The 112,018-nt window shown below is 70.6% G+C and carries 108 protein-coding genes and 1 pseudogene (2 of these 109 running past the window's edge); 64 read left to right on the plus strand and 45 right to left on the minus strand.

Annotated features, from left to right (window positions below; genetic code table 11):
- Both BLV39_RS24865 and BLV39_RS24870 read left to right on the plus strand, forming a co-directional pair.
- Positions 1-606, plus strand: partial view of a Dyp-type peroxidase gene (locus BLV39_RS24865; RefSeq protein WP_090798142.1) — the 3' portion only. The gene continues 324 nt to the left of window position 1, outside the view; only the last 606 of its 930 coding nucleotides appear in the window; its start codon lies beyond the left edge, outside the window; its stop codon occupies positions 604-606.
- 79 nt (positions 607-685) lie between these two features.
- Entirely contained in the window at positions 686-1,516 is an 831-nt protein-coding gene (locus BLV39_RS24870; RefSeq protein ID WP_090800542.1) for an alpha/beta fold hydrolase, read from the plus strand.
- A 264-nt stretch (positions 1,517-1,780) separates the two neighbouring features.
- On the opposite strand, the gene BLV39_RS24875 is transcribed toward BLV39_RS24870, so the two are convergent.
- Positions 1,781-2,998, minus strand: coding sequence for a hypothetical protein (locus BLV39_RS24875; protein ID WP_239083488.1), 1,218 nt, complete (start codon positions 2,996-2,998; stop codon positions 1,781-1,783).
- Between the two features lie 9 nt (positions 2,999-3,007).
- Positions 3,008-4,531, minus strand: coding sequence for an alkaline phosphatase D family protein (locus BLV39_RS24880; protein ID WP_090800546.1), 1,524 nt, complete (start codon positions 4,529-4,531; stop codon positions 3,008-3,010).
- A 121-nt stretch (positions 4,532-4,652) separates the two neighbouring features.
- On the opposite strand from BLV39_RS24880, the gene BLV39_RS24885 reads away from it, so the two are divergent.
- From BLV39_RS24885 to BLV39_RS24900, 4 genes are read left to right on the plus strand one after another with little or no spacing between them, the layout of a single operon-like run.
- Positions 4,653-5,420 (plus strand): MEDS domain-containing protein, encoded by a 768-nt coding sequence (locus BLV39_RS24885; protein WP_090798145.1) that lies wholly within the window; start codon positions 4,653-4,655, stop codon positions 5,418-5,420.
- Positions 5,417-6,376 carry a sensor histidine kinase gene (locus BLV39_RS24890; protein ID WP_090798148.1) on the plus strand — a complete coding sequence of 320 codons (960 nt, stop codon included), beginning with the start codon at positions 5,417-5,419 and terminating at the stop codon, positions 6,374-6,376. The genes BLV39_RS24885 and BLV39_RS24890 overlap by 4 nt, the downstream gene beginning before the upstream one ends.
- A gap of 51 nt (positions 6,377-6,427) precedes the next feature.
- Entirely contained in the window at positions 6,428-7,555 is a 1,128-nt protein-coding gene (locus BLV39_RS24895; RefSeq protein ID WP_090798151.1) for an FAD-dependent monooxygenase, read from the plus strand.
- Between the two features lie 56 nt (positions 7,556-7,611).
- Entirely contained in the window at positions 7,612-8,325 is a 714-nt protein-coding gene (locus BLV39_RS24900) for a VOC family protein (protein ID WP_090798154.1), read from the plus strand.
- A gap of 72 nt (positions 8,326-8,397) precedes the next feature.
- On the opposite strand, the gene BLV39_RS24905 is transcribed toward BLV39_RS24900, so the two are convergent.
- Positions 8,398-8,985, minus strand: a complete 588-nt coding sequence (locus tag BLV39_RS24905; RefSeq protein ID WP_176985068.1) for a hypothetical protein — start codon at positions 8,983-8,985, stop codon at positions 8,398-8,400.
- Between the two features lie 74 nt (positions 8,986-9,059).
- Entirely contained in the window at positions 9,060-9,773 is a 714-nt protein-coding gene (locus BLV39_RS24910) for a TetR/AcrR family transcriptional regulator (RefSeq protein WP_090798157.1), read from the minus strand.
- Positions 9,774-9,798: 25 nt separating this feature from the next.
- Between BLV39_RS24910 and BLV39_RS24915 the strand changes: the two genes are divergently transcribed.
- Positions 9,799-10,653: an alpha/beta fold hydrolase gene (locus tag BLV39_RS24915; RefSeq protein WP_090798160.1), complete on the plus strand. Its 855-nt coding sequence runs from the start codon at positions 9,799-9,801 to the stop codon at positions 10,651-10,653.
- Positions 10,654-11,016: 363 nt separating this feature from the next.
- Here BLV39_RS24915 and BLV39_RS24920 read toward each other — a convergent pair whose 3' ends face one another.
- Positions 11,017-11,436 carry a MerR family transcriptional regulator gene (locus BLV39_RS24920; protein WP_204082646.1) on the minus strand — a complete coding sequence of 140 codons (420 nt, stop codon included), beginning with the start codon at positions 11,434-11,436 and terminating at the stop codon, positions 11,017-11,019.
- A gap of 10 nt (positions 11,437-11,446) precedes the next feature.
- Between BLV39_RS24920 and BLV39_RS24925 the strand changes: the two genes are divergently transcribed.
- On the plus strand, positions 11,447-12,160 hold the full coding sequence (locus tag BLV39_RS24925; RefSeq protein WP_176985069.1) for a methyltransferase domain-containing protein: 714 nt from the start codon (positions 11,447-11,449) through the stop codon (positions 12,158-12,160).
- Here the strand turns inward: BLV39_RS24925 and BLV39_RS24930 are convergent.
- Together BLV39_RS24930 and BLV39_RS24935 are read right to left on the minus strand one after the other, a co-directional pair.
- Positions 12,157-14,076, minus strand: a complete 1,920-nt coding sequence (locus BLV39_RS24930) for an acyltransferase family protein (protein WP_090798168.1) — start codon at positions 14,074-14,076, stop codon at positions 12,157-12,159. The two genes, BLV39_RS24925 and BLV39_RS24930, sit on opposite strands and share 4 nt — an antisense overlap.
- Before the next feature lie 35 nt (positions 14,077-14,111).
- Positions 14,112-15,170, minus strand: a complete 1,059-nt coding sequence (locus BLV39_RS24935; RefSeq protein WP_090798170.1) for a 3-deoxy-7-phosphoheptulonate synthase — start codon at positions 15,168-15,170, stop codon at positions 14,112-14,114.
- A gap of 305 nt (positions 15,171-15,475) precedes the next feature.
- On the opposite strand from BLV39_RS24935, the gene BLV39_RS24940 reads away from it, so the two are divergent.
- The 7 genes from BLV39_RS24940 to BLV39_RS24970 all read left to right on the plus strand — a co-directional run bounded on the left by BLV39_RS24940 (position 15,476) and on the right by BLV39_RS24970 (position 28,625).
- Complete coding sequence (locus tag BLV39_RS24940) at positions 15,476-16,795, plus strand: beta-ketoacyl synthase N-terminal-like domain-containing protein (RefSeq protein ID WP_204082645.1); 1,320 nt, start codon at positions 15,476-15,478, stop codon at positions 16,793-16,795.
- A 27-nt stretch (positions 16,796-16,822) separates the two neighbouring features.
- The gene (locus BLV39_RS24945; RefSeq protein WP_204082644.1) at positions 16,823-22,993 is read left to right on the plus strand and encodes a type I polyketide synthase; all 6,171 of its coding nucleotides are present in this window, start codon (positions 16,823-16,825) and stop codon (positions 22,991-22,993) included.
- A 437-nt stretch (positions 22,994-23,430) separates the two neighbouring features.
- On the plus strand, positions 23,431-24,630 hold the full coding sequence (locus tag BLV39_RS24950) for an RtcB family protein (protein WP_090798174.1): 1,200 nt from the start codon (positions 23,431-23,433) through the stop codon (positions 24,628-24,630).
- 65 nt (positions 24,631-24,695) lie between these two features.
- Entirely contained in the window at positions 24,696-25,526 is an 831-nt protein-coding gene (locus tag BLV39_RS24955; protein WP_239083487.1) for a helix-turn-helix domain-containing protein, read from the plus strand.
- Positions 25,527-25,592: 66 nt separating this feature from the next.
- Positions 25,593-26,174 (plus strand): dihydrofolate reductase family protein, encoded by a 582-nt coding sequence (locus BLV39_RS24960; protein WP_090798178.1) that lies wholly within the window; start codon positions 25,593-25,595, stop codon positions 26,172-26,174.
- A gap of 48 nt (positions 26,175-26,222) precedes the next feature.
- Entirely contained in the window at positions 26,223-27,815 is a 1,593-nt protein-coding gene (locus BLV39_RS24965) for an esterase/lipase family protein (RefSeq protein WP_143049874.1), read from the plus strand.
- A 21-nt stretch (positions 27,816-27,836) separates the two neighbouring features.
- Complete coding sequence (locus tag BLV39_RS24970; RefSeq protein WP_090798182.1) at positions 27,837-28,625, plus strand: nucleotidyltransferase domain-containing protein; 789 nt, start codon at positions 27,837-27,839, stop codon at positions 28,623-28,625.
- A 6-nt stretch (positions 28,626-28,631) separates the two neighbouring features.
- Here the strand turns inward: BLV39_RS24970 and BLV39_RS24975 are convergent, their stop codons facing one another.
- Both BLV39_RS24975 and BLV39_RS24980 read right to left on the minus strand, forming a co-directional pair.
- Positions 28,632-29,789 (minus strand): S8 family serine peptidase, encoded by a 1,158-nt coding sequence (locus BLV39_RS24975; RefSeq protein WP_090798186.1) that lies wholly within the window; start codon positions 29,787-29,789, stop codon positions 28,632-28,634.
- Positions 29,790-29,906: 117 nt separating this feature from the next.
- Positions 29,907-31,004, minus strand: coding sequence for an RICIN domain-containing protein (locus BLV39_RS24980; protein ID WP_090798187.1), 1,098 nt, complete (start codon positions 31,002-31,004; stop codon positions 29,907-29,909).
- Between the two features lie 187 nt (positions 31,005-31,191).
- Here BLV39_RS24980 and BLV39_RS24985 point away from each other — a divergent pair, with 187 nt between their 5' ends.
- Entirely contained in the window at positions 31,192-31,470 is a 279-nt protein-coding gene (locus tag BLV39_RS24985; protein WP_090798188.1) for a DUF2277 domain-containing protein, read from the plus strand.
- Here BLV39_RS24985 and BLV39_RS24990 read toward each other — a convergent pair.
- Both BLV39_RS24990 and BLV39_RS24995 read right to left on the minus strand, forming a co-directional pair.
- Positions 31,467-32,072, minus strand: a complete 606-nt coding sequence (locus tag BLV39_RS24990) for an HIT family protein (RefSeq protein ID WP_090798190.1) — start codon at positions 32,070-32,072, stop codon at positions 31,467-31,469. The two genes, BLV39_RS24985 and BLV39_RS24990, sit on opposite strands and share 4 nt — an antisense overlap.
- A gap of 18 nt (positions 32,073-32,090) precedes the next feature.
- Entirely contained in the window at positions 32,091-32,705 is a 615-nt protein-coding gene (locus BLV39_RS24995) for a CPBP family glutamic-type intramembrane protease (protein ID WP_090798192.1), read from the minus strand.
- A 53-nt stretch (positions 32,706-32,758) separates the two neighbouring features.
- Here BLV39_RS24995 and BLV39_RS25000 point away from each other — a divergent pair, with 53 nt between their 5' ends.
- Positions 32,759-33,151 carry an SRPBCC family protein gene (locus BLV39_RS25000; RefSeq protein ID WP_090798195.1) on the plus strand — a complete coding sequence of 131 codons (393 nt, stop codon included), beginning with the start codon at positions 32,759-32,761 and terminating at the stop codon, positions 33,149-33,151.
- Here the strand turns inward: BLV39_RS25000 and BLV39_RS25005 are convergent.
- Complete coding sequence (locus BLV39_RS25005) at positions 33,132-34,103, minus strand: alpha/beta hydrolase (protein ID WP_090798197.1); 972 nt, start codon at positions 34,101-34,103, stop codon at positions 33,132-33,134. The two genes, BLV39_RS25000 and BLV39_RS25005, sit on opposite strands and share 20 nt — an antisense overlap.
- Positions 34,104-34,176: 73 nt before the next feature.
- Here BLV39_RS25005 and BLV39_RS25010 point away from each other — a divergent pair, with 73 nt between their 5' ends.
- Positions 34,177-34,725 (plus strand): TetR/AcrR family transcriptional regulator, encoded by a 549-nt coding sequence (locus BLV39_RS25010; RefSeq protein WP_090798199.1) that lies wholly within the window; start codon positions 34,177-34,179, stop codon positions 34,723-34,725.
- A 63-nt stretch (positions 34,726-34,788) separates the two neighbouring features.
- Complete coding sequence (locus BLV39_RS25015) at positions 34,789-35,775, plus strand: diacylglycerol/lipid kinase family protein (protein ID WP_090798201.1); 987 nt, start codon at positions 34,789-34,791, stop codon at positions 35,773-35,775.
- Between the two features lies 1 nt (position 35,776).
- Here the strand turns inward: BLV39_RS25015 and BLV39_RS25020 are convergent, their stop codons facing one another.
- Positions 35,777-36,133 (minus strand): HPF/RaiA family ribosome-associated protein, encoded by a 357-nt coding sequence (locus tag BLV39_RS25020; protein ID WP_143049875.1) that lies wholly within the window; start codon positions 36,131-36,133, stop codon positions 35,777-35,779.
- Positions 36,134-36,431: 298 nt separating this feature from the next.
- On the opposite strand from BLV39_RS25020, the gene BLV39_RS25025 reads away from it, so the two are divergent.
- The 4 genes from BLV39_RS25025 to BLV39_RS25040 all read left to right on the plus strand — a co-directional run bounded on the left by BLV39_RS25025 (position 36,432) and on the right by BLV39_RS25040 (position 40,531).
- The gene (locus BLV39_RS25025; RefSeq protein ID WP_239083486.1) at positions 36,432-37,286 is read left to right on the plus strand and encodes an alpha/beta hydrolase; all 855 of its coding nucleotides are present in this window, start codon (positions 36,432-36,434) and stop codon (positions 37,284-37,286) included.
- Between the two features lie 11 nt (positions 37,287-37,297).
- Positions 37,298-38,179 carry an SDR family oxidoreductase gene (locus BLV39_RS25030; protein WP_204082643.1) on the plus strand — a complete coding sequence of 294 codons (882 nt, stop codon included), beginning with the start codon at positions 37,298-37,300 and terminating at the stop codon, positions 38,177-38,179.
- 30 nt (positions 38,180-38,209) lie between these two features.
- Positions 38,210-39,205 (plus strand): NAD(P)-dependent alcohol dehydrogenase, encoded by a 996-nt coding sequence (locus tag BLV39_RS25035; protein WP_090798208.1) that lies wholly within the window; start codon positions 38,210-38,212, stop codon positions 39,203-39,205.
- Positions 39,206-39,292: 87 nt separating this feature from the next.
- A complete protein-coding gene (locus BLV39_RS25040) occupies positions 39,293-40,531 on the plus strand; it encodes a sensor domain-containing phosphodiesterase (RefSeq protein WP_090798211.1) in 1,239 nt (412 codons plus the stop codon).
- A 3-nt stretch (positions 40,532-40,534) separates the two neighbouring features.
- On the opposite strand, the gene BLV39_RS44320 is transcribed toward BLV39_RS25040, so the two are convergent.
- From BLV39_RS44320 to BLV39_RS25055, 3 genes and pseudogenes are all read right to left on the minus strand, one after another.
- Positions 40,535-40,942, minus strand: coding sequence for a hypothetical protein (locus tag BLV39_RS44320; RefSeq protein ID WP_090798213.1), 408 nt, complete (start codon positions 40,940-40,942; stop codon positions 40,535-40,537).
- Between the two features lie 121 nt (positions 40,943-41,063).
- A pseudogene (locus tag BLV39_RS45125) lies at positions 41,064-41,324 on the minus strand (Hsp70 family protein); the annotation flags it as partial.
- A gap of 55 nt (positions 41,325-41,379) precedes the next feature.
- Positions 41,380-41,646 carry a lipopolysaccharide assembly protein LapA domain-containing protein gene (locus tag BLV39_RS25055; protein WP_090800553.1) on the minus strand — a complete coding sequence of 89 codons (267 nt, stop codon included), beginning with the start codon at positions 41,644-41,646 and terminating at the stop codon, positions 41,380-41,382.
- Positions 41,647-41,896: 250 nt separating this feature from the next.
- On the opposite strand from BLV39_RS25055, the gene BLV39_RS25060 reads away from it, so the two are divergent.
- Complete coding sequence (locus BLV39_RS25060; protein ID WP_143049876.1) at positions 41,897-42,352, plus strand: hypothetical protein; 456 nt, start codon at positions 41,897-41,899, stop codon at positions 42,350-42,352.
- A 6-nt stretch (positions 42,353-42,358) separates the two neighbouring features.
- Here the strand turns inward: BLV39_RS25060 and BLV39_RS25065 are convergent, their stop codons facing one another.
- On the minus strand, positions 42,359-42,805 hold the full coding sequence (locus BLV39_RS25065) for a hypothetical protein (protein ID WP_143049877.1): 447 nt from the start codon (positions 42,803-42,805) through the stop codon (positions 42,359-42,361).
- Positions 42,806-43,109: 304 nt separating this feature from the next.
- Here BLV39_RS25065 and BLV39_RS25070 point away from each other — a divergent pair, with 304 nt between their 5' ends.
- Entirely contained in the window at positions 43,110-43,595 is a 486-nt protein-coding gene (locus BLV39_RS25070) for a DUF5994 family protein (protein ID WP_090798221.1), read from the plus strand.
- On the opposite strand, the gene BLV39_RS25075 is transcribed toward BLV39_RS25070, so the two are convergent.
- Both BLV39_RS25075 and BLV39_RS25080 read right to left on the minus strand, forming a co-directional pair.
- Complete coding sequence (locus tag BLV39_RS25075) at positions 43,565-44,614, minus strand: fatty acid desaturase family protein (RefSeq protein WP_090798224.1); 1,050 nt, start codon at positions 44,612-44,614, stop codon at positions 43,565-43,567. The two genes, BLV39_RS25070 and BLV39_RS25075, sit on opposite strands and share 31 nt — an antisense overlap.
- Positions 44,615-44,645: 31 nt before the next feature.
- Positions 44,646-45,035 (minus strand): STAS domain-containing protein, encoded by a 390-nt coding sequence (locus BLV39_RS25080; RefSeq protein WP_090798226.1) that lies wholly within the window; start codon positions 45,033-45,035, stop codon positions 44,646-44,648.
- Between the two features lie 255 nt (positions 45,036-45,290).
- Here BLV39_RS25080 and BLV39_RS25085 point away from each other — a divergent pair, with 255 nt between their 5' ends.
- Entirely contained in the window at positions 45,291-46,025 is a 735-nt protein-coding gene (locus tag BLV39_RS25085; protein ID WP_090798231.1) for a GAF and ANTAR domain-containing protein, read from the plus strand.
- A gap of 19 nt (positions 46,026-46,044) precedes the next feature.
- On the plus strand, positions 46,045-46,773 hold the full coding sequence (locus tag BLV39_RS25090) for a GAF and ANTAR domain-containing protein (protein ID WP_204082642.1): 729 nt from the start codon (positions 46,045-46,047) through the stop codon (positions 46,771-46,773).
- Positions 46,774-46,782: 9 nt separating this feature from the next.
- On the opposite strand, the gene BLV39_RS25095 is transcribed toward BLV39_RS25090, so the two are convergent.
- Both BLV39_RS25095 and BLV39_RS25100 read right to left on the minus strand, forming a co-directional pair.
- Complete coding sequence (locus BLV39_RS25095) at positions 46,783-47,283, minus strand: hypothetical protein (protein ID WP_090798236.1); 501 nt, start codon at positions 47,281-47,283, stop codon at positions 46,783-46,785.
- 193 nt (positions 47,284-47,476) lie between these two features.
- Positions 47,477-47,650 carry a CsbD family protein gene (locus BLV39_RS25100; RefSeq protein ID WP_090798239.1) on the minus strand — a complete coding sequence of 58 codons (174 nt, stop codon included), beginning with the start codon at positions 47,648-47,650 and terminating at the stop codon, positions 47,477-47,479.
- Positions 47,651-47,894: 244 nt separating this feature from the next.
- Here BLV39_RS25100 and BLV39_RS25105 point away from each other — a divergent pair, with 244 nt between their 5' ends.
- Entirely contained in the window at positions 47,895-48,704 is an 810-nt protein-coding gene (locus BLV39_RS25105; protein ID WP_090798241.1) for an RNA polymerase sigma factor SigF, read from the plus strand.
- Between the two features lie 13 nt (positions 48,705-48,717).
- Here the strand turns inward: BLV39_RS25105 and BLV39_RS25110 are convergent, their stop codons facing one another.
- A complete protein-coding gene (locus BLV39_RS25110) occupies positions 48,718-49,353 on the minus strand; it encodes a LuxR C-terminal-related transcriptional regulator (protein ID WP_090798243.1) in 636 nt (211 codons plus the stop codon).
- Complete coding sequence (locus BLV39_RS25115) at positions 49,317-50,477, minus strand: sensor histidine kinase (RefSeq protein WP_308442652.1); 1,161 nt, start codon at positions 50,475-50,477, stop codon at positions 49,317-49,319. The genes BLV39_RS25110 and BLV39_RS25115 overlap by 37 nt, the downstream gene beginning before the upstream one ends.
- Positions 50,478-50,586: 109 nt before the next feature.
- Here BLV39_RS25115 and BLV39_RS25120 point away from each other — a divergent pair, with 109 nt between their 5' ends.
- The 4 genes from BLV39_RS25120 to BLV39_RS25135 are packed head-to-tail and all read left to right on the plus strand — an operon-like array spanning position 50,587 to position 52,971.
- Positions 50,587-51,645 carry a fatty acid desaturase family protein gene (locus BLV39_RS25120; RefSeq protein ID WP_090798247.1) on the plus strand — a complete coding sequence of 353 codons (1,059 nt, stop codon included), beginning with the start codon at positions 50,587-50,589 and terminating at the stop codon, positions 51,643-51,645.
- A gap of 23 nt (positions 51,646-51,668) precedes the next feature.
- A complete protein-coding gene (locus BLV39_RS25125; RefSeq protein ID WP_090798249.1) occupies positions 51,669-52,064 on the plus strand; it encodes an HIT family protein in 396 nt (131 codons plus the stop codon).
- Complete coding sequence (locus BLV39_RS25130; RefSeq protein ID WP_090798251.1) at positions 52,061-52,456, plus strand: YkvA family protein; 396 nt, start codon at positions 52,061-52,063, stop codon at positions 52,454-52,456. The genes BLV39_RS25125 and BLV39_RS25130 overlap by 4 nt, the downstream gene beginning before the upstream one ends.
- 8 nt (positions 52,457-52,464) lie before the next feature.
- Positions 52,465-52,971 (plus strand): hypothetical protein, encoded by a 507-nt coding sequence (locus tag BLV39_RS25135; protein WP_090798253.1) that lies wholly within the window; start codon positions 52,465-52,467, stop codon positions 52,969-52,971.
- Positions 52,972-52,999: 28 nt separating this feature from the next.
- Here the strand turns inward: BLV39_RS25135 and BLV39_RS25140 are convergent, their stop codons facing one another.
- Entirely contained in the window at positions 53,000-53,539 is a 540-nt protein-coding gene (locus BLV39_RS25140) for a hypothetical protein (protein ID WP_090798255.1), read from the minus strand.
- Positions 53,540-53,776: 237 nt separating this feature from the next.
- On the opposite strand from BLV39_RS25140, the gene BLV39_RS25145 reads away from it, so the two are divergent.
- From BLV39_RS25145 to BLV39_RS25165, 5 genes are all read left to right on the plus strand, one after another.
- Positions 53,777-54,109 (plus strand): hypothetical protein, encoded by a 333-nt coding sequence (locus BLV39_RS25145; RefSeq protein WP_090798257.1) that lies wholly within the window; start codon positions 53,777-53,779, stop codon positions 54,107-54,109.
- An 89-nt stretch (positions 54,110-54,198) separates the two neighbouring features.
- Positions 54,199-55,077: an 8-oxoguanine DNA glycosylase OGG fold protein gene (locus BLV39_RS25150; RefSeq protein ID WP_090798259.1), complete on the plus strand. Its 879-nt coding sequence runs from the start codon at positions 54,199-54,201 to the stop codon at positions 55,075-55,077.
- A gap of 65 nt (positions 55,078-55,142) precedes the next feature.
- Positions 55,143-55,889 carry an MBL fold metallo-hydrolase gene (locus BLV39_RS25155; RefSeq protein ID WP_090798261.1) on the plus strand — a complete coding sequence of 249 codons (747 nt, stop codon included), beginning with the start codon at positions 55,143-55,145 and terminating at the stop codon, positions 55,887-55,889.
- A 67-nt stretch (positions 55,890-55,956) separates the two neighbouring features.
- Positions 55,957-57,750 (plus strand): hypothetical protein, encoded by a 1,794-nt coding sequence (locus tag BLV39_RS25160; protein ID WP_090798263.1) that lies wholly within the window; start codon positions 55,957-55,959, stop codon positions 57,748-57,750.
- A 47-nt stretch (positions 57,751-57,797) separates the two neighbouring features.
- Positions 57,798-58,577 carry a PPOX class F420-dependent oxidoreductase gene (locus tag BLV39_RS25165; RefSeq protein ID WP_090798265.1) on the plus strand — a complete coding sequence of 260 codons (780 nt, stop codon included), beginning with the start codon at positions 57,798-57,800 and terminating at the stop codon, positions 58,575-58,577.
- Here BLV39_RS25165 and BLV39_RS25170 read toward each other — a convergent pair.
- The gene (locus tag BLV39_RS25170) at positions 58,563-59,138 is read right to left on the minus strand and encodes a dihydrofolate reductase family protein (RefSeq protein WP_090798266.1); all 576 of its coding nucleotides are present in this window, start codon (positions 59,136-59,138) and stop codon (positions 58,563-58,565) included. The genes BLV39_RS25165 and BLV39_RS25170 overlap by 15 nt on opposite strands.
- 78 nt (positions 59,139-59,216) lie before the next feature.
- On the opposite strand from BLV39_RS25170, the gene BLV39_RS25175 reads away from it, so the two are divergent.
- Complete coding sequence (locus BLV39_RS25175) at positions 59,217-59,558, plus strand: hypothetical protein (RefSeq protein ID WP_143049878.1); 342 nt, start codon at positions 59,217-59,219, stop codon at positions 59,556-59,558.
- Here the strand turns inward: BLV39_RS25175 and BLV39_RS25180 are convergent.
- From BLV39_RS25180 to BLV39_RS25190, 3 genes are all read right to left on the minus strand, one after another.
- Positions 59,551-60,153, minus strand: a complete 603-nt coding sequence (locus BLV39_RS25180) for a dihydrofolate reductase family protein (RefSeq protein ID WP_090798271.1) — start codon at positions 60,151-60,153, stop codon at positions 59,551-59,553. The genes BLV39_RS25175 and BLV39_RS25180 overlap by 8 nt on opposite strands.
- A gap of 6 nt (positions 60,154-60,159) precedes the next feature.
- Positions 60,160-61,317, minus strand: a complete 1,158-nt coding sequence (locus tag BLV39_RS25185) for an acyltransferase family protein (RefSeq protein ID WP_090798273.1) — start codon at positions 61,315-61,317, stop codon at positions 60,160-60,162.
- 67 nt (positions 61,318-61,384) lie between these two features.
- Positions 61,385-61,957, minus strand: coding sequence for a copper resistance CopC family protein (locus BLV39_RS25190; RefSeq protein WP_090798275.1), 573 nt, complete (start codon positions 61,955-61,957; stop codon positions 61,385-61,387).
- Positions 61,958-62,043: 86 nt separating this feature from the next.
- Here BLV39_RS25190 and BLV39_RS25195 point away from each other — a divergent pair, with 86 nt between their 5' ends.
- Together BLV39_RS25195 and BLV39_RS25200 are read left to right on the plus strand one after the other, a co-directional pair.
- Entirely contained in the window at positions 62,044-62,592 is a 549-nt protein-coding gene (locus BLV39_RS25195; RefSeq protein WP_090798277.1) for an SMI1/KNR4 family protein, read from the plus strand.
- Between the two features lie 4 nt (positions 62,593-62,596).
- The gene (locus tag BLV39_RS25200) at positions 62,597-62,986 is read left to right on the plus strand and encodes an Imm1 family immunity protein (protein WP_176985071.1); all 390 of its coding nucleotides are present in this window, start codon (positions 62,597-62,599) and stop codon (positions 62,984-62,986) included.
- On the opposite strand, the gene BLV39_RS25205 is transcribed toward BLV39_RS25200, so the two are convergent.
- The gene (locus BLV39_RS25205; RefSeq protein ID WP_090798281.1) at positions 62,978-63,913 is read right to left on the minus strand and encodes an EamA family transporter; all 936 of its coding nucleotides are present in this window, start codon (positions 63,911-63,913) and stop codon (positions 62,978-62,980) included. The two genes, BLV39_RS25200 and BLV39_RS25205, sit on opposite strands and share 9 nt — an antisense overlap.
- A gap of 70 nt (positions 63,914-63,983) precedes the next feature.
- Between BLV39_RS25205 and BLV39_RS25210 the strand changes: the two genes are divergently transcribed.
- The 7 genes from BLV39_RS25210 (at position 63,984) to BLV39_RS25240 (ending at position 70,319) form a co-directional block, all read left to right on the plus strand.
- Positions 63,984-64,514 (plus strand): CGNR zinc finger domain-containing protein, encoded by a 531-nt coding sequence (locus BLV39_RS25210; RefSeq protein ID WP_090798283.1) that lies wholly within the window; start codon positions 63,984-63,986, stop codon positions 64,512-64,514.
- Between the two features lie 88 nt (positions 64,515-64,602).
- Positions 64,603-65,277, plus strand: coding sequence for a hypothetical protein (locus tag BLV39_RS25215; RefSeq protein ID WP_090798285.1), 675 nt, complete (start codon positions 64,603-64,605; stop codon positions 65,275-65,277).
- 126 nt (positions 65,278-65,403) lie between these two features.
- Positions 65,404-66,885: a sugar ABC transporter ATP-binding protein gene (locus BLV39_RS25220; protein WP_090798287.1), complete on the plus strand. Its 1,482-nt coding sequence runs from the start codon at positions 65,404-65,406 to the stop codon at positions 66,883-66,885.
- Positions 66,882-67,883: an ABC transporter permease gene (locus tag BLV39_RS25225; protein WP_090798290.1), complete on the plus strand. Its 1,002-nt coding sequence runs from the start codon at positions 66,882-66,884 to the stop codon at positions 67,881-67,883. Before BLV39_RS25220 ends, BLV39_RS25225 begins: the two co-directional genes overlap by 4 nt.
- Positions 67,873-68,913, plus strand: a complete 1,041-nt coding sequence (locus BLV39_RS25230; RefSeq protein ID WP_090798292.1) for an ABC transporter permease — start codon at positions 67,873-67,875, stop codon at positions 68,911-68,913. The genes BLV39_RS25225 and BLV39_RS25230 overlap by 11 nt, the downstream gene beginning before the upstream one ends.
- On the plus strand, positions 68,910-69,977 hold the full coding sequence (gene rhaS, locus BLV39_RS25235; protein ID WP_090798294.1) for a rhamnose ABC transporter substrate-binding protein: 1,068 nt from the start codon (positions 68,910-68,912) through the stop codon (positions 69,975-69,977). The genes BLV39_RS25230 and rhaS overlap by 4 nt, the downstream gene beginning before the upstream one ends.
- A 24-nt stretch (positions 69,978-70,001) precedes the next feature.
- A complete protein-coding gene (locus BLV39_RS25240; RefSeq protein WP_090800555.1) occupies positions 70,002-70,319 on the plus strand; it encodes an L-rhamnose mutarotase in 318 nt (105 codons plus the stop codon).
- Between the two features lie 5 nt (positions 70,320-70,324).
- On the opposite strand, the gene BLV39_RS25245 is transcribed toward BLV39_RS25240, so the two are convergent.
- Positions 70,325-70,801, minus strand: coding sequence for a macro domain-containing protein (locus tag BLV39_RS25245; protein WP_090798296.1), 477 nt, complete (start codon positions 70,799-70,801; stop codon positions 70,325-70,327).
- A gap of 108 nt (positions 70,802-70,909) precedes the next feature.
- Between BLV39_RS25245 and BLV39_RS25250 the strand changes: the two genes are divergently transcribed.
- From BLV39_RS25250 to BLV39_RS25260, 3 genes are all read left to right on the plus strand, one after another.
- Positions 70,910-71,431: a SigE family RNA polymerase sigma factor gene (locus BLV39_RS25250; protein ID WP_308442651.1), complete on the plus strand. Its 522-nt coding sequence runs from the start codon at positions 70,910-70,912 to the stop codon at positions 71,429-71,431.
- Positions 71,428-72,240, plus strand: coding sequence for a hypothetical protein (locus BLV39_RS25255; RefSeq protein WP_090798300.1), 813 nt, complete (start codon positions 71,428-71,430; stop codon positions 72,238-72,240). The genes BLV39_RS25250 and BLV39_RS25255 overlap by 4 nt, the downstream gene beginning before the upstream one ends.
- A 152-nt stretch (positions 72,241-72,392) precedes the next feature.
- A complete protein-coding gene (locus tag BLV39_RS25260; protein WP_143049879.1) occupies positions 72,393-72,851 on the plus strand; it encodes a hypothetical protein in 459 nt (152 codons plus the stop codon).
- On the opposite strand, the gene BLV39_RS25265 is transcribed toward BLV39_RS25260, so the two are convergent.
- Positions 72,821-73,726, minus strand: coding sequence for a bile acid:sodium symporter family protein (locus BLV39_RS25265; protein ID WP_090798304.1), 906 nt, complete (start codon positions 73,724-73,726; stop codon positions 72,821-72,823). The genes BLV39_RS25260 and BLV39_RS25265 overlap by 31 nt on opposite strands.
- A gap of 53 nt (positions 73,727-73,779) precedes the next feature.
- Positions 73,780-74,289: a LytR C-terminal domain-containing protein gene (locus BLV39_RS25270; RefSeq protein WP_176985072.1), complete on the minus strand. Its 510-nt coding sequence runs from the start codon at positions 74,287-74,289 to the stop codon at positions 73,780-73,782.
- Positions 74,290-74,549: 260 nt separating this feature from the next.
- On the opposite strand from BLV39_RS25270, the gene BLV39_RS25275 reads away from it, so the two are divergent.
- Positions 74,550-76,931: a family 20 glycosylhydrolase gene (locus BLV39_RS25275; RefSeq protein WP_176985073.1), complete on the plus strand. Its 2,382-nt coding sequence runs from the start codon at positions 74,550-74,552 to the stop codon at positions 76,929-76,931.
- A gap of 306 nt (positions 76,932-77,237) precedes the next feature.
- Positions 77,238-78,062 carry an alpha/beta fold hydrolase gene (locus BLV39_RS25280; protein ID WP_239083484.1) on the plus strand — a complete coding sequence of 275 codons (825 nt, stop codon included), beginning with the start codon at positions 77,238-77,240 and terminating at the stop codon, positions 78,060-78,062.
- A gap of 139 nt (positions 78,063-78,201) precedes the next feature.
- Here the strand turns inward: BLV39_RS25280 and BLV39_RS25285 are convergent, their stop codons facing one another.
- Positions 78,202-79,116, minus strand: coding sequence for an alpha/beta fold hydrolase (locus tag BLV39_RS25285; protein ID WP_090798312.1), 915 nt, complete (start codon positions 79,114-79,116; stop codon positions 78,202-78,204).
- 183 nt (positions 79,117-79,299) lie between these two features.
- A complete protein-coding gene (locus tag BLV39_RS25290) occupies positions 79,300-79,950 on the minus strand; it encodes a DUF4352 domain-containing protein (protein WP_090798314.1) in 651 nt (216 codons plus the stop codon).
- Between the two features lie 272 nt (positions 79,951-80,222).
- Here BLV39_RS25290 and BLV39_RS25295 point away from each other — a divergent pair, with 272 nt between their 5' ends.
- Together BLV39_RS25295 and BLV39_RS25300 are read left to right on the plus strand one after the other, a co-directional pair.
- On the plus strand, positions 80,223-81,182 hold the full coding sequence (locus BLV39_RS25295; protein WP_090798316.1) for an ATP-binding cassette domain-containing protein: 960 nt from the start codon (positions 80,223-80,225) through the stop codon (positions 81,180-81,182).
- Positions 81,179-81,946, plus strand: a complete 768-nt coding sequence (locus tag BLV39_RS25300) for an ABC transporter permease (protein ID WP_090798318.1) — start codon at positions 81,179-81,181, stop codon at positions 81,944-81,946. The genes BLV39_RS25295 and BLV39_RS25300 overlap by 4 nt, the downstream gene beginning before the upstream one ends.
- On the opposite strand, the gene BLV39_RS25305 is transcribed toward BLV39_RS25300, so the two are convergent.
- The 3 genes from BLV39_RS25305 to BLV39_RS25315 are packed head-to-tail and all read right to left on the minus strand — an operon-like array spanning position 81,901 to position 86,806.
- Positions 81,901-84,939, minus strand: a complete 3,039-nt coding sequence (locus tag BLV39_RS25305; protein ID WP_090798320.1) for an AfsR/SARP family transcriptional regulator — start codon at positions 84,937-84,939, stop codon at positions 81,901-81,903. The genes BLV39_RS25300 and BLV39_RS25305 overlap by 46 nt on opposite strands.
- Before the next feature lie 33 nt (positions 84,940-84,972).
- Positions 84,973-85,926: a serine hydrolase domain-containing protein gene (locus BLV39_RS25310; RefSeq protein WP_090798322.1), complete on the minus strand. Its 954-nt coding sequence runs from the start codon at positions 85,924-85,926 to the stop codon at positions 84,973-84,975.
- Entirely contained in the window at positions 85,892-86,806 is a 915-nt protein-coding gene (locus BLV39_RS25315; protein ID WP_090798324.1) for an EamA family transporter, read from the minus strand. Before BLV39_RS25315 ends, BLV39_RS25310 begins: the two co-directional genes overlap by 35 nt.
- 72 nt (positions 86,807-86,878) lie before the next feature.
- On the opposite strand from BLV39_RS25315, the gene BLV39_RS25320 reads away from it, so the two are divergent.
- The 8 genes from BLV39_RS25320 to BLV39_RS25360 all read left to right on the plus strand — a co-directional run bounded on the left by BLV39_RS25320 (position 86,879) and on the right by BLV39_RS25360 (position 97,451).
- Positions 86,879-87,775: a LysR family transcriptional regulator gene (locus tag BLV39_RS25320; RefSeq protein ID WP_090798326.1), complete on the plus strand. Its 897-nt coding sequence runs from the start codon at positions 86,879-86,881 to the stop codon at positions 87,773-87,775.
- 9 nt (positions 87,776-87,784) lie between these two features.
- Positions 87,785-88,108, plus strand: a complete 324-nt coding sequence (locus tag BLV39_RS25325) for an ArsR/SmtB family transcription factor (protein WP_176985074.1) — start codon at positions 87,785-87,787, stop codon at positions 88,106-88,108.
- A 32-nt stretch (positions 88,109-88,140) separates the two neighbouring features.
- Positions 88,141-89,598 (plus strand): MFS transporter, encoded by a 1,458-nt coding sequence (locus tag BLV39_RS25330; protein WP_090798328.1) that lies wholly within the window; start codon positions 88,141-88,143, stop codon positions 89,596-89,598.
- A 24-nt stretch (positions 89,599-89,622) separates the two neighbouring features.
- On the plus strand, positions 89,623-90,159 hold the full coding sequence (locus BLV39_RS25335) for a hypothetical protein (RefSeq protein WP_090798330.1): 537 nt from the start codon (positions 89,623-89,625) through the stop codon (positions 90,157-90,159).
- A gap of 676 nt (positions 90,160-90,835) precedes the next feature.
- The gene (locus BLV39_RS25345; RefSeq protein WP_090798335.1) at positions 90,836-91,918 is read left to right on the plus strand and encodes an endonuclease domain-containing protein; all 1,083 of its coding nucleotides are present in this window, start codon (positions 90,836-90,838) and stop codon (positions 91,916-91,918) included.
- Between the two features lie 6 nt (positions 91,919-91,924).
- Positions 91,925-92,875: a MarR family transcriptional regulator gene (locus BLV39_RS25350; RefSeq protein ID WP_090798337.1), complete on the plus strand. Its 951-nt coding sequence runs from the start codon at positions 91,925-91,927 to the stop codon at positions 92,873-92,875.
- A complete protein-coding gene (locus tag BLV39_RS25355) occupies positions 92,872-96,057 on the plus strand; it encodes an ATP-binding protein (RefSeq protein ID WP_239083483.1) in 3,186 nt (1,061 codons plus the stop codon). The genes BLV39_RS25350 and BLV39_RS25355 overlap by 4 nt, the downstream gene beginning before the upstream one ends.
- Positions 95,976-97,451 (plus strand): restriction system modified-DNA reader domain-containing protein, encoded by a 1,476-nt coding sequence (locus BLV39_RS25360; protein ID WP_143049880.1) that lies wholly within the window; start codon positions 95,976-95,978, stop codon positions 97,449-97,451. Before BLV39_RS25355 ends, BLV39_RS25360 begins: the two co-directional genes overlap by 82 nt.
- 141 nt (positions 97,452-97,592) lie before the next feature.
- On the opposite strand, the gene BLV39_RS25365 is transcribed toward BLV39_RS25360, so the two are convergent.
- From BLV39_RS25365 to BLV39_RS25375, 3 genes are all read right to left on the minus strand, one after another.
- Positions 97,593-98,126, minus strand: a complete 534-nt coding sequence (locus BLV39_RS25365) for a hypothetical protein (RefSeq protein ID WP_090798341.1) — start codon at positions 98,124-98,126, stop codon at positions 97,593-97,595.
- A gap of 56 nt (positions 98,127-98,182) precedes the next feature.
- The gene (locus BLV39_RS25370) at positions 98,183-101,800 is read right to left on the minus strand and encodes a reprolysin-like metallopeptidase (RefSeq protein ID WP_239083482.1); all 3,618 of its coding nucleotides are present in this window, start codon (positions 101,798-101,800) and stop codon (positions 98,183-98,185) included.
- 104 nt (positions 101,801-101,904) lie between these two features.
- Positions 101,905-102,552, minus strand: coding sequence for a TetR/AcrR family transcriptional regulator (locus BLV39_RS25375; protein ID WP_090798343.1), 648 nt, complete (start codon positions 102,550-102,552; stop codon positions 101,905-101,907).
- A 104-nt stretch (positions 102,553-102,656) separates the two neighbouring features.
- On the opposite strand from BLV39_RS25375, the gene BLV39_RS25380 reads away from it, so the two are divergent.
- Entirely contained in the window at positions 102,657-103,538 is an 882-nt protein-coding gene (locus BLV39_RS25380; RefSeq protein ID WP_090798345.1) for a shikimate dehydrogenase, read from the plus strand.
- The gene (locus BLV39_RS25385) at positions 103,525-106,227 is read left to right on the plus strand and encodes a TIM barrel protein (RefSeq protein WP_176985075.1); all 2,703 of its coding nucleotides are present in this window, start codon (positions 103,525-103,527) and stop codon (positions 106,225-106,227) included. Before BLV39_RS25380 ends, BLV39_RS25385 begins: the two co-directional genes overlap by 14 nt.
- Here the strand turns inward: BLV39_RS25385 and BLV39_RS25390 are convergent.
- The 5 genes in view from BLV39_RS25390 to BLV39_RS25410 are tightly spaced (at most 59 nt apart) and all read right to left on the minus strand, a layout consistent with a single transcriptional unit that may run on beyond the window.
- Positions 106,224-106,613, minus strand: a complete 390-nt coding sequence (locus tag BLV39_RS25390; RefSeq protein WP_090798347.1) for a type II 3-dehydroquinate dehydratase — start codon at positions 106,611-106,613, stop codon at positions 106,224-106,226. The genes BLV39_RS25385 and BLV39_RS25390 overlap by 4 nt on opposite strands.
- 8 nt (positions 106,614-106,621) lie before the next feature.
- Positions 106,622-108,742 (minus strand): outer membrane protein assembly factor BamB family protein, encoded by a 2,121-nt coding sequence (locus BLV39_RS25395; RefSeq protein WP_204082641.1) that lies wholly within the window; start codon positions 108,740-108,742, stop codon positions 106,622-106,624.
- 59 nt (positions 108,743-108,801) lie between these two features.
- Positions 108,802-109,515, minus strand: coding sequence for an ABC transporter ATP-binding protein (locus BLV39_RS25400; protein ID WP_090798351.1), 714 nt, complete (start codon positions 109,513-109,515; stop codon positions 108,802-108,804).
- On the minus strand, positions 109,512-111,314 hold the full coding sequence (locus BLV39_RS25405) for a branched-chain amino acid ABC transporter ATP-binding protein/permease (protein WP_090798353.1): 1,803 nt from the start codon (positions 111,312-111,314) through the stop codon (positions 109,512-109,514). Before BLV39_RS25405 ends, BLV39_RS25400 begins: the two co-directional genes overlap by 4 nt.
- Positions 111,311-112,018: the 3' portion of a branched-chain amino acid ABC transporter permease gene (locus BLV39_RS25410; RefSeq protein ID WP_090798355.1), read on the minus strand. It continues 162 nt past the right edge of the window; 708 of the gene's 870 nt are visible here — the last part of the coding sequence; its start codon lies beyond the right edge, outside the window — the gene reads right to left on this strand; it ends in the stop codon at positions 111,311-111,313. The genes BLV39_RS25405 and BLV39_RS25410 overlap by 4 nt, the downstream gene beginning before the upstream one ends.

Consider the following 112,018-nt stretch of genomic DNA (forward strand, 5'->3'; position numbering starts at 1 on the left):
CTCTGCTTCGAGCTGGCCACCCAGATCCTGAGCCGCCTCGACGGCGCCGCCATGGCGGTCGACGAGACGCAGGGCTTCCGCTTCTTCGACTTCCGCGACCTGCTCGGCTACGTCGACGGCACGGAGAACCCGACCGGCCCGGCCTCGGTGCAGGCGGCCCTGATCGGCAGCGAGGACCCCGACTTCGAGGGTGGCAGCTACCTGGTGGTGCAGAAGTACCTCCACGACCTGGCGGCCTGGAACACACTGTCGGTCGAGCAGCAGAACAACATCATCGGGCGCGACAAGCTGTCCAACGTCGAGCTCGACGACGACGCCATCCCGTCGTCGGCGCACCGGCTGCTCACCACGATCAAGGACGCGGACGGCACCGAGCACAAGATCATGCGGGACAACATGCCGTTCGGAAGCCCGGCCAAGGGCGAGTTCGGCACCTACTTCATCGGGTACGCGGCCCGCCCCTCGGTGATCGAGCAGATGCTGCGCAACATGTTCATCGGTGACCCCGCCGGCAACTACGACCGCATCCTCGACTTCTCCCGCGCCGTCACCGGCAACCTCTTCTTCGTACCGTCGAAGACGTTCCTCGACGCCCTCGGGGACTGACGTATTTAGGTGATGCGCGGAGTGCCCCGTCGTCGGCAGCGTGGACTGGTCCGGTTCAGCCGAGGACGGGGGTCCGCAGATGCCGTACGTGACCGTGGGTCAGGAGAACACCGAGCCGGTCAAGATCTACTACGAGGACCACGGCTCGGGTCCGCCGGTCGTGCTCATCCACGGCTACCCACTCAGCGGGCAGTCCTGGGAGAAGATCGTCAGCCCGTTGCGGGGCAAGCACCGGATCATCACGTACGACCGGCGCGGCTTCGGCAAGTCCTCACAACCGGGCGGCGGGTACGACTACGACACGTTCACCGCGGACTTCAACATCCTGATGGAGACGCTGGACCTGAGTGACGCGGTGCTGATCGGGCACTCGATGGGCACCGGCGAGATCACCCGCTACCTCGGCCAGTACGGCTCGGCCCGGGTGGCCAAGGGTGTGCTGCTCAGCCCGCTGGCGCCGTTCCTGCTCAAGACCGGCGACAACCCCGAGGGCGTCGACGGTTCGGTCTTCGAAGGCATCAAGCAACTCGCCGCGAAGGACCGGCCACTGTGGATCAAGCAGTTCTTCGACCTGTTCTTCAACGTCAAGGACACCATGGGCAACCGGCTCAGCCAGGAGGCCTGGAACGCGCACTGGAACGTCGGGATCACCGCGTCGCCGATCGGCACCTACGAGTGCGTCGACTCGTGGCTCACGGACTTCCGCCAGGACGTCGTCGGCATCGACGTGCCGATGTTGGTGGTGCAGGGCACGGCCGACCAGGTGCTGCCGTTCGCGTCGACCGGCAAGCGGCTCCCGCCGCTGGTCAAGAACCTGAAGCTGGTCGCGCTGGAGAACGCGCCGCACAGTATCCCGTGGACCCACGCCGACGAGTGCAATGCCGCGATCAAGGACTTCATGGCGGGGTAAGTCTGGCCGAACGGGAAAACTATCGGGCCGAAAGTGAAGATTGGGACACCGTCCGTCGCTCACTGTTACCGTAACGTTGCAGTCAGTTACGACTGCGGCGCGCGTCGTATCCGGTTTCCGAACGAACGGGGTCTCCAAATGCTTACTGCTCTGCTTGGTAGCGTCGTCACCTTCCTCGGCGGTGTCCTTGGCAACCTCGGCGGCATCCTGAGCTGACGCGGCAAAGGGGTGCCCGGACCGCACGGGTCCGGGCACCCCTTCGTGTCACCACTGCGAGTTGGAACCGCCCAGCGCCAGCAGCACCTGGTCGTAGAGGTTGCCGTCGTTGTCGTCCGTGTAGGACACGACGATCTCGCCCCACGGCGACACGGCCAGGCTGAGCTGGTCCTGCCGTCCGGTGGTGACATTGCTGTAGGTCTGCGCGGGCAGCCGACCGTCCGTGGTGCCGTTCGGGTTGAACCCGCGGGCCCAGACGTCCTGGCCCTGCACGGTCCAGCCGACCACGGTGTTCGCCTGGTCGTCGATGCCGACCGCGGGTGTGGCCGCGCCGGCCGTCCTGGTCACCTCCACGTCGCCGTGCTTCGGGTCGCCGTTCGCGGCGAACGAACGGGACCAGATGCCGGGCGTGCCCGTGTGGTCGGACTCCCAGGCCACGGTGAAGTCGCCGGTGAAGTTCGCCGCGATCGCCGGATGCCGTTGCTGGCCACCGCCGTTGCTGTTGGCCGCCCGCCGGGTCAGGGTGACGGCGCCGTTGCCCCGAGCCAGGCGGACCAGGCCGATCTGGAAGAAGCCGTTGCCGTCGCTGTCCTCGTCCCACACGATCAGCGCGTCACCGGACGCCGACACCGCGATGTCGGGGAGGTGGTGCGCGCCGGTCGACTGGCTGGCCAGCACCTCGTACAACTTGGTCGCGACGTTGCTGTAGCCGGCCGCCTTGACGCGGGTGACCGTGCCCTGCACGTCCTCCCACACCACGGAGAACGCGACCGACGACGGGTTGCTGGCCGTGCCGTCCGGGTCCACGGCCACCTTCGGGCTCAGTTGCTGACCGGCCGAGTCGGCGTTGACCTGTCCCTGGCCGAGCACCGTGCCCGCCGGCGAGATGACCCGATAGACCACGTTGTACGTGCCGTTGCCGTCCGGGTCGTCGTTCCACACCACGACGGTGTTTCCCTTGTCGTCGAGGCCGACGTCGGGGCTGACGTGCTTCCATTTCACGCCCGCGGTGCCGCCGGCGGAGAGCTTCTTCTCGTACGCGCTGGTGCCGTTGCGGAACAACCGCACGTAGATCTCGGAGTTGGTGTTGTCGCCGGGGTTCGACTCGGCCCGGTCGTCCTCCCAGACCACGGCGACGTCGCCGTTGCGGTTGGTGGCGACGGCGCCGCCGTCCTGGTCACCCGTGGCGACGCTGTTGGCAGTGCTTACCGTGACCCCTGCCGGAAGGGCGAGCAGGGCCGCGATGAGCACGGTGGGCAGTGGCACTTTTGTCTCCTAGAGGGCCTGGAGGCCGGGGCGGCCGTCGAGGATGGCGAACGACTTTGCCGTGCTGACCGCGGCACCGTGCTCGGTGACACTGGCGACGGCGCGGAAGTCGGCCCGGATCTGGGCGCGGGTGATGGTGGTCCGGGTGTAGCCCCGACGGTCGAGATAGAAGCGCAGGTGCGGGTTGGTCGCCACGTTCGGGATCGCGGTGGCGCCACTGCCGTCGCCGGTCGAGGAGATGGACGTGCAGACGAGCTCCGTGCCGATCGTCGCCGAGTTCGGGTTGGCGTAGTCGGCCTTGAGGTCGTTGGCCCAGGCTCGGTGCACGTCGCCGGTGAGCACCACCGGGTTGCGCACGCCGCGCTGCTGCCACCCGGACTGGATCCGCGACCTCGAGGCGCGGTAGCCGTCCCAGGCGTCCATGCTGGCCGCGCCCGTCGAGGTGAACTGGCGGGCGAAGAACACCTGCTGGCCGATGATGTCCCAGGTGCCGAGCTGTTGTCCCAGCCCGTCGAGCAGCCAGGCCTCCTGTGCCGCGCCGGTGATGCTGCGGCTGGCCAGGTCGGCGTCCGCGCACACCTTGCTGCCGTCGCCGCAGGCCTGGTCGTCGCGGAACTGCCGGGTGTCGAGCATGTGGAAGGTGGCCAGCGCGCCCCAGCGGACCCGGCGGTACAGCGGGATGCTGTTGCCGCTCGGCGCGGACGCCGGCCGCAGCGGCATGTTCTCGTAGTACGCCTTGTAGGCGGCGGTGCGCCGGGCCGTCCACTGCGCCGCGGTCAGCACCGGGGTGTTGTTCTCCCGCACAGTGCCGGCGTAGTTGTTCTCCACCTCGTGGTCGTCGGGCACCGTCAGCCACGGCGCCGCGTGGTGCGCGGCCTGCAGGTCGGGGTCGGACTTGTAGAGCGCGTACCGGCGCCGGTAGTCGGCCAGGCTGACGATCTCGGCGCCGACGTGCTGGCGGACGCCGCTGCCCACGCCGCCCTCGTAGATGTAGTCGCCCAGGTGCAGCACGAGGTCGGGCCGGTCCTCGGCCATCCGCCGGTATGCGGTGTAGTAGCCGCTCTCGTAGTGCGCGCAGGACGCGAACGCCATCGTGAAGTCGCGGCCGAAGGTGCCCGTGGCCGGCGTGGTGCGGGTGCGCGCGACCGGCGAGATGTGGCCCTGGGCGCGGAACCGGTAGTAGTAGTCGGCGTCCGGCGCCAGGTTGTTGGCGACCACGTGCACCGAGTGTGCGTCGGCGTAACGGGCGGTGACTGTTCCTTGGCTTTGGATGGTCGCGAACGTGTCGCTTGTGGACACCTGCCACTCCACCGTCACGTCGGCGTTGGGCATGCCGCCCTGGCCGTCGGCGTTGAGCGGGGTGGGTGCCAGACGCGTCCAGAGGACCACGCTGTCCGCCGCGGGTTCACCGCTGGCGACACCGAGCTTGAAGGGGTACGGGGGCGCCGCCTGGGCGCGGGACAGGGGGGCGATCGTCGCGCCTACAGTGGCCAGTCCACCGAGGACGAAGATGCGCCGGCTGAGCCGTGTCATGCGCAGCACATTGACGGTGTTTGATTAATAGAAGATGATCTCCAGGGGTCCTGCCGGCTGACCATGAGATGGCCGCGGGCTGTGCAATCGGTGCCGATGGCCTTGGCGGTAGGCTGTCGGGATGCGCGCGGCTGGCCTCCCGGTCGCCCGGCCTGCCAGTGCCGGGCGCCATCTGTGCTGGGCATACGCCGACCGCGCCGACTTCCTGGCGACGGCCCGGCGGTTCTTCACCGAGGGCCGCGCCGCGGGTGCCGCGCTCCGGCTCGTCGGCGACGACCTGCCCGACATCGACGGGGTCCGGCCGGAGCCGCTGGGCTCGTCCTTCCCGCCGGGCGCCGACCCGGCCGCACAGGTCGAGATCTGGGCGTCGGCGACCGTGGCCGCTCTCGCCGACGGCTACACCGGGCTGTGGGTGGTCGGTGACGCGACCCCGCTGGTCTCGCCGGCGTTCGTCGCCTACGAGCACCTGATCGACCGGTTCACGGCGCAACATCCGCTGTCCGGGCTGTGCGCCTATGACCGGCGTGTGGTTGATCCGGCCCTGTTGGCCGACCTGGCCTGCGTGCACGCCGGCCACAACGTGCCCGGTGTGCCGTTCCGGCTGCACGCCGCGGCCGGCACCGGTCACCTGGCGCTCTCCGGAGAGCTCGACGCCACCGGCGCGGCGACCCTGGTCCGGGCGCTCGAGTGGGCCGCGCCCGCGGTGGTCGACGGCGAGCTCGTGGTCGAGGCCGGCAGCCTCGACTTCGTCGACCACCGGTCGCTGCTCCAGCTCGCCTCCTATGCCCGCGGGCGCGGCGCCACCGCGGTGCTGCGCACACCGCTGCCGGCCGCCGCCCGCCTGGTCGAGCTGCTGCGAGTCCCCGGCATCCGGGTCGAGGCGCGATGACCCGCAGCGGCGCGCCCGGCGACCACGTCGGCTACTTCCACGAGGCGGTCTGTTACGACACCGACGACGAGCTGCTCGCCGTCCTGCTGCCGTTCCTGACCGGCGGAGTCGACGAGAAGGAACCCACGGTGGTCTCCCTCGGCCCGGAGAAGGCCGACCTGGTGCGCCGGGCGCTGCCCGCCGGTGTGCTGCCCGGGGTGACGTTCATGACCGGCGGCAGCGTCTACGCGCGGCCGGCCGCCGCGATCCGGGCCTACCGTGAGCTGATGGCCGGCTACGTCGCCGAGGGTGCCGCGCAGATCCGGATCGTGGGGGAGATCCCGCGACCGTCGTTCGGCGCGACGTGGCACTGGTGGGCGCGCTACGAGTCGGCGATCAACCACGCGTACGACGAGTTCCCGTTGTGGAGCCTGTGCGCCTACGACTCGCGGATCACCCCGTCCGCGGTGCTGGCCGACGTCGCCCGCACCCACCCGCGTTCGCTGCACGCCGACGGCTCGCATCGTCCGAGTGACACGTACGCCTCGCCGGAGTCGTTCCTGGCTGCCTGGCCCCCGGTCGCGCCGGACGTGCTGCAGTCCGGTCCGCCGCTGATCACCCTGGTCGACCCAACCGCGTCCCGCGCCCGCGGCGCGGTGTCGCTGGTCGACCCCGGCCTGCCGACCGACGAGGTCGACGAGTTGGTGATCGCCGTCAGCGAGGTAGTGACCAACGCGCTGCGGCACGGCCTTCCGCCGGTGCGGGTCTGCTACTGGTCCGGCCCTGACCGGATCGTGGTGTCGGTGACCGACGGCGGCACGGGGCCGACCGACCCCTTCGCGGGGCTGTTCCCGTCCCGCGACAGTGTGACCGGCGGGCTCGGCCTGTGGATCACCCACCAGTCGTGCAACTACGTCGCGTTCTCGCGTGACGACTCGGGCTTCACGCTGCGGCTGACGGCGGGCAACCCGCTGTAGGTTGTCAACCGTCGTTGACGGTTCTGGTGTCTGTCAACTACGGTTGACGACATGGTGGTCGTTGTCGTGGGTGCCGGGCCGGTCGGGTTGATGCTGGCGTCGGAGCTTTCCCGGTCGGGCGTACGCCCTCTGGTGCTGGAGGCGTTGCCGTCACCGAGCCTTTCGCTGAAGGCCAACGGGGTGGTCGGGCGTTCAGTGCCGCTGCTGTACGAGCGGGGTCTCTTTCCCCGCCGGGGGCCGGCGCCGCGCTTCATGTACGGAGGATTTCCGCTGGACCTGCGCCGGCTGCGCGACAACCCGGTGTACGTGCAGCCGGTGCCGCAGCGGGAGCTCGAGTCTCTGCTCGCCTCGCGGGCTGGCGTGCCTGTCCATCGCGGGCACACGGTTGTCGCCCTTCGTCCGTCGTCGGACCGTGTGTTGGTCTCGGTCGAGGGGCCGTCGGGTCCCTACACGGTGGACGCCTCGTACGTCGTGGGCTGCGACGGTGCGCACAGCATGATGCGGAAGGCGGCCGGTCTCGGGTTCCCGGGTGTGTCGGACGACCGGGTGGTGTCCCGGAGCGCGCACGTGGTGCTGCCGTTGACGTTCTTCCGGCGGCGCCTTCGGGGGCCGGGCGGTCCGTACCGGCCGTACCTGTTCCACCGCACGCCGCAGGGGGTGTTCTCGTTCGCGCGGTTCGGTCGCGGGCCGCACCTGGTGACGACGCTGGAGTGGGACGCGACGGTGGACGAGACCGTGCCGGTGACGGTCGACGAGGTGCGGCAGAGCCTGGGGCGGGTGCTGGGCCGGTCGGTCAGGTTCGCTGCCCCGGCCGGTCCTGGGCCACATGTGTTGCGCCGGTCGACCGCGCGGCAGAACCGGCTCGCCTCGTCGTACGCGTCCGGGCGGGTGCTGCTCGCCGGGGACGCCGCGCATGTCGTGGCGGGTTTCGGTGGACCGTTGCTCAACCTCGGGCTGCTGGACGCGGTCGACCTGGCGTCGCGGCTGGCCCGTGACGACGTCTCCGGCTACGACGCGGCGCGGCGGCCGTGGGCGGAGCGGGTGCTGGCCTCGTCGGCGGAGCAGGCCGCGTTGCTGTCACCGGGTGCGGAGACGGATGCGCGGCGGGCGGAGTTCGCCCGCTACCTCGCCTTGCCCGAGGGGCTGAAGCGGGTCGCGGACACGATCGCCGGCGGCTGACTTTTGTCGTACCCCTGGGGCATTCTGGCTCTCGAAGGTGCTGAGGGGAGATTGTGATGATCGGAAAGCTGGAGGCCGTGGTGCTCGACACGGCCGACATCGCCGGCCTGTCGGCGTTCTACCAGGGCCTGGCCGGCTGGAAGGAGACCCGCGTCGGCGACGACTGGATCACCCTCCGCACGCCGGAGGGCTGGCGAGTCGACCTCCAGGCGGCCCCCGATCATCGACCGCCACTATGGCCGGGCCAGGAGCTCCCGCAGCAGGCGCATATGGACCTCCGCGTCCCCGACCTGGAGGCCGGCGTGGCGCTGGTGGTCTCCTTGGGCGGCAAGCTGCTACGCCGCAACGAAACCTGGCACACGGTCGCCGACCCGGCCGGCCACCCGTTCGACCTATGCCTGCGCGCCGACGACCCCGCCACCACGCTGGTGGGCGTGATGCTCGACTGCCCGGACGCTCGCGCCTTGACCGCCTTCTACGTGGAGCTACTGGGCAAGCCGATCACGTACGAGGCCGAAGGAATGGCAATGATCGGCGAGGAAGGCGCACAGCCGGTGATGTTCCAACAGGTGCCCAACTATGTGGCGCCGCGCTGGCCAGACCCGGCCTATCCGCAGCAGGTCCACCTGGACATCCTGGTCGACGACCTGGACGCGGGGGAGCGAGCAGCGGTGGCCCTAGGCGCGACGCTGCTGTCGGCGAGCAACAAAAGCTTCCGCGTCTTCGCGGACCCGGCCGGCAAACCCTTCTGCCTAAACCTCCCGGAATAGCCGGGTAGGTCGGCTCGGCGGCGGGCACAAGGCTTCGCCGACCTGAGGGCAAGCCGTGCTGCCTCTCGCGGACTAGCGGGGGAGCATCCGGCCGGCGGAAGGGTTTGCCGACCTGGCGGGCGAGCCCTTCTGGCTGAACCTCCCGGAGTGGCCGTGGGATGTCCGGCTGGCGGCCGGTAGAAGGAGTGACGGGGTTGCCAAGCGCGTGAGGCGATGATCGTTCGCGGCCCAGGCTGTTGCGGTCGAGTGCGGCTCGTCGGTGATCTTGTTTGCGCGGATCACTCGGGTCGTGGGGTCCGGGCTGTCCGGGTTGACCAGGCGGTCGGTGAGCAGGAAACCGGGCAGTCCGAAGCGGTCGCCGTGTTCGTGTTCGGTTAGCACGAGCGTGCCGCCACGCGCGGCGGGCGGCCATCCGTTTTCCAGGGCATAGCCGATGGTCGCGCGCACGTCGGACGCCGTCGGGTAGGCGTCGTCGCCGTCGCACTCGCCCCACGGCGGCGGCCAGGTGGCCGAGAGGAGGTCCGCTTGCAGTGCCCGGCCGGTCTTGCCGGCACCCCAAGCCCGCACCCGGATGCAACGGTGGCATGCGCCGTTGCCCTGGACGCACCGGATCCGCGCGCGCCACGTGAAGCTCTGCCCGCCGAAATGCAGCCGCCGCAACCGGATCCACACGTGGTCCGCACCTCCTGTCACCGGGCAGACTACGGGGCCCGCTTAGGCAGCCGCATCGATATTCAGAGCGTGGCCGTGAGGAGGCGGACGCCGGCGGTGAGGGCGGCGCGCGGGTTGGCGCGCCAGTCCGGGGTCGGTGGTGTCAGCGCTGTCGAGAATGGATAGCGGTCGCGCAGGTCCGGCACGTGTGTCTGGATCGCCGTGGCTCGGGCCAGCCACTCGTCGGCGCCGTCCGACGACATCCGCTGGTAGGCGGCGGTGGTCGAGGCGGTGGCCCGCACTGTCGCGTACAGCATCGTGACCGCCGTCGAGCGGCGGTCGGCGGGGACCTGCCAGGTCGCGAGGATTTCCGCCAGGCGTTCCAGCCAGTCCTGCTCGTTGGGGCCCTGGCTGGCCTGCGACCAGTTGCGCTCGGTCAGCCACGGATGGGCCAGATAAACGTCGAACAGCGCGGACGACCATGCCAGCAGTGCGTCCGTCAGCGACGACGGCGGGTCCGGCCACGTCGGCATTGCGCTGGCCTGGTCCTGCATCAGGGCGAGCAGGTTCTCCTTGGTGCCCACGTACGGGTAGAGCGCCATCGCGGTCTTGCCCAGTCGGGCCGCGACCGCTCGCGTGGACACTGCCTCCAGGCCGGAGGCGTCGGCGAGGGCGATGCCGACCCCGACGATCTCGTCGAGGTCGAGCTGCTGGGCGGGGCCGCGGCGCGGGGTGGGCACTGTGGCGCCCCGGTGCCGCCACAGCCGGCGGACGTGCGCGTCGATGTCCGGATCCATAGTCCTTACAGTGTATAGTGTTTTCATGGCTACCGCACGAATGCACGACGACACCACGATCGACGTGTCGGTCCGCGGCGAAGGACCGGCCGTCCTGCTCCCCGTCAGCACCACGGTGATCGAGGGCGAGGCCGCCGAGCAGATGCGCGCCTGGGGCGTCGACCCGGCCCTCGGGCACACCCTCGCCACCGGCCTGGCCGAGGCCGGCTTCCGCGTGGTCACCGCCGACTACGAGGGCCATCTGACCGACCACCCCAAGCCCGACACCCTGACCGCCGACGCCGTCGCAGCGGACCTGCTCGCCATCGCCAGCGCGGCGGGTGCCGATCGGTTCGCCTACTACGGCTACTCCTGGCTCGCCCTCGCCGGCCTGCAGCTCGCGTTGCGCACCGACCGGCTCACCGCCCTGGTCATGGGCGGCTACCCGCCCCTCGGCGGCCCCTACGCCGCGATGCGGGGCGTCACCGCCGCCGCGCACCGGATGGCCGTCGCGAACGAGGGCAAGCAGTTCGCCGAGGCCGAGCCCGGCGACTGGGACACCGCCGAGGTCACCCGGCGGCCTGACCAGACCGCGCAGTACGTCACGCTCTACGAGTCCCTTCGGGACTTCGACGAGCGAGCTGCCCTGAAAACCCTGACCGTCCCACGCCTGGCCTTCGCCGGCGCCGACGACAACATCACCTACGGTCCGAAGTGGGACGACGCCCACGTCGCGATCGGTGAGCCGCTCGCCCGGCACCGCGCGGAGCTCGAAGCGAGCGGCTGGACGGTGGAGGTGATCCCCGGCGCCGACCACCTGAGCGCCATGCGACCCGAGACGGTCCTGCCGATCCTCGCACCATGGCTGGCCGGCGCGCAGGCCGCGCGGCCGCACGTCTGAACGCCTTCGGGAGGCGTCAGGTCGTGGCGGGGTGCCGGCGGCCGGCTGCGATCCGAGGTGGTCCTGCCGCTTCTCGCGCCGGGGCGCAGGCCGCGGGGCTCCACGTCTGACGGCCTTCGGGAGGCGTCAGGTCGTGGCGGGGTGCCGACGGCCGCCTGCGATCCGAGGTGGTCCTGCCGCTTCTCGCGCCGGGGCGCAGGCCGCGGGGCTCCACGTCTGACGGCCTTCGGGAGGCGTCAGGTCGTGGCGGGGTGCCGACGGCCGCCTGCGATCCGAGGCGGTCCTGCCGCTCCTCGGGCCAGGGCACAGGCCGTGCGGCTCGACGTCTGAACGCCGGCGGCATCAGGCAGTTTCTGGCGATCGTCACGCCGTGGTTGGGCCACCCAGCCGCCGCCGGATCGCGGACTGGAAGTTCGGGCAACTGGTCAGGTCGTCGGCCGGGCAGCGTGCCCCGTGGTCCAGGGCGTCGCGGGCCGTCGTGAGGGCGCGGATCTGCGCGTCGACCGCATCTCGGTGGGCGCGCAGGGCCGCCCGCCGGGCCGGGCCGGGAGCACCGAGGATGTCCCGGATGTCGGCCAGCCCGAGCCCGGCCTCCTTGGCGAGCAGGATCGCGCCGATCCGTTCCGCGTCGGCCTCCGTGTAGCGCCGCCGCCCGGCGGTGGTCCGGGTCGGGCGCAGTAGGCCCATCTCCTCCCAGTGCCGCAGCACGTGGGTGGCCAGTCCGAACCGGGCGGCGAGGTCCCCGATCGCGACGGTTGACTTCAGGTCGACCTGAACTCGCATGCTCACCATCATGACGATCCCCACCGGCTTCTTGAACGCCCTGGACAGCTTCGAGACTCTGCCGGCCGCCGCACGGCTCCGCGTCCACAGCTACGAACTGCTCGCGTTGAACAAAGGCGATCGGGTCGTCGACGTCGGCTGCGGCACCGGGCGGGCGGCCGCGGAGCTCGCCGCACGGCACGCCATCGCGACCGGCATCGACCATCACCCGGCCATGGTCGAGGTCGCCCGCGGGCGCCACCCGGACGGCGACTACCGCGTCGGCGACGCGCACCGCCTGCCGTTCGCGGACGGAGAGCTGCACGGCTACCGCACCGACAAGGTGCTGCACGACCTGACCGACCCGCACCTGGCCCTCCACGAGGCCCGGCGCGTGCTGAGTAGGAACGGCCGGCTCGTCGTGGTCGACCTCGACTGGGACGCGATCAGCATCGCCAGCGACGACCCGGAACGGACCCGCGCGGTCGTCCACCGCCGCACCGACAAGCTGGCCGCCGGCTTCGCCGCACGGCAGGCACCGGAGATCCTCCGCGCGCTGGGCTTCACCGACGTACACACCACCGCCGAGTCCGAAGTGGTCACCACCCCCGAGCTGGGCGGGCTGTTCCTGAGCCGGATCGCCGGAGACGCCGACGATTGGCTCGCCGGTCAGCGCAACCGCGCCAAGCGCGGCGACCTCCTGCTGGTGATCCCAATCCTGGTCACCGCCGCCACGAGAGCCTAGGAGGTCGCGAGCCGGGCGACCTGCGGCAACAACCAGGGCGCGATCACCTGTTGTACGCCCTCCGGCGTGAAATGCAGCCCGTCGCTGCGCACCCGCACACCGCTGACGTCCCACGCGAAAGCGCCGCCGGGACAGACCACCGCCTGGAGGTCCAGGACCGTCGCGCCACGTCGAGCGGCGGTCGATCGCAGCAGCCGGTTCCAGGCGTCGACCCGCGTGGGCTCGTCCTCCGGCCACAGACCGCCGTCCGGACGTTCGGCCCGCCGGGTGTACGGCGCGGTCAGCACGACCACGCGCGCACCGCGTACGCCGACGATGTCGATCGCGAGGTTGGGCTCACGAAGCAGGTACGCGTCGAACTCCGGCTCACCGACGTGCTGATAGCGGCCGGACAGCTTGCGGTCCATCAGCTCCCACCGGTCCAACAGGATCACCGCGACGTCCGGGTCGTCGGCCGCGATGTTGCGCTTCCACCGTTGGTCCCACGTGGCGCAGCCGGGATAGTTCGGGTGCGGCGAGCCGACGTAGCGCACCTCCGGCAGCCGGGCGATGCCACACCCCGGCACCCCGCGCGCGGTGACCTCGAGTTGGGACTGCTTCGGCAGGTAGGTACCGAGCGACCACGACACCGAGTCGCCCATGAACGCGATCCGGGGCAACGCGCCCGGCGTCCGGCCCGGGCGCTGCACAGGCGGCGTGGCCGAGGCGCTCGGCCCCGGCCGCGTGTCCAACGCGATGACCGGAGAAGGCCGCGCCGGCGGCGGGACCGTGACCACCACCGCCAGCACCGCGGTGGCCAGCACGGCCGTCGCCGCCACCGCACCACCGAGCCGGGGCCGCCGCCGCGTCCAGCGCGCTGTCCGCAGAGGCCGCTCGACCAGCAGGTACGAGGCCGTCGCGACCAGGAACACGGCGGCCAGCCGGACCCCGAGCAGCGCCGACCCGCTCAGCCCGGTGCGGGAAGACGTAAGCCAGCCGAACAGCGGCCAGTGCCACAGATAGAGCCCGTACGAGATCCGCCCGACCACGACCAGCGGCAGGAACCCGAGCACCCGGGCGGTCGGCGAGCGCGGACTGACCACGGCATGCGCGATCACCGCCGCGGTGGCCAGCGCCACCAACGTGAGCCCGAACCGGTACAGCCAGGGATCCCCGCCGCCGGCCGTGGCCCAGAAGAGCCCGGTGACCGCCACGCCGAGCACGGCAAGAGACCCGAGCACCGGGTGCCGCCCCGAAGCACGCCGGCCGGTCAGCAGCACCGCGAGCCCACACCCGACCAGCAGCGTCACCGCCCGCGTGTCAGTGCCGTAGTAGACCCGGTCCACGTCGGAAGGAGCGAACAACAGAAAAGAAGCAAGACCGGAGGCGATCGCGCCAAAGAGACAGACCCCGAGCAGCACCAGCCGGGTGCGCCGCCCCCGTGCCACCGCCACCGCAAGAATGAACACCAGTGGCCAGAGCAGGTAGAACTGCTCCTCGATCCCCAGCGACCAGGTGTGCTGGAGCGGCGAGAGAGCACCGGTCGCGGCGAAGTAGTCGCCGTCCCGGAACATCATTCGCCAGTTGGCCAGGTAGGCGACGGACGCGAGCGAGTCGAGCCGCAGCGCGGGAAGCTCGGTCGGCGGCAGCAGCCACCGGGACACCACCGCCACGGTGGCCAGCACGAGCAGCAGCGCGGGCAGCAACCGCCGTGCCCGGCGGCCCCAGAAGGCGACCAGGTCCGTGCGGCCCGTCGCTGACCGCTCGACGAGCAGCAACGAGGTGATCAGGAAGCCGGACAGCACGAAGAACGCGTCGACGCCGAGGAAGCCGCCCGGCAGTGCCGCCACTCCACCGTGGAACAGCAGCACCGCCAGGACGGCGCAGGCCCGGACCCCGTCGAGCGCAGGTTGGTACGGAAGGCGCGCCCCGGACATATCCCACTAAAACTACCGGGGCGCGCGTTCCCTGGTCAGCGTCGTGCGCGAACCGCTGCCGCCAACTCGTCGAGCAGGGCGGCGGTGGTGTCCCAGTCGATGCACGCGTCCGTCACCGACTGGCCGCGCACCATCGAGGACCCGCCCAGGTCCTGCCGGCCGGCGACCAGGAAGCTCTCCATCATCACGCCGGCGATGCCGCGCTCGCCGGCCGCCAGTCGGGCCGCGATGTCGCGTACGACGCCGGGCTGCCGGTTGTGGTCCTTGCCGCTGTTGCCGTGGCTGGCGTCGATCATCAGCCGCCGCGGCAGATCAGCCTTCTCCAGCGAGGCAAGCGCGTCCGAGACGTGCGCTGAGGAGTAGTTCGGGCCGCTCGCGCCACCGCGCAGCATCAGGTGCACGTCCGGGTTGCCGCTGGTGGTGACCAGGGCGGCGATCCCGTCCAGGTTGATGCCCATGAAAACGTGGCTGGCCGCCGCGGCGCGGATCCCGTCGACCGCGTCGCCGACGTCGCCCGAGGTGGAGTTCTTGATCCCGATCGGCATCGACAGGCCGCTGCACAACTGCCGGTGGGTCTGGCTGGCCGCCGTGCGCGCGCCGATCGAGCCCCAGCTCACGATGTCGGCGATGAACTGCGGGGTGATCGGGTCGAGGAACTCGCAGCCGACCGGCAGGCCCAGCGCCGAGACGTCGAGGAGGAGTTGGCGGGCCAGCCGCAGCCCGCGGTTGACGTCGAAGCCGCCGGACAGGTCCGGGTCGTTGATCAGACCCTTCCACCCGACGGTGGTACGCGGCTTCTCGAAGTAGGTCCGCATGACCACCCGGATATCGCCGGACAGGCGGGAGGAAACCGCGGCCAGGCGCGAGGCGTACTCCAGGGCGGCGTCCGTGTCGTGAATCGAGCACGGCCCGACGATCACCAGCAGGCGGTCGTCACGGCCGTCGAGAATGTCGACAACCTCGGCCCGGCCGCGGCTGACCACGTCGGCGACCTCAGGGGAGACCGGGAACTCGTGGCGCAGCAGAGCAGGGGAGATCAGCGGGCTCATGCGGGCGATGCGGGCATCGTCGAGCGCCGCGGCGGTGACAGACATGGCGTCCTCTCATGGGCGAGCCGCCCCGGGACGCGTGCCGAGCCGGCTCAGGAATCCGGCTCAGGGGTGAAGGTCAGCGCGGCGAATCGCCCGCCGACCCATTCCGGGCCGGGGGTATAAACCGATACCAGCGCTGCACGGGCGCAACCTTAGCAGGCTTCCGCGCGTTCTGGTGTGGGCCGGGCCACGCTGAGTCAGCTCTGCGACAGCGCCTGACTCGCCCGCCTAAGAGGCACTACATCCTATTCGTCCGGTTAAGCCGTACTCTCTTCCCCGAACGAGCGACCTTCGGGGAAGGAATGAACATGATGAGGTCGGTTACCGACGCGCGCGACGTGGTCGTCACCGGCATGGGGTTCTGTCTGCCGGGCCTCGGCCGGGCGTCGATCACCACCCAGGACGTCTGGGAGATCGTGTCCCAGGGCAAGACCGCGATCTCGTCCCGTGACGACGGCGTCTACTACGGCTCCGTCGACCTGTCCGCGGAGACCTTCGCCGAGTACTTCCCGGAGATCCCGGGCATCTTCGCCGCACACTTCACCGACACGCACCGCTTCGGGCTGATGTCGTTCCTGGAGGCGTGCACAGACGCGAAGCTCGACGTGCGGGCCGGCGCCCTGACCAACGCCGGCATCCTGGTCGGGCGCGGCGGCGTCGACACCAACATCGCCGGCTACCTCAAGGTGCTCAACACCGAGATCGGCGACCTGAACATCATCGAGGCGACCTCGCTCTTCATCGAGAGCTCGATCGCCGTCACCTCCTCGGACGTGGCGCTGGCCCAGTCGGCCTTCGCCCGCACCACCGGGCCCTGCTACACCGCCAACGCCGGCTGCTCCTCGTCCTCCGTGCAGATCAACAACGCCCGCCTGCTGATCAACAGCGGCGCGTCCGACGTGATCGCCGTGACCGGCGTCGACAACTTCTACTACCCGCTGCTCAAGAAGGTCTTCGACCTGGTCAAGATGGTCCAGGACCAGGGCGAGGACACCCGTCCGACCAACGCGCTGCCGGACGAGCCGATCGAGTTCGATCGCCTGATGCGCCCGTACGACCAGCGCCAGGGCTGCGTCAACTACGGCGAGGGATCGGTCTCGCTGATCCTGGAGAGCCGTGAGCACGCCGAGCGGCGCGGCGCGGCGATCTACGGCCAGGTGCTCAACCAGGCGATCACCCGCGACGGCCTGCCCCACCCGCTGGCCAGCGACCAGGACGGCGGCGGCCTCGTCGCGGCGGTCCGGCAGGCACTCGGCGACCGGCCGATCGAGCAGGTCAAGTACGTGCACGGCGGCAGCGACGGCGGCATGGCACAGCAGGAGGCCGCGGCGATCCGCGCGCTGTTCGGCGACCTCGCCGGCGACCTGCTGATGACCTCGCAGGAGGGCAGCTTCGGCCACAACGGTGCGCCCACCGGCGCCCTCGGCGTCGCACTGACCCTGCTGATGATGAAGAACCGCACGGTCTGCCCGACCGCCAACTGCGAGCGGCCGCTGGACTTCCTGCCCTTCGACCCGGTGCCCGGTTTCCAGAGCGTCCCGCTGGCCTTCGACCACGCGCTCAGCTTCACCTACCAGCTGGGCGGCGTGCAGAGCGCCATCCTGCTCGGCAGCCCCGACGCCCTGTAACCCCTTTCAAGAAGAGGAACAGCTTTCGTGGAACACGAGCACATCGCGATCGTCGGGATCGGCTGCCGGTTGCCCGGCGACGTCGACTCGCCGGCCGCCCTGTGGCGACTCCTCGCCGACGGCCGCGACGCCGTCGGCCCGTTCCCGGCGGGCCGACCGTCGCCGGGCGCCGCGACGCCACCCGACGGCGGCTGGCTGACCGACGTGACCGGGTTCGACGCCGACTTCTTCGGCGTCTCCCGCCGCGAGGCCGACGTGCTCGACCCGCAGCACCGGCTGATGCTGGAGGTGGTGTGGGAGGCGTTCGAGCATGCCGGCCTCCCGCCCGACGGGCTGTCCGGCGAGTCGACCGGCGTCTACCTCGGGCTCAGCTACGACGAGTACATGCAGCGCCTGGCCGGTCAGCCGGAGGAGCTGGCCGGCGGGATCCTGACCAACGGGCACTGCGTGGCCGCCGGGCGAATCTCGTACCTGCTCGGCCTGCACGGTCCCGCCGTCACCGTCGACACCGCCTGCTCGTCCGGCCTGGTCGCGGTGCACCAGGCCGCGCAGGCGCTGCGCGACCGGGAGTGTGACCTGGCGGTCGCCGGCGCCGTCAACCTGATCGTCGACGAACGCACGACCCGCGAGTTCACCCGGTTCGGCATGCTCTCCCCGACGGGCCGGTGCCGGGCGTTCGACACGCAAGCCGACGGCTTCGTGCGCTCCGAGGGCGCCGGCGCGGTCGTCCTCAAGCGGCTCGGCGACGCGCTGCGTGAAGGCGATCGGATCCTGGCCGTGGTACGCGGCTCGGCGGTCAACCAGGACGGCCGCTCCGACGGACTGAGCGCGCCGTCGGCCGAGGCGCAGGAGCAGGTCTACCGGGCGGCGCTGGTCCGGGCCGGCCTTGACGCCAGCCAGATCGGCTACGTCGAGGCGCACGGCACCGGCACCCGGCTCGGCGACCCGACAGAGCTGTCCAGCCTGACCCGGGTGTACGGGGGCCAGGGCCGGGCGGTCGCGGTCGGCTCGATCAAGACCAACATCGGGCATCTCGAACCGGCCGCCGGCATCGTCGGCCTGATCAAGACCGTGCTGTCGCTGGACTACGGCCTCATCCCGGGCAACCTGCACTTCACCGGCTGGACCCCGGGCACCGACCCGTCGGCCGCCGGTCTGTTCGTGCCGACCGGCACCACCCGCTGGCCGGACGGCGCCGCCGTGCGCCGGGCCGCGGTCTCCTCGTTCGGCTTCTCCGGCACCAACGCGCACGTCGTACTCGAAGAGGCGCCGAACCTGCCGTCGGCCCCGGCCGTGCCCCGGCCGACCGTCGAGCCCGAGGTCGTGGTGATCCCGGCCGGCTCGCGCGGGGCGCTGCCCGCCGCGGCCGCGCGGGTCGCCGACTGGCTCGACGGCGACGGGCGCGACGTGCCGCTGCGCGACATCGCGCACACGTTCGCGCTGCGCCGCGGCGCCGGGCGTGGTCGGCTCGGCGTCGTCGCCACCGACACCGAGGAGCTTTCGGACCGGCTGCGGGCGTACGCGGCCGGCCACGTCGACCCGGCCGTGGTCGACGGCGAGGTGCACAGCGGCGTCGTACGCGGCGCGGTCTGGGTGTTCTCCGGTCAGGGTTCGCAGTGGCCCGGCATGGGCCGCGAGCTGCTGGCCGCCGAGCCGGCCTTCGCCGCCAGCCTGACCCGCACCGACGCGCTGATCGGCACCGAGGCCGGCTTCTCCGTGCTCGACGTGCTGCGCTCCGGCCAGCCGGTATCCGGCTGCGGCTTCGTACAACCGGTGCTGTTCGCCGTCCAGGTCGCGCTTGCCGATCTGTGGCGCTCCTACGGCGTCAGCCCCGCCGGCGTGATCGGCCACTCGATGGGCGAGGTCGCGGCCGCGGTCGTGGCCGGCGCCCTCTCACTCGCCGACGGCGTCGCGGTCATCTGTCGCCGCTCGGCCCTGCTGGAGCGGATCGCCGGCGCCGGCGCGATGGCCAGTGTCGGGCTCGGCCGCTCGCAGGTCGAGGCGGACATCGCCGCGGCCGGCGCGGGCGAGGTCGTGTCCGTCGCGGTGGTGGCCGCATCGGCCAGCACCGTGATCGCCGGCGACGACGAGTGGGTGCGGCTGCTGGTCGACTCCTGGGACGCCGAAGGCGTGCCGGCCCGGCTGGTCGCCGTCGACGTCGCTTCACACTCGCCGCAGGTCGACCCGCTGCTCCAGGACCTCGACGCGGCGCTCAAGGACCTGCGGCCGCGCGAGCCCGTCGTGCCGTTCTACTCCACCGTGCTCGACCCGCGCTCGGAGCAGCCGGCGTTCGACGCCGACTACTGGTGCCGCAACCTGCGCCAGCCGGTGCGCTTCTCGGCCGCGGTCTACGCCGCGGCGGCCGACCGGCACCAGGTGTTCCTCGAGGTCTCGCCCCACCCGGTCGTCGCCGCCGCGGTGCGCGACAACCTGTCGCCCGAGGCCGTCGTGGTTGGCACCCTGCGCCGCGAGGAGCCCGAGCTTCCGACGTTCCGCACGTCGCTGGCCGCGCTGCACTGCGCGGGCGTTCCGGTCGCCTGGTCCGTCCTGTACGGCGACGCCGAACTCGCCGACCCGCCGGCCATCACCTACGACCGTCGCCGCCACTGGGTCGACGTCTCACCGGTCGCCCCTGCGGCGGCCCCGGTCGGCCTGCCCGGCGTGCACGCCGAGGTCGCCGGCGACCCGGTGCGGCACACCTGGGTCGGCGACGCCGGGCTGCTCGCGTGTGCGTTCCTGGCCGACCACCGGGTGCACGACGAGCCGGTGCTGCCGGGTGCGGCGTTCCACGCGCTGGCGCTGAGCGCCGCCTGCGCGGTGTTCGCCGCGCCGGCAGACGAGGTGTCGGTCGAGAACCTGACGTTCCGCGAGTTGCTGCGGCTCGCGGACCACACCGAGGTCAGCACCACCGTGACGGTGATCGGGCCGGACCGGGCCGAGTGCGAGATCTTCGCCCGCGGCGCCGACGGCGCGTGGGTCCAGCATGCCGGCGCGGTGCTGCGCTCTGGCCGGTCCGCCGCTGCTCCTGACGCGGTGCCGATGTGTGACGTGCCTTCCGACAGCGACGCGCTGTATGCGGCCATGCGGTCGCGCGGCATCGAACACGGTCCGGCGTTCGCCGGGCTGAGCGGGCTGACCCGGTCCGCGGACGGTTCCGCCGCGCGGGCCGTCATCGTCCCGCCGCTCGCCGCGGTGGGAGCACTCGCGATCCACCCGGTGCTGCTCGACCTGTGTGCGCAGCTCCTGGTCGCGACCGTGCTCGACGTCCCGGGCCAGGGACTGGTGCTGCCGGTCGGCATCGCCCGCGTCGCCGTGACCGGCGACCTGTCGCAAGCCGCCTTCGCCGAGGCCCGGCTGGACTCGTCGGACGACGAAGGGTTCGCGGGCGACGTCGTGCTCCGCGACGGCGCCGGCGCCGCCGTGCTGACCGTCGCCGGGCTGCGGTGCGTGCGCCAGCGCGTGCCCGCCTCGGCGGCCGACCGACCGGAGTCCTGGCTGATCGAGTCGCACTGGGTGCCGGCACCACCGGTGTCCGGTGCGGTGGTCGGCCGGGTGCTGCTGCTCGGCGAGGGCGGCGGCGCCGTGCTGCCGGTCGCGGCCGCGCTGCGGTCCCGCGGTGCCGCGGCCGACGTGGTGGACGTGCCGCTCGACGAGCCGGTGCACGGCCTGCTAGGCGGTGTGCTGCCGGGCGTGGTCGCGCTGGTCTGCGGCTCCGCCGTGGCCGCCGGCGACGCCGCGCTCGACCGGACCCGACGGGTGGTCGCCGTGGCCCAGGCGCTGTGCACCGAAGCGGTGCCGCCCCGGCTGGTGCTGGTCACCGGGGGAGCCCTGGACGAGGCGGCGCTGCGCGGCGTCGTCCGGGTGCTCGCGATCGAACACCCGGAGCTGCGGGCCACGCTGGTCGACTCGACCGACGCGGACCTGCTCGCCGCGGAGCTGCTGGCCGACGGTGCGGACGACGAGGTCCGGCACCGGGCGGGGGAGCGGTCGGTGGCCCGGCTGGCGTACGCGCCGGTCCCCGAGACGTCCTTCGTGGACGTCCGCTGCGGCGTCGACGGATTCCGGCTGCGTGCCGGCCGCCTGGGCGACCTGTCTGGGCTGGAGCTGGCGGCCTGCCACCGGCGCAGGCCCGGGCCGGGCGAGGTGGAGATCCAGGTGACCGCGGCCGGGGTCAACTTCCGCGACGTGCTCACCGTCCTCGGCCTGCTGGGCCATCCAGAGTCCTCAGCCTCCGGGACGCTGGCGCGTCCCGAAGCCTTCCGGTCACCGGGCGACGGCCACGACGTCCGCTACCGCATCGGCTTCGAGTGCGCGGGCGTGGTCAGCGCCGTCGGCTCCGGTGTGCCGCTCGCCGTCGGCGAGACGGTGCTCGCGGTCGACCTGCGTGGCGGCGCGTTCGGCTCCTTCCTGACGGTGCCGGCGACCGCGGTGGCCCGGATGCCGGGCGGGCTCGATCCGGTGGTCGCGGCCGGACAGCTCACCGGCTACCTGACCGCCTGGTACGCGCTGCGACACGTCGCCGGGGTGCGCTCCGGCGAGCGGGTGCTGATCCACAGCGGCACCGGCGGCACCGGCCTCGCCGCGATCGCGGTGGCCCGCCGGCTCGGCGCGACCGTGCTGGCCACGGCGGGCACGCCGGAGAAGCGGGCCCGGCTGCGCGAGCTCGGCATCGCGACGGTGATGGACTCGCGATCGCTGGACTTCGCGGCCGAGACGCTGGCCGCGACCGGCGGCGAGGGCGTCGACGTCGTGCTCAACTCCCTCGCCGGACCGGCGATCCGGGCCGGCCTGTCGACCCTGCGGCCGTTCGGCCGGTTCGTGGAGCTCGGCGTGCGGGACATCCTCGCCGACCGTGCCATCGGCCTGGCGCCGCTGCGGCACAACATCACCTTCAGCACGGTCGACCTGATCGAGCTGCAGAACCGGCGCCCGGACGTGTTCGCGACGGTGCTCCGGGAGGTGCTGACCGGGCTCGCCGACGGATCCCTGCCGCCGTTGCCCGTGCGGTCGTACCCGCTGACCTCGGCGACCGACGCGCTGCGGACGATGGCCGCGGCGGCGCACCAGGGCAAGCTGGTCCTGACCGTGCCGGGCTCCGGGACGGTGCGGGCGGCGCGCCCCGACGGGCCGCCGGTGCGGCCGGACGGGTCGTACATCATCACCGGCGGCCTGACCGGCGTCGGTCTGGCAACGGCGTCCTGGCTCGCGTCCCGCGGCGCCGGTCACCTGGTGCTCAACGGCCGGCGGGCGCCCTCCACGGAAGCGGCGGCCACGATCGCTTCGCTGCGGGCGGCCGGCACCCGGGTCACGGTGATCCGTGGTGACATCGCCTCGCCGGGCACCGCGGACGCGCTGGTGACGGCGGCGACCGCGTTCAACCGACCGCTGCGCGGCGTGCTGCACGCGGCGATGGTGCTCGCCGACGCGGCGCTGCTCACGGTGGCGGACGACCAGTTCGACACGGTCTGGCGGCCGAAGGTGGTCGGCGCCCGGGCGCTGCACACCGCGGTCACCGGGCACCGACCTGACTGGTTCGTGGTGTTCTCCTCCATGGCCTCGCTGATCGGCAACGCCGGCCAGACGGTGTACGCGGCGGCGAACTCGTGGCTCGACGGCTTCGCCGAATGGCGCGCGGCCCAGGGCCTGCCGACGCTGGCGGTCAACTGGGGCCCCTGGGGTGAGACGGGCGCGGCGACCGACTTCGCGGCGCGCGGCTACACCACGATCGGCACGTCCGACGGCTTCGACGCACTGTCCACATTGCTGACCCACGACCGCGTGCGCACGGGGGTCATCCCGGGTCCGCCGTCGACCTGGGTGCCGGCACCGGACGCGCCGTTCTTCGGCTCGCTCCTATCACCAGTGGAGGCCGCGACCGCCGCGGAACCGACCACCGTGGACGTCCGGGCCGACCTGGCCGCGACACCCGCGGGCCTGGCCCGGCGGACGGCACTGGAGTCGTACGTCGGCGGCCACGTCCAGGCGGTCATGCGGCTGGGCGACAGCGTCCTCGACCCGCAGGTGCCGTTGCGCGCGCTGGGCTTCGACTCGCTGCTGGCGATGGAGCTCCGGGCGCGCCTGGAGGCCGGGCTGGGCGTCAAGCTGGCCGGCAACTTCGTCTGGCAGCATCCGACCCTGGCCGCGCTGGCCGAGGGTCTGGCCGGGCACATGGACCTGGCGCTGGAGGCCGACGAGTAGTCGTCCACCACCAGATCTGCCGCGGCCGGGGCAACGAAGCCCCGGCCGCGGCTTCGTCTTGGGCAAATGCCGTTGCCGCCCGAGCGAAGTGGACCTACTCTGTGCCTCACAGCACGATCGAGGCAGGAGATCCCCGAGATGACGTGGCAGCCCACAGCGCAAGCGACACGGTGTCCGTTGGCGTGCGCCACCGCGGGCCTGCCCTTCGCCGGGCGACCCGCCGCTGGCAATCGGCTATGCCCCGCGGGACAACGGTTGAGCTGAGCACGCCTCGCGCGCTCACGCCGCCGCCCACCCGCATCCTGGGTAGGGCGGCCTTTTTCTGACCTGATGGCGTCGCTGGTGCGGCGGTCGGTCCGCAAAACCGAATCCCGGAAACGGGCAAAGGGTTCAATTCCCTGTCAGGTCTCGATCACACCATCCACTGGGGAGAGACGATGAGTTACACGCTGCTGCCGGGCACCCGGGCGCCGGTCCGGGTCTGGACCGATCCCGCGACGATCGAGGCCGACGCTGCCCGGCAGCTCCGCAACATCGGCACGTTGCCGTGGGTCGACGGTGTCGCCGTGATGCCCGACGTGCACTTTGGCAAGGGTGCGACGGTCGGCTCGGTCATCGCGATGCGGCAGGCGCTCGCGCCGGCCGCGGTCGGTGTCGACATCGGTTGCGGCATGTCCGCGGTGCGCACCAACCTCAGCGACGCTGACCTGCCCGACGACCTCGGGCCGCTGCGCCGGGCGATCGAGTCCGCCATCCCGGTCGGCTTCAACGCGCACGACGAGGCGGTCGACCCGCACCGGATCCACGGCCTGCCGACCGCCGGCTGGGCCGAGTTCTGGAAGGGTTTCGGCGCGCTAACCGCGGACGTCGGCGGCCTGGAGCCGCGGGCGTCGCGGCAGCTCGGTTCGCTCGGCGGCGGCAACCACTTCATCGAGGTCTGCGTCGAGCAGGGCGGCCCGGACGCGGGGCGGGTCTGGTTGATGCTGCACTCGGGTTCGCGCAACATCGGCAAGGAGCTCGCGGAGCGGCACATCCGGGTCGCCCGTGGGCTGCCGCACAACGCCGACCTGCCGGACCGGGACCTCGCGGTGTTCGTGTCCGGCACGCCGGAGATGGACGCGTACCGCCGGGACCTGAGCTGGGCGCAGCAGTACGCGGCGCGCAACCGGGCCATCATGCTCGCGCTGCTGTGCCGGGTGCTGCGGGAGGCGGTCGCGCACGTCCGCTACGACGAGCCGATCTCGTGCCACCACAACTACGTGGCCGAGGAGACGTACGGAGGCGTCGACCTGCTGGTCACCCGCAAGGGCGCGATCCGGGCCGGCCGGGGTGACCTGGGCATCATCCCGGGTTCGATGGGCACGGGCTCGTACATCGTGCGCGGGCTGGGCAACGACGACGCCTACAACTCGGCGTCGCACGGCGCGGGCCGGCGGATGTCGCGCACGAAGGCGAAGAAGACGTTCACGGTGGACGACCTGGCCGAGCAGACGGCCGGCGTCGAGTGCCGCAAGGACGCCGGCGTCGTCGACGAGATTCCCGGCGCGTACAAGGACCTCGGTGCGGTCATCGCCGAACAGGCCGACCTGGTCGAGGTCGTGGCCCATCTCAAGCAGGTGGTCTGCGTAAAGGGCTGAACCGCATGGGCCAGCCCGGCGCGCGATGCGGGCGGGGCGTCGGCGATGCTGTGGGTGTGGAGTACGTGTCCAGAGTGCCGCGACCGCCGCTGGACGGGTTGATCGACGACCTCTACTACCTGGAGGGCGCGCCGCCGTACGCCCGGCTGACCCTGCCGGCGAGTCCGGCGGCGCTGCTCATCGTCAACCTCGGGGCCCCGTTCCGCATCCGCGCCGGCAGCGACATCAAGGCGGCCGAGTACGCCGACGGCTGCGTGATCACCCCGCCCACCCGCGCGTTCGAGTTCGGCTACCCACCCCGAACCCGGTCCGTCGGCGTGCACCTCAAGCCGTGGGGGCTGGGGCCGTTCCTGCCGATGCCCGCGGCCGAGCTGTGCGACCGGCCGGTGACGTTGGAGCAGGTGTGGGGCCGGCCCGCCACTGCTGAGTTGCGAGACCGGTTGGCCACGGCGGACGGACCGCACGAGATGCTGACGGTGCTCGAGGAGGAGCTGAAGCGACGGCTGTGCGAGACCGCCGGCCTGGGGCTGGTCCGCCATACGAGCAGCGTCATCGCGGCGACCGGCGGGGCGGTGGCGATCGGCGACCTGAGAGTGGCAGCCGGTGTCAGCAGCACTCATCTGGCACAGCGGTTCAAGGAGCTCATCGGTGTCACGCCGAAGCGGCTGGCCCGCACCTACCGCTTCGCCTCCACCGTGCTCGCGATCGACCCCGCCGGACCGACCGACTGGGGCGACCTCGCCGGTGGCGCGGGCTACTTCGACCAGGCCCACTTCGGCCACGAGTTCCAGGCGTTCACCGGGCTCACGCCGACCCGGTACGTCGAAGTCCGGCGGCGGTTCCTGCGCGAACATCCCGGCCACGTGCTGGACGGCTGGCCGCTGCCGGCCGATTGAATTCTTACAAGAGCGACAGCTCACGCCACGCTAATTTGAGGGCACCCCAACGCAGAGGAGCGCCCCGTGGGCAAGGTGGTCATGTACAGCTCGGTGTCGGTGGACGGCTTCATCGCGGACGAGAAGGACCAACCCGGACCGCTGTTCGACTGGTTGACCAGCGGTGACGTCCCGTTGGACGAGAGCGGCGTGTTGAAGGTGTCGCAGACCTCCTACGACTACACCCGGCCGTACTGGGACCAGATCGGGGTGACGATCGCCGGCCGCCACGTCTTCGATATGACGGACGGCTGGGACGGGAAGCCGCCGAGCGGGGTCGACCACGTGGTCGTCGTGACGCACCGGCCGGCGCCCGAGGGCTGGGACCATGCGGCGCCGTTTCACTTCGTCGACGGCGTCGAGGCGGCCGTGGCCAAGGCGCAGGAGCTCGCGGGTGACCGCTTGGTCGAGGTCGCCGCCGGCGACGTCGGTGGCCAGGCGCTGGCCGCAGGTCTGGTCGACGAGGTGCGCATGGACGTCGTGCCCGTCGTGCTCGGGTCCGGCAAGCGCTACTTCGGGTCGGTCGACGCGCAGCACCTGTTGGAGGATCCGGACGTGATGATTCAGGGCAACCGGGTGCTTCACCTGCGCTATCAGGTGCGCCGCTGACCGATCCTTGGCGCCGGCTCGCCTAAAAAGGCTATCCGCTTCGTTAACATGGCGACGACAATAGGAATTGCCGTCGCCATAGTTGCGGGAGCCTGCGTGGGATACGACAACGATGGCCGGTTGCCACTGATCTACGTGCGCGGGTTCGCCGGATCGGGCATCGACAAAGCCGTCGAGGATCCGTTCTACGGATTCAACGAAGGATCCGTTCACGTTCGTGTCGACGGATTCGGGGATCCACAGTTCTACCAGTTCGAAAGCCCCATGCTCCGGCTGATGATCGACGAGAACTACCGGCTGCTCGTGCACGGTGACCAGCGCGCCTTTCTCCAGCACAGCGGTGACGGTGAGGTCGACGCGAACACGCTGTGGATCCACCGTTTCTACGACGTGTCGGCCTCGACGTTCTCCAAACGACCGACCGAGTTCAGCATCGAGAACGCGGCGGCGGACCTTTTCGACCTCATCGAGCTCGTGCGCCGCAAGACCGGAGCGCCGAAGGTGTTCCTCGTGGCCCATTCGATGGGTGGGTTGATCTGCCGATCGGTCATCCAGCGACACATTCCGCTGTTGTCCGGGAAGGCTACCGACTACATCGCACGATTGTTCACGTACGGCACGCCACACGGCGGCATCGAATTCGACGTCGGTTTCGGGCTGATCGAAAAGCTTCGAGACCTGACCGGGATCAGCGGCGCCGACATCTTCGGTCCGGGCCGGATGTACGAGTACCTGACCCCGGCCCTGCCCGGGGCGCCGAGCGAGGACGATTTCGACGCGCAGGTCATGCCGCCGGACGGGTTTCCCGTCGACGAGGTCTTCTGCCTGGTCGGCACCAACCCGGCGGACTATCAGGTGGCGCTGGGACTCTCCTCGAAGCTGGTGGGAGCGCGAAGCGACGGACTCGTCCAGGTCGACAACGCCTACGTCGAGGGTGCCAACCGCGCGATGGTCCACCGCAGCCACAGTGGAACGTTCGGCATCGTCAACTCGGAGGAGGGCTACCAGAACCTGCGGCGCTTCCTCTTCGGCGACCTCATGGTCCGGGTCGACCTCGTCGGCCTGTCACTGCCGGACGACCCGGACGACGACGTGGTGTGGCAACTGGAGACCCAGCTGTCCATCCGGGGCCTGCCCGTCCTCATGCACACGCAGACCGCGGCCCAGTACTGTCCGGTTCAGCTCGAACGAACCTCGGCCCAGGACTCGACGGATGCGCCCTTCCCCCTGGTGACCACCTTCCTGTCGTCGAAGCTGGCACCGCGGCGGGACGGCCAGCCGCGGGCCGCGCGGCATTTCCTGAAGCTGCGACTCATCTCGCTGCGGGTGCGCGACGGCGTGTTCGACTTCCTCGACCACATGGAGCAGGCCGAGGACTGGCAGGACCTCCTGTTGGTCGACATCGCACCGGACCCGGCGGGCACCTCGTCCGCGCCGCTGCGGTGCTGGGCCACCTGGAACAGGACGGTGACAAAGGCGATCCGGTCGTGGGAGCCGCAACCGTCCGATCTCCTCGAGGACGCGAACACGACCGCGGGTGTCTGGCGAGGAGAGATCCAGATGCCCCCGGAGGTCCGCGAGCTGCTGGGGGAGAACGCCCGGCTGTCGATCACCGTCACGCCCCGCTCGGCGGCCGGCTGACGCCGGTAGGGTCAACGTCCCATGGAGCACCATGACGAGACCCTGGGTGCGTACGTAGGACGGGTGCAGGCTGACCCGAAAGCGATCGCGGTCATCGTCGTGGGATCGGTAGCTCGTGGCACGGAACGACCCGACTCGGACGTCGACGTGTATCTGGTCGTACCCGATGACGTCTTCGACTCGGCCGTTGCCGCCAATCGGGTGATCTTCGTCGAGCACTCCGACTCGACATATCCGGGCGGCTATGTCGACGTCAAGCTCGCCACCGTCGCGTTTCTGAATGCCGCCGCCGAGCGCGGGGACGATCCGGTGCGCGCGTCGTTCGAAGGTGCCCGGGTGGCCTGGGTCCGGGACGGTTACGACCTCGCCGCGCAGGTCGCCGCGATCCCCGTGCTTCCCTCGACGGTCTGGGAAAGCCGAGCGGCATCCTTCATCTCGCAGGTCCGGTTGCACGGCACCGACTTCCTGCGGGAAGCGATCGCGTTGGACAACACCTTCCTGCTGCACCACGCCGCCGTACACACCGTAGGCGCCGGTGGGCGAGCCCTGCTCGCGCTGAATCGCAGGCTCTATCGCGGGCCGAAGGACCTCGACGCCACGCTCGCTACCCTCGACCGCATACCCGACGGATACGGCGACCTCGCTCGGCGGCTCATCACCCGGCCCAGCCGAGAAAGCGCCGACGCGTACGTGCGGGCGTTGGAGGCCTTCCATCGCTGGCCGGTGGATCGCGTGGCGAGTGACTCGATCTTCATTCGGGACAACGAGCTCGGCTGGCTCACCGGGATACTGCCGCCCGAGTTCCGCTGACCGGGGCTAACTTCGGCGCGCGCGCCGGTTGACCAGCACCAGCACCACGACGAGCGCCGCCGCCAGCACCAACGCCAGGACGATCGCGATCAGGACCCAGGAGCCACCGGAGCCCTCCCGCTGTTCGCTGCCCGCGTCCGCCGGCGCCGCGCTGGCCGAGGGTGCCGGGGGAGCGCCCAACGGGTTCGCCTCGACGGCAGGCACCTCGCGGGTCAGCGCGGCGAGCACGTCGACCGAGCCGAAGCCGTACTCCGGGTCCCGGCCCTTCGCGCCCCGGTCGCGGGCCGTGCTGACCACGCGGTTGACCACGTTCGCGGCGTCGAGGCTCGGATAGCGGGCCCGGACCAGGGCGACGACGCCCGAGACGATCGCCGCGGAGGCGCTGGTGCCTTCGTACACGGCGTAGTCGCCCTCTGCGACGCCGGGCCGGGTCGGCGCGACGATGGCCTCGCCGGGTGCGGAGACGGCCATCGCCTGACCGACGATCGTGCCGTCCCAGAGGGCACCGGACCGGGTCGCGCCGCCGACGGCGATGACGCCGGGGATGCTGGCGGGCATCGGGATCTCAAGATAGGTGCTGCCGGTGTTGCCGGTCGCGGCGACGACCACGACGTCCTTGCTGAGCGCGTATTCGACCGCTTCGACGACCTCGGGATCGTCGCGTTCCGTGCCGAGCGACACGTTGATGACGTCGGCTCCGTTGTCGACGGCCCACCGGATGCCCGCCGGCGCCTCGCGCAGCCCGGACGGCCCGAGACTTACCGGCAGGATCTTCGCCTCGGGGGCGATCCCGAGAGCGTGCCGCTCGTCGCCACCCCGCGCGGCGATGAGGCCGGCCATCGCGGTGCCGTGCCCGGCCGTGCGATCCGGATCGGTCCGTCCATCGTCAACGGAGCCGGGGCCGAAGCCCTTGCCGGGCAGCACCTGGCCCTTGAGATCGGGATGGGAGGCCTGCACGCCGCTGTCGATCACCGCGACCACGACACCCTTGCCTTTCGACAGCCGGTGCGCCTGCGGGATCTTGAGCGCGTCGAGATGCCATTGGAGGCTCCGGACGGTGTCGGAGGCGCGGGCCGGCGCGGGTGCCAGCAGCGGGCCGAGGCCGGTCGCGGCGACCAGCACGAGCACGGAGCAGGTCGAGCGGACGACCTGTCGGAAACCCATGACTTCCCCAATGGTCTACGTGGACACGAGCGCCCGGAACCGTATCTCGCGCGCGTGGCCGGCGCAGCCCCTGTGGCGCGGCCGGCGCACTGCGTGTGCGCCGGCCGCGACGACCGACTAGGCGGCCGACCAGCGCTGGGCGCCGGTCCCGTTGCAGGTGTAGAGCTGCACCTTCGTGCCGTTGGCGATGCCGCTCCCGGTCACGTCCAGGCACTTGCCGGAGGCCGGCACCACGATCGAGCCGTTGGACTGGAAGGTGAACTTCTGGGCGCCCGTACCGTTGCAGTCCCAGATCTGGATCTTCGTGCCGTTGGCCGTGCCGCTCGCGTTGACGTCCAGGCAACGGTTGCCGTACACGCGAAGCTCGCCCGCCGCGGTCCGGGTCCACTTCTGGTTCGCGCCGTTGTGGCAGTCCCAGATGTGGATCTGGGCGCCGGCAACGGTGCTCGCGCCCGAGACGTCCATGCACCGCGTCGACTGCGGGTTGACCAGCGAGACCGCGACACCGACCGGAGGCCCAGAGGCTTGCAGGCTGCCGGGTACGGCGATCAGGGCGGAGTACCAGGTCGCGGCCATCTTGTCGTAGCCCGCCTGGTTGGGGTGCACGCCGTCGGCGAGGTCGGCGGTGGTCAGCGGCGAGTGCAGGTCGACCAGGTGGGTCTTGCTGCCCTTGCCGGCGACGATGCCGGGGATCGCGGCGTTGTACGCGCGTACCCGCGCCTCCAGCGTCGCGTCGGTCTCGGGCGTGATCTGGGCGACGAACAGCTCGACGTCCGGCGCGTTGGCCCGGATCCTGTCGATCAGGGCGGACAGCCGCGCGGGCGCGTTGGCGATGTCGTAGTTCTGGTTCATGTCGTTGGTGCCGATGTGCAAGAGCACGGTGCGCGGCGTGTACGTGCGCAGCCAGTTGACGATGTTGGCGTCGAGCTGGTCGATCCGCCAGCCCGAGTGGCCCTCGTGGTCGTGGTCGCCCAGGCTCGCCGGCCCGTTGAACCCGGAGCCGACGAAGTCGACGGTGCGCCCGGCGGCGACCAGCCGCTGCCACAGGTTGATCCGGTAGCCACCGGGCACGTTGTAGCCGTCGGTGATCGAGTCGCCGAGCGGCATGACGCGTACGCCGCCGTTGGACTCGGCCTGGGCGGGGTTGGCGGTCGCGGCGATGACGCCGGCCACGAGTGCGAGCGCGAGGCCGATTCCGGCCAGTCTCCTGCGCATGGGCGCGTTTCCTCTCGTCGGTGCCGTCCCTGGGACGGGCGGGACGGGCCTTGCATCGAGGATCGGCGATGCCATGTCGTACGGGGGAGCCGTGCGGGCGGTCGGGCGGGCTGAATGCCGGCCCCGGTGCGCCGAGCGGTCGTGCCGGCGGTGGCGGCTCGGCGCCGGGTCCTGCCATGCTGGTCGGATGTGCAGAAACATCCGGGTGCTGAGCAACTTCGAACCGCCGGCGAACGAGGACGAGATCGAAGCCGCGGCGCTGCAGTACGTGCGCAAGGTCAGCGGGGCCACCCGCCCGTCGGCGGCCAACCAGGAGGCGTTCGACGAGGCTGTCCGGGCGGTCACCGAGGCCACCCGTGCCCTGCTGGAGACCCTGGTGATCAAGGCGCCGCCGCGCGACCGGGAGACCGAGGCGGCCAAGGCCCGGGCCCGTGCGGCGGAGCGCTACGGCCCGCGGACCGCTTAGGGCGTGCGGCGCCCGCCGTACGACGCCGTCAGCGCGTCGACCACGGTCACGGCGTCCGCCTCGGCGAGGTCAGCCGGGTAGACGGGGAGGAGGTCGTCCCAGACGACCAGCCACGAGCCGAACAACTGGGCCTGTCCCTCCGGCCGTGCGAAGAACCAGATGTGCAGATGCGCGCCACCGTCGCCGAAGCGGTAGACGTGGGCCCGGGAGATGTGCGGCAGCGCCTGCACGTGGCGGGCGATGTGCGTGCTCAACACCCCGAGCTCGGCGGCCAGGTCGTCGGGCAGGTCCACCAGGTCGTAGTGGTCGCGCGGGTGCAACATGAGGACCAGCGGCACGCCGGCCCCCGCGATCTGGGTCAGCCGCCAGCGGTCGTCGAACCAGATCCCCTTGTCCCGGCCACGGCACGAGACGCAGTCCGACGGGTCCTCGCCGTCTCGCGGCGGCTCGGGCAGCACCGGCGGACGCAGCGGCGGGACCCGCAGCCCGTCGGGTTCGAACGGACTGATGTCCCAGCCCGTCATCCGCGCCAGCGGCAGCCGGCGCTCGCTGTCCGCGGCAGCGACGGCGTGCTCGTAGAACTCATCGGGTGACAGGGCCATGATCGACAGGCTAGTTGATCAGGCGGCGTGGTAGAACAGGTCTCCGAGGCCGATCGTGAAGGCCAGCACGCCGTAGAGGCTGTGCTCGACGCACACGGCCAGCAGTGACCGGGTGCGCTGGTAACGGCGGGCGAACAGAGCGCCGCCGGCCAACGTGAGCAGCACCGACCAGATGCTGCCGAAGATGACGTGCGCGAAACCGAACGCCACCGCGCTGGCCGCGGCCGCCGCCCACCCGGTGCCGAACACCGGCGCGTAGCGGTCCAGCAGGAATGCCCGGAACAGCACCTCCTGCGGGTACACCGAGAACAGCGGGTAGAACACCGCCACCGCCAGCCACAACCAGGGCGTCTCGCGCGGTAGGTCGAACAGGTGCGCGGGCCGGAACGCCGCCACCACCGCGATGCCGACCACCGCCGCGGCCGCCCAGGTCAGCAGGATCGGCCGGAGCGCCGGACGCAGGCCCGCGGCACCCCACAGGACGACGCCGGGGCGGCGCCGCAGGTGCCAGAACGCGAGCCCGCCGGCGACCAGCAGCACCGGGATCGGGCTGCCGGGGCTGCCCAGCAACGCGTACCCGCCGACGGCGCCGAAGAACAGGACGACGAACTCGACACCACGCGCGACCCGCACGCGCCGCAAGCTACCGGCCGTCTCCCAACGGAAGGCGTGGTAGGACTGTCTGGGTGATCTACGAGTCGTTACACCTGAGTGTCGCCATCGCTCGACCACCGGCCGAGGTGTACGCGTTCGCCGCGAATCCCGAGAACCTGCCGCGCTGGGCGGCCGGGCTCACCGGGGCGGTCGCGCGGGTCGGCGAGCGCTGGGTGGGTGACACGCCGGACGGTCCGATCGTGATCATGTTCGCGCCGCCGAACCCGTTCGGGGTGCTCGACCACGACGTGACGTTCCCGTCCGGGCAGACCTTCTACAACCCGATGAGGGTGTTCGCCAACGGCGCGGGCAGCGAGGTCGTGTTCACGGTCTTCCGGCGCGAGGGCACCGGTCCCGAGGCGTTCGAGGCCGACGCCGCGGCGGTGCTGACCGACCTGCGTACCCTCAAGTCGCTCTTGGAATGAGGTGGGTCCGGAGGAACTCGGTGATCTCGGCGCGGGCCGCCCTGGCCTGCGGCACCATGCCCGGCATGCTGAGGAACGCGTGACCCGCTCCGGGGTGTTCGGCGAGTCGCACCGGTGTCCCGGCCGCGCCCAGCCGTGCGGCGTAGGCGCGTCCGTGATCGGCCACCGGGTCCAGCGCCGGCACGACGACCAGCGTCGGCGGGAGCCCGCTCAGGTCGTCGGCGTACAGCGGCGACACCGCCCGCGGGTCCGTCCCTTCCGGAACGGCCAGGCGACGGAACAGCTCCATCTGCTTGACGGTCAGCGTCGGGGTGCTGGCGTGCTCGGTCATCGAGGGATAGTCGTACGCCGTCGAGGTCAGGTCCACGCACGGGTTGACGAGCACCTGGGCCCGCAGGGACCCCTTGGCCCGGATGGCGGCCAGGGCGGTGACCATCGAGCCGGCGCTCTCGCCGAAGACCGCGACCCGCTCCGGGTCGATGCCCCACCGCTCGCCGTGTCGCAGCACGTGGCTGAGCACGTCCCAGCCGTCGTCGACCGCGGCGGACATCGGGGTGCCGGCGGCGACGAGTCGGTGCTCGACCGACACGACCACCGCGGGCACCCGACCGGCGAGGTGGCTGTTGATCCAGTCGCTCTGCACGGCGGTGCCCACGAACCCGCCACCGTGCACGTGGAGCACGAGCGGGAGGGCGGTGGCGCCGGCGTGGGCGGGCGACGGCCGGTAGACCCGGACGCGGAGCTCCCGGTCGGGCAGCGACACCGTCTGCCAGTCGATCGTGGTGCCGCGGTTCGGGAACCCGGTGACCACCCGCATCAGCGGTGACGCCCGCCTGCGGTTCTCGGCGTCACGGAACGCGTCGAGCGCCTCGGTCGGCATGGTCAACCAGTCCGGTTCCTTTCGCACGGCGTGCAGCAGCCGGATGCCCAGCGGTTGGCGGGTGTCGCGCATGGGTCCTCCTCGATCGCAGTTTCGCTACTTGAGGTATCGATACCGACGGTAGCACAATTGCTAGGCTGTGCCCATGGCTCCAACCCGGCCGCCCGGCCGCCCCCGCTCCAGCGTCGACGCGACTGTCTTCGCGGCGACGCTGCGCACGGTCGACGAGCTCGGCTACACGCACGCCACGGTCGACCGCATCGCCGCCGCGGCCGGGGTCGCGAAGACCACGATCTATCGGCGCTGGCCGTCCAAGGGCGCCCTGATCACGGCCTGCCTCGTGGACGCGTTCGGGCCGCTGCCACTGGAAAGCGGGAGCCGGGCGGAGCTCATGTCGTCAGCCATCCGCTGGGGCGCGGCGAAGATCAGCGAACCGGGGATCGGCGCGGCCTTCGCCGGCGTGTTCACCGACGCCATCAACGACCCGGCCCTGCGCGAGATCCTGTCGACCCAGTTGCAGGACCCCTACCGGCTCGCACTCCAGGAGGCGCTGGGCGAGCCCGAGACCCGGGTCCTCTTCCTCATCGACGTCGTCATCGGCACCCTGCTGCACCGGATGGGCATGACCGGCGAGCCGATGGTCGACGCCGATGTCGACGCCCTGGTCGAGATGGTCGTACGCGTCCTGCCCTAGGGGGTGCCCTTTGTTTGGCGGGTGGCCGCGCGGGTATCTCGTCGTGCGACCCAAGGAGCGCCGATGCCAGCCGTACGACAGGAACGAAACCGCGAGTCTGCGGTCGTCTTCAACCCGGCGAAGGTCTCCGACCTCGACCAGCTCCGCGAGACCGTCGACGGCGCGTTGGCCTCCGCCGGTTGGCCCGCCCCGCGGTGGCTGGAGACGACCGCTGACGATCCCGGCTACGGGCAGACCCGCGCCGCCGTCGAGGCGGGTGCGGGCGTGGTGTTCGTCTGCGGTGGCGACGGCACCGTCATGTCGGCGCTGGGCGCGCTGGTCGGCACCGAGACGGCGATGGCCATCCTGCCGGCGGGCACCGGCAACCTCCTGGCCGCCAACCTGGGCATCTCGACCGACCTGGCCGCCGGCATCCAGGTCGCGCTGGACGGCGGTGAGCGCCGGATCGACGTGGGAGTCGTCGACGACCGGCACTTCGCCGTCATGGCCGGGATGGGCTTCGACGCGCGCATGCTCGAGGACACGTCCGACACCGTGAAGGCGCGCATCGGCTGGCCGGCGTACGTGCTGGGCGCCCTGCGGCACCTGCGGGACCGCCCGATGCGCCTGACGATCCGGGTCGACGACGGCCCGCCGATGCGGCGTCGCGCCCGGTCGGTCCTGATCGCGAACGTCGGCCGGCTACAGGGCGGCGTCAAGCTCATGGCCGACGCGACCCCCGACGACGGACTGCTCGACGTCGCCGTGCTCACCCCGCGCACATTGCGCCACTGGGCGGCGCTGGGCCTCGCGGTCGTGCGGCACCGCACCCGCGTACCGTCGATGCAGGTGTTGCAAGGGGCCAGGGTGGAGGTCCGCAGCGACCGGCCGCAGCCCCGGCAGCTCGACGGCGACCTCATCGAGCCCGGTGATGCCCTCGTCGTCGAGGTGCGCCCCGAGGCGGTGTGGCTGTGCGTGCCGCAGCCGGCCGAACACCCCGACCTGGCCGAGGACGCGGAGGCGGCGGCCCGGCGCGGAGCACGACTCGTCGAAGCGAAGCCGGCCCACTGACTCAGCTCTCCCGCACTTCCAGGTGGCTGAGCGACTCTCCGCCCTTGCGGTTGTCCGATCGGCCGTATTTGCTCTCGATCAGGCTCTCGAGCTTCTGCACGGCACCGCCGCAGGCCTCGCCCACGGACCCCGCGTGGTGCGTGACGGCGACCGGTTGCCGGCCGGCCAGCCGGGCCTCGATCACGCACCGCTTGTCGTCGACGCTGGGCCGTCCGGAGGTCTCGCTGCCGACGTGGACCTCCACGCGGGTGACGTGATCGCCGAAACGCGACAGCCCGGACTCGACGTCGCTCTCGATGCGCTGGACCATTCCGTCGCTGACGTCCACGTTCCGGTCCGTCTGGACCTGAATCTGCATGCGGCATCTCCTCATTACGCGGTGTAACCAACCCTTCGACCGTACGCCCTTACTTCGGTGACGCGGCTTTCACCGAACAGGCGTACGCTTCGGATGTCGCCCGAACCCCCCGGTGGCGTGACAGTCCGCTTTTCGGTGGACGCGCCCGCAGAGGTCGAGAGTTCTTTCCAGGGCGAGCCCAGAGCTCGGAGTCGTTTCCCGGCGCAGCTACGCGTCGGGTAGTCCGCGTGCGACCACAGTGGACTCTGGCTGCCTGGCGCCCGGGGACCCCCGACGGCAGCAACAGAGGAGAACGACCTTGGACGCCAGCGCGCACCCGATGCACCTGACCGACGCCGAGCAGGTCGACCGGGCGAACGAGACCGGCAAGACCCCGGTCGTGTTCATCCACGGCCTCTGGCTGCTGCCCAGCAGTTGGGACCGCTGGGGACCGGTCTTCGAGTCGGCCGGCTACGCGCCGCTGTGCCCCGGCTGGCCGGACGACCCGGACACCACCGAAGAGGCCAACGCCCATCCGGAGGTCTTCGCCAACAAGACCGTCGGGCAGGTGGCGGACCACTACGCCGCCCTGATCGGCAAGCTGACCAGGAAGCCGGCCGTGATCGGGCACTCGTTCGGCGGCCTCATCGCCCAGATCCTGGCCGGGCGGGGGCTGTCGGCCGCGACGATATCGATCGACTCCGCGCCGTTCCGTGGCGTGCTGCCGCTGCCCATCTCGGCGTTGCGGTCCGCGGCCGCGGTGCTGGCCAACCCGGCCAACCGCCATCGCGCCGTCCCGCTCACCTACGAGCAGTTCCGCTTCGCGTTCGCCAACGCCGTCGACGAGGTCGAGGCGAAGGAGCTCTACGAGGTCTTCGCCGTCCCGGCGCCCGGCGCGCCCGTCTTCCAGGCCGCGGCCGCCAACCTCAACCCGTGGACCGAGGCCAAAGTGGACACTGAGAACCCGGACCGGGGTCCGCTGCTGATCATCTCGGGCGAGAACGACCACACGTCCCCGCGCGCGATCAACGACGCCATCTTCAACAAGCAACTCCGCAACACGGGCGTGACGCAGTTCGCCGAGATCGCGCACCGGGGGCATTCGCTGACCATCGACTCCGGTTGGCGCGAAGTGGCCGACACCTCGGTCGCGTTCCTCAAGCGGTTCGCGTAGGGGTGGGGACCATGGCCCAGCTTCCCGGTGGCCCGATGGTGCGCCGCCACGTGCTCGTGACCGGTGCCACCTCCGGCATCGGCAAGGCGACCGCGCTCGGCCTGGCGCGGTTGGGCGCGCGGGTGTCGGTCGTCGGCCGGGACCCCCGGCGCACCGATGCCGCGGCCGACGAGATCCGCGCCGCCGGCCGGCGGCGGGTGGGCGTGTACATCGCCGACCTGTCGTCGCAGGAGCAGGTGCGGCGGCTGGCCGACCAGGTTCTGGCGGGCATGCCGCGGATCGACGTGCTCGTCAACAACGCGGGCGGCTACTGGAACACCCGGCACCTCACCGTCGACGGGCTCGAGCGCACCCTGGCTCTCAACCATCTCGCGCCGTTCCTGCTCACCAACCTGTTGCTCGACCGGTTGCGGGAGAGCACGCCGGCCCGGGTGGTCACGGTGTCCTCCCGTACGCAGGCCAGCGGTCGGATCGACTTCGACGACCTGCAAGGCGAACGCGACTACTCCGGCGCACGCGCGTACACCCAGTCGAAGTTCGCCAATGTCCTGTTCACCTACGAGCTCGCCCGGAGGTCGCCGGACGCCCTGGTGACGGCCAACGCGGTCCATCCCGGTGTGGTCAACACCGGGTTCGGCGCCGAGGATCCCGGTGTGGTCCAGCGGTTGCTGGTCCCGCTCCTGCGGCCGTTCATGAAGAGCCCGGCCCGCGGCGCGGCCATGTCGATCCACGTGGCCTCCGCCCCGGAGCTCGAGCAGGTGACGGGTCGCTACTTCGGCAACGGGAAGCCCGGACAGTCCGCTGCCCTCAGCAAGGACGAGGCCACCGCGGCCCGGCTGTGGCAGGTGAGTGCCGACCTGGTCGGGCTGAGTGCCCCCGTGCCACCCTCCTGATCGCTCGCCCTCGGCCCGAGAGGCCACGCCATGACCACGACCGGAACGACCGTGAACCACGCGATCCTGCAGGACGGGTACGGCGCGGCCGACCTCCTGCGGTTCGCCAAGGTGCCGACACCGAAGATCGCCGCGAACGAGGTGCTCCTGCGCGTCCACGGCGCCGGGCTCGACCGGGGCACCTGGCACATGATGGAGGGCCGGCCGTACCTGCTGCGCCTGATCGGCTTCGGGATGTTCAAGCCGAAGACCCAGGTGCCGGGCATCGACGTGGCCGGCACGGTCGTCGGCGTCGGCTCGGCGGTGACCAGGTTCGCCGCCGGCGACGAGGTCTACGGGATCGGACGTGGCTCGTTCGCGACCTTCGCGGCGGCCCGGGAGGACAAGCTCGCGCGCAAGCCGGGCAACCTGTCCTTCGCGCAGGCGGCGGTGGTGCCGGTATCCGGCCTCACCGCGCTCCAGGCCCTCACCGACGTCGGCCGGGTCCAGGCCGGACAGCGCGTGCTGATCACCGGTGCGTCCGGCGGTGTCGGCAGCTACGCCGTGCAGCTCGCGAAGTCCTTCGGCGCCGAGGTCACCGGCGCGTGCCGCACCACCAAGCTGGACTTGTTGCAGTCCCTCGGCGCGGACCATGTCATCGACTACACCCGGCAGGACTTCGCCGACGGCACCCAGCGCTACGACCTGATCCTCGACATCGCCGGCCGCCCCACCCTCGCGCAGCTCCGCCGGGCCCTCACCCCGACCGGAACCGCGGTGATCATCGGTGGCGAGGACGGCGGCAAGTGGACCGGGGGATTCGGCCGTAACCTACGCGCGGCGGCGACGTCGCCGTTCGTGTCCCAACGCCTGGTCATGTTCGCCGCCAAAGAGCGCGGAAGCGATCTTGAACGGCTCACGGCGCTCATCGAGGCCGGCCGGCTCACACCGACCCTCGACAAGACCTTCTCCCTGTCCCGGGTACCCGAGGCCATGCACTACCTCGAGGCCGGGAGGGCCCGCGGCAAGGTGGCGATCACCGTCTGATCGGCTATTTCCGCGTTCGCCCGCATGGCCGCTGACCTGGTGTGATGCTGGAAGGGGCAGGTCAGCTGCCACGGGAGGTCGTGTGCCGTGGCGAGTCTTCGCGAAGAGTTCGACGACATCGTCGACAACCGTCGGGTCAGCACGGTCTTCCAGCCGGTCGTCGACCTGCGGACCACCCGGGTGATCGGCTACGAGGCCCTGACCCGGGGTCCGCGGGGCTCCTCCTTCGAACAGCCGATGAAGCTGTTCGCCCACGCCTATCGCGTCGGGCGGTCGGCGGAGCTGGACTGGGTCTGTCGCGCGACCGCGATGCAGGCAGCGTTGCTCGCCGGCATGCCGCCGGAGGTCACGCTGTTCGTCAACGCCGAGCCGGCCTCGATCGGCGTTGACTGTCCCGACGACCTGCTCGACACCGTCATGCTGGGTGCGCGGCGGCTCAGCGTCGTGGTCGAACTGACCGAACGCAATCTGACCCACGACCCCGCGGGAGTCCTGCACGCCGCATTCGTCGCGCGGGCCAACGGGATCGGCATCGCCATCGACGACGTGGGCGCCGACCCCGCGAGCCTCGCCATGATGCCGCTCGTCCGTCCCGACGTCATCAAGCTGGACCTCTCGCTCATCCAGAACCGGCCCGACCTCGTGGTGGCACGCACGGTCAACGGTGTGCTCGCCGAGGTGGAGCGCACCGGCGCCACCGTGCTCGCCGAGGGCATCGAGTCGCCCCGCCACGCGGCGATGGCCCTGGCGATGGGCGCGACCCTGGGACAGGGCTGGCGGTACGGGCGGCCCGCGCCGCTGCCCGATGGCTGGTCCTCGTCGACGGGGGCCGGCGGACTGACCATCAGCCATGACCCGCCGTCGTCGCGGACACCGTTCGAGGTGGTGACCGCCAAGCGCGCCACCCGGCCCGCGACCCGACAGCTCCTCGCGTCGATGAGCCGGCACCTGGAATATCGCGCCGCGGATCCCGCCGAGCCCAGCGTGCTGGTCGCGTGCTTCCAGCACGCGCGCCGGTTCGGCCCCGCGCTCGTCCGCCGCTACACGTCGCTGGCGGCGGCGAGCGTCATGGTCGCGACCTTCGGCGTCGGTATGCCGGACGAGCCGGCCGAAGGCGTACGCGGCACAGCGCTGCGCGCCGACGACCCGCTCGCCCAGGACTGGGTCGTGGTCGTGGTCGGGCCACACTTCGGCGCGGCGTTGGTCGCCCGACAGCCACCCTCCGATGAGCGAGGCGAGGACACGCCGTACGACTACGCCGTCACCTACGACCGCGACCTGGTGATCGCGGCGGCGCAGAGCCTCGTGCGGCGGATCGAGGCCTGACCGCTACAACTTCGGCGTCGGCGCCGGCGTGCGCGAGATGCGTTGATATTCGCGGCTGATGTCGCCGTCCTGCACGGTCAGGACGGCGTCGGTGCAGAAGTACTCCTCAGGCGAGTTGGTGACCAGCAGCTTTCGATCCACTTCGACCGCTCCGTTGATCCGCAGGACGTCGCGACCGCTCGTCTTGTTGTTCCTGAAGAACGCGCGACCGTCGTTCGCCCGGTAGTTCCAGGTCGACCTGCCCCGCAGGGTGAACTCGTAGGTGCGACCGCCGTTCTTTCCCACCAACACCCGGCCTTCGCGCAGGTCGTCCCACACGGTGCCGTTGGCGTTGAAGTGCCGCACCTCGCCCTTGCCGCGCAGCCGGAAGACGATGTCGGTGCCGTAGATCGGCAGCGGCCCCTCCCACACAGTGGCCCGCCAGGCCCCGATCAGACACTGGTCGAAGAGCGAGTTGGGTGTCGGACTGGCCGCCGCCGACGAGGTAGACCCCGGTCAGGTCGGCCGCCGGAATCCGCGACGCCGCCAGGGCGGCCCGACTCGCGACAACGGTGCGCTCGAGCAGCGGGCGGGCGAGGGCGTCGAGCTGTTCCCGGCCCAGGGGAGCGTCGTCTGCTAGCAGCGGCACCCGGATCTTCGTCGCGGTGCGCCGGGACAGGGTCTCCTTCGCCGCGCGGACGGCGTCCCCGAGTCGGCGGCTGACCCGCCGATCGGCGTCGGAGTCGGGCGCGATCAGCCGCTGCCAGGCGGCCGGGTCGCGGGAGCCGTAGACCGCCCCGAGGTGGGCGACGATCGTCGCGTCGAGGTCGAGACCGCCGGCTCACCTTTTCGGCGGTGGCGCCGGCCGGTCAGTGGCGCCGGCGGCGGGCCATCAGGCGGAGCTGGGTGATCCGGGCGGCGCCCACGATCATGGTCAGCAGCGCGGCGCCGACCGCGGCGATCAGCAGCGCCAGGGCCAACGGCAGGCTGCCGTCCAGGCCGAGGAAGTTGACCTCGACGCTGCGGGTGTTCTGCAGCATGAAGATGATCAGCACGATCGACAGGAGGGCGGCGGCGCAGATCCCGACCCAGGCATTGCTGGTGCGGGTGCGCGGCGACCGGTTTCGTTCTGCCATCGCGCCCGGACGGACGGAGGAGTCACCGGATGCGTCTTGCGTGTGGCGCACGTCGTTGGACATGACATCCCAAGGGGTAAGCCGGTGTGGCAGGCACCTCAAGGCTGGGATGTCGTCGAGTCCGGAATGACTCAATCGTACACCCGTTCGGTCCAAAGGAGAGATATCCACTCACGCCGAAACGGGGTAGCGTCCGAGTCGGCGTCGACCTCCGGCGAGCGATGACGACCGACCATGAGAGCAGGCAGTGGTGAGTCTGCACCTGTCCAGCGCCCGCGGAGCGGACCGGCGGGTCGTGGTGAGCTGCGACGTCGCGGGTTGCCCGGTGCAGGTCGAGCCGCCCCCGATCGAGTCGTGGCGCAACGACGCGGACGCCCGGGTCTACGCGCGTGAGCATGCCAAGGGCTGGACTCACGACGCGGCTCGGCAGACCGACTACTGCCCGACCCACGCCGCGTCGAGCACCGCCCCGGCCGCCGGTGTGGTGCCGCCGCGCCCCACGACGGCGGCCCGCGACGAGGCTGGCAACCCGCTCGACCGTGACGAGTACGCACAGCGGCTGCGCGCGCGGCTCGCCGAGGGTGGAGAGGCGGCGGTCGCCGCCCGGCTCCTCGAGGAGTTGGCCGGCATCTACCGCGGCGAGACCATCGGCGCGCTGGCCCACGACGTCGCCGCTCTCCTGGACCGACGCGGCCGGCAGCCGTAACGGCGGTCACGCGGCCAGGTCGCCCACCCGGCTGAAGGTCCCGGGGGCCGTACGAACCGTCGCCCGTCCGGTGCCCAGCAGGGTCACGAGCTCGCAGTAGGTGTGTTGGTCGTGGCCGTCCTCGCGCGCCGGCTCGCCATCTGCGGCGCGGATCCGGGCCTCGACGTGCCGGGCGGTGACCGACGTGATCCAGGCGCAGGTCTCGCATACCTCGTGGCCGAGGTGGTGCCCGGCCAGGTGCCAGATCTCGACGAAGGTCGACCGGGTGACGGCTCGAGCATCAAGCGGAGGCACCAGTCGGATGGCGTCGCGCCAGACCCGCATGGCCTGGAACGCGTACAGAGTCCGGAACGCCGCGCGATCGCGGGCGGCTATCCGGGTGACAAGCGCATGCAGTCGGTTGCCGTGCATGACGGTGCGGGCGGGGTCAGCGTGGATCAATGTCCGTGTCATGTGCCGCTCCGGTGCGTCTCGAAGAACCTGGACGCGCCGCCGGGGGCCGGAGCGGCGAACGGCTGTCAGCGTAACCCGAGAACAGTCCGAAAAGGACTTTTGGGCGCCGGCATCTCGCTGGTGGGACTTCCTTGAAAGGGGCGTAGGCTAGACCTGTCGCTCGAGACCCCGGTGGCCGACAAGCCCGCCTGTTGGCGGATGCTCCGCACCGATCCACGATCTCCATGACGACGATCCCACTAGGTGCTGGCACGTCAGTTGCCCCGTGCGCCGTCGCGACGTCTCAGTCAGGACGGTTATCACCATGCTCACCACCACCGCACGCACCACGATCGCCTCGGCCACGCCGCCTTCGTCGCCGCGGCTCGTCCTCACCCCTGTCCGGGACCGGCAGGCGGTTCTCGACGGCGGGTGGTGGCCGCGGTCCTGGGATCCGGTGGCCGAGCTTCCGGGGCTCGTACTGGCCCTGTCCGCCCGCTACGGGACGATCCGGCAGGTCATGCTCAACAACGTCGCCTGGGACACCCGCTTCAGCCGGCTGGCGGTCGGCGACGGTGTGGTGCGGGTCGGTTGGTTCGCCAGCGTCGACCCGGCGGTGGTGATCGCCACCACCTACGCCGGTGACCAGGTCGATCTGCTCGTCGTCCCGCCGCGGACCGATGCCGCGGCAGCCGAGAAGGCGATGGCCGAGGCGGCCGACCCGGCCACGCGTACGCGAGCGCAGCACATCCTCTCCGCCTCACCGACGGCGCCGGGTGGTCACACCGTCCGCCCGATGGTGTCGAGGTGACGTAGGGCCTGCGCGTAGGACGCGACCAACCCGGTCTCGGCGTAGGACACCCGGTGGGCGGCACAGAACTCGCGGACGATGTGCTGGGCGTGCCGCAGGTTGGCGCGCGGCATCGACGGGAACAGGTGATGCTCGATCTGGTAGTTCAGGCCGCCGAGCGCGAAGTCGGTCAGCCAATGCCCGCGCACGTTGCGCGAGGTGAGCACCTGGCGCCGCAGGTAGTCGGCGGCGTCCGCGGTACTCAGTTGGGGCATGCCCTTGTGGTTCGGTGCGAAGGAGCAGCCGAGGTAGAGCCCGAACAGGCCCTGGTGCACGGCGATGAACGCCAGTGCCATCCCCGGAGACAGGACCCAGAACACGAGGCACAGATAGCCGGCGGCGTGTACGCCGAGCAAGGTCAGCTCGCGTACGCGGGGCCGCGTGGGGTCGCCGACCAGGTAACGCACGCTGGCGACGCGGAGGTTGATCGCCTCCAGCAGCAGCAGCGGGAAGAAGCTCCACGCCTGGAAGCGGTACAAGAACCGGGCGAGGCCGACGCTGGCCCGCGCCTGGCCGGGGGTGAAGATCAAGGCTCCGGCGCCGACGTCCGGGTCCTTGTCCTCGTCGTTCGGGTGGGCGTGGTGGCGGCTGTGCTTGTCGACCCACCAGCCGTAGCTGAACCCGACGCCGAGGTTGGCGAGCGCGACGCCGGCGACGTAGTTGGCCCGGCCGGACCGGAAGATCTGGCGATGACCGGCGTCGTGCCCCAGGAACCCGAGCTGGGTGGAGATCACCGCGAAGTAGGCCGCGGTGGCGAGTTGCCACCACGAGTCGCCGATCAGGATGAGGGCGGCGACGCCGACGGCGCACATCGCGGCCATGACGGCGATCTTCCCGAGGTAGTAGCCGGGACGCCGGTCCAACAGGCCGGCGTCCTTTATCTCGCGGGAGAGTTCGGCGTACGCGCTTCCCCGGGATCGTTCGTGTGGCACCGCGCCGTTCTTCGCGTACGCGGCCGGGGGTGTGGTTATCGACGGCATCGGGGCTCCTGCCACGGGTCGGTACGGCTCGTCAGGTGGGCACCGGATCGAGGACGCGTTCGTGCGGATCGAGCCACGCGTCAGGCAGCCGGTCGGACCGTGCCGCGATGGAGTCGGTCGACGTGAGGCAGAGCAGACGCACGGTCTGCGGGGTGGCTCGGCACAGCAGGGTGACGCAGTCGCGCGGCACGCCATGGACGAGACGGACCAGGAAGTTGACGAAGGTGGCACCAGCGAAGGACACCTCCGCGAGGTCCACGAACAACCGCGGTGGCGCAAGGCGATGGAGGTCAGCAGCGGTGTCCGTCAACACCGCCGCGCAGTCTTCGTCGATTTCGCCGGTCAGCCGCAGGCACGCGACATCGTGCTCGGTGCGCAGCGATAGGGAGAAGAATTCGGTGTCGTGCCGAAAAGTCGTCATGTCCGCCCTCGGATTCGCCGAACGCGAATGCCGAGGTCTGGGGCATCGCCCGCAATTGGACGACGCAAGTCTAACCCCAGGTGCCGCGTCGCCGACGACTCCTGCGGGCGGAGCGTAGGGTATGTGTGAAAAACGTCTGCCCTGGTCCCCGGCAGCGCCGACTTCACAAAGAAGGTGCGGCCCACCCATGGCATCGATCCGTCCCGCATTGATCCGGGCGGCCGGCGTGCGTCCGCACCGAGTCAGGTCGCGACGATGAGTGCCGCGGCGGACCGGTGGGCCCGGGCGCACGAGTTGATCGCCGAACAGCCCGGCCAGGCTGACCGGCCGGGCAACGTCGCTGACGCGCTGCGCCGGATCTGCGGCGCCACCGCGACCGCACTCACCGCGTCCGGGGTCGGGGTCAGCGTGGTGACCGGCGAGGGCGAGTGGGGCTTGGCCATCGCATCGAGCCCTGCCAGCCAACTCCTGGAGGAGTTGCAGTTCACGCTCGGGGAAGGGCCGTGCATGGACGCCATGGCGACCGGACGCCCGGTCCTGGTCGCGGACGTGGCCGGTGACGCGACCGACCGCTGGCCGATCTACAGCTCGGCGGTGCGGGAGAGGGGAGTGCGGTCGGTGTTCGCGTTCCCGTTGCTGGCCGGGTCCGCGAGCGTGGGCGTCCTCGACGTCTTCCGGGGCCGGCCTGGCGCGATGGACGAAGAGGACGTCGCGCAATCGCTGACCTTCGCGGCGATCGCGCGTACCGCCGTCCTCGACGGACAGCACGAGGCGTCGGTCGACGACGTGCCGGACGGTTTCGACGAGAGTCCGGGTTATCGCACGGAGGTCTTCCAGGCCCAGGGGATGGTGATGGTGCAGCTCGGTGTCACGCTCGCCGAAGCGTTGCTGCGCCTGCGCGCGCATGCGTACGCCAACGAACGCACGCTCGCGGATGTCGCCCGCGACGTGGTCGCGCGCACGGTGCGCTTCGATCGGGAACAGCAGTGACAGGGGTACGGAGGTTGCCGTGACCACTCTTTCCGCACAGCGGTTGGCCGAGGTGTTCGTCGAGGTGTCCGACACCCTCGTCGACGAGTTCGACCTGGTCGAGTTCCTGCACGTGCTCACCATGCGCACGGCGGAGATCGCTTCGGCCAGCGTGGTCGGTCTGGTCCTCGCCGACCGCCAGGGTCATCTGCATTTCATGGCGGCCTCCCGCGAGGACGCCCGGTTGCTGGAGCTCTTCCAGCTCCAGAACGACGAAGGCCCCTGCCTCGACGCGTTCCGCAGTGGCACCGCGGTGGTCAACACCGACCTGCGCGAGGACGGTGGGCGCTGGCCGCTGTTCGCGCCGCACGCCACCGCGGCCGGGTTCCGTTCCGTGCACGCGTTTCCACTGCGCCTCCGGGCGCAGGTGATCGGCGCGCTCAACGTGTTCGGCACGAACGCCGCGAGCCTTGATCGTGACGACGTGCCACTGGTGCAGGCCTTGGCCGACCTGGCATCGATCGCGCTCGTGCAGGAACGCACGATCCGGCAGGGACAGGTGCTGGCCGAACAGCTGCAGGGCGCCCTCAACAGCCGGATCGTCATCGAACAGGCCAAGGGCGCCGTGGCGCAGCACCGCGGGGTCAGCGTGGACGAGGCGTTCGAGCTGATCCGCGGTTTCGCCCGAGGCAACAACCGTCGGCTGGGCGACGTCGCGCGTGCGGTGGTCGCCGGCGCGGACGGCCTCGGCGGTCTCATCCGCCCCTGAGCCCGACGCTCAGACCGTGGCGTCCAGCGGCGGCAGGACCCGGAGCCGAGCGGCGGCTACCGTTTGGCGAACGTCGGGCGCGATGACCGACATGAGCTCCCGAACCTGACGTTCGACGTCCGTTTCAGGGATCTGCAAGGTCTGGGCCGCTTGCTTGAGATCGTGACCGCCGAACACGGTCAGCGCCAGGATCGCCTCTGGTGTCCCGGCTGATCGCCGCGTCGCGGTCCCGAATCGTTCGATGGCCGCCAGCCGTCCGATGCACCGCCAGAAGACGGAGCGGGCCAGTGCGACGCGGGTGTGTCCGCTCGACGCGCGGGGGTACTGGATCGGCCGGCAGGCGGTGGCGAGTGTCGCGGCGACGACGTCGCTCGCAGCGTCGATGTCGTCGAGCAGGATCGCCGCCAGGCAGAGCAGGGGGCCGGCGTGGTGGCGACACAACGCGCGCCCATGCGCACGGCGCCGGCGCTCGATGGTCGTGATGGAGGCAGGCAGGGCTCGGATGGTCATCGCGTACCTCGGCGGGTCAGCGTTCGCGGAAACTGACACGCCGCCGGGGTCTGGAGCGGCTTTGCGAGCCTAGCGCCGGCCCCAGCGCCACAGCACATATCGACGCAGCGGGCACCTCCAATGAGGACGGCGATTCCCCGCACAGACGGCGGTGGCCGGCGTCAGAGACGCCGGCCACCCAGGTTGCTTCAGATCAGCGCTTGAACGCGTCCTTGATCTTCTCGCCGGCCTGCTTCACGTCCGCCGAGGCCTTGTCGCCACGACCCTCGTTCTCGAGGTCCTTGTCGTCGGTGGCCTTGCCCACGTGCTCCTTGACTTCGCCGCCGGCCTCTTGGGCCTTGTTCTTGGCCTTGTCATCGAGTCCCATGCGTCCCCATCTCTGTGCACCCGCGCCGCCACGGATCTCTCTTGCGCGGCGCGTGGTGTCTAGGAGGAATGCCCGCGAAACCGCGAACGAAACGCTGGCCTCGCGACGGCGCTAGCTGGGATGCCTCATCCTTTCGGCTAGCTATTAGCTGGCCGTTCGGCTACGGTTGCCCTGGATCAAGCAATCGAGGGGTCTCCCAACCTGGCGAGTCGGGCCGACCGGACGAACAGGTTGAGGAGCGACGATGACCACCGTTACCGTGCGGCGCAGCAGGGCCGATACCGTCACCGACGAGCGGCACGCGACGACCGCGACCACCCTGCTGGCCGCGTTCACCTCCCTCCCCGTCGACCATCCCCGGCGGGCCCTGGCCCGCGAGCGCGCGATCAACGCCTGGCTCCCGCTCGCCCGACACCTCGCCCACCGTTACGCGGGTCGCGGCGAGCCGACCGACGACCTGGTGCAGACCGCGTCGCTCGGGCTGGTGAAGGCGATCGACCGGTTCGACGCCGACCGCGGCATCGACTTCGCGGGCTTCGCCATCCCGACCATCGTCGGCGAGATCAAACGCCACTTCCGGGACCGGACCTGGTCCGTGCGGGTGCCGCGCCGGCTCCAGGAACTGCGCCTGGCGATCACGACCGCGAACAACACGCTGACGCACACGCTGGGTCGCTCACCGACCGTCGCGGACATCGCCGTGCATCTCGGCGTCAGCGAGGACGACGTGATCGACGGGCTTGAGGGCGCCCGTGCCTACCGCGCCACCTCGCTGTCGACCCCGATCGGCCACGGCGACAACACGGGGGAGCTGGGTGACCTGCTCGGTGGCGTCGACGACGGCTTCGAGCTCACCGAGAACCGCCTGGTGCTCGGGCGTGCGCTCGGTGTGCTCGACGACCGGGAGCGCCGGATCCTGACCCTGCGCTTCTTCGGCAACCTCACGCAGTTGCAGATCGCCGAGCAGATCGGCATCTCCCAGATGCACGTGTCCCGTCTGATCACCCGCGCCCTGGCCACGCTGCGCCGGCACCTCGAAGACCACCGCGGCTGAGGCGACGGGCCGGTCAGGCGTCGAGGTACGCCAGGACGGCCAGGACACGGCGGTTGTCGTCGTCCGAGGGCGGCATGTCCAGCTTCGTCAGTATGTTGTTGATGTGCTTGCTCACCGCCTTCTCGGTGATGCGCAGCTTGGCCGCGATCGCGGCGTTGGAGCGGCCTTCGGCCATCTCGCCGAGCACCTCGCGTTCCCGGGGGGTGAGGACCGCCAACGGCTCCCGACGGGCGAGGAGCTGTGCGATCACCTCGTGGTCCATGGCGGTGCCGCCGGCCGCGATCCGGCGGACGGACTCGACGAACTCGTCGACGTTCGACACGCGATCCTTGAGCAGGTAGCCCACCCCGCCGTGCGGAGTGCTGAGCAGTTCCCGGGCGTACAGGGTCTGCACGTGCTGGGAGAGCATCAGGATCGGCAGCCCGGGTATCTCGGTGCGGGCCGCGATCGCGGCCTGCAGGCCCTCGTCGGTGAACGTCGGCGGGAGGCGCACGTCGATGACCGCCACGTCCGGCTTGTGCTCCAGCAGGGCGGGCAGCAATGCCGGGCCGTTGTCGACGGCGGCGACGACCTCGAAGTCGAAGGCCTGCAGCAGCCGGATCAGCCCGTACCTCAGGAGGGCATGGTCCTCGGCGATGACAACGCGCACGGCACCTCCATGGTGATCACAGTGGGTCCCCCCGGTGGGCTCGACAGGGCGATCGTGCCGTCGAAGGCCGCGAGCCGGCGTTCGATGCCGAGCAGACCCGTACCGCCCGCGGGGTCGGCCCCTCCCGCGCCGTCGTCGGAGACGACGATGGTCAGCGCCCGGTCCGCGTGCCGCAGCGACACCGATCCGGTACGCGAACGGCTGTGCCGGATCAGGTTGGTCAACACCTCGGCGACGGCGAAGTAGGCCGCGGACTCCACCGGTGCGTCGGGCCGGCCCGGCAGGTCGCCCTCGACGACTATGGGGACCGGCAGGCTTAGCGCCAGTGCCCGGACCGCGCCACCGAGGCCACGTTCGGCGAGCACCGGCGGGTGGATGCCGCGGACGAGGTGCCGCAGCTCGACCAGCGCGGCGCCGCTGGACTCACGCGCCTCGGCGAGCAGTTTGTGTGCCTCCGCGGGGTTCCGGTCCATCAGCTTGTCGGCCAGACCGATCACCATGCTCAGCGAGACCAGCCTGGCCTGGACGCCGTCGTGCAGGTCGCGCTCGATGCGCCGAAGCTCGGCCGCCTGGGCGTCGACCGTGTCGGCCCGGGTCACCGTGAGCTGCGTGACCCGCAGCCGGAGGTCGGCGGACCTGGTCGGTGCCAGGAAGAGCCGGGCGAAATGGGCGTCGAAGCGGCGCACCGGCAGCGCCAGCGCCGCGAGGCCGTACAGCGGCAGCAGGATCGTGATGGTTCCGAGCCCGAGCCCGACGATCGCGCCAGGCACCAGCCAGGCGAGGTCCCGCCAGGTGGCCGCGTCGGTCACAGTCCACCGGAAGTACCGCCAGCCACCGGGGATGGCCCGTTGCGGCGCCGGATGGTATGGCCGGGGCACGAGCACACCGGTCCGTGAGGCGCGTCTGCGCTCCAGGTCGGTCCGCAACCGGACCAGCTTCGTCGTCCACAGCACCAACGCCAGACCGAGATAGGGCACCGGGGTCAGCCCCAGGGCGAGGACCGACAGGAGCAGCAGCGGGATGTTCGTGGCCGCCAGGCCGATCGTGGTCGACCCGTCGAGCACGCAGTGTGACGCCCGCCTGACCCATCGGTCCAGCCGTCCACTGCTTCCGGGTATCTCCACGGGTCCAATAGTGCCCACTCGTCTCGCGGTCGAAGAGTAGTGCTAGCACCACCTCGCCGGAGGGCGTAGCGCTCCTGACGGCCCGGCCCGCATCCGGTTTGCTGGGAACATGACGATCACCATCGAGCCGACGACCGCCGCGCCGCCGGCGCGGACAGCGACCGGCAGCGACTTCGCCGTCCTGTCCCGCCGGATCAACGACGCGGGACTGATGCGGCGCCGGCCCGCCGTGTACGCTCTGCGGCTGAGCGTCGTCACGCTGATGCTCGTGGGCGGTTGGGCCGCGTTCTTCCTCATCGGCTCGTCCTGGTGGCAGTTGGTCACGGCCGCCTTCCTCGCCGTGACGTTCACCCAGGTCGCCCTCGTCGCCCACGACCTGGCCCACCGCCAGGTGTTCCGCACCAAACGACCGGGCGAGATCGCCGGACGCATCGCCGGGAACCTCGGCGTCGGGATGAGCTACGGCTGGTGGATCGACAAGCACACCCGTCACCACAACAACCCCAACCATGACGACCTCGACCCGGACGTCGCGCCCGAGGTGCTCATCTGGGCCACCGAGTCGGCGCTCGGCCGGCGCGGGCTGAAGGGCTTCATCACCCGGCACCAGGCCGCGCTCTTCTTCCCGCTGCTCACCCTGCTCGCCATCGACCTGAAGGTGTCCAGCGTCAAGGCGCTGCGCGCCGGCGTGGTCAAGCGCCCCCGCGTGGAGACCGCGCTGCTGGTGGTGCACGCCATCGCGTACCTGTCGGCGCTGTTCCTCGTCCTCTCGCCCCTGCAGGCCGTTGCTTTCCTCTTGGTGCACCAGGCGCTGTTCGGCGTCTACCTCGGCATGACGTTCGCGCCCAACCACAAGGGCATGCCGCACCCGACGGGCGACGAGGACTTCCTTCGCAAGCAGGTGCTGACCTCCCGCAACGTGCGCGGTAGCTGGCTCACCGACGCCGCCATGGGTGGTCTGAACTACCAGATCGAGCACCACCTGTTCCCGGGCATGCCGAGTCCCAACCTGCACAAGGCCCAACCGATCGTGCGGGAGTACTGCGCGGAGATCGGTGTCGACTACGCACAGACCGGCCTCGTCACGTCCTACCGGCAGGCCCTGAGCTACCTCCACGAGGTGAGCGCGCCGGCCCGCGCCGAGCACGAGGCTCGTACGGCCCGCTAGCTCGGGCGGGCATGATGGCTGTCATGCCGTCGGTCTTCTCCATGGTCATCGCGGGCGACCTGCCCGGCCGGTTCGTGTACCGCGACGACCGGGTGGTCGCGTTCCTCAGCATCGCGCCGCTCACGCAGGGCCACACGCTGGTGGTCCCCGTCGCCGAGGTCGACGACTGGACCACCCTCGACCCGGAGTTGTGGAGCCACGTGACGTCGGTCGCGGCCCTGCTCGGCCGGGCCGTCCGAAAGGCGTTCGACGCGCCGCGCGCGGGCCTGGTCATCGCGGGCTTCGAGGTGCGGCACGCACACGTGCACGTCTTCCCGGCGCACGGCATGGCCGACTTCGACTTCGCCAACGTCCGCCACGACCCGCCGGAGTCAGAGCTCGACGAGGCACAACGCCGCATCGTGGCCGCCCTGGAATGACCCGCGCGCTGGTCGGCATCGCGGTCGCGGTCGTGGTCACCTGGCTCATCCTGGTCGCCGCGTTGGCGATCGGCCGGCCGCGCGGTGGGCTGCTCAAGGAGGCGCTGCGGCTGCTGCCGGACCTGCTCCGCCTGCTGAGTCGGCTGGCGGCCGACCGCGACCTGCCGCGCGGCGTCCGGGTGCGGCTGGCGCTGCTGCTCGGCTACCTGGCGCTACCGATCGACCTGATCCCGGACTTCATCCCGATCCTCGGGTACGCCGACGACGCGATCCTGGTCGTCATCGTGCTGCGCGGCACGGTCCGTCGCGCCGGCCTGCCCGCGGTCCGCCGGCACTGGCCGGGCACGGACGACGGCTTCGCGGCTCTGCTCCGCCTGACCGGGGTGCGATGATGGCATGGATGGACGTCACCGTTGTCCGCTCGAACGTCCGGAGCATCGTCGGGCTCCTGGGCCTCGGCCTGCTGATCGCGGCCGTCGTGCGCCTGGCGCCGGATGTCGACGCTGCTCCACCGCAAGAGTGGCAGCCGCCGGCGGGCTACGCCGTCGCCGAAACGGTGCCCGTGAGCGCGGATCGCATGCTGCGGCTGTGGATCGGGCCGGCGGGCTGGCACGTCGAAAGCCTGTCCGCCGGGCGAAGCGAATCAGCGATGGGCGCCGCCCGCGGCGGTGACCAGTTCGCGGTGAGCGAGATCCTGGGCGGATTCGTCGGGGTCGTTCCGACCGCCGGGACCCACGCGGTGACGATCCGCGCCCCGGGCGACGCTCCCGTGCACGTGGACGTCCACGACGGCATGTTCCTGGCGCCCGTGTTCCCGGCCGACCAGCAGTTGCTCGTCACCCCACTCGACGCCAACGACAAGCCGCTCACCGCAGAGGTATCCGTGCTGATCGCAGGCCGCGGCTGACTGGGGAGTAGTCACTGCTCGCGTGCGGTTAGCTGATCTGGTTGACGAAGATCCCGACCGGGATAGACACCGCGACCGCGGCGAGGAACCACCACAGCGCGTCCCACTTCATTCTCTGCGCGATCCGCTCGGCGATCGTGTCGACGCGGTCCTCGGCGTCGTCGCTGATGGGGCCGAAGGCGGCACGGTACGCGTCCGGAGCCGGTGGCGGTCGTAGCCGCCGGGATGCCGGTGCGGTCCGCGAGGCCTTTCGCCGCATCCGCAGGCCAGAGTCGGACTCGCGCAAGCCTCGGCTACGGCGACCTTCGTCGAATTCCTCATCGTCGACGTGCTCGGCGAGGACCCGGATGGTGCCTTCCGCGGGAGGTCGGTGCGTGTCGACGTAGGACGACCACCGTGCGGCAGGCAGGTCGTCGTACCTGCGCATTCGCAGTTCCAGCGGGAGCGCCACGGCGGCCACGAGCAGGGCGATGCCGGCGAGCCACAAGGACCACGGCGGATCGGCGGAGACGCCGGCGGCGCCGACCAGCAGCGAGAACAGGACGGCGACCCGGGTGAACGACCTCATCACGCCATCCAACCGGTGCTCGCCGGCCGTTGCTGTCACTCGGCCGGCTGACGGCCCGCGGTCCTGTCCGGTGTCGTCCGGCGTCGCGCAAAGACCAGACAGCCTCAGCCAGCGGCGACAGGTGTCGATTCCGAAGCTTGTCGGGATCCGGCCGTTGCGGCGCGCCTGCCGGTTTGCTGTGCCAGGGGACGTTCTCGGGGGCGGCCCACGGCGACACAATCGGGAGGATCGATGGGGATGGCGAAAAGCAGGATCGGGTCTCGGCTGCTGGCCGGCGCGGCGATGGCGGCGGCACTGACGACGGCTTCGGTCGCTGTCGTGGGGGTGCCGGCCGCCATGGCCGTGCCGTACAACTGCTCCGTGGGTGGGTCCGGCAACGTCGGATGGGTGATCTGCACCGGGGGGACCGGGTCGTACCAGGCCGTCGTGAGCTGCGACGTCTGGCTGGGCCGCGACTACACCCGCACCGGTGCGTGGGAGGCGGTGGGCAGCGGCTGGCGCAGCACCGCGGCCTGCAACTCGTCGGAGGGCGCGTACAACCGGCGCTTCAACGCTTTCGGTCCGCTCTGAGGTTCGGCCGCCTTCCGGGTTCGGCTCCCGGAAGGCGGCACTCTCGGGCTCTTGTCACTCCACGCGGGAATGGTGCTCGTGTCGCGGACGTGCGCTTCGGTGTCGATGACAGCATGTTGTTTATGTCGACTGGTGTGGTGCTGCCCGAAATGCCGAACCGGTTGCGGGAGGTATTCCGGCGTTGGGACGGCGACGGGCGAAACGGCCAGGGCGGGATGTGGTGGAACCGGGCCACTTGGCTGACCGGGTTGCCGAAGTACCAAGAACTTTTCGCGTCGTTGCCCGACAGAGTCGATCGCGCGACTGTCGCGCGGCATGCGGCGAACGCGGCGGATGGCGAGATCGAAGCAGAGCGGGCCTTCGTTGCCGCGATGGTGTGGGGGTATGGGCCGACCGGGTACGGCGCCTACCGAACTGCGCGGGTGCTCGGGGAGAACCCGGAGGCTCGTCCGACCCTGCACACAGCGGCGCAGATCGTTAAACGCGATGGCGGGGCACGGGCTTTTGAATGGCTGAGCGAGCACCGCCTGCGGTATCTGGGGGTCTCCTTCGCGACGAAGTATCTGTACTTCTGCAATGGGCCGGACGCGCCGCCGGCGTTGATCCTCGACCAGTTGGTGCAGCGGTGGCTTCGTCAGCATGCTGGCTGTCATCTGCGGTTGGAGTGGCACGTCGGCGATTACGACCGGTATTTGCGGATGGCGTGTTCGTGGGCAGAGGTGTTGGGAATCGCAGCAGGCGATGTGGAGTATCTGATGTTCAGCGATGCCCTCGTCGACGAGCCCGGAAGGACTGCCGCGCTCGCGGACGGTTCTCTCGACGACCCCGAGGACGGCGCCGTGCTGACGGCGATTGAAGAGGCGGCTGTGGCCTTCGCCGCTCTTGCGGATGTCAGCCCGGCTGACGTGGACGACTTCGAACGAGGTATCCGCCAGCTGAAGCGGATCGTGCTGGCACGCAACGCCTGATCGACCGGGCTCAGCCGGCGCACAGCGTTCGTTTGCGATGATCTCTCGCGTCGGGGGGAGCGAACATGAGCGACTGGTATCGGCAGACCCAGATCAGCGACAGCCTGGTGCGGATCTCGGAGCCGCACGTACGCCCGCTGTTGTCCGCGAACCTCTGGTGGCTCCGCGGCACCGACCGCGACATCGTCGTCGACGCCGGGCTGGGGGTCGTGGCGTTGCGCGACGAGATACCGGCGATGTTCGAGCGTGACCCCCTGCTCGCCCTGACCCACTCGCACCTGGACCACTCCGGCGGAGCACACGAGTTCCGGGAACGGGCCGCACACTCCGCCGAGGCCGACACCCTGGCGGCAGGCCCGCCCGCGAGCCTCTACGGGCCTGAGCTCTTCGAGAAGCTCGCCATCCGGGACGTCGGTGAGCCGCCACCCGGTCTCCTGCTCGACGCGCTGCCGCGCCCCGACTACGAACCACGCGGCTACCGGGTCGAACCGGCACCACCGACCCGCCTCGTCGACGACGGGGACCGCATCGAGTTGGGTGGGCGCGCCCTCACCGTGCTGCATCTGCCCGGGCACTGCGCGGGAAGCATCGCCCTGCTCGAGGAGCGCACCGGCGTGCTCTTCTCCGGCGACGTCAGCTACGACGACGTCCTGATCGACACGCTCCCGGACTCCTCGGTACCCGCGTACCGGCGCAGCATGGAACGGCTCATGAAGTTGGAGGTCTCCGTCGTCCACCCGGGGCACGGGCACTCCTTCGACCAGGCCCGACTTCGCGTGCTGGCCCAGAACTACCTGCGAAGCAGGTCCTGACCCCGAGACGCCGTACCCCACGCCGCACCGCGGTCGTTCACCGATCGCGGAAGCGGAAGGATCACGCATGGTGGAACGGGAAGTCTCACGTCGGGCGGTGCTCGGCGCCGGGCTCGGGGTCGGTGTCGCGGCGGCCGTCGGTGGTGTCGACGTGCCGGCGGCGGTCGGACGGGCACGGACACCGGTGAGCATGTCGATGCACACCCACTCGTCGTTCAGCGAGGGTGGAAGCTGGGCCGACGGCGGCGGTGGGGCGAGCATGCTGTCGCAGCTCGAGCAGGCCAAGCGGACCGGCACCGACGTGGTCTGGTGGACCGACCACGACTGGCGCATGGAGGCGTACGGCTACTACGACAGCATCCGCTTCGACGGCACCGACGAGAGTCAGCAACTCGCCTGGATCCCCCAGAACGAGGGCCCGGTCACCGGTGCGGGGCACGCCTTCGTCGACGAGCCGCACAGTCCCGGCGAGCCCGGCAAGGCGTTGCGGGTCACCGGCACCGGCACCAGCGCGACCGAGTGGGGTCGCACGTGGATGTTCGGGGACGGCGGCAACAGCTTCTACACCACGAACCTGACCGACACGACGCTGACGATCGACGTGCTGGCCGAGCGGACCGGTCCGGACGCGGAGCTCGTGGTCCAGCTCGAGACCTCGTACCGGCCAGCGATCGCCGGGCGCCCGGCCGGGGTCTACGTGCTGGAGTACCGCGTCGGCACCCAGGCGTCCCGCACCGTGGAGGGCGAGCTGACCGGTGTCGTGACCGTACCGGCGACCAGCGGCTGGCAAACGCTCAAGATCCGCCCGCGTAAGGACATCCGGAGGTTCTGGCCGGATCTCGTGGCCGAGGACTCGGCGCTGGCGCGACTGCGGTTCGGCGTGCGGGCCCGGAACCACGCGACCGCGCAGGGCCTGTTCGACCACCTGAGGTTCAAACGGACCCGGGATCAACTCCGTTGGGCGGTACGCGAGCAGCGTGACCTGATGAAGCGGCTCCGGCGCGAGTATCCGGGGATCACCCAGTTGCTGGGCTCCGAGGTGTCGATGGTCCGGCACCTGAACGTCTACATGGAGGACTTCGAGCTGTTCCCGTACCCGGACCGCGGCACGGCCCCGGTGCTGGACGACAGCGTGACGGCGGCGCGGGAGATGGTGCGCTGGTACCACGAGCGCGGCGCTCTGGTGCAGTACAACCATCCGCCGATCGACGCCGCCGAGCTGGTCTCCAGCCGGGCGCTCGGCTGCGACCTGATGGAGACCGTCGACCCGGGCGGCGTCTCCACCATCACGAAGCAGCGGCTCGACCTGTTCGACGTCGCCGCCCGCAACGCCATCTTCCTCACCGCGACCAGCCGGAACGACGACCACGCCGGGCGCGACTGGTCGAAGAAGGACCTCTTCCAGACCTCGGCCTGGTCGAAGTCGCGCAGGGCCAGGGACCTGATCGCCGCGCTGGCGGCCGGTCAGGTGTTCCTGAACCACCAGCGGCTGTGGGCAGCCGGCTCACTCGACCTGGTCGTCGACGGCCGCCGGGCGATGGGCCAGGTCATCAGGACCGATCTGGCGTACGTGCCGGTCGAGATCTTCGCGGCGAACCTGCCCGAGGGCGCGCGGGTCGACGTCGTGGTGGGTGTCTGCGACCGCTCGGGTGCGACCACCCGCAGCATCGTGCGGCAGTCCTTCCCCGGAGACGAGCGGCTGCTGTTCCGGCTCGACCGCGGCGTGCGCGGGAGTTACCTGCGCGTCGAGGCGTTCGACGCCGCCGGCGTGCCGCTGGGCTTCGGCAACCCGATGTGGCTGCTCCCGGACGACGACGGGATCGAGGTGCCGAAGGCCCGCCGGTTTGACCTGCGTCACTAACGCGGCGCCGGACGTCACATGCCGGCGCGCTGTGCCGTCCTCGGGTCATGAGACGAATGATTCGGGCCGTCACCGTTCTGCTGGCGCTGGTGACCCTGGCCGCGGGGTGCTGGGCGCTGTTCGCGCCGGCCGACTTCGCGGAGTTCGTGGACTTCCCGCCCAGCCGGCACTTCGTGCATGACGCCGGCGCGTTCCAGCTCGGCCTCGGTGCCGCGCTGCTGCTCGCGGTCGTGTGGGCCGACGGATTCACGGTCGGTCTGGGCGGCTACCTGGTCGGCGGCGTGGCGCACACCGCGTCGCACGTCGCCGACCGCGACCTCGGCGGCGACAACGGCCAGACCGTGCTGATCGCCGTGGCCGCCGCGCTGGCCGCCGTCGCCCTCCTGGAACGATGGCGCCAACTCGGTTGGGTCCTCGGCCGGGTCGACGGCACGGCGACGCCGGACTGGGCACCGTTCGCCCGGCAGAAGACCGTCGCGCTCACCACGTTCCGCCGTGACGGCACCCCGGTCGCGACGCCGGTCAGCATCGTCGTGGTGGGCGAGCGGGCCTACGTGCGCAGCTATCAGAAGGCATGGAAGACCCGCCGCATCCGCAACAACCCGGCCGTCACCGTCGCGCCGTCGACCGCACGCGGCGCACCGACCGGCCGCGCGGTTCCTGCCGTCGCGCACCGGCTGACCGGTGCGGAGAACACCGCGGCCGCCCGCGCGCTACGCGCCAAGTACCCCCTGCTGCACGGGGTGCTCGTGCCGCTGACGCACCGGCTGGGACGGCGCACGACCGGTCGTACCGTCCACTTCGAACTGCGATCATTCGTCGGCTGAGGCGCCGCCCTGGTAGTGCGACACCACGACCTGGCCGTCGACCGTACGCGCGTCGACCAGACGAAGGTTCTGTCGCTTCTCCGGCGCGGCGAACAGCCGCCGGCCGCCACCGAGCACGACCGGATGCACGGCGACGTGGTACTCGTCGACGAGCCCGAGCTCGGTCAGTGCCGCCGCGAGCGCCGCGCCGCCCGTGAGCAGCAGGTCGCGGCCGGGTTGGGCCTTGAGCGCCGCCACCTCCTCGGCCAGGTTGGCGCGGATGACCCGCGTGGTCCACTCGTCGCCCGCGTAGGTACGCGAGAAGACGATCTTCGGTGTGGCGCGCCAGAACGGGGCGAAGGCGGTGACGTGCGGGTCGTCGGACATCGACTCGGCGTCGGGCCAGAATCCGACCATCATCTCCCAGACCGGCCGCCCGAACAGCAGGGTGTCGACCCTGGTGTCCAGACTTTCGGAGTACGCGGACAGCTCAGGACCCATTCTCGGCCAGTCGAACTCCCCGTTGGGCCCGTCGATGAACCCGTCCACGGACGTGTGCACCCAGTAGATGACCTTGCGCATCGGTTGCCTCCTCGTGTGCTGTTCGAAGCTACGTCGGAGCCGACCGCCGCGCTTCGACATCCGTACCCAAGGAGTGAGATGGCAGTTCCGAAGTTGGTGCGGGCAGCCATGCGCGTCGCGGCCCAGCACCAGTTCGCCTACTCCAGCGCGACGTCGCACGGGCGCCTGTGGGTGGTGTCTCTCGACGGCGGTGGCCACGGCAAGACCCCGCACGCCGGTTTCGCGGAGCCGGGGGAGTGGCTGCGCCTCGGCGGCACCGTCGTGATCGACGACTTCACGCCGACCACCGACTGGCCGCCCCGCCACGGCGGCGAGGTCGACCATCCGCGCCTGCGCTGGCTCGACCACCCGCGCCTGCGCGCCACCCAGCTACGGCTCACCCCCGACCTGGCCGTCGTGATCGGCACCCGGATCAGTTGAGCACCGCGTACGTCAGGTGGGTCGCGTGCGGTGAGACCACCACGTCCGTCTGTCGCAGCCGGGGTGCGGGCTGATCGCCCGGTCGGAACAGTGGCGTGCCGGCGCCGACCAGGCACGGCGAGAGGTGCAGGCGCAGCTCTTCGGCCAGGCCCAGGAGCACGCTCTGGCGTACGACGTCGGCACCGCCCATGACCACGACCGTCTTGTCGCCGGCCGCCGACCGGGCGTGGCCCACCGCCTCGCAGATGTCGGTCGCGAAGCTGAACCGGTCGCCGAGCCGCCACGACGAAGGCGGGGAGTGGGTCACCACGACCACCGGCGGGCCGCCCGTCGCCTGGTCGTTGCCGGCGCCGTAGCCGAGCTCCTCTGTCCAGCCGTGCGGGCCGTCGACGAAGTCGAACAGGCGGCGGCCCATCACCACCGCGCCGGTCTCGTCGAGGCCGCGGCACAGGATCTCCGAGTCGACCGGGTGGCCCGCGAAGACCCAGCCGTGGATCGGCTCGCCGTCGACGCCTAACCCGTGTTCGAGGTCGGCTCCGCGCGCTGCCACGTACCCGTCGAGGGATATGGAGATGTCAGCGACAACCTTGCCCATATCGGACTAGCTTACGCCGATCTGCTCCGGCTGTCGTGACCGCTGCGCGGGGATCGGCGGGCGGGGCCGACGGCGCAGAAGGCGCATCGCGGGCGCCTCGACGTATCGGTGCAGGGGCAGGGCGACGGCGTATGAGACGACCAGTAACCCGATGCCCAGCGACATCGCCTGCCATGCGGGGTAGTCGTGCGACCGGCCGAGGATGGTCATCGTCGTGGTGACGATCGTCAGATGGACCAGGAAGAAGGCGTACGACGCGTCGCCGAGCCGGACCAGCACGGGGTGCCGCCAGATCGACCGCGCGCCGGTCAGGTCGGCGGTCGCGGCGGCCGGGATCAGCAGCGCGGTCGTGGCCAGCACGGCGGCGGTGTCGCGTACCTGGTGGGGGAGCAGGTTGACGATCAGGTAGTTGGCGGTGAACAGCGCCGACGCGAGCGGCAGCCCGGGGCCACGCCACGCGCCGGAGCGCACCAGCAGCGCCAGCGTGATGCCCAGTGCGAACTCGACGCACCGGGTGACCGGCAGGATGTAGACGAACCACCGCTGGAAGGCCGGGTCGACGAATGCGTGCGCGATCAACGGCATCAGCAGGCCGAGCACGACGAAGAAGGCCGCCGCACCGCCCAGCGCCCGGCCGGTGAGTCGGCGCAGCAGGGGGAGGAGCAGTGGGAACGCCGCATAGAACGCGATCTCGCAGGAAAGCGACCAGGCCACCGGATTGATGCCGAGATAGGTGACATCGTCCGGATACCACGCCTGCACGAGGAACAGGCTCGTGGTCAGGTTGTGGCCGTTGACCTGGTTCATCCGGTTGCCGATGGGATCGGCCAGATCGCCGACCCACTTCGAGGCGACCGCCAGCCCCAGCGCGACGACGTACGCGGGATAGATCCGCAGCACCCGTCCGGCGAAGAAGCGACCGAGCGGCCGGGCGCTCCCGCCGCGGGCGGCCCAGGTGAGCACGAAGCCGGAGAGCACGAAGAAGAACGAGACGCCGAGGTCGCCCGGGTCGAGCAGCAGGTGCCCGACGTCGTGCGCGAAGCCGCCGACGGGGATGAACGAGTACGCGTGCACGCCGAACACGAGCAGCGCGGCGGCGAAACGCAGACCCGTCAGGGACGGCAGGCGAGAGGTCGGAGCGGTAGCCGAGGGGGATTCGGGCATAGAACGGCGACCTTATCCGGGTCGCGCGTCGATCGCATCCGGGCGTACCCGAATTGTGGACTACCGCTCAGTGCGCGCGGCGGCGCCGCAGCAGCAGCAACACGACGAGCCCGACGACCACGACAGCGCCGCCACCGACGGCCCACGGGACGGCGTTGCTCGATGGCTCGCCGCCGGGCAGCGCGGCGACCGGCTCGATGGCCGGTGCCGACGTGGGCGCGGCGGTCGGCGCCTCGAAAGCGGTCGGCGTCGCGGTGGGCTCGGGCGGCGCCAGCTTGTTGGTGAACGTGTAGCTGCCCGAGATCGTGTGCCCGTCCCCGGACACGGTCTTCCACTCCACCGTCACCACGCCGACCGGCAGCGGCCGCACCGGCTGGGTGATCGTCTTGTCGACCGCGGTGGGCTCGGCCTCCTGGTACTTCGCGCCGTCCGCGCCGCGTACCACGACCACGCTGCCGTCCTGCCTGATCAGCCCGCTGAAGGTCAGCTTCAGCGCGGTGACCGGCTTGGTCACGGTCGACCTGGCCGCCGGCACCGACTTGGACAGCTTCGTGTGCGCCGCGGCGGGCGTGGCGGGGGCGACGACTACGACCAGCCCCACGAGCAGGGCGGCCAGAACGGCGGCAGAGCGGCGACGCATCGATCCTCCAGATGTCGTTCCCGACAAACTAGCGGCTCGCCGACGACCGGTGTGACATCAGGCGGGTGCGTGGCGCTGGTGATCGTGTGGAGGAGTCACTGACCGATCGCCTCGACGACCTGGAGTGGTGGCTGCGGATGCTCCGCCGTCCGGTCGTCGACCTGCTGGTGCCCGGCCTACCGGCGGACGGCACCACCCGGCACGGCCCGCTGCCGCCCGTGGTCGTCGAGTGGTTCGGCTGGCACGACGGCGTCACCCGTGCGCCGGGTCAGGACCATCGGGACGTCGAGGTCATCCCCGGGTACGCGCCCCTCGCGCTCGCCGAGGCGGTCGGGCTGCGTCCCGCGTACGAGGAGGACCCGGTTCTGCTGCTCGGCGACGGCTGGCTCCCGCTGCTGGCGACGGAGGAGGGTGACCTGTTCGCCGCGCTCTGGTCCGGCCCGTACGAGCCGCGGGTGGTCGCGATCCGCTCCGGCGAGCCGACCCGGATCGAGTTCACCGACCTGCCCGCGATGGTGGAGTTCTTCGTCGAGTGCTTCCGGCGGGGTGGCTTCACCGTGGACGCCGACGGCCGGTTCACCGCCGACCGGGCCCGATACGAGGAGCTGTATGACGAGCTCGACAGCCCTCACTGAGCCGGTGCGACTGGAACTCGACCGGTGGGCGGACGGCCGCGCGTCCTCCCTCAACCGGACCGACCCGACCGCGGACGAGATCGAGGCGGCGGTGCGCGCGCTGGACCAGCGGCGGCACACCGAGCTCGTCCTGACCGGCCACGACGGTCAGTACCTGGCGGTCGAGGGTGGCGCTGGGCACTACCTCGTGCACCTCGGCTCCGACGAGCACGACGACATCATCGCCCTGCGTACGCCGGCCGCGGAGCGCGGTGAGGTGGAGGTCGTCGCCGCCGGGCGGGTCCGCCGGGTCGACCGCCGCTCGGTCGTCGACCTGGACACCGCGCTGCGCGCTGTCCGCGCCTTCGCCATCGACGGTCGGCCGGACTCCACCCTGTACTGGGGATCAGGCTGACGCCAGCGCCTCCGCCGGGCGGCGTTCGTCGAGGCGGACCAGCGCGACGCCTGCGACGATCAACGCACCGCCGGCGATCTGCACCGTGGTCGGCAACTCGTCCAGCACGAGCCACGAGACCAGCACCGCGAACAGCACCTCGGTGAGGCCGACGAACGACGAGAGCCGGGCGCCGAGCGCGCGTGCGGCGGCGATGCCGGTCACGTAGGCGACCACGGCCGCGACCAGCGACAGGCCGGCCACCGGCACGAGCCAGCTCATCCGCTGGTCGCCGAGGGTGACCTGGCCGAAGGTGGCGTGCATCGGCAGCAGCCCGGTCGCGCCGAGCACCAGGAGAACCACCGCGCCGATGGCCATGCCGGCGGTGGCCAGGGCCAACGCGGGCACTTCCCCCTCTGAGGACTCGCGGGCGCCGAGCACGAAGTACGACGCCAGCCCGACGCCGGCGAACAGGCCCCAGGCCACGCCGACCAGGGACAGCCGGGCGCCGCCGCTCAGGTCGAGCACCAGGACCAGCCCGACGACGGCGGTGACCGCGCCGGCCGTGGTCAGGGCCCTCGGCCGCTGGCCGTGCGCCGCCCACATCCAGAACACGACGAGCACCACGCCCAGGTATTCGAGCAGAAGCGCGACGCCGACCGGCAGGTAGCGGATCGCGTTGAAGAAGCCGACCTGGGCCGCACCCACGCCGAGCACGCCGAACAGCGTGATGCTCGTCAGGTCGCGGCGCACCGCACCCCAACGGCCGCGCAGCGCGATCACGGTCGGCACCGCGAGCACCAGCGCCGCGATCCCGACCCGGGCGGCCACCGCGGCCGGCGCCGTCCAGCCGGCATCCAGCAGCGCGTGCGCGAACGGGCCGGACGTGCTGAACGTCAGGGCCGAGAGCAGCGCGAGCAGCAGGCCGAACGAGCGGGTCGGTGCCATGGAGCTCCCCTGTCATGACCAAAGCCGGTTTACACTCATGACGTTAGGTGTACGACTGTTAGGGGTCAAGATGGTTTTCGCCCATGACACCGAGGCTGCCCTCGTGGAGACCGCCGCGCTGGTCAACACCCCGCTGGACGACATCGCGGCGCTCGACGCGTTCCTTCGCGAGCACGAGGACACCGGGGTCCGCGCCGGCACCCAGGACGAGCTCGAGTCGGTGCGCGCGCTGCGCCCGAGGTTCCGCCGGTTCTGGGAGCTCGGCGAGGACGAGCTCGTCGAGACGGTCAACGCGCTGCTGGTGGAGAGCCGCCCGTTGCCGCAACTGGTCAGCCACGACAACTGGGGCTATCACCTGCACGCGGTGCCCCGGGACGCGCCGCTCGCCGTCCGGATGACCGTGGAGGCCGCGATGGCCCTGGTCGACGTGGTCCGCACCGGTGCGCTGGACCGGCTGCGCGGGTGCGCGTACCCGGACTGCGACAACGTCCTGGTCGACCTGTCCAAGAACCGCTCGAAGCGCTTCTGCGACGCCGGTTGCGGCAACAAGTCCGCGGTCAACGCCTACCGGGCACGCAGGGCGGCTGCCGTCCAGCCTTGATCAGATCCGCCCGGCCGTACTACCGTTCCATCGAAGATGGCTACTCGGCGGGAGCCGTCGTCCGATCAGGCCCACCCCTGGAGAGACGATGTCGCGTAAGACCGGTAAGCCGTCCTATGTGCGCCAGGCCGAGCAGGCCCAGAAGCGCCGTGTGCCGTTGGCCGCCACCATCGCCGGCATCGTGGTCGCCGCGCTGGCCGCCGGGCTGGTCGGCTTCCTGATCGGACGGCCCGACGCGACCACCCGCGCGATCGACGACCTCAAGGCGCAGGAGGCCCAGCGCGACCGCGACCAGATCAAGTCGCTGACCGACGTGGCGCGGTCCTCCCAGGAGAAACTGACCACGCTGCTCGATCAGTACGACGTCGCCGTCGCCAGCGGTAAGCCGGCCGACGCGACGGCGATCGCCGACTGGCAGCGGACGGTCAAGGAACTGGTGGCCGCGCACGCCGACAGCCCGTCCGGCACCACCGCGACCAACGTCGCCCGCGGCGGCTTCCGCAGCGCGGTCGGCGACTTCCAGGTGGCGCTGGACCTCTACGCGGCGGCCGTGACCGGCCCCGCCGACCGGCAGCCCACCCTGGTGGAGATCGCGGGCCGCGCGCGCACGGCCGCCGCGACCGCCTGGTCGGTGGCCGCCGCCCAGCTCGACCAGATCAATGTGGACGCCGGCTTCGGCCACCAGCACGTCTACCTCCAGACGAAGCAGGGCAGCGGCGCCTTCACCGCCGACGGCGAAGAGGAAGGCCACACCGGCGGCTAGGAAGGGACCCTTGCAATCGGAAAGCGATTGCAAGGGTCCCTTCCTTACCTCTTGACGCTGATGGATTCGCATCCCTAAGGTCTTCACCACAGCGGTTTATGAAACGTTTCACGGCCGGGAGGTGCGATGCTGGCGCTGCAGCGGGTGAGCAAGTCCTTCGGCGCTGTCGCGGCGCTGCGCGACGTCGACCTCGAGCTGGTCGCCGGCGAGGCGCACGCGCTGGTGGGCGAGAACGGCGCGGGCAAGTCCACGCTGGTCCGGATCCTCGCGGGAGTGCATCCGCCGGACACCGGCACGGTGCTGCTCGACGGCGCACCGGTCACCTTCGGCGGTCCGGCCGATGCCCGGGCGGCCGGCATCGCGGTGATCTACCAGGAGCCGACGCTGTTCCCCGACCTGTCGGTCGCGGAGAACATCTTCATGGGCCGGCAGCCGCGCCGCAGCCTGCGCCGGATCGACACCGCCGCGATGCGCGCCCGGTCCCGCGAGCTGTTCGACCGGCTCGGCGTGCGGCTCGACCCCGACCGCCCCGCGCGTGGCCTGTCCATCGCCGACCAGCAGCTCGTCGAGATCGCCAAGGCACTGTCCACCAACGCCCGCGTGCTGGTGATGGACGAGCCGACGGCCGCACTGTCCGGTGTGGAGGTCGAGCGGCTGTTCGCGGTCGCCCGGTCCCTGCGCGACGAGGGCGCGGCGGTGCTGTTCATCTCGCACCGCTTCGACGAGGTGTTCGACCTGTGCGAGCGGATCACGGTGATGCGCGACGGCCGCCGGGTCGACACCGCTCCCGCGTCGCAGCTCACGGTCGACGCGCTGGTCCGCAAGATGGTCGGCCGCGACGTCGCCACCCTGTTCCCCAAGGTCGACACCACGCCCGGTGACGTCCGGCTCGACGTGCGCGGCCTGACCCGGCACGGCTTCTTCTCCGATGTCAGCTTCACGGTCCGCGGCGGCGAGATCGTCGCGCTGGCCGGCCTGGTCGGCGCCGGGCGCAGCGAGGTCGTGCGGGCCGTTTTCGGCGTCGACAAGCCGGACGCCGGCGAGGTCCGGGTCGACGACAAGCCGCTGCCGGCCGGCGACACGCCCGCCGCGATCGCCGCCGGGCTCGCGCTCGTGCCGGAGGACCGGCGCCAGCAGGGCCTGGTGATGGAGCTGTCGGTCGAGCGCAACGCCACGCTCCCGCGCCGCTGGGCCCTGTCCCGGGCCGGGCTGCTGTTCGGCGGTGCGGAGCGCCGGTCCGCCGCGACCTGGACGCAGCGGCTTCAGGTCAAGGCCGGCCGCCCGACCGACCCGGTGGCCACGCTGTCCGGTGGCAACCAGCAGAAGGTCGTACTCGCCAAATGGCTTTCGACCGAGCCCCGGGTGTTGATCGTCGACGAGCCCACCCGGGGGATCGACGTGGGTACGAAGGCCGAGGTGCACCGCCTGCTCTCGGAGTTGGCGGCCGACGGGGTGGCGGTGTTGATGGTCTCCAGCGAACTGCCGGAGGTGCTCGGAATGGCCGACCGGGTCCTGGTCATGCGGGAGGGCCGGCTCGTCGCCGACATCCCGCGGGCCGGTGCCGACGAGGAGTCGGTGATGGTCGCCGCGACCGGGGCGCAGTCGTGACGGCCCCGACCACCGCCGTGCACCGCGTCTTCGTGGTGCGCGAGCTCGGCATCGCCCTGGCGCTGGTGCTGCTGGTCGGCGTGACGTTCGCGGTCAACACCCGGTTCCTGTCGGCGCAGAACGTCAAGGACCTGCTGCTCGGCTCCACGATCCTGGCCATCCTCGCGGTCGGCCAGGCGATCGTGATCATCACGCGCAACGTGGACCTGTCGGTCGGCTCGATCCTGGGCCTGGCCGCGTTCGCCACCGGCAACCTGTTCGTCAGCAACCCGGGTATGCCGATCCCGGTGGCCCTGCTGGCCGGCATCGGCCTGGGCGCGTTGTGCGGCGCGGTCAACGGCGGCCTGATCGCCGCCGCGCGGGTGCCGGCGCTGGTGGTCACCCTCGGCACGCTGTACGTGTTCCGCGGCGTCGACTACACCTGGGCGACCGGCAAGCAGATCAACGCGGCCGACATGCCACACAACTTCCTCGCTCTCGGCACCCGCAGCATCCTCGGCGTACCCGTGCTGGCTCTCTTCGCGGTCGTCGTGCTGATCGGCGCCGGGATCTTCCTGCGCTCGTACCGCAGCGGGCGTGAGCTCTACGCCATCGGCTCCGACCCCGACGCCGCCCGCCTCTACGGCATCCCGGTCGGCCGGCGCGTCTTTTGGGCCTTCGTCGCCAGCGGCGCCCTCGCGGGCTTGGCGGGCGTCCTGCACGCGGCCCGGTTCGGCACGATCGACGCCAACGCCGGCCTGGGCAGTGAGCTCAACGTCGTCGCGGCGGTGGTCGTCGGCGGCGTCGCGATCTTCGGCGGCAGTGGCTCGGTCTACGGCGCCGCCCTCGGTGCGGTCCTGCTCACCACGATCGGCAGCGCGCTGCCGGTGCTCGGCATCAACCCGTTCTGGCAACGGGCCGCGGTCGGCGTGCTGATCCTCGCCGCCATCGGCCTGGACCGCTCGCTGGCCGTCCGGCTGGCCCGGCGACTTCGAGGAGGCAGCGACCGTGGCCGTTGACACGCCGGTCCGCGAGCCGGTCACCCCGCCGTCCCGTACCCGCGCTCGCGGTGTGCTCGGCTCCTGGGACCTGCTCGTCCTCGTCGCCCTCATCGCGGTGATCGTCGTCGGCAGCCTGACCATCGACGGGGTCGGCAACCCGCGCTTCTACCGCTTCGTGATCCTCGAGGCGATCCCGATCGCGCTGATCGCCCTGCCGATGACCCTGATCGTGATCACCGGCGAGATCGACCTGAGCGTGGCGTCGACGGTCGGCCTGACGTGCAGCGTGATGGGCTGGCTGTGGCAGGCCGGCGTGACCTCGCTGCCGTTGCTGATCGCGATCTCGCTGGCGCTCGGCGCCGTGCTGGGCGCGGTCAACGGCATCTTCGTCACGGTCTTCGGGCTGCCCTCGCTCGCCGTCACGATCGGCACCCTCGCCCTATATCGCGGGCTCGCCTACGTGGTGCTCGGCGACAAGGCGGTGGCCGACTACCCGATCTCCTGGACGACGAACATGATCGCCCCGATCCCCGGCACGGTGGTGCCCTGGTTCGTGCTCGTCGTCGCCGTCCTGGCGCTGCTGTTCGGCGTGCTGCTCCACGCGACCCCGATCGGCCGCGGGCTCTACGCGATCGGCAACAACGCGGAGGCATCGGCGTACTCCGGGATCGCGGTTCTGAAGACGAAGTTCTGGTTGTTCGTGGCGACCGGCATGGTCGCCGCTTTGGCGGGCGTCTTCTGGACGTTCCGGTTCGCGTCCGCCCGGGCCGACAACGCCAACGGCCTCGAGCTGTCGGTGGTGGCGGCGGTACTGCTGGGCGGCGTGTCCATCTTCGGCGGTCGCGGCGGCCTGCTCGGTGTGGTCGCCGCGGTCGCGCTCCTCGGCACATTACGCAACGCGTTGCAACTGGCCGACGTCCCGGCCAACGCGTTGACGATCGTCACCGGAACGCTGCTCATCGCTTCTGTCGTCGGGCCCAACGTGGTGCGCATGGCCCGTGGGCGGCTACGCCGACGACCACCCCCTGGAGAAAGGACCCAACCATGAGGATCACAGGTGTACGCGTCGTCGCGGCGACCGTCCTCGCGGCTTTGACGCTCGCGATGGGCGCCTGCGCCGAGGACGGCTCCGGCAGTGACACGGGCACGGGCTCGGGTGACGCCGGGAACTCCACCGGCACCATCAAGGAGGGCCTGAAGGTCGCCTTCCTGCCCAAGCAGGTGAACAACCCGTACTTCGAGACGTCCGACAACAAGGGCGGCAAGTCCGCGGTCGAGGAGTTCAAGGGCAACTACTCCCAGACCGGTCCGTCCGAGGCGAGCCCGTCGGCGCAGGTCTCGTACATCAACACGCTCTCGCAGCAGCAGACCGACGTGATCGTGGTGTCGGCCAACGACAAGGACGCCATCTGCGGCGCCCTGACCGAGGCCAAGACCGCCGGCGCGAAGATCGTCACGTACGACTCGGACACCAAGCCCGAGTGCCGCGACGTGTTCGTCAACCAGGCGACCGCGGACGGCATCGCCAAGTCCCAGATCAAGCTGATCTCGGACGCGGTGGGCCCGGAGGGTGGCGAGATCGCGATCCTGTCGGCGACGGCGAACGCGACGAACCAGAACGCCTGGATCGAGATGATGAAGACGGAGCTCGCCAAGCCGGAGTACGCGAAGCTGAAGCTGGTCGACACCGTCTACGGCGACGACCAGGACGAGAAGTCGTTCCAGGAGGCGCAGGGTCTCCTCGCCAAGCATCCGAACCTCAAGGGCATCATCTCGCCGACCACGGTCGGTGTGGCCGCGGCGGCCCGGTACCTGTCGGGCTCGTCGTACAAGGGCAAGGTGCAGTTGACCGGCCTGGGCACCCCGAACCAGATGCGCGCGTTCGTGAAGGACGGCACCTGCAAGGCGTTCGCGCTGTGGAACCCGGCGGATCTGGGCTACCTGGCCGCGTACGCGGGTGCGGCGCTGGCCTCCGGAATCATCACGGGCAAGGAAGGCGACTCGTTCAAGGCCGGCAAGCTCGGTGACTACAAGGTCGGCGCGGGCGGCGAGATCGTGCTGGGTGACCCCTTCACCTTCGAAGCGTCCAACATCGACCAGTTCGACTTCTAGTCTCTTAAGCGAAGGGTGGGTGGCGTGCGCCGGATCTGTTTCACGCTCCAGGTGCGTCCTGAGCTCCTGGACGAGTACCGGCGCCGCCACGCCTCGGTCTGGCCGTCGATGCTGGCCGCCCTACGGTCAGCGGGCTGGCACGACTATTCCCTGTTCCTGCGCGACGACGGCCTGCTGGTGGGTTACTTCCTGACGTCAGACCTGGACGCGTCCCTGGCCGCGATGGAGTCGACGGAAGTAAACGCCCGCTGGCAGGCCGAAATGGCCCCGTTCTTCGTCGACCTGCCGGGCGGCCGACCCGACCGGGGCTTCGTCGTCCTGGACGAGGTCTTCCACCTCTGACCGTCTCAGTCGTGGTCGTAGACGGTGGTGCCGACGTCGCGCGCGCACAAGGCAGCGACGATGAGCGGCTCGACCTGTTCCCAACGGCCGCCGGCCAGTCCGCAGCCGATGCGAGGCAGATGAACGGTGGCACCGAGCCGCACCGCATCCTCGGCCACGGTGTTGAGACAGCGCTCCACGGCGTCGTATCGGATCGGCGGCCCGTTGCTGCCGGTGCGCATGCCGTGCTGGGCAACCATGTTGGCCACCCAGAGGTCCGGTCGGACCTGGACGAGCTGGGTAGCACCGAGTCCGAAGTCGTTGCCTGACCGTTCGCGGTGCCACGTGCGGTAGGCGCGTTCGGGTTCGGGCCAGCGGCGGGAGATCGCCAGCACGAACCCTTTGCCCCAGCCACCGAGGTCGTTGCACACGTGCGCGACAACCTTCGGACCCTTGGCCTGAGGACTGGTCGCGTCACCCTTGACGATCCGCAGCGGCACCACCCGGCGATGATCTCATCAGCCAAAGCTGCCGGTCGACTGCTTTCGGAGATCGGGCCGGTGGGGCAACCTCGGCGCCCACCGCGTCCGTCCCTAGAGCATGAGGTGGAAATGAGCCGCATGACGGCCTCGGACGAGGCGGCGTTCCGCGACTACGTGAGCGCGCGGATGCCGGGCTGGCGGCGCACCGCCTACCTGATGTGCCGCGACTGGCACCTGGCCGACGACCTGGTGGGAACGGTGTTGGGCAAGCTCTACCGTCGCTGGCGTCGCCGTTCGGAGATCAATGACGTCGATGCCTACGTGAACGGGATGCTGGCGCGTGCGGTGATCGACGAGACCCGCCGGCCGTGGCGCCGCGAGCACCTGGTCGACGAGTTCCCCGCCGACGGCACGGTCGTCGCCGCCGACACGGGCAGCGTCGACCGGCTGACCCTGGATTCCTACCTCGCCCGGCTCGGGCCGCGCCGGCGGGCCGTGCTCGTCCTGCGCTTCTATTGCGACCTGTCCGTCGAGGAGACCGCGGACGTGCTCGGCATCTCGCTCGGCACCGTCAAGAGCCAGACCGCGCGCGGGCTCGAGACCTTGCGCGCACTGTCGTTGACTCCCAACCAGATTAGGCAGGTGCCATGAGCTACCGGGCTCTCTTCGACGCCACCATTCCGGCCGAGCCGCCGCCACGGGACACCGTGGACGCCCTGATCGGCCGGGCCCGGCGCAGACTCGCACTCCAGCGCCTCGGGGCGACCGCCGGCGGGGTCGCGGTCGTGGTCGCGGCCACCGCGGGCGGCTTCGCGGTCGCGTCCGGGCCGGCGCCCTCGTGGGCGCCGGTTACGGTCGCTCCCATGACACCGGCGCCGACCACCTCAGCGGCGCCCGCCCCCCGGCCATCGACGTTGCGGGGGGTCGACTCCAAGGAGAGCACCGCGCACGCCGTCGCTCGCCTGAGATCCGCTTTTCCGCGGGCGATCCGCGACGCCGTGCCAGGTGTGCACCTCGGTGGTATGCCCACCGTCGTCCGCCGGAACGTGCCCGCCACCCCGACCGGGACCGGCGGGACCTATCCGGCGAGGTTCTTCTACGACATGCCGGCGCCGCTGACCGTTGAGGTGGCGGGCAGGCAGGGCAAGATCGGCTTCTCCCTGCATCGTCTGATCGAGGACTCCTTCTGCGAGCCGCCCAACGAGGACCCCGGAGGCCCGCCCAGGGCGACCGCGACGCACGAGAGCTCCTGCGTGGAAACGAAAGGACCCGGCGGTCAACGGGTGGTGATGGCCACGCTCGTCGGTCCGGAGCCGGGCCGCGTCGTCATCGACATGCGGGTCGACCAGCCGGACGGATCCATGGTCAACGTCTCCCTGGACAGCCCAACGGGCGCGGTGTTGACCGTCGAGCAGCTGCTGGCCATCGCCCTCAATCCCCGGGTCTCGTTCTATCCCTGAGCCGCCCGAGCGCCAACCGAGTGAACAGGCACTTTCCACGTCCGTCGAAAGGCCATGCGTCGCACCAGGGCGGCCTGGCACGCTGCGGCAGGTATCTGTTGGAGCGGAGCGCAGGGGAGGCTCCGTGCATCCACGTCAACGGGGGCGGCGCTATGGCAACGACGAACAGATGGCGGATCGGCGCGTTACTCGCGATTCTTTTGGTGGGCGTCGCGGTGCTGGTGCCGTCGGCCGCGGTCGCCGACGGGATCGGGGCGCGGGGAAGCTGCATTCCCAACGGCCAGTATCCCTGGACGACCGGCTACGAGAACGGCGACCAGATGATTCCCTACGGGGACGAGGATCCCACGAACAGCATCGGGAACTGGTACGTCGCGACCTCGAACTGTCGCGACATCAACATGCGGGTGACGAGTTGGGGTGCGGGTGTGACGATCGGCGCCAAGGTCTGCACCCTCTACGGTGGCGGGAGCTGTCAACCCAACTGGACGTACTTCGGCGTCGGCAGCACGGGCTGGAAGGTTCTCGCTTACGGAGTGCCGGACACTGAGATGTTCTACATCCAGATGTACGGCACCGGCTACACCTCCACCGGTTTCGTGGCGTTCTGAGTGCCGCCGTCGGCTAGGTCTTTCCGGCGGGTCACCACGTAGCCGAAGGCCGCGGCGGTGAAGAACATGACGATGCCGTACACGGCGGCCGGGATGGCGATCCGGGTGTTGTCGAGCAGCGCCGGGCTGACCGCGATGGCGATGGCGAGCGTGCTGTTGTGGATGCCGATCTCCATCCCGGCGGCGATGGACTCGGGCTTGCCCATTCCGGCCAGCCGCGGTGCGCCGTACCCGATGGCCAGGCTGATCAGGTTGAAGATCAGGACGATGGCGCCGACGGCGATGAAGTAGTCCGCGACGTTGGCGCGCTCGTTGAGGATGGCGCCGGTGATGACCGCGACCAGCAGGACGGCCGAGAGGATTTTGACCGGCTTCGCGAGGCGGTCGGCGAAGCCGGCGAAGCGCGACCGGATCACCATGCCGAGCGCGACCGGAACGAGAACGATGGCGAAGACCTGAAGCACCTTGTCGAACTGGAGTCCGACCGTTTGGCTGTCTGGCTGGAAGTAGCCGGTCGACAGGTTCACGACCAGCGGCAGGGTCACGACCGCCAGGACCGAGTTGACGGCGGTCAGCGTCACGTTGACGGCGACGTGGCCGCCGAAGAGGTGACTGTAGAGGTTCGCCGTCGTGCCGCCGGGTGACGCGGCGAGCAGCATCATGCCGACGGCCAACTCCGGCTCCAGGCCGAAGGCGAGGACGAGCCCGAAGCAGATCGCGGGCAGGACGATGACCTGGCAAGCGAGGGCGATGAGCATGAGCAAGGGGTACGTCGCGATGCGCCGGAAATCCGCGATCGACAGCCCGAGCCCGAGGCCGAGCATGACGATCGCCAACGCGATCGGAAGTCCGACGGTGGTCAGCCAGGAATCCATGCACGGATTTTGATCGGCATGTGAGCCAAGCGACATCCACTGGATCGGTGATCTTAAGTCTTGCTCGGCTCGCAGCTTCGGGGCGGGAGGGTTGGCTGTCCGGCGGCTGCCAGCTCTGCGATCGACACGCTGAACTCGGTTTGCGTGGCCAACTGCTTGAATTCATTCCCGACAAGCACGTCGACAACGTCGTCGGTACGCGTCGCCTCGTATCCCATCTCAGCGGTATTGAGGAAGTAAGCGCCGATCACGTGAGCGTCGCCGACCGCCGCTGGGCCGTAGCGGAGCAGCGCGACCCCGTCGACGGCAATCTTCGCGTTGCCCTCGGCCAGCACTCGAACGGTGCGGTGGGTGAAGTCGGTCGCGACCGCGTCAGCCAGCCCCGGCCGATCGGTGGCATTCCATACCTTCACCTTCAGTTCGTCGTTCTGCTTGAAGGTCAGGTCGACAGTCGGCCACCCGGCTGGGCACTGAGCGCCGACGGCGCGGCCGCGTTGCGAATCGTTCAGCAATGCGTACGTGGTGACCGTCAAGGTCAGGATGAGCAGGATGCTCGCGATCACGATCGCTCGCACTCGTGCAAAGGTCATAGCTCCGCCAGCGGGGTGGGGTACAGGTCTTGAAACCTCAGACACCCACGGACGTCGGAACGTTGCGGTCACGTTCTGTAAGGACTCTTTACTGTAGGTGGCCTCCGCACCTACCATCAACGGACGTTGATCGATTCAGGCGTGCGCCCCGAGCAGGGAGGTCTGACATGCAGACGCCGAACAGGACCCGGGGTACGCGAGCCAGACGGAGTCGCATTCGGCGGTTCGGCTCGATGGCGTTGGTCGTCACGCTCGCGATCCAGGCGGCCGGGCTGACCGGTCAGGTGGCCACGCCGGCGTTGGCGGACACGTCACCGGTCACGGCATCGCAGCTCGTGCCGATCCCCGCCGCCATGGAGGCCGTACCGGGGGAGACCTTCGTGGTCGGCCCGGCCACCAGGATCGTGGGAGCCGAGGAAGCGCGGGCCGTGGCCGACGCGCTCGCGACGACCATGCGGGCCTCGACCGGCTATCCGCTGCCCGTGTCGACGGCCGCGCCGCAACCGGGTGACATCGCACTCGGCCTGACCGACGACGCGGACCTCGGCGACGAGGGTTACCGGCTCGACGTCTCGGGCGCCGGCATCCAGATCGAGGCGCGGCGGCCGGCCGGGCTCTTCTACGGCATGCACACCCTGCGTCAACTGCTTCCGCCGTGGATCGAGAGCCCGACCGTGCGGCCCGGGCCATGGACGGTGTCCGGCGTGCGGATCACCGACACCCCGCGGTACGCGTACCGCGGCATGATGCTCGACATCGCCCGGCATTTCCAGCCGCCGGACGTGGTCAAGCGTGTGATCGACAAGGCGTCCGCGTACAAGTTGAATGTCCTGCACCTGCACGTCAGCGACGACCAGGGCTTCCGGATCGCGATCAACGGCCGGCCCGAGCTCACGGCCATCGGCGGGCAGTTCTCGATCAACAACGACCCGGGCGGCTTCTGGACCCAGGCCGAGTACGTCGACGTCGTCAACTACGCGGCGGCGCACTTCATGACCGTCATTCCCGAGGTCGACTCGCCGGGACACACCAACGCGATCGTCATGTCCTACGCGGGGCCCGAGGCGAACCCGGTGCTGCCGGACGTCAACTGCACGAGGAACAATCCTCCACAATGGAACCTGACCGGGGCGGTCGGCTACAGCGCGCTGTGCCCCGAGAGCCCGAACACCTGGGCGATCCTGACCGACATCATCAACCAACTCAGTGCCATGACACCTGGGCCCTACTACCACCTCGGTGGTGACGAGGTGCCGGCGTCCACCCTGGCCAGCACCCGGTACGTCAGCTTCGTCGACCAGGAAGCACAGATCGTCAAGGCGCAAAACAAGATCGTGATGGGCTGGGCCGAGATCTCCCAGGCGAACTTCGGCCAGCCCGGTTCACCACCGGCCGTCGCCCAGTTCTGGAACAACGGGAACCCGGCGGGCTCCGGCGGTGACACGGCCCGGCGGGCCGTACAGAAGGGCATGAAGGTCGTGATGTCGCCGGCCAACCACACGTACCTGGACATGCAGCAGTTCGTCGGCAGCCCGCTCGGGCTGAGTTGGGCCGGCCGGCTGGACGTCTCGCAGTTCTACAACTGGTCCGGCACCAGCAGCGACCCGGCGACGTACATCCCGGCGCGGACCACCGGCGGCGTCACCCTGCCGGCGGTGACCGACGCGGACATCCTCGGTGTCGAGGCGGCGATGTGGTCCGAGACCCTGCGCACCCTGGACGACATCGGCTTCCAGATGTTCCCGCGACTTCCGGCGACCGCGGAGATCGGCTGGTCGCCGAAGACCCACGCCGACCGCAACCTCGCGTCCTTCGTCAGCCGCGTCGCCGGCCACGGACTGCGGTGGCAGCTACAGGGCCAGAACTTCTACCCGTCGCCGCAGGTGCCGTGGCAGGTCGACGTGGCGGCACCGGACATCGCCGTGCGGGAGCGGACGGTCATGGGCGACATCGCCTCCGTGTCCACTCCGGGCGCGACGCTGGAGCAGGTGTCCGCGACGGTCGACTGGGGCGACGGAACCAGCTCGCCGGCGACCCTGAGCGGCACGGCCGGCACCAACAAGACCGCCAACGGCATCTACACGGCCACGGCCGGCCACACGTACGGGCGCAACGGCGTCTACCAGGCGACCATCACGGCGACCCGGCCAACCGGGAGCACGACCGCCCATTTCCAGGTCGTCGTGGACACCTGCACGTCGACGGTGTCGGGCACCCACCGCGGCCCGCTGGTCGTCAGTGCCGGGGTCACCTGCCTGGCCGGTGCCACGGTCTCCGGGCCTGTGACGGTCCGTCCGGGCGGATCGCTGGTCGCCACGGGCGCCTCGATTCAGGGCCCGGTGAGCGCTACGAGTGCGGCCCTGGTCGAACTGATCGGCGGTTCGGTCAGCGGACCGGTCAGCCTCGCCGGCACCACGGGTGAGGTCGAGGTCGAGGGGGTACGGATCAGCGGCCCACTCACCCTGACCGGCACGAATGTCGCCGCCGCACCCGTGCTCGCCGGCAACGTCGTCAACGGTCCGCTGTCCTGCACCGGCAACACTCCCGCGCCGGTCAACAACGGCCAGCCGAACACGATCCGGGGACCGGCGACCGGGCAATGTAAGGGTCTGTGACCGTCCCATCAGGCCCGGGCGGGGTCATGCCCCCCGGGCCTGGTGGTGACCAAAGTCCACGGGTAGCCAAGCCAAGCGACCGAGCGGGTTCTCGCACCGGTTGACTGGCCTGGTCGGGCAGGTGACATTGCTGCTCCTGCGGGCCGCTTGGTCCGTCGCCTGACCTGGACGCTCAAGCGGCACGGCGTCATCCGCGAGCTGCGCCGCAAGGTGGCGCCGAGCTGAACTCCGTCCGTGAGACGCCCTGCTCGGCGTTGGCATACGAGGCTGGTGCGGCGTGAGGGCCTGACTCGTAGCATGGTGCGGGTGACCGACACCGACTGGAGCACCGACCTCGCCGGCACGGGCGGCTACGCCGACGTGAACGGCATCAACCTCTACTACGAACGCTACGGCGCGGGTCGACCGTTGGTCTTGCTGCACGGCGGCCTCGGCTCGGGCGAGATGTTCGGTCCGGTGCTGCCGCTGCTGGCCGCGACGCACGAGGTCATCACCGTCGACCTGCAGGGCCACGGCCGCACCGCGGACGTCGACCGGCCCCTTTCCCTCGACGCGATGGCCGCTGATGTGGCGGCGCTGATCGACCACTTAGGCCTGGGGCAGGCGGACCTGGCGGGCTACTCCCTGGGCGGCGGCGTCGCGATGCACGTCGCGGCCAACCACCCGGCCAAGGTCGGCAAGCTCGTGATGGCGTCAGCCTGGCTGCGCACAGACTCGATCTACCCGGAGATGCGGGCGATGCAGGGCCAGGTGAGCGCGGCGGCCGCCGAGTTCATGGTGGACACCCCGATGTACCAGCTCTATCAGAAGGTCGCGCCACGTCCTGAGGACTTCGGACGCCTGCTGGACAAGATCGGCGACTTCATGCGGCAGGGCATCGACTTCACGGAAAAGGTCAGTTCCCTGACCGTGCCGACGATGGTGGTCGGCGCGGACGCTGACCAGGTCCCACCGACGGCGTTCATGGAAATCTTCGGGCTGCTCGACGGCGGCAAGCGAGACGGCGGCTGGACCGGCGAAGGCCGCCCGGCGGGCGGACACGCCCTGGCCATCCTGCCCGGCGTCACGCACTACTCGATCTTCAGCTCGCCCTTGTTCGCCGCGGTCATCCTCGACTTCCTCGACCGCTGACCCCGCTCACGTTCCACCCGCTGGCGGACGGGCCCGGCGGTCGGGGCCGCGAATCGACTGACCACGTCCGTGATCAGGCGCCCGCGGCGGCGCGGGGTGCTGCGCCGCCGCGAACGCGATGCCGTTCTGTCAGGTCAGGTCAGATGCGGCCGGCCATCTTCTCGATCTGGTCGAGGACGAGCTGGGGCCGGTCGACGGGAATGTCGTGGGAGCTGCCCTCGGCGGTGACGAGCTCGCGGTCGGGTCCGGCCTTCGCGAAGGTGGCGGCCGCGTCGCGCCAGCGCTGGACGTCTTCCGGGGAGCCGTCGAAAGGCGTCTTCGTGGAGACGATGACGATCGCCGGCACCGTGTTCGGCCACGTGGCCTGGTGGTACTCGTGATGGGCGGGGCCGAAGTTGGCTGCCGTCGCGATGAGCTGTCGGTTCTCCTTTGTAGAAGGCTGCTTCTTCGCTTCCTCGACCTGTGGACCGGTGGCGGCCACGAGGCGGGCGATCTCCTGATCGGTGAAGAACGGCGGCAGGTTCGCGTCGACGAGCACCGCGCCGGAGACCAACTGTGGGTTCGCTCGCGCGAAGTACGTGGCGACCTCGCCCGCCTGCGAGTGCGAGACGAGGAGCACCTTCTGCGTCACGCCGAGCTGGCGTAGGCCGGCCTCCAGGTCGGAGACGGCGGAGTGGACGTTCCACGGGCCGGGTAGCTCGTCGCTGTTGCCCAGACCCGCACGGTCGTACGTGATGATCATGGATCCGGTGTCTTGCGACAGTTTCGGGGCCAGGCGCTGCCAATAGGAGGAGTCCTCGCCGCCGCCGGCGTCCAGGACGATCGCGGGCAGGTGTCCAGGGGTGACGTGGAAGGCCAGCCGACGTCCGTCGACGTTGACCATCTTCAGGGTCGAAGCCGCCGGGCTGGCTGGGGCCGAGGCACTGGGCGGAGCCTGCGGGCCGGGGGCGGACGGCGGTGAGTTGCCGCACGCGGTCAACCCGGCTACGAGCGCTGCGGGCAGGACCAACGCCAGGGCGATGGAGCGACGCCGAGACCTTAGTTTCGCGGTCATGGAACTTCCTTGGAATCTCGGCAAGGCCCAGGGCAACCTCGCTGCGCCCGGCTTTGCCTGCGGTGCGGAACGAGATCAATCCTGGGCTTCGCCGGCGTCCGGCACGATCCTGCTGACCGCAGCTTTTGAACGATGGAGAGCAGCAACACCACTCGGGGGTTGTCCCTACCTACCCTGGCTTCGTCACTTCAGGGCCACCGTCACCCCGCCGGAGAATGGCGAGTCGTGTAGCTCGACCGTGGTGAGCTTCGTTCCCTTTGGTACGTCGAAGACCAGCGTTCCCTTGAGTTGGTTGCCTGGGTTGATGTCCTGGAGGAACACGTCGGTGCCGTCGTTGGCGTACAGGCCCGCCGCGCCGTCGTGGGAGAACTCCGTGCCGTCGCCGTCGAACGCCTTCTGCGACGAGCCGTCGAACATCTGCGACTTGTTGCCGATGTTGCGGACGGACAGGTCGACGAGGCAGTACACGCCCAGGGCGTCTTCGCCGATCATGCTGTTGCCGACGCGGGTCGTACCGCAGGCGACTTTGGAGACCTTGAACTCGAACTTGCCGTCACGGGCGGCCTCGTTGAGCCCCGGCGTCGACACCTTCGGCGGCGCCTCGTCCACGGTGCCGCCGGCAGCGGTCACGGTGTCGGTCGTCGGGTCGTCGCCGCCGGCGTTCAGGGCGGCTATGCCGACTCCGCCGCAGCAGAGCAGGAGGACCACGAACCCGCCGACGATCCACGGCGTCTTCGAACGCTTCTTTGCCGGCGGCGGGCCGAAATGCGGGACACCGCCGGGCGGCGGGAAGCCAGGCGGCGGGAAACTGGGCGGCGGGGGCTGGTAGGTCATGGCGGGGCTCCGTGTTCGGGACCGAGAGCGGCGGGATCGACGCGGCCGGGCGTCTCGATCCCGCGGGCGCCCGGCCGCAGAACCAGGTAACCGGACGAAACGCCCGAGAAAGCAAGAAGACACAGAAATCGGGAGTACGGCGGCCCGGGCCGTCCAGGCGGACTACCTCGATAGAGATCGTGAGACACCGTGGTGAAGCCAGGGTGAAACCGGGTCGCCGCAGTCTTCCTCTCAGGCGTGGCCGATCGGGCCGCGGTAACGGGAGGACTGGCATGACACGCGTGCCATCAGGGGCGGCGGTCGAGGTGACCGGGCTGCGTAAGGCGTTCGGCGACAAGGTGGTGCTGGACGGGGTCGATCTCGAGGTCGCCAGCGGCACCGTCTTCGCCCTGCTCGGGCCCAACGGGGCCGGCAAGACCACCGCTGTGCGGATCTTGTCGACGTTGATCCGTGCCGACGGTGGTCAGGCTCGCGTCGCCGGGCACGACCTGGTCAAGGAAGCCGACGAGGTACGGGGAGCGATCGGCGTCACCGGGCAGTTCTCGGCCGTCGACGACCTGCTCACCGGCGAGGAGAACCTGGTCCTCATGGCGGACCTGCACCACCTCGGCCGGGCCGAGGGCCGTCGCCGCACCGCCGAGCTGCTCGACCGCTTCGACCTCACCGACGCGGCCCGGAAGGTGGTGTCGACCTACTCCGGCGGCATGCGGCGCCGGCTCGACCTGGCGATGACCCTCGTCGGCGACCCACAGGTGATCTTCCTCGACGAGCCGACCACCGGCCTGGACCCCCGCAGCCGCCGCACCATGTGGGAGACGATCCGCAGCCTGGTGGCGAGCGGTGTCACGATCTTCCTCACCACCCAGTACCTGGACGAGGCGGACGAGCTCGCCGATCGCATCGCCGTGCTCGACCAGGGCAAGGTCGTCGCCGTCGGCACCGCGGAGGAGCTGAAGCGAGGGCTGCCCGGTGGCCACGTCCGGCTGCGGTTCGCCGACCTCACCCAGGTCAGCGCAGCCGCGGGCCTCTTCCAAGACGCGACCAGGGACGACGACGCACTCACTCTGGAAGTGCCCAGCGACGGCGGTGTACGCGCGCTGCGGAACTTGCTGGACCAGCTCGAACGAGAAGGCATCGAGGTCGAGGACCTCTCCGTACACACGCCGGATCTTGACGATGTGTTCTTCGCCCTCACCGGGCACCCGACGGCGGAGAAGGAGGCGGTCCGATGAGCGACGCGATGACGATGGTGCGGCGGAACGTCCGGCATACGCGCCGGAACCCCGTCGTGGTGATCATGACCATCGCGCTGCCGGTGTTCATGCTTCTGTTGTTCGTCGGGATCTTCGGCGGCGCGCTCAACATCGGGCTGGGAGCGGCCGTCCAGGGTGACGACTACATCGACTACCTGGTGCCCGGCATTCTGCTGATGGCCGTCGGGTACGGGGCCAGCCAGACCGCCATGGCCGTCAACCAGGACGTGACCTCCGGCATCATCTCCCGGTTCCGCACGATGCGGATCTCCCGCACGTCGGTGCTCACCGGGCACGTGATCGTGTCCACCGCCCGCACCTTGGTGAGCTCCGTGCTGGTCGTCGGTGTCGCCGTGCTGCTGGGTTACCGCCCCGACGCCGGCGTGAGCGAATGGCTGGCCGCGGTCGGGCTCGTCGCCTTGTTCACGCTCGCCCTGACCTGGCTCGCGGTGGCCGTCGGCCTGGCCGCCAAGTCGCCCGAGGGCACGACGCCGTTCCTGTTCGCGGTCCAGCTTCTGCCGTTCGTCAGCAGTGCGTTCGTGCCGCCGGATTCGATGTCCGGGGCCGTGCGGTGGTTCGCCACCCACCAGCCGTTCACGCCGATCATCGACGCGATGCGCGCTCTGCTGCTCGGCACGCCCGTCGACAACCACGGCATCGTCGCCGTGCTCTGGTGCGTCGGGCTCACGGTGGCCGGCTACGGCTGGGCGCGGCTGCTGTTCCGCCGGGATCCGGTGACCTGAGCCAGCGCCTCCGACTTCAGGTCCGCAGAGCCCAGGCCGGCGTACGACGAGACCGCCTCGTCGTACGCCGGCCCGTCAGCTTGTCGCCCGATGGACGCGACCAGTTCCGGGGTCAGGTCCGGCCGCAGCCCGCGGACCATGCCGAACCGGGAAGCCAGAGCGATCAGCCGCGCCGCCTCGGGGCCGGACGAGGCCACCGCCATGGCCGTCAGCAGCGTCCCGCACACCGGCAACATGATCGGTGGCGCGGTCGGCAGCAACCCGGACAGCATCTCCGGCAGTGCGTCCACAATGTCCTGGACCTCGCCGAGGCGGCCGTAGTGCGCGTGTACGAGTACCGCGCCGGCCTCGACCTCGAAGGGCCACAGACCGAACTCCGTGCCGAAACTGGCGGGGTCGGCCGGGCCCGCCGCCTGCCGCCATAGGCGCAGGCCGCCGTCGATGTCACCGCGGCCCAACTGGATCTGCGCCCGGGCGCACAGCTCGAAGCGTGCGGCGTCGACCGGGTCGTCGCCGCGATCCTGGGTAGCCGCAACGAGCTCGCGTTCGGCCTCGTCCCATGCGCCGCGCTGGAGATTGGCCTGCGCCAGCGCCCACCGGCCGCGGGTCATCGTGGACCAGCCCAGCCGCTCGGCCGTTTCCAACGCTGCCGAGATGTGCAGATAGGCCGCCTCGCCCGGCTCGACCATCAGGCACAGTTCGCCGACCCGGCTGTGGGCCAGCGCCCGGATCATCTCCATGTCGTCGGCCTGGAGGTGGGCAAGCATCCGCCGGGCCGCCGCCAGCGCCAACTCCGGCTCGTTGGCCTGCTCCCACCGGTAGCTGAGCACGTAGTTGGCCATGGCCGCCAGCAGTGGTGAGTCGGCCCCGGCCAGTGCCTCCAACGCCGCCGTGTCACGGGCCCGCAGCGCTAGGTCGATGGCCCGGATCGGGTTGTCCGGCGGTGGGGCCGGCAGCCGCCGCAGGACGGCCAGGGCGCGCAGCGGGCTCGCGTCCGGCATCACGAACCCGATCATCGCGTTCAGCACGGCGGCCATCCGGGTCGCCTCGACGAGGTCGGGGCCAGGCCGGAAGTGGGACAGCACCCAGGTCGTGTCCCTGGTCAGCGCGACGAGGCGGGTGAAGTTGGACTCGGTGACCCAGAGGCTCCCGAGCCACGCCGCGGTCGCCGTGACGCTCGCGCCGTCCTGCCGGTCGAGCCCGTGGCGCAGGGCCTGGAGCAGGTTGTCCTGTTCGCTGCGCACGTTGTCCACATCGGGCAGACCGAGCGCGTCGGGTGCCCACCACACGTCGGCGTCGCCGGCCCAGCCGAGGAAACGGTCGACGGCCGCGGCGGTCTCGCCGGCCTCCTCCCGGCGGGCGCTGCTGAACTCGCGCACGGTCTCCAGCATCCGGAAGCGGGTGCCGGACGCCCCCTCGGTAAGCCGGAGCAACGACTGGTCGACAAGTTGTTCCAGGACGGAGTCCGAGCCCAGCACGTGCCGGGCCGCGGCAGCGGTGAAGCCACCCGGGAACACCGACAGCGTGCGCATCGCCGCCTGGGCCGAGGGCGCGAGCAGGTGCCAGCTCCAGTCGATGACGGCGTGCAGCGTGCGGTGCCGGTCCGGGGCGTCCCTGGTGCCGCCGCGCAACAGCTCGAAGCGGTCGTCCAACCGCCGGGCGATCTCGGTCACGGACATCACGCGTACGCGGGCCGCCGCGAGCTCGACCGCCAGCGGGAGCCCGTCGAGCCGGGTGCACAGCTCGGCCACCACCGCCGGCGGCAGGTCGACGTCGGGCCGCGTCGCCCGCGCGCGCTGGCCGAACAGCTCGACCATGGTGGGGAGGTCCAGCGACGGCAGCGCGTACACCGACTCGGCCGCCAGGCGCAGCGGCGCCCGGCTGGTGGTCAGCACCCGCACGTCCCGGCTCGTCGACACCAGTGCGCGCACCAGTTCGGCGACGCCGTTCACCACGTGCTCGCAGTTGTCCAGCACCAGCAGCGCGGCGCCGGGTCCGAGAGCGTCGAGAATCGCGTGTGCCGAACCCGCCGGCCGCGCCCCCAGTGCCGAGCCCACCTCGCCGGCCACGTCCGCGTCGGCCGCCACACCCGCGAGCCCGACGACGTGCACCGTCCGCTGCTCCGCCTGCCGGGCGACGGCATTGGCGAGCCGGGTCTTGCCGAGTCCGCCGGCCCCGACGATCGAGACCACCCTGGAGGTACGCAGCAGGTCGGCCACGGCGGCGACGTCCTTGTCCCGGCCGAGCATCGGGTTGGGCTCCTCCGACACGCCCTGCCGGACGGTCGGCGCGTCGCTGGCGAGCAGGCCCTGGTAGACGTCCCGCAGCGCCGGCCCGGGGTCGCTGCCCAGCTCCGCACGCAGTGCGCGCCGGTACGCGTCGTACCGGATTAGGGCTTCCGGGACCGCTTCGCAGCGCAGCAGCTCGGCCAGCACCTCCTCGTCGCGCGGGTGCGCGGCGGCCAGCTCCCGGAGCGGCTCGACGGCCTCGGCGGGTCGACCCAGCCGGGCCAGCGCGAGCGCGCGAGCCCGCCCCAGCGCGTGGAGAACGGGCACCCGGGCGGCACGCAGGGCGGCCAGCGGGTCGTCTCCCGGGTCGGCGGTCACGCCGGCACAGAGCGCGATGCCGGCCTCGGCTTCCCGGAGCGCGCCGGCATGCTCCCCCGCGCGGGCCGCCCGCTCGCTCGCCTCCGCGTGCAGCCGCACGGCCGACGCGTCGATCTGGTCCGGGCTCAGCGTGAGGCGGTAGCCCGTGGGTGTGGACGCGATGAGCTCAGGCCCGAGCCGCGCCCGCAGCCGGGACACCAGGATCTGCAGGGCCTTGGCCGGGTGGTCGGGGCGCTTCTGCGGCCACAGGTCCTCGACGAGCCGGTTGGTGCTGCTGCCCGTGCGCGGTGAGTCGGCCAGGAGGGCGAGCAGGCTCCGGGGGCCAGAACCGGTGATCTCCTGCCCCCGGTAGGCCACCCGCGGCAGCAGGACCAGCTCGACCGTCACTCACGAGAGTCTAGCCAGGGTGCGGCGTGCGCCTCAGGCCGCGAAACCGTCGATGGCCGCGCTGAGGTCGTCGCCGGTCAGGGGCCGCTGGAGGTCGCTGAGCAGGCGGGCCAGGGCGGGCAGCGCCCGCTCGTCATCGGCCAGGACGACGGCCACGAAGTCCTGGTCCGGGACCATCAGCATGGCCGCTCGGTAACCCGGCAGACGGCCGTTGACGAAAAGCTGGCCCGAGGGACCGAGCGCCCAGCCCAGGCCGTACGCCATCGGGTCGTCCGGAGCCGTCCGTGGTCGCCGGGTCTCCGCCAGCAGGGTCGGGTGGCCGATGACTCGCTCGCCGAAGGTCAGCAGGTCCGGGACACGCGACCACAGACCCCCGCTGGGGCGGCGGCCGCGGGGGTAGTCGGTCGCGCCGTCCCGGCTGATGACCGGCCCGCGCGAGGACGGGTCGAAACCGGTGCCGTCGAGCTGCCAGGGCCGCAGCAGGTTCATGAGCAGGGCCAGCTCGTACGACGTGCCGGTCACGGCCTCCAGCAGCGTGCCGGCCAGGAAGTAGTTGCCGTTGTTATAGGACCAGCGCTCCCCGGGGCGGCGCTCGCTGCCGGCGCGGACCACGAGCCGGGCGGCCTCCTGGAGCGCGAAGGTGCCGTCGCCCAGGCCGGCCACGGCCGACGCGTCCACGGACTCGCGTAGTCCGGACACCTGCCCGAGGATCTGCTCGACGGTGAGGCTCCGATCGGCCCGCCAGTCGCGCGCGAGGGCGGGAAGCAGGTCGATGGCCGGCGTGTGGAGCGCGATGCCCCGCTCGATCAGGGCCAGCCCCAGCACGGCGGACGTGAACGTCTTGGTCAACGACGCGATCCGGAAGCAGGCGTCCACCTCCGCGTCGCGGGCGGCCACGCTTCTCGTGCCGCCCGCGGAAACACCGACCACAATGGAGGGTACGTCGCGGAGGTCAGCGCGCCGCGCGAGCGCGTCCTGGAGATTCACTCAATGGATCTTGCCCTACGCCCGTGGACGCCGTCGACACGAGCCCGGCCAGGACACCGCCGATCACCAGCAGGCCGCCGAGTACGTCGGTGGGACGCACCGGCTCGTCCAGGAGCAGGGCGGCGCTGGCGATGCCGAACAGCGGCACCAGCATCGCGAACGGCGCGATGGTGGAGGCGCCGTACCGGCTGATCAGGTGTCCCCAGGCGGCGAAGCCGCCCAGAGTGGCCGCGCCGGCGACGAACAGCACGGCGAAGACGGCGCTCGGTGTAACCTCCCGCAGTGCTTCGAGGTCCTTGGCGGGCCCGTCGACCAGGAGGGAGAGCAGGATCAGCCAGGGCGACGCGAGCGCGCTGACCCAGACCATGAAGCGCAGCATGTCCGTGGCACCGGCCTTCCTCGTGGCCACATTGGACAGACCCCAGGCGGCGGCAGCGGCTATCACCAACGCGAAGGCGCCGCCGGGCAGGTCGTCCCCGACGCCGACGGCCACGACCACCACGCCGACGGCGGCGACCGCCAGGCCGGCGATCCGGCGTCGCCCGGGTCGCTCCTTGAGCAGGAACACGGCCAGCAGGACCGTGAAGATCGCCTGGCTCTGGAGGACGAGCGAGGAGAGGCCGGCCGGCATCCCCGCCGCCATGCCGGCGAACAGCAGCGAGAACTTGGCGACGCCGAGGGCCAGGGCGACGGCGAGGATCCAGCGCCACGGCACCCGGGGCCGGCCGACGAAGAAGACCGCCGGCACCGCCGCGAGGGTGAACCGCAGGGCGTTGAACAGCAGCGGCGGGAAGTGGTCGAGCCCGACCCGGATGACGACGAAGTTGACACCCCAGAGGGCGGCCACCCCGACGGCGAGGGCGATGTCGCGTGGTTTCACGACGTTATCGTCTTTGCTGCGGATGGTTTAGCACCAGCGATGCTTTCTTCATCGTCCAGGTAGTCTCGCTACATGATCGAGGTCGGTCGGCTGCGTGCGCTCGACGCCGTGGCCAGCTATGGGACAGTTCTCGCGGCCAGCGCGGCACTGCACTGCACGCCGTCCGCGGTGTCGCAGCAGCTCGGCAAACTGGAGCGGGAGACCGGCGCCACACTGGTCGAGAAGGACGGCCGGCGGATCCGGCTGACTGAGGCGGGCCGGGTCCTCGCCACCCACGCCGCCAAGGTGCTGGCCGCGCTCGACGAGGCCGAGGCGGCGCTGGCCGCGCAACGGGACACCGTCACCGGGCGGGTGACGATCGCGGCGTTCGCCACCGCGTGCCGCGGGCTGCTGCCCCACGCGCTGCACCGGTTGGCCGCCGACCACCCGGACCTGCGTACGGGCCTGGTCGAGGGCGACCCGCACCACGCGCTCGACCTGCTCCAGCGCGGCCACGTCGACCTGGCCGTGCTCGACGACTGGCCCGAGGCCGCGCTGACCTGGCCCGCCGGAATCGCGACCGAGGAGCTTGGCCTCGACGTCGCCGACCTGGTCGTCCCGACGGGCCACCGCCTGGCGTCCACGGCCGGACCGGTGCGCCGGGACCAACTCTTCGGCGAGCGGTGGATCGCGGCTCCGCCGGGCGCGATCTGCTACGAGTGGCTGATGCGGGTGCTGCCCGGCGTCGAGCCGGACTTCCTCGTCGGCGAGTTCGAGACCCAACTGACCCTGGTCGCGTCGGGCCTCGGCGTGGCGATGCTGCCCCGGCTGGCCCGACCGACGCTGCCGGCCGGAGTGGTCACGTTGGCCGTCGCGCCCCGGCCGACCCGGCGGGTGACGGTCGCGTGGCGGGCCGCCTCGGCCGCGCGCCCGGCCCTCCAGGAGACGGTGGCGGCGCTGCGCGAATCATGGGCACGATCGTACGGGTAGGCTCGTACCATGACGACGATGCCGCAGCCCAGCCGGGAGCAGTTGGACATCTCGCGCGTCCTCGAGGCGCTGTCGAATCCGATCCGGCAGCGCGTCGTCGCCCAGCTCGCGACGACGACCGACTTCAGGTTCACCTGCGGCGAGCTCCTGCCGGACCTGCCCAAGTCGACGGCGACCCACCACTGGCGGATGCTGCGCGACAGCGGCGTGGTCGGCGTGGAGCGCAACGGGCGCGAGTTCCGGGCCGGCCTGCGCCGCGATGACCTCGACGCCCGCTTCCCGGGCCTGCTGGACGCGGTCCTCGCGGCGGTTGCCCCGCTCACAGTCGGTTGAGCTGAGTTCGAGGGTACGCGTACGTTCGTACCGTGCCTGCTCATGAAAAGCGCGACACGCGCCTGATCCTTCCCGTGCTGCTCCTGGGCGTCGTGTCGTACGCGCTGATCCAGTCGCTCATCGCCCCCGTCCTGCCGGTGATCCAGCAGGACCTGGGCACGACGCAGAGCACGGTCACCTGGGTGCTCACCGCCAACCTGCTCTCCGCGTCGATCTTCACGCCGATCCTGGGCCGCCTCGGCGACCGGGCCGGCAAGGACAAGGTGCTGCTCGTCGCCCTGATCGCCCTGGCCGCCGGCGCCCTGATCTCGGCCGTCGCACCGAACATCTTTGTGATGCTGGTAGGCCGCGCCCTCTCGGGAGTCGGCGGCGGTGTGCTGCCGTTGGCGTTCGGCATCGTCCGCGACGAGCTGCCGCGCGAACGGGTCGCCCCCGCCGTCGGCCTGATCGCCGCGCTGCTCGCGATCGGCGCCGGCCTCGGCATCGTCCTGGCCGGTCCGATCGTCGACCTCCTCGGCTACCGCGCCCTGTTCTGGCTGCCCGCGATCGCGGTCGTGATCGCCGCGGTCACCACCTACTTCCGCATCCCCGCCTCACAGTCGCGCGCACCCGGCCGGTTCAGTTGGACCGCCTCGGCGCTGCTGGCGCTCTGGCTGGTCAGCCTTTTGGTCGCGCTGACCGAGGCGGCATCGTGGGGTTGGGGTTCTTTGCGAGTGCTGGGCCTGCTCGCGGCCGCCGTCGTGCTCCTCGTGACCTGGGTCGTCCTGGAGACCCGCTCGGCGAGCCCGCTCATCGACATGCGGATGATGCGCGCCCCCGCGGTCTGGACCACCAACCTGGTGGCGCTGCTGTTCGGCATCGGCATGTACGGCCTGATGGGCTTCCTGCCGGCGTTCATGCAGACTTCTCCGTCTCTTGGCTACGGCTTCGGCGCCAGCGTCACCCGGGCGGGCCTGCTGATGCTGCCGCTGAGCGTGACGATGTTCGTCTCGGGCCTGGCCGCACCGCGCCTGACCCACCGCTACGGCGCCAAGGGCGTACTCGTCGGCGGCACGGTCTTCGCGGTCGGCTCGTTCGCCCTCCTCACCCTGGCCCACGGCCAGCAATGGCAGATCCTCGTGTCGATGGCCCTCCTCGGCATCGGCTTCGGAGCGGCCTTCGCGACGATGTCCAACGTGATCGTGGCCGCGGTACCCGCGCACCAGACCGGCGCCGCGAACGGCATGAACGCGAACATCCGCAGCATCGGCGGCGCGATGGGCGCGGCCGTGATGGCGAGCATCGTCGGTGCGCACGTGCTGCCGAGCGGCCTGCCCACGGAACGCGGCTACAGCATCGGGTTCGCGGTGCTGGGCCTGGCCTGCGTCGGCGCCGCCCTGGCCGCGCTCCTGGTGCCACGCAACCACCAGCACGTAGCGGCTCTCCCTCTCAGAGACGAGGAGTCGTACGCGGAGGCGGCCGTGGTCGGTGTCCCGGGTCTGGCCCGCTGACCGTCGTGCTGCCATCGTCTTCTCATGACGGCGATCGTGGGGCTGGTGGAGTCAGATTCGGTCTACATCGGAGGTGACAGTGCCGGGGTCTCCGGCATGAGCCTGACGGTGCGGGCCGACGCCAAAGTGTTCCGCAAGAAGCGCTACCTGTTCGGCTTCACGACCTCGTTCCGGATGGGCCAACTCATCCGCTACTCGTTGACCCTCCCCAAGCCGACCGGCGACCTGGACGCCTTCATGTCGACAACCTTCATCGACGCACTGCGTGACTGCCTCAAGACGGGCGGCTGGGCGGCCAAGGAGAACGAGCGCGAGGAGGGTGGCACGTTCCTGGTGGCCGTGCGAGGGTCACTGTTCGCGATCCACGACGACTACCAGGTGGCCAAGGCCGCGGACGGGTTCGCCGCCGTAGGGTCTGGGGAACAGATCGCCTTGGGCGCGTTGTACGCGACGGCGGACGCGGGGCTGTCACCACGACGGCGGGTGATGAGCGCCCTGGCCGCGGCTGAACGGTACAGCGCGGGCGTACGCGGCCCGTTCATCTGCCTCAAGAGTCGATGATCGTCAAGTCGCTCTGGACGACCGACCACGGTCCTGATCCGTGGCTGCGGGAGCGCTTCGCCGCTGACCACCCGTCCGTGGTGACGAGAGCGACGGTCGAGGAGTGGACGTCCTCGTCACGCTGGTGGACGAGCACGAGGACTTCGACTGCGACCGCGGCGACCTCCATGACGAGCGTTGCCCGAGCCCGGCCTGCCGCCGCCGCCACCTGTGTTGCGTCGAGGGTGGCCAGTTAGCGGGCGCGAGAACCGGATCGAGGATTCACCTCGATGCCCGGGGTCGGCCGGCGTCGAGGCGAATCCGCGTCGATAGAACCGTACAGAGACATTTCTACTTCGGACAGGGGAATGTCGACTGGCGCACCCGGGTGATATGCGAACGAAGACCATCCGTTCCTGCGGCGCGTCTCGATGGCGATTGCTTCCATCATGGGCAGCGAGCGTCTGAGTCCGGCATCGGCTGGGCGGCATGCGTTGAGCAGTGTCGCAAGCGCCGTCACATCTCTCCTTCGGGGCATCGTTCGAACTAACGCCATCCGCCACCCGGAAATGATCACGTCGCCTTCTTGGCAATGAAGCACACGCCTGCCGGGAAAGACAAGAACGCGGCGGGCCAGAACGGTCTCGGGCAAACAGCCGACTGTAGCGATCAATATCTCCGTGTACGGTCGAGGATCGTGACCCTGGGGGAGCGGTGGTGGACCAAGCCGCCGCTCGGCCAGGTCAGCTATCTGGCCGACGTCGACCCCGCGCTTCTCAGTCTGGGGTTCGATCCATTGCCGGCCGGTGCTCCGGCCATCATCAGGTTTCGGCCGGCGCCAGGGCAGCGGGTCGGGCAGTACGTCAACGCCTTCCTCGACGCCTTGGACCGGGCCGTGTTGGAGCTCTTTCCGCGCTGGTTGCCAGGTGCCGAACACTTGGACGGGCCGACCAAACTGGGCATCGCCGCTGTTCGCGCCCTTGCGGCCGGGGTTGCCGCTCGCTCGGATCACTTCGGGCCTTTCCTCGCCGCCACCGCCGAACGTGCCCTGCGCGACGATCTGGCTGCCGGGCGGTCACGGTTTCCCGCCGAAGTTCGGGCTCGAGGCCTGGCCCTTATCGTTGCCGATGTCTACGGCCGGGAGTCCGTGGCGCTGCACACCGACGTTCCGAATGGTCTGACGCCGGACGGCGAGCGCGCCCTGGCCGCTGCGGCGGAGTGGCTCGCCCAGCACGGTCGGTTCACGGTGTGGTTGACCGGCACACCTCTTCGGAGCGTGGACCGCATCCCTTCCGTCCGGATCACGTTGCCGGTCTATTTGACCCGGCTCGCCGCTGAGGCCGGTCCGCGGCCGGGTCCTGTCGCTGCAGCCGGGCCGGGTCCCGTCGCTGCTGCTCCGCCGGTGCTGACCTACCCGCCGTTGTCCGGCCAGCCGCGCGCGGACAGTGCTGCCGAGCAGGCACTGGAGCGTGCCCTCGCGCCACACGAGTGGGCGCGAGGCCGCCGCTGGAACGAGGTGCTGGATTGGCACCTCCTCGGTAAGGAATACCGACTTGACCTCTTCTGGCCGACGGACGGTTTGGTGGTGGAGGTCGACGGCGACGACCATCGGGAACGTTTGAAATACGCTTCCGACCGCCAACGCGACGCCCGGCTGCAACTGCTCGGCAAAGACGTTTTGCGCTTCACCAACGACCAGGTCCTGACCGATCCCGCGGCCACGGCCTACGTCATCAGGGATCTTCTGCTGCTTCGCCGCCGTCCTCTTCGACAGAAATGAGCTTCCATGCCCTCCGATGACCTCTCGGCCCTGACCCCGACCCAGATCAAGGCGCTGAAGGCCCTCTTGACCGAGGGGCGCGAGGTCGACAACAAGGAGTTGGAGAGCCGTTTCGGCATTTCTCTCACCGGCGCCAACAGTAGGAAATTGGAGGAGCTCGGGCTGGTGGAGGCCACTCGTTCGAGCCGGCCGTTTTCCCACAAGCTCACGTCGAAGGGCCAGGCGGTGGCCCTGCAACTGAACGACCCAGAGCCGCCACGGGCGTCGAAGCCTGACGTCCCGAAGTACGACTCCGCCATACCGAAGCTCTCGCCGAACCAGATTCTTGTTCTGGTGGTGCTGATGTCCGAGGCTCGCGAGCTGAACAACAACGAGCTGAAGGAACTCGCCGGATTCCCGCTCTCCGGCACCGACAACAAGAAGCTGGAACAAACGCTCGGCCTCGTGGAGACCGACCGGTCGCACGCGCCCTACTCCCACCAGCTGACCGACAAGGGCTGGTCGCAGGTTCGGAGTCTGCACCTGATGGAACCGCCGAAGGAGTCGAGGTCGGCGACTCGGACTCTGTTGACCCTGCTCGGCAACATCAACCGGTCGCTGGGACAGTTGCAGACCACCCACGGCGTCAAGCTCAGCCACGGCGAGTTCTTCCGGCGACAGCCGGCTCCGGCTGAGGGCGGCGCTGCCGAGGTCGTGGACGCCGAATCGGTGGTTCGGAAGGCGTACGCGCTGCTGGCTGGACAACCCGGCGAGTGGGTCGGCCTTGCCGATCTGCGCGATCAGTTGCCCGGCTTGTCGCGCGCCGACGTGGACGGGGCGCTGCTGGCTCTGCTCGACCAGGACGGCGTACGGATCATTCCCGTTGCCAACACCAAGGCGCTCACCGCGCGTGACCGGGCCGCTGCCATCGATATCGGCGGCGAGGCCAACCACGTTCTGTCGATCGGCCACCCGTGATACCGGCCGCCGAACGGTCCGCACTGGAGGCACTCCACTTCAACCCGGCGCCAACTCCGGAGGACATCTGGCGGCCGTCGCCGTACGACGTGCCGGAGCTCCACGAGCGGGCGGTCAAGGAGATTCTCAGCGGCGTCGGCAAAGCCCGGCGCGACGACACCGTGACCCCGCTGGGCGTCGCACTGCAAGGGCGGGCCGGCTCGGGGAAGACCCATCTGCTGGGTGCGGTACGCGAGACGATCCAGCGCGCTGACGGCGGCGGCTACTTCTTCCTCGTGAGCATGATCAACGGGCGTACGTTCTGGGAGAGCACGGTCCAAGGCATCATCGGCGGGCTCGCCCGCGAGACGCTCGGCCTGGGCACGCAACTCAAGACGTTCCTGCGTCGTCTCACGCCGTATCTGGGCATCCGGCCGGAGGTCCGCGACGCGGTCGTTGGCAACGCCCCGCTCACCCGTGAACACATGGATGCCTTCATCGCCGGGCTGCGCCGGTTCGACAAAGCCGTCGGTCTCGAGTGCCAGGACACCGCTCGCGCGCTGGTCCTCTACGGATCGCTCGACTTCGACCAACAGGATGTCGGCCTGGCCCACCTCATCTCCGAACCGGCCGAGCCGACGGACCGTGCGGAATGGGGCTTCACCCCGCACGTCCGGAAGCCGCAAGAAGTCGTCCGCGACATCTCCCGGCTCATCGCGTTGACGCTGAGCCCCAGCGTGATCGCGATCGACCAGCTCGACACGCTGTTCGCGCAGAGCGCCATCTCGCTGACCAGCCGGGATGAGGTCTTGGAGTTCGGCCAGGCGGCGGCCGTCGGCCTCGTCGCCGATGGACTACTGACCCTGCGCGACGTCACGCAGCGCACCGTGGTGGTGATGTCGTGCCTGCCGGACACCTGGGAGTTGCTGAAGCGCAGTGCTCCCGGGCCGGTCATCGATCGCTTCCGGGAGACGCTGCTGCCCGACCGGATCAACAGCGCCGAGATTGCCCGCATGATCGTGGAGAAGCGGTTCGCCGACGTCTACGGTGCGCACCACCTCTCGGCGGACTACCCGAGCTGGCCGATCCTTCCGGCAGCGTTCGACGAAGCCCGCCGGTTCACCCCGAGGATCCTTCTCCGTCGGGTCGACCAACACCTGCGCCGCTGCCTCGACAACGATGAAATCACCGAGTTGCAACGGTTTTCCGAACAGTCGTACACGTCCAAGGAGGACAAGGAGCGGGAACGGGGCATCGAGGACGGGTCTGCGCTCGAAGAGTTGGACGCCATGTTCCAGCGGCTCTTGCAGGACGCGGACGTACGCGTCGCCCTTCACAAGCACGGCGAGGACGTCGCGATGCCGCCGCTGCTCTCGGCGGGCTTGCGTGCGTGGATCGACGAGCGGTCGCCCACCGGCGCCGTCTACAAGCAGGACGCGCCACCGAGCGCCAAGCCGGACCTGCACGCGCGTCTCGTCGAAGTGCTCGACGAGGCGACGGAAAACGAGGCGCACTGGGGCTTTCGTGCAATCGCCCACGACAATGCGCGTGCGGTCATCACCCGGATCAAGAACGCCTGCACGGCGACCGGCCTGGACCGGGCGATTCCACAGCGCCGGCTGGTGCTATTGCGACGGGGCGACTGGCCAAGCGGTACGCGCACCGTGGAGACCGTGAACAGGTTCTTGCAGGACGGTGGCGTGTGGCACAGGATCAGCGACTCTGACCTCAAGGTGTTCGACGCGTTGCGGCGCATGCAGACGGTTCCGCACGCCTCGTTCGGCGAGTGGCTGGTCTCCCGGAACCCAGCCAGCAACACGCGCCTGTTCCAGGAGCTGTTCGGCGAACCTGCCGCGCCGCTGGCACCTGACGCGGTGCCTTTGCCGTCCCCCGAGACCGACGCAGCTCAACGGCCGTCGCCCGTCTCAGCGGCGTCGAGTCCAGCCCCACCGAAAGGGGGCGGTCGCTCGATCCTGCTCGGGCAGGTGATGCGGGAAGAGACCGCGTTCGCCGTGGACCTGGAGTCCCTGCGGCGGCATACTGTCATCTTTGCGGGCTCTGGCTCCGGCAAGACCGTGCTCATCCGGCGCCTGGTCGAGGAGTGCGCTCGGCAGGGTGTTTCGGCGATCGTGCTCGACCCTAACAACGATCTCGCCCGGCTCGGCGACGCGTGGCCCGAGCCACCGGCTGGTTGGAGGGCCGGGGACGACCAGCACGCCCGCGATTACCTGGAGCACACCGACGTCGTCGTGTGGACGCCCGGCGTCAGCGGGGGCCGGCCGCTCAGTTTCCAGCCGTTGCCGGATTTCGCGCCCGTCCGTGATTCGCAGGACGAGTTCGACCAAGCGGTCCGGGCGGCGGTGGAGGCGCTCGCCCCGCGCGCGGGCGTCGGCGGTGCCACGAAGTCCGCCGCGCAGGGCAAAGCGGTGCTCACCGAGGCACTGCAGGCGTACGCCCGCGGCGGAACCGTCGGGCTGGAGGGCTTTACGGACTTCCTGGGCGACCTGCCTGAGGACGTAAGCCGGATGAGTAGAGCCGGCAAGCTCGCACACGACCTGTCCGAGACCCTCAAGGCCGCGATGGTGAACGACCCGTTGTTCGGCGGCAAGGGCTCGTCGGCGGATCCGGGAGTGCTGCTGACGCCGCCTCCTGGCAAGCGTGCGCGGGTTTCGGTGATCAGCTTTGTCGGGCTCATGTCCGACTTGGAGAAGCAGGGGTTCGTCAACCAGCTCCAGATGGCGCTGTTCACGTGGCTCAAGCGGCACCCGGCCGGCGACCGGCCATTGGGCGGGCTGTTCATCATGGACGAGGCGCAGACCCTGGCGCCCTCGACCGGCACGACCGCCTCCACGGCGAGCACGATCACGTTGGCATCGCAGGCCCGCAAGTACGGCCTCGGCCTGGTGTTCGCCACCCAGGCGCCGAAGGGCCTGCACAACCAGATCTCGGGCAACGCCACCACGCAGTTCTTCGGCCTGCTGAACGCCCCGGCGCAGATCGACGCGGCGCGCGAGCTGGCCCAGGCCAAGGGCGGCCGGCTGCCCGACATCGGCCTGTTGGGCAGTGGCGAGTTCTACGCGGCTGGCGAGGGATTCTCCTTCGTCAAGGTCCGCACACCGCTGTGTCTGACACACCACCCCAAGGCTCCGCTGACCCCGGAAGAGGTTCTGGAGCGTGCCCGCCGTCAGCACGACAGAAAGTGACTCGCATGCCTTCGGAACGCTCTCGTCGTGAACACATGCTCGACGGCCGCCGGGTCCGCATCGTCGACCTGATCGACGCCGGGTACCTGAAACCGGGCGACGGCCTCTACTACCACCAGCGCATCGGCGAGCCGCCGCACGAGGCGACGGTGACGGAGCGGGGTCGGCTCCGACTCCTTGACGGGCGGGAGTTCAACACGCCGTCCGCGGCCGGCGCCGCGGCCGCCGGGGTGCGCGCCGTGCCTGGATGGTCGGTTTGGCGGCGTGGCCTTCACGGGCCGACCCTGCACCAACTGCGTCAGCAGTTGCTGAAGTCCGTCGCTGACGAGGTAAGCGCGGACAGCGAGCTACCGACTCCGAAGGACGACCTGGTGCGCCGCCGGTTCACGTTCTTGGAGGACACCCATGCGAAGGCGGCTGCTGGCGAGCCCACATCCGTGACCGTGCGCGAGCTGATCACGCTCTGGGACCTGACTGACCGCGACCGCGCCGCCAGCGCTCAGGTCGAGGCCGACCTTGCCAACCACAACCTGACCACCGCACCGGACTTTCGGGCGGTCGGTCTGGACAGCACCGTGCGCCTGTTGCAGTTGCCCGAGCGCCGTGTCGAGGAGATCAGTGCCGCGCCGGATGAGGCGGAGACGAAGGTTGCGGGCGCGATCGACGAGGAGAGCGTCGACATCGGGCTGACGCTGGGCAACCTCTTGTCGGAGGACTTGAGACTCGCATGGGTTCCGCCGACCGCGTCGTTCGAAGAAGTAATCACGATGCTGCAGATCAACGACTATTCACAGGTTGCGGTCCTGGCCAACCAGTACACGCTGCACGGTGCGATCTCGTGGAAGTCGATCGCCGAGGCCAAGCACCTGAACGCCGACGCGACCATAAGCGACGCTGTGCATCCCGCCCAGGTGTTCGACTACGACCGACGCCTGCTCGACGTGCTCGCCACGCTGCAGGAGAACGAGTTCATCTTCGTCCGCGACTTTGACCGCAAGATCAGCGGAATCGTCACCGCCGCCGACGTGGTACGCAAGTACGACGACACGGCCATCCCGTTCTTCCTGATCGGCGAGGTGGACCAGGAGCTGCGCCAGTTGATCGTGAACACCTTCGACGAGGACACCGTCCGCGGCGCGTGCAATTCCGCCGGGATTGGGTTCAAGTCGTTGGAAACCATGACGGTTGGTCAGTACCAGGCCGTTCTCGCGAGTCCGGACTGCTGGCAGCAGTTGGGCTGGCCACTGCACCGGGCCCAGTTCGTCAAGAGGCTCGACGAGATCCGCCAGGTACGGAACAACGTCATGCACTTCAACCCGGATCCGCCGAAGCCCATTGACGTTGCCAAGCTGCGAAATTTCCTTCGCCTCATCCGCCGCTACCGCCGGCACTAACCGCGCGACGAAGAGCAAGGGTGGAGCGCCCCGGCACGCGCTGTCACCTGAGAGTTCAAACCGCCGGCCAGGAGCGTCGGGACGTCTCTGGTGGGGTTGGAGTTCAACGACTCGATCGGATACGAGAACCTGCTCGCGGAGTCAGCTCGGTGCCGCCTTGCGGCGCAGCTCGCGGATGACGCCGTGGCGTTTCAAGGCCCAGACCAGCCGGCGCGCGGGGCGGTGCCGCACGAGCAAGAGCGTCACCTGCCCGACCAGCGTGAGCCGGTGGCCGCGGAACTCGTCCTCCGCCACCTTCCACAGCAGCGCCCGGATCTTCGGCGACTCCAGGGCCTCCCGGGTCTCGGTCCGGACGGCGGGATCGTCCAGGGCGGACCGAACCGACGACGCCAGACCAGGGCGGTCGGCGAGGTTGTCCGAGATCGCTGTGACAAGGCTGTGCCGGATGTCGTCGGTCTCGATCAGCAGCAGCACCGCGCGGCGGATCTCGGCGGTCTCCAGCGCCGACCGTAGGAGCTCCATCGAACGGCGCCGCACCTCGTCGTCGTGGTCGTCGACCGCCAGCGCGGCGAGCAGGGACGTCACTTCGTCGAGGTCGATCAGGTGCTGCAGGCCGGCCCGGAAGTCGGGTCGTTCCCACGCGCCTAGCAGCACCTTGACCACGTTGCGATCCATGCCCTCACCTACCCGATCGACCGGCAGGCCGAAACGACGAAGGTGTCCCAGGTCCCTCAGCGAACGACGAGGTTGCCCCCGGCCAACCTGAGTTCCTGGCTCTTGGCTCCTGTCCACTCGGAGGAGAAGAGCAGCGTGTTTCCGTTCCAGAGGGTGATCGCGAACGAATCCGCAGACCCCGGCGAGCCCCGGTCGCTCACCGTCACCTGCAGGGTCAACCCGCTGGCCACCAGCGTTGAACCGGTTACGTCGTGGAGGTTGGCCTTCGCCCGAAGGTCAGCCCGAGCGACCCCGCCGGCGGAGCTGGACCCGAGCGACTCGATCGAAGTGCTCCGGATCTCGTACGTGCGGCTGCCGCTCTGGAACCGCACCGTCGCCTGGCCGGACCCGTTCTTCGGCGTGAAGTCGACCTGCGAACCAAGCCTGGCCGGATACGTGCCGGCAGACCTGAGCGGGCGGATGTTGCCGCTCCCGGTGATGGAACCCAACTTGGCGACCGTGACCAACCCCGAGTCGCCACCCACGTAGTAGCCACCCACCGAGACCGTGATGGTGTGCGAGCCCCGCGAAAGCGGCGCGCTGCACGACGCCGACCCGACCGTAGGAGCGGCGCCCACCAAACCGACCGGCGCGCTGCACAGCGTCGCCCCGCCCTCCGTGAACGTCACCGTCGCGTTGCGTACGTCGCCCGGCGTCCGGTCGGTCGCAGCCGCGAACGCCGAGCTGTCCCGGACGGTCGCTCGCAGGACCGTGACACCACCAGACCCGAGCGTGTCACCCGTGTACGTCGCCTCGGCGTTCTCAGGTGACACCACCACTGTGAAGGACGTGGACCCCACCACGCCGGTGGAGTCGGCGACCGTGACCGTGACCGGGTAGGCGCCCGGGGCCGCCAAAGTCGCGCCCGCCACCGTCCAGGTCCGAGTCCCAGGTCGGACAGCGTCTCCGGACGTCGACGCCACCTCCAGCGACAGGCCCGCCGGCAGGCCAGCAGCAGTCGCGGAAAGCTCCGAGCCAGCGGTGTCCCCGTCGCTAGCCGACACCGTCACCGCAGGAGACAGGGCATCGCTGTACTGGACGTGCGCCCCGCCAGCAGGGGCGTCGGACGACACGACCGGAGCCGCGTTGATCGTCAGGTCCGCGTCGCTGAGATCGAAGAAGATGTTGCCGACCGCCTCGATCTTGATTCGGCCAGCAGCCGTGCCGACGTTCGGCAGCGTGACCGACTCGCTTCCGTCGTTGGCCGTGCTCGAGGCCAGCACGTACGGGAAGGTCGCCCCGCCGTCCGTGGACAGCGAGATGCGCACGTTGGCCGCGTTCACCGGAGCGACATCAGTGCCCGCGACATCCCAACTCAAAGCCAGAGGCGCGCCACCCGAGACAGTGGTCGCCGCCGACTGCGAGGTGACCAGGAACGGCCCGGCCGAAGGCGCCAGCGTGATCGCGACCTCCGCGTTGGCGACGCCGCCGCCACCGGAGTGCCCATCCCGGGCCGTGAGCCGGAAGTGCATGGTCCGGTCGTTGTCGAAGCCGACCCAGTCCGCGGTGGGCAGGAACTCCGAGTAGCAGTCGCGGACGTCCGCCGGCACGTTGGAGCCGCCCGATGTCGGCGGTGGCGGCGCAGCGGGACAGGTGCCGGTCGCCGCGTTCGTGTTGCCCGCGGCGATCTGTGCCAGATCGGGGAACACCCGCGTCGGATCGACAGACACCGCGTTCTCGCCGGGGGAGTAGTACTCGAGGGTGTCGGTGGGGGACACGATCGCGGCCGTGCCGAACTGGCGGAACAGCGGGCCGTTCGTCTTCACGTTGTTGACCAGCGCCGTCCCGACCGTGCTGCCACCGGAGAGTCCGCCGCGGTCGTTCTGCTCCCACAGGTAAGTCACCGCGTCGCCCTCAGCATCGATGGCGCTGCCGGTGAGGGCGAACGGCGTCCGGACCGGGATGGTCACGGCGGCCGGGACCGTCACGACCGGCGCGTGGTTGCCGGTCTCCGTGACCACGTTGCCACCGTTGTCGATCGGGCCGCCCTTGGCCGTCTCGCCGACGAACCCGGACGCACCGACCAGGTCCGTGAGGGCGAGCGCCGAGACGTTCGCGGCGCCCGTGAAGGTGACCTGGAAGCCGACGTCGGTCAACGTGCCCGTGCCCCCGAAGGCCGCCACGGTGACGGTCGTGCCGGCGGGCAACACCGCGTCGATCGCCGCCTTGATCCCGGCCAGCGAATACCCGACACCCCGCACCACAGGAGAGGAGGCGACGCCGTCGAACGAGAGCGTGAACGAGTCGCCGTCCGTGTCGAAGTCCCGCAGCGAGACCGTCTGCACCTCGTTGATCGCTGGACGGTTCGACGTGATGTACGTCGTGATCTCGGTGAAGCTGCGCTGCGACCAGTACGGGTCGCTGTGCGGCTGGAGGTCGTCCTGACGGCAGATCCCCGCGTACGCCATGATGGACGATCCACTGCCCGGCTCGACCGAGTTCGCGGCGCTGCGGTTGCCCCCGGAGCAGTTGAGCTGGGTGCCGTTGAAGGTGTGGTTGCCGGCGAACTGGTGGCCCATCTCGTGCGCGACGTAGTCGACGGCGTAGAAGTCGCCGACCGGGGTGGGCAGGCCCGTGCAGCCGCGCGCCTTGCCGTCACCGCCGACGACGCCGAGGCCGGCCACACCACCGCCGGCGACGCCGAGGCCGAGGTGGCCCACGTCGTAGTTGCTGGCGCCGACGAGCTGGCCGAGCACGATCCGGTTGCGGTTGAGCGCCCCGCCGGTGCATGCGGTGAGCTGGGCCGGCGTGAAGCACGCCGACGCGCCGCACGGCCCGTTGGGCTCGGTCGCCAGCGCCGCGGTGTTCAGGTTGGTCTTGTCGGTGTCGTTGACCAGGACCAGGCGGATGGCGGTCTCGTCCTCGTAGACCTGCGTCACCCGGTTCATCAACGTGACCTTCGCGGCGGTCACGTTGTCGGCACCGAAGAAGGTGGCGTACGACGGGTCGGTGACCAACGCGACCCGATAGGTGCGCAGGGACACCGGTGCCCCGGCCACCGCGGCGACCTCGTCGGCGAGGGCCGATGCCGCGGTCGCGACGTCCTCGCGCTCGACGAACTCACCGTGGCTGTCGGTCAGGTCCCGGCCGTAGTAGCTCGCGTACAGGCTCTGGTCCTGGTTGTAGTACGGGTCGATGTACCACGCGCCGTGCGGCGAACGGACGGACGCGTGGAACCCCAACGGCGTCAGGTCCGCCCGGATCGTCGCGGTCGGGTCGTCGATGCCCTTGCCGGCGTACGTCTTGATCTCCGGGTGCTTGGCCGCGAGTCCGGCTTCCATGACGGGCGAGTCGGCCAGCCTGAAGCGTTGGAACCCGCCGGCCGGCGTGGGGAGTGACACCACCAACGAGCCCGCCCGGGAAGACAACGTCGACGTCAGCGCGGCCCGGTCGAGGGTGTGCGTGGCGGCCCGTTTGGCCCGGACGTCCACCCGGTGGGCACCCTTGGCCGCCGCGGGCTTGCCGGTGACCCTGGTCCAGGGCGCCTTCGGGTCGGCCGGGGCGGCGGCAGCGGGTGTCGACGCCAGCATCGGCAGCAGTGCCGCCACGAGCGCGGCGACCACGACAGCGGCGAGCGGTCCGCGCCGCCGTCCGTGGCCCGAGCCTCGATTGTGGACAGTGCGGGTCACGGACATCTGGACTCATCTCCTTCGACGGGCCGACGCACCGACACCGTAGGCAGTCGGGCGATGCCGTGACCATGGTCCGTACGGAGGAGAAATCGAACGATGGAAGTTCCTTAATGCCTCGCGGTGAGGTACTCGATGACGACGTCGCCCAGCATCGTGCGGTAGTGGGCGCGGCGGGTCGGGTCGAGCATGTCCCGGTTGAAGATGGCGTTGAACGTGTAGCGGTTGGCGGTGCGGAAGACGCAGAACGCGCTGATCAGCATGTGTACGTCGATCGGGTCGACCCCGTCGCGGAACTCGCCGGCGGCCGCACCGCGTTCCAGGATCTGGCGCAGGACGTCCACCGCCGGGTTGGCCAGGCCGACCAGGGTCGTCGAGCGGACCAGGTGCTCGGCCCGGTGGATGTTCTCGATGCTGACCAGCCGGATGAAGTCCGGGTGCGCCTCGTGGTGGTCGAAGGTCAGCTCGGCCAACTGCCGGATCGCCTCGGTCGGCGACAGGTGCGCCACGTCGAGGCCCTGCTCGAGCGACCGGATCACCGTGTACGCGCGCTCGAGGACCGCGACGTAGAGCTGCTCCTTGCCGCCGAAGTAGTAGTAGATCATCCGCTTCGTCGTGCGCGTCTTCGCGGCGATCTCGTCGACCCGCGCGCCGGCGTACCCCTTGTCGGCGAACTCGTGGGTGGCGACGTCGAGGATCTCGCCGCGGGTGCGGTCGGCGTCGCGCCCCGCGGGTGCCTCTGCTTGTTGCGTTCGCACGGTGCCGTCCCTCCAGATATCGACGAGCCACTGTAGGTCTTCCGGACGGCGGCCGCTCCGAGTATAAGTAACTAACTAGTTCGTACATAGCGAGGAGGCCCGGTGTGTCCTCACCGCACGATCGACAACTTCTGGTCGGCCTGATCGGTGCCGGCATCGGCCCGTCGCTCAGTCCCGCCCTGCACGAGCGCGAAGCCGACGAGCTCGGGATCCGCTGCCTGTACCGCCTGCTGGACCTCGACGTGCTCGACCGGCCGGTCGGCCAGCTCCTGGAAGCCGTGCGGCTGGCGGGCTTCGACGGCGTCAACGTCACCCACCCGGCCAAGCAGCTCGTCATCGCCCACCTCGACGCGCTTTCCCCCGACGCGGCCGCGCTCGGCGCCGTCAACACCGTGGTGTTCTCCGGCGGCCGGGCGGTCGGCCACAACACGGACCTGCCCGGCTTCGCCCGCGCCTTCCGAACAGGGCTGCCGGACGTGGCCCTCGAGCGCGTCGTGCTCCTCGGCGCGGGGGGAGCGGGTGCCGCCGTCGCGCACGGCCTGCTCTCGTCGGGTGTGGCGACCCTGCGGATCGTCGACACCGATCGGGTACGCAGCACCGCGCTGGCCCACTCGGCCGCGGAGCGCTTCGGCGCCGGCCGCGCCGTCGCGGTGCCGGTGGCCGACCTCGCCGAAGCGATGCGGGACGCCGACGGCCTGGCCCACGCGACGCCCACCGGCATGGCGGCACACCCCGGGCTGCCGGTCCCCGCCGACCTGCTGCGCCCCGACCTGTGGGTGGCCGAGATCGTCTACCGCCCGCTGGAGACGGCACTGGTCAGGTTGGCCCGCGCCCGTGGTTGCCGGGTTCTCGACGGCGGCCGGATGGCGGTCTTCCAGGCGGTCGACGCGTTCCGGCTCTTCAGCGGCATCGAGCCGGACGCCGACCGGATGCTGGCGCACTTCGCCGACCTGACCCGAAAGCAGGACGCCCGTGACCACCGTTGAGCAGTCCCGCACCCGCCTCGGCATCGCGTCGGTCTGCCTGTCCGGCACGCTCGAGGACAAGCTCGCGGCGGCCGCCGCGGCCCGCTTCCACGGCGTGGAGATCTTCGCCAACGACCTGGTCGCCTCGTCGTGGTCGCCGGCGCGGATCCGCCAGGAGTGCGCCCGCCGCGGCCTTTCGATCGACCTCTACCAGCCGTTCCGCGACTTCGAGGCGGTGCCGCCGGCGGTCCTCGCCGCCAACCTCCGGCGGGCGGAGCGGACCTTCGACGTGGTCGAGCAACTGGGCGCCACGACGATGCTGGTGTGCTCGACGGTCGCACCCGAGGCGGTCGACGACGACGACCTCGCCGCCGAGCAGCTCCACCTGCTGGCCGACCGCGCGGCGCGGCGCGGCATCCGGATAGCGTACGAGCCGCTGGCCTGGGGTCGGTTCGTCAACTCGTACGCGCACGCCTGGCGCATCGTCCGCCGCGCCGACCATCCCGCGCTCGGGCTGTGCCTGGACAGCTTCCACGTCTGCTCCCGGGGCGACGACCCGGCCGGGATCCGCGTCATCCCCGGCGAGAAAGTCTTCCACCTGCAACTGGCCGACGCCCCGCGCCTGACGATGGACGTCGTCGAATGGAGCCGGCACCACCGCCTGTTCCCGGGCATGGGCTCGTTCGACCTGGCCGGCTTCGTCGGCCATGTGCTCAGCACCGGCTACGCCGGGCCGCTCTCGCTCGAGGTCTTCAACGACGTCTACCGCCAGGCGGACCCCCGGCAGGCCGCGATCGACGGCATGCGGTCGCTGCTCGCCCTGGAAGAAGCGGTGACCGATCAGCGGCACGACCTGCCGCCCGCACCCGCGTTGAGCGGACACGCGTTCACCGAGCTCGCGGTCGACGAGATCTCCGGCCCGGTGGTGGCCCGGGCCCTGGGCACGCTCGGATTCGTCCACAATGGGCAGCATCGCTCCAAGCCGGTGCAGCTGTGGGAGCAGGGCCGCGCCCGGATCCTGTTGAACTTCGCCGCCCAGCGCACGGTTCCACCGGGCACCGCCGCGATCTGTGCGCTGGCCGTGGACACCGCCGACCCGACGGGCTCGACCCAGCGGGCCGAGCGGCTCCTGGCCCCGGTGCTGCCCCGGCTGCGGGAGCGGCAGGAAGCGGAGCTCGCCTCCATCGCCGCACCGGACGGCACCGCCATCTTCCTGGTCGGAGCCGGCGACGGCGCTGAGAGCTGGCTCGACGACTTCCTCCCGACCGGCGCACCACCACGCGCCGACCGCTTCGTGACCGCGATCGACCACGTCTCGCTGACGGGGTCGGTCGACGACTTCGACGAGGCGGCCCTGTTCTATCGCACGGTCCTCGGCCTTCGACACACGGACACCGCCGAGATCGCGGCGCCGTTCGGCCTGATCCGGAGCCGGACCGCCGCGGACCCCAGCCGGCGGGTACGGATCGCCCTGCACACCGCGCCGCTGCGCCGCGGGGACTGGGCTCCGGCGATCCCGAGTCCCCAGCACGTGGCGTTCAGCACCGACGACGCGGTCGCCGCCGCCCGGGCGATGCGCGCACTCGGCGCGCCCGTCCTGTCCGTTCCCGACAACTACTACGTCGACCTCGAGGCCCGGGAGGCGCTCGCCCCCGAGTTGCTGGCGGCGCTGCGCGAGCACTCGATCTTCTACGACCGCGACGAGCAGGGGGAGTACCTGCACTTCTACACCGAGATCCTGGGCTCGCGCCTGTTCTTCGCGGTCGTCCAGCGGATCGGCGACTACGCCGGCTACGGCGACCCCGCCAGCGCCCCCGTGCGGATGGCCGCCCACCGGGAACGGCGGCTGCTGACGTTGCGGGACGCAGGCGCGGACGAGACAGCGCCGCGGCACCACTATTCGCTGGCCCACCTCACCGCGCTGAGCCTGTCGCCGCCCGAGCTCGTCGAGGCCGCCGCCGACGGCGGCTACCGGTACGTGGGCCTGCGGTTGACCCGGGTCACGCCCCAGGAGCCGCACTACCCGCTGGCCACCGACCCGGCGCTGATGCGCACCACGAAGACCCGCCTCGCCGCGACCGGTGTCGAGGTCCTCGACGTCGAGCTGGCCCGGATCAGCCCGGACGAGCACCCGCGCGACTTCCAGCGATTCCTGGAAGCGGGCGCGGAGCTAGGCGCCCGCCACGTCATCACGCAGCTTCCCGATCCGGACCGCGCCCGCAAGACCGACCGGTTCGCGGAGCTGTGTGAGATGGCCCGTCCGCTGGGCCTCACGGTCGACCTCGAGTTCCCGTCGTGGACGGAGACCCCGGACCTGGGCGAGGCGGTACGGGTCCTGCGGGGCGCCGACCAACCCAACGCGGGGATCCTGGTCGACCTGCTGCACTTCGCCCGGTCCGGGTCCAGCGTGGCCGACCTGCGCCTGCTGCCGGCGCACTGGTTCCACTTCGTCCACGTCTGCGACGCGCCGCCGGGCGTACCGCCCACCAACGAAGGGCTCATCCACACCGCGCGGTTCGAGCGCCTGTGCCCGGGACAGGGCGGCATCGACGTCCGTGGCATCCTCGACGCGCTGCCGCCGGGCCTGCCGTACGCGCTGGAGATCCCGCGCGCGACGCTGGTCGCCCAGGTCGGCGCGAAGGAGCACGCCCGCATGTCGATCGCCGCGACCCGCGACTATCTCGACCGCGCCGCCGCGCCGATCAGCTAGAAGAGGGCAAGGGCCCGGATCGCCAGCACATATCCGTGCACGCCGAATCCGGCGATCAGGCCGCGGGCCGCCGGGCACCCGCGCCGCAGGGCGCCGTCGGTGGAGAGGCGGACCTCGACGACCGGGAGCCCCACTTCGACGATGGCATCGTGCAGCGCCACCGAGCTCAGGGCGCCCTGGTTGAGCACCGCGCCGATCGAACGGCCGGCTTGGACGGCGGCGCCTTCCTGGTGGATCCAGTCGACCAGGTCACCCTCGTGGTTCGACCGGCGGAAGGTCGCGGTGAGGCCGAGGCCGGCCGCGACCGCACGGCACGCCACCTCGACCTCGACCGCGGACCCGAACGGAAGCGGAGGTGGCCCGTCGAGGATGGTCACCCCTGGCATACGCGCTCCTAATACACTTCGATCTTTCCGGTGGAGCGGGGGCTTCCCGGGTCGTTGAAGAAGTACTCGCCGGCCCGGGCGAAGCGGTAGGTGAATGACTCACCGGGCGCCAGCCGCACGTCGAAGAGGCCCTCGAAGAACTGGGTGACGCCGCGTACGCCGGCATTGCCGGCGTGGTTGGTGAAGGTCACGGTCGTGCCGACCGGCACCCGCAAGTGCGTGGGCGCCATCCCGTTGACCCCGAACGACTCGGTCGCGCCGACCTGGCCGGTGGCGGCGTTGTAGGTGCGGCCGATGACGACCGTGTTCGCGACCGCCGCCCCTTCCACCGGACCGCCGGACACCGGTCGCCGGATCACCGGAGGCACGGGCGTGGGCGCGGGGCCGACATCTCCGCCCACCTCGAACGCCCACAGGAAGTCGCCGCGGGGAGCGGAGTTGCCGTACGGGATGCTCGTGCCGCCCGCGTACACGGCGAGGTATTCCTTGTTCCCGACCCGGTACATGATGGGGCTGGAGCTGATCGCCGCGCCGGTCTGGAAGCGCCAGAGCTCGCGCCCGTTGCGGGCGTCCATGGCGAGCAGGTTGCCGTCGGGTTGGCCGATGAACATCAGGTCGCTGGCCGTGGTCAGGATCCCGTTGCCATGAGCCAGCGAGTACGGCATGCGCCGCTTCCACCGCACGTGGTTGGTGCTGACGTCCACGGCCACGATGCCGCCGGTCTGGTACTCGCCGGGCGGACGCAGGCCGTTGCTGCTCTCGGTGAGCGAGTGCGCGGCTGCCACGTACCCGTAGCCGGTGTAGACCAGGCCGGTGCGGTGGCTGAACGACAGGTGCGACCAGTCGCCACCGCCGCCGTGACCGGGGATGGACAGGATCGGGGTGTCCCAGTGGGGGTCGTAGAGCGCGCCCTGGACGTAGTTGGGCACCGCCCGGTTCGGGTCGCCGGGCACGGAGGTGCCCAGCGGCTGGTCGACGACGCGGTTCTCGGTCCAGCCGCCCTGCACCGGATAGGGCTGGGTCGGCCAGGTCTTCTGCCGTGGTTCCTGCGGCACCGGGCGCTCGACGATGCCCAGCGGTGCCGTGCCGTCGGTGCGGTCCAGGATGAAGAACATGCCGGACTTGCTGCCGTAGACGACGACCTTGCGGCGCCGGCCACGGATCTTCACATCGGCCAGCACCGGCGACATGACGTTGTCCATGTCCCAGATGTCGTGGTGGATCGACTGGAAGTGCCAGCGGTACGCGCCGGTGCGCAGGTCCAGGGCGACCAGCGAGTTGGCGAAGAGGTTCTGCCCGCCGCGGGCCGACCCGTCCTGTGAGGAGTTGAAGCCGCGGGCGTTGCCGAAGGTCCAGTAGGTCAGGCCTAGCTCCGGGTCGACGGCGGGATGGATCCACGGCGTCGCGCCGCCCTCGGTCCAGGAGTCGCCCTCCCACGTCTCGTGGCCGAGCTCGCCCGGCCCCGGCGTGCCCCAGAAGTGCCAGAGGACCTCGCCGTCGCGGGCGTCGAGGGCGATCGCGGCACCGCGCGGACCGTCGTTGGTGCCGCAGAACAGCATCCCGTCGTGGTAGACGACGGCGACCTTCTCGATGTTGCCGAACCCCTCGACCTGGCGCTCCCAGGCGACCTGGCCGGTCTCCTGGTCGAGGGCGATGACGTAGTTCTCGTTGGACTTGGTGAACACGTACCCCGCGCCGACCGCGACCCCGCGTCGGGTCAGCGCACCGCGGGTCTGGTCGTAGCGCCACTTCGTCGCCCCGGTGACGCCGTCGACGGCGATGACGTTTCCCAGCGCGGACTCGATGTACAGCACCCCGTCGACGGCCACGGCCGTGCTCTGGCTGCTGCCGGAGGTCAGCCCGCCCTCGATGCGGTTGACCCAGGCGCCGCGCAGGCGGCGGACGTTGCCGTGGTCGACGCGGTGCAGCGAGGTGTAGTTCTGGTTGCCGAGGTTGCCGCCGACCTTGGGGAAGTCCCGGTCGCCGGGGGTGTCGAAGTGGGCGAGGTCGGCAGCGGTGGGCCGGCGGCCGGCGGCCGCCGGTGGCGGTGCGACGGCGGGACCCACCGCGGCCGCCACGGCGGTCGCCGCCGCGCCTTTGAGCACCTGACGTCGGTCGATGTGTGCCACGGTCACCTCTTTCTCGGCCGCCAGTGCGGCCGGGACGCGTCGGTTGCGGGCAGGGCAGGTCAGAGGCCCAGGTAGATCTTGCGGACCTGGGGGTTCTGCCGGAGCGACTCGGACGTGCCGGTCATGGCGACGGCCCCGTTCTCCATGACAAGGCACTCCGTTGTCACCTCGAACGTGAGCTGGGCGTTCTGCTCGACGAGCAGCATGCTCAGGCCGCGTTCGTTGAGCTTCTTGAGGACGCCGACGATGTCGCTGACCAACTTGGGCGACAGGCCCATCGACGGCTCGTCGAGGAGCATCAGGCGCGGTGCCGACATCAGTGCGCGGCCGATGGCCAGCATCTGCTGCTGGCCGCCGGACAGGGCGCCGGCGAGGCGTCCCCGCATCTCGCGCAGGATCGGGAACAGCTCGTACACCTCGTCGAGGGTGTCGAGCGTGGCGCCCTTCCACCGCCGGGTGTACGCGCCGAGGAGCAGGTTCTTCTCGACGGGCAGCCCGGGGAACACGTGGCGGCCCTCGGGCACGTAGCCGATGCCGTGGCGGACCATGTCGCGCCCGGGGACGCGGGTCAGGTCCTGGTCGCCGAACCGGACCGAGCGCACGGTGCGTGGCACCAGGCCCATCAGCGCCTTGAGCGTGGAGGTCTTGCCGGCCCCGTTGGCGCCGATGATGCCCAACGACTGTCCGGGTTGGATGGTGAACGAGACGTCCCGCGCGGCGGTGACACCGCCGTAGCGCACGGAGAGCCCATCGACTTCGAGCGCGTCGGTCATCCCTGGACCTCCGACGCGACCGGGGCCGGCATGGCCATCGACTCGCCCAGGTAGGCCTCGATGACCTCGGGGGAGATGGCGACCTCGGCGGGCGGGCCGTCGGCGATGATCGCGCCGTGGGCGAAGACGGTGACGTGGTCGCACAAGGACATGACCATCCCCATGTTGTGTTCGATGACCACGACGGTGACGCCGAAGTCGCGGATCGAGCGGACGATGTCGCAGAGCTGCCGGACCTCGTCGCCGTTGAGGCCCGCGGCCGGCTCGTCGAGCAGCAGCAGCCGTGGCCGCGCCGCCATGGCCCGGGCGATCTCGACGCGCCGCTGGATGCCGTAGGGGAGCGCGGTCGGCAGGTTGTCGGCGAAGGCGGCCAGGCCGAACCGGTCGAGCAGCGCGTCGGCCTCCCGCCGCAGGGCGCGGTCCCGGCGCCAGACACCGACCGGCAGCACGAGGTAGCGCCAGGTGCCGCTCGCGCGGGTCGGGTCGAGCGCCACCAGCACGTTGTCCCGCACGCTGAGCGCGGAGAACAGGCGCAGGTTCTGGAAGGTCCGGGCGATGCCCGCGTGGGCGAGGGCGAACGGCCGTGCGGCGGTGACGTCCCGGCCGTCGAGGACGACCCGGCCCGCGGTGGGCCGGTAGAGCCCGCTGACGACGTTGAACAGCGTGGTCTTGCCGGAGCCGTTGGGCCCGACGATGCCGCGGATCTGCCCGGCCGGCACTTCCAGGCTCACCTCGGTGAGCGCCTTGACTCCGCGGAAGTGCATGCTCAGGTCCCGCACCGCGAGCATCGGCGCGTCCGGCTCGCCCGTGGTGCCGGCCGGGTCGTACGGCCGGAACGGGGTGAGGCCGCTGGAGGCGGTCGCGGTGGTGCGCCGGTGCAGCAGCCCGCGCAGCCGGACCGGGAGCCCGGCCAGGCCGGTCGGCGCGAACACGACGGTCAGCACTACCACGGTGCCGTAGGCGACCTGCGCGTAGGTCGGGTAGTCGATCAGCACCTCGCGGACCAGGGCGAGGGAGATCGCCCCGATCACGCAGCCGACGAGGCTCTGCCGACCCCCGATGATCACCATCGCGAGGAGCAGGAACATGTTGGCGATGCTGAACGTCTCCGGCGCCACGTAGCCGATCAGTCCTGAGTAGAGGACACCGGCGACGCCGCCGTAGACGCTGGCGAGCAGGAACGCGGTCATCCGCAGGGCCGGCACCTCGACGCCGACCGCACCGGCGGCGAGGGAGTCGTCGCGCATGGCCCGCATCCGGCGCCCGAGCGAGGTGTGCACGACGAAGAGCCCGAACACGAGGGTGACGGCGAACAGGGCCAGCTCGACGTAGTAGAAGAGGTAGTCGCTGGACAGGTCGACGCCGGGCAGGGTGGGCCGGGGGATGCCGGGAATGCCCTCGGCTCCGCCGGCCAGCGTCGAGTTGGTGACCCAGTTGGTGAACGCGAGGGCGAGGCCGAGCGTCACGATGCCCAGGTAGTGCGACTGCACGCGCAGGGCGGGCGTGCCGACCACCAGACCGATCGCCGCAGTCGCGAGCAGCGCCAGGACCGCGGCGGTCCAGAAGCCCATGCCCTCCTTGACGGTCAGGACCGCGGTCGCGTACGCGCCGACGCCGAAGAACGCCACCTGCGCCAGGTTGATCTGGCCGGCGATGCCCATGCACAGACCCAGGCCGACGGAGAGGATCGCGTAGAGCAGCATCACGTTGACCACGTGCATGGCGTACGAGTTGAGCTGGTAGGGCAGCAGCCACGCGGCGACGGCCAGCGCGGCGATGGCACCGAGCCGGATCCTCATGCCCGGTTCACCGTCCTCTCGCCGAAGATCCCGGTCGGGCGGATCATGATGATGACGGTGAAGATCAGGAAGGTGACGAGCTCGGAGTAGCCCTGGAACTGTCCGGCGGCGAACGAGTCGATGACGCCGATGCCGAGGCCGCCGAGGATCGCGCCCGGGATGCTGCCGAAGCCGCCGAGGATGGCGCCCGCGAAGCCCTTGATGCCCAGCAGGCCGCCCATCGCCGGGCTGACGTACAACAGGGGTCCGACGAGTCCGCCGGCCAGCGCGGCGAGGCCGGCACCGATCATGAACGCCATCGCGTTGCTGCGGCCGACGTGGATGCCGACGGCCGTGGCGGCCTGGTGGTCCATCGCCACCGCCTGCATCGCGGCCCCGCGCTTGGTGCGCTGGAGGAAGTAGACCAGCAGTGCGGTGGCCGCGGCCGCGATCGCCAGCACCACCAGGTCGTACGTGCGGATCCGCAGGCCGCCCAGGTCGATCGGCGCGGCAGGCACCGGGGAGGGCACGGCCCGGCCGGTCGCGCCCCAGATGATGATCGCGAGGGCCTCCAGCACGATGCCGAAGCCGATCGTGCCGATCAGCATCAGGTCGAAGTCCTTGTTCTCCAAGGGCCGCAGCACCCGCTCGATGATGATGCCGATCAGGCCGGTCACCCCGATCGCGACCGCCATCGCGAGCGCGAACGGCAGCTTCACCGACAG

This window comes from Asanoa ishikariensis, assembly GCF_900107455.1.
In the GTDB taxonomy this organism is placed as follows: Bacteria; Actinomycetota; Actinomycetes; order Mycobacteriales; family Micromonosporaceae; genus Asanoa; species Asanoa ishikariensis.

Excerpts from the sequence above, each read along its gene's own strand:
- BLV39_RS25300 (WP_090798318.1), top strand. The coding sequence starts at position 81,179 with ATGAGCGACGCGATGACGATGGTGCGGCGGAACGTCCGGCATACGCGC.
- BLV39_RS25065 (WP_143049877.1), bottom strand. The coding sequence starts at position 42,805 with ATGACACGGACATTGATCCACGCTGACCCCGCCCGCACCGTCATGCAC.
- BLV39_RS25215 (WP_090798285.1), top strand. The coding sequence starts at position 64,603 with ATGTCGCGTAAGACCGGTAAGCCGTCCTATGTGCGCCAGGCCGAGCAG.
- rhaS (WP_090798294.1), top strand. The coding sequence starts at position 68,910 with ATGAGGATCACAGGTGTACGCGTCGTCGCGGCGACCGTCCTCGCGGCT.
- BLV39_RS25015 (WP_090798201.1), top strand. The coding sequence starts at position 34,789 with ATGCCAGCCGTACGACAGGAACGAAACCGCGAGTCTGCGGTCGTCTTC.
- BLV39_RS25145 (WP_090798257.1), top strand. The coding sequence starts at position 53,777 with ATGGCGAAAAGCAGGATCGGGTCTCGGCTGCTGGCCGGCGCGGCGATG.
- BLV39_RS25275 (WP_176985073.1), top strand. The coding sequence starts at position 74,550 with ATGGCGTTGGTCGTCACGCTCGCGATCCAGGCGGCCGGGCTGACCGGT.
- BLV39_RS25180 (WP_090798271.1), bottom strand. The coding sequence starts at position 60,153 with ATGGGCAAGGTTGTCGCTGACATCTCCATATCCCTCGACGGGTACGTG.
- BLV39_RS24980 (WP_090798187.1), bottom strand. The coding sequence starts at position 31,004 with ATGCGCAGGAGACTGGCCGGAATCGGCCTCGCGCTCGCACTCGTGGCC.
- BLV39_RS25405 (WP_090798353.1), bottom strand. The coding sequence starts at position 111,314 with ATGAGGATCCGGCTCGGTGCCATCGCCGCGCTGGCCGTCGCCGCGTGG.
- BLV39_RS25205 (WP_090798281.1), bottom strand. The coding sequence starts at position 63,913 with ATGGCACCGACCCGCTCGTTCGGCCTGCTGCTCGCGCTGCTCTCGGCC.
- BLV39_RS25085 (WP_090798231.1), top strand. The coding sequence starts at position 45,291 with ATGAGTGCCGCGGCGGACCGGTGGGCCCGGGCGCACGAGTTGATCGCC.
- BLV39_RS25055 (WP_090800553.1), bottom strand. The coding sequence starts at position 41,646 with ATGGCAGAACGAAACCGGTCGCCGCGCACCCGCACCAGCAATGCCTGG.
- BLV39_RS25105 (WP_090798241.1), top strand. The coding sequence starts at position 47,895 with ATGACCACCGTTACCGTGCGGCGCAGCAGGGCCGATACCGTCACCGAC.
- BLV39_RS25285 (WP_090798312.1), bottom strand. The coding sequence starts at position 79,116 with ATGACCGCGAAACTAAGGTCTCGGCGTCGCTCCATCGCCCTGGCGTTG.
- BLV39_RS24885 (WP_090798145.1), top strand. The coding sequence starts at position 4,653 with ATGCGCGCGGCTGGCCTCCCGGTCGCCCGGCCTGCCAGTGCCGGGCGC.
- BLV39_RS25190 (WP_090798275.1), bottom strand. The coding sequence starts at position 61,957 with ATGCGTCGCCGCTCTGCCGCCGTTCTGGCCGCCCTGCTCGTGGGGCTG.
- BLV39_RS24985 (WP_090798188.1), top strand. The coding sequence starts at position 31,192 with ATGTGCAGAAACATCCGGGTGCTGAGCAACTTCGAACCGCCGGCGAAC.
- BLV39_RS25170 (WP_090798266.1), bottom strand. The coding sequence starts at position 59,138 with ATGCGCAAGGTCATCTACTGGGTGCACACGTCCGTGGACGGGTTCATC.
- BLV39_RS25250 (WP_308442651.1), top strand. The coding sequence starts at position 70,910 with ATGAGCCGCATGACGGCCTCGGACGAGGCGGCGTTCCGCGACTACGTG.
- BLV39_RS24890 (WP_090798148.1), top strand. The coding sequence starts at position 5,417 with ATGACCCGCAGCGGCGCGCCCGGCGACCACGTCGGCTACTTCCACGAG.
- BLV39_RS25140 (WP_090798255.1), bottom strand. The coding sequence starts at position 53,539 with ATGAGGTCGTTCACCCGGGTCGCCGTCCTGTTCTCGCTGCTGGTCGGC.
- BLV39_RS24965 (WP_143049874.1), top strand. The coding sequence starts at position 26,223 with ATGGCGACGACAATAGGAATTGCCGTCGCCATAGTTGCGGGAGCCTGC.
- BLV39_RS25220 (WP_090798287.1), top strand. The coding sequence starts at position 65,404 with ATGCTGGCGCTGCAGCGGGTGAGCAAGTCCTTCGGCGCTGTCGCGGCG.
- BLV39_RS25010 (WP_090798199.1), top strand. The coding sequence starts at position 34,177 with ATGGCTCCAACCCGGCCGCCCGGCCGCCCCCGCTCCAGCGTCGACGCG.
- BLV39_RS24920 (WP_204082646.1), bottom strand. The coding sequence starts at position 11,436 with ATGCGAGTTCAGGTCGACCTGAAGTCAACCGTCGCGATCGGGGACCTC.
- BLV39_RS25255 (WP_090798300.1), top strand. The coding sequence starts at position 71,428 with ATGAGCTACCGGGCTCTCTTCGACGCCACCATTCCGGCCGAGCCGCCG.
- BLV39_RS25095 (WP_090798236.1), bottom strand. The coding sequence starts at position 47,283 with ATGACCATCCGAGCCCTGCCTGCCTCCATCACGACCATCGAGCGCCGG.
- BLV39_RS25325 (WP_176985074.1), top strand. The coding sequence starts at position 87,785 with ATGACGACGATGCCGCAGCCCAGCCGGGAGCAGTTGGACATCTCGCGC.
- BLV39_RS25350 (WP_090798337.1), top strand. The coding sequence starts at position 91,925 with ATGCCCTCCGATGACCTCTCGGCCCTGACCCCGACCCAGATCAAGGCG.
- BLV39_RS25080 (WP_090798226.1), bottom strand. The coding sequence starts at position 45,035 with ATGACGACTTTTCGGCACGACACCGAATTCTTCTCCCTATCGCTGCGC.
- BLV39_RS25155 (WP_090798261.1), top strand. The coding sequence starts at position 55,143 with ATGAGCGACTGGTATCGGCAGACCCAGATCAGCGACAGCCTGGTGCGG.
- BLV39_RS25365 (WP_090798341.1), bottom strand. The coding sequence starts at position 98,126 with ATGGATCGCAACGTGGTCAAGGTGCTGCTAGGCGCGTGGGAACGACCC.
- BLV39_RS24950 (WP_090798174.1), top strand. The coding sequence starts at position 23,431 with ATGAGTTACACGCTGCTGCCGGGCACCCGGGCGCCGGTCCGGGTCTGG.
- BLV39_RS25185 (WP_090798273.1), bottom strand. The coding sequence starts at position 61,317 with ATGCCCGAATCCCCCTCGGCTACCGCTCCGACCTCTCGCCTGCCGTCC.
- BLV39_RS24970 (WP_090798182.1), top strand. The coding sequence starts at position 27,837 with ATGGAGCACCATGACGAGACCCTGGGTGCGTACGTAGGACGGGTGCAG.
- BLV39_RS25075 (WP_090798224.1), bottom strand. The coding sequence starts at position 44,614 with ATGCCGTCGATAACCACACCCCCGGCCGCGTACGCGAAGAACGGCGCG.
- BLV39_RS25175 (WP_143049878.1), top strand. The coding sequence starts at position 59,217 with ATGGCAGTTCCGAAGTTGGTGCGGGCAGCCATGCGCGTCGCGGCCCAG.
- BLV39_RS25130 (WP_090798251.1), top strand. The coding sequence starts at position 52,061 with ATGACCCGCGCGCTGGTCGGCATCGCGGTCGCGGTCGTGGTCACCTGG.
- BLV39_RS25035 (WP_090798208.1), top strand. The coding sequence starts at position 38,210 with ATGACCACGACCGGAACGACCGTGAACCACGCGATCCTGCAGGACGGG.
- BLV39_RS24930 (WP_090798168.1), bottom strand. The coding sequence starts at position 14,076 with ATGTCCGGGGCGCGCCTTCCGTACCAACCTGCGCTCGACGGGGTCCGG.
- BLV39_RS25320 (WP_090798326.1), top strand. The coding sequence starts at position 86,879 with ATGATCGAGGTCGGTCGGCTGCGTGCGCTCGACGCCGTGGCCAGCTAT.
- BLV39_RS24990 (WP_090798190.1), bottom strand. The coding sequence starts at position 32,072 with ATGGCCCTGTCACCCGATGAGTTCTACGAGCACGCCGTCGCTGCCGCG.
- BLV39_RS25390 (WP_090798347.1), bottom strand. The coding sequence starts at position 106,613 with ATGCCAGGGGTGACCATCCTCGACGGGCCACCTCCGCTTCCGTTCGGG.
- BLV39_RS25100 (WP_090798239.1), bottom strand. The coding sequence starts at position 47,650 with ATGGGACTCGATGACAAGGCCAAGAACAAGGCCCAAGAGGCCGGCGGC.
- BLV39_RS25370 (WP_239083482.1), bottom strand. The coding sequence starts at position 101,800 with ATGTCCGTGACCCGCACTGTCCACAATCGAGGCTCGGGCCACGGACGG.
- BLV39_RS24915 (WP_090798160.1), top strand. The coding sequence starts at position 9,799 with ATGGCTACCGCACGAATGCACGACGACACCACGATCGACGTGTCGGTC.
- BLV39_RS24880 (WP_090800546.1), bottom strand. The coding sequence starts at position 4,531 with ATGACACGGCTCAGCCGGCGCATCTTCGTCCTCGGTGGACTGGCCACT.
- BLV39_RS24900 (WP_090798154.1), top strand. The coding sequence starts at position 7,612 with ATGATCGGAAAGCTGGAGGCCGTGGTGCTCGACACGGCCGACATCGCC.
- BLV39_RS25265 (WP_090798304.1), bottom strand. The coding sequence starts at position 73,726 with ATGGATTCCTGGCTGACCACCGTCGGACTTCCGATCGCGTTGGCGATC.
- BLV39_RS25125 (WP_090798249.1), top strand. The coding sequence starts at position 51,669 with ATGCCGTCGGTCTTCTCCATGGTCATCGCGGGCGACCTGCCCGGCCGG.
- BLV39_RS25165 (WP_090798265.1), top strand. The coding sequence starts at position 57,798 with ATGAGACGAATGATTCGGGCCGTCACCGTTCTGCTGGCGCTGGTGACC.
- BLV39_RS25030 (WP_204082643.1), top strand. The coding sequence starts at position 37,298 with ATGGCCCAGCTTCCCGGTGGCCCGATGGTGCGCCGCCACGTGCTCGTG.
- BLV39_RS25020 (WP_143049875.1), bottom strand. The coding sequence starts at position 36,133 with ATGCAGATTCAGGTCCAGACGGACCGGAACGTGGACGTCAGCGACGGA.
- BLV39_RS24975 (WP_090798186.1), bottom strand. The coding sequence starts at position 29,789 with ATGGGTTTCCGACAGGTCGTCCGCTCGACCTGCTCCGTGCTCGTGCTG.
- BLV39_RS25335 (WP_090798330.1), top strand. The coding sequence starts at position 89,623 with ATGACGGCGATCGTGGGGCTGGTGGAGTCAGATTCGGTCTACATCGGA.
- BLV39_RS25210 (WP_090798283.1), top strand. The coding sequence starts at position 63,984 with ATGGTTTTCGCCCATGACACCGAGGCTGCCCTCGTGGAGACCGCCGCG.
- BLV39_RS25400 (WP_090798351.1), bottom strand. The coding sequence starts at position 109,515 with ATGACCGACGCGCTCGAAGTCGATGGGCTCTCCGTGCGCTACGGCGGT.
- BLV39_RS25005 (WP_090798197.1), bottom strand. The coding sequence starts at position 34,103 with ATGCGCGACACCCGCCAACCGCTGGGCATCCGGCTGCTGCACGCCGTG.
- BLV39_RS25135 (WP_090798253.1), top strand. The coding sequence starts at position 52,465 with ATGGACGTCACCGTTGTCCGCTCGAACGTCCGGAGCATCGTCGGGCTC.
- BLV39_RS24910 (WP_090798157.1), bottom strand. The coding sequence starts at position 9,773 with ATGGATCCGGACATCGACGCGCACGTCCGCCGGCTGTGGCGGCACCGG.
- BLV39_RS25160 (WP_090798263.1), top strand. The coding sequence starts at position 55,957 with ATGGTGGAACGGGAAGTCTCACGTCGGGCGGTGCTCGGCGCCGGGCTC.
- BLV39_RS24870 (WP_090800542.1), top strand. The coding sequence starts at position 686 with ATGCCGTACGTGACCGTGGGTCAGGAGAACACCGAGCCGGTCAAGATC.
- BLV39_RS25070 (WP_090798221.1), top strand. The coding sequence starts at position 43,110 with ATGCTCACCACCACCGCACGCACCACGATCGCCTCGGCCACGCCGCCT.
- BLV39_RS24935 (WP_090798170.1), bottom strand. The coding sequence starts at position 15,170 with ATGTCTGTCACCGCCGCGGCGCTCGACGATGCCCGCATCGCCCGCATG.
- BLV39_RS24925 (WP_176985069.1), top strand. The coding sequence starts at position 11,447 with ATGACGATCCCCACCGGCTTCTTGAACGCCCTGGACAGCTTCGAGACT.
- BLV39_RS25290 (WP_090798314.1), bottom strand. The coding sequence starts at position 79,950 with ATGACCTACCAGCCCCCGCCGCCCAGTTTCCCGCCGCCTGGCTTCCCG.
- BLV39_RS25260 (WP_143049879.1), top strand. The coding sequence starts at position 72,393 with ATGGCAACGACGAACAGATGGCGGATCGGCGCGTTACTCGCGATTCTT.
- BLV39_RS24895 (WP_090798151.1), top strand. The coding sequence starts at position 6,428 with ATGGTGGTCGTTGTCGTGGGTGCCGGGCCGGTCGGGTTGATGCTGGCG.
- BLV39_RS25120 (WP_090798247.1), top strand. The coding sequence starts at position 50,587 with ATGACGATCACCATCGAGCCGACGACCGCCGCGCCGCCGGCGCGGACA.
- BLV39_RS25295 (WP_090798316.1), top strand. The coding sequence starts at position 80,223 with ATGACACGCGTGCCATCAGGGGCGGCGGTCGAGGTGACCGGGCTGCGT.
- BLV39_RS24940 (WP_204082645.1), top strand. The coding sequence starts at position 15,476 with ATGATGAGGTCGGTTACCGACGCGCGCGACGTGGTCGTCACCGGCATG.